This is a genomic window from Thermoanaerobacterium sp. CMT5567-10, from assembly GCF_030534315.2.
Lineage (GTDB): Bacteria > Bacillota > Thermoanaerobacteria > Thermoanaerobacterales > Thermoanaerobacteraceae > Thermoanaerobacterium.
In genome coordinates this window covers 1-115,343 of the sequence record NZ_CP130558.2, presented here as the reverse complement: position 1 = coordinate 115,343, position 115,343 = coordinate 1, and the positions used below count along the sequence as shown (strand labels likewise).

Sequence of the window (115,343 nt, the reverse complement as noted above, 5' to 3'; positions counted from 1 at the left end):
GAGTATTACCAATTAGTCATCAGCTCCAAATAATAATCTTTCAACATATATCTTAGAACTACCTACTTTGCCAATACCAATAAACAAATTATCTGGATTATACAGTTTAACAAAATTAGAATGCACGTCTAAATAATTGTTTTCTATCGGGTTTCCATGTATTATTTTTTTGTAGTCAAGATTATTAAGGTGAATATCTGGAAATGGCAAAATATTACTCATTTCAATCATTTTGTATTTATCAGTCTTAATATCTTCTAATGTATATGAATTTTCTAGAGAAAATGGCCCAACATTTATTCTAACCAGCATAGACATATATCCTGCGATATTAAGTTTATCACAAACATCTCTTACAAGAGCTCTTATATATGTGCCTTTTGAGCACTTTACATCAAACATTATTCTGTATGGTATATCATATGATACAAGCTTTATATCATATATGGTTATTGGCGAAGCTTTAATTTCAATATTTTTGCCTTCTCTCGCATATTCATAAAGTTTTTTTCCATTGATTTTTTTTGCAGAATAAATAGGTGGTACCTGTAAAATATCACCTTTAAATTTCGTTAGAACCTCTTGTATTCTATCAATGGTAAAAATTTTTACAGGTGTTACTTCTGTTATGTTTCCAAACTTGTCAATACTGTCTGTTGAAAATCCAAAAGTTATCTCTGCCCTGTAAGTCTTGCTTTGTGATACTACATACTGGGATAATTTAGTCGCTTTTCCAATACATATAGGCAAGACGCCAGCTGCTCCTGGGTCAAGTGTCCCAAGATGTCCTATCTTTTTTATATTAAATTTTTTCCTCAAAAAAGATACAACATCATGCGACGTCATACCAGGTGGTTTTAATACATTTAAAAATCCATCCATATAATATCACTCATTTAGCTCATTTTTTATTAATTCTAAGACTTTATTTTTTACTTCATTTATACTGCTATTTTTTAAAAATCCCGATGCTCTAACGTGTCCACCACCGTTAAATTCTTTAGCAACTTTATTTACATCTACATAACTTTTTGACCTTAAACTTCCCTTTACCAAACCATCTTTCTCTACTAACATAACCGCAACTTCTACACCATCTATATCTCTTCCGAAATTGATGATATTTTCAACATCTGAGATATTTGTTCCCGTTTCTATAAAATCTTCTTTTTTTAATTCCATATATGCGACTTTTTTGTTAAAATAAAGTTCCAATTTATCTATAGCTTTGCTTATTAATTTTAGTTTGCTGTATTTTATGTTGTGAAAAATTATATCAGAAATTTTGCTTACAGAAACCCCGTTATTTATTAAATCACCAGCAACTTCATGAGTAAATGATGTTGTTGAACTATACATAAAATTTCCTGTGTCTGTAACAACGCCTACATATAAACTTTCTGCTATTTCTTGATCTAAATCAATACCTAGTATTTTTATTAACTGATAAACAATCTCTGCTGATGAAGCTGCATTTGTATCGACATAATTCATATTAGCGTACAAAGTATTTGACACATGATGATCTATATTTATTGATTTAGGAACTACTTTTAATAATTCTCTTCCACTTCCCATTCTCTCAGCATCTGCACAATCTACTGCTATTAGTAAGTCTGCCTTTTTATTGATGGGTCTTGTGATTTTATCTGTATACGGTATGAACTTATAAATATCAGGTACAACATCATCGATGAATATAGATATATCCTTATTCAATTTCTTCATTGCTTTATATAAGGCAGTAATACATCCAATGCCATCGCCATCTGGTGATACATGTGTTACGGCAACTATTTCTTTCGCTTCATTTATGGAATCTAATATGTCATTTAAAATCATTTGTCTTCACTCTCTTGTTTATTTAAGTCTTTCAATATCTTTGAAATGTGTGCGCCATATTCTATCGAGTTATCTATTTCAAATATCAATTCAGGAATATATTTTAATTTAATTCTTTTGCCGAGTTCATGCCTTATAAAACCTGTTGCGTTCTTTAACCCTTCTAAAGTACTTTTTTTCTCATCATCATTGCCGTAAACGCTAATATAAACTTTTGCATATCTTAAATCTTTTGTAACTTCAATATCCGTTATACTTGTCATATTACTGATTCTAGGGTCTTTTATTTCTTCAAAGATCATTTTACTTACTTCTTTTTTTATTTCCTCCGATAATCGTCCACTTCTGTACTGCATTTTTATTCATCCTTTCAGCGGGGTATTTCTTCCATCTGATATGCTTCAAGCACATCACCTTCTTTAATATCATTAAATCTTTCTATGCCAATTCCACATTCAAATCCAGACTGTACTTCTTTTACATCGTCTTTAAACCTCTTCAGAGAAGATATCTTTCCTTCGAAAATCACTATGCCATCTCTTACAACTCTTATATTTGCATTTCGAATTATTTTTCCCTCTATAACGTAACATCCTGCCACATTTCCTACATTAGGAACTCTAAATACAGCTCTAACTTCAGCTTTGCCTAACTCTTTCTCCCTGAATTCTGGCTCTAGCATACCTTTCATTGCTGCTTTTAAATCATCTATAGCGTCATAAATTATTCTATAGAGCCTTATATCGACTTTTTCTTTTTCAGCCAGAGATTTAGCTTTACTGTCAGGTCTTACATTGAAACCTATTATTATAGCATTAGAAGCAGAAGCAAACATAACATCTGTTTCAGTAATAGCTCCTACTGCTCCATGAATAACTCTAAGTCTTACATCATCATTGCTTAATTGCTCAATAGAATTTTTTAAGGCCTCCACAGAACCCTGAACATCAGCTTTTAGAATAATATTAAGTTCTTTGACATTACCCTCTTTTATTTGATTAAACAATTCATCAAGTGATATTTTTTGCTTTTGCATTATTTCTTCTTCTCTGTACTTTTCTTTGCGTTTTTCTGCAATTGACCGAGCTTTTTTCTCATCATCCAATACTACTAGTATGTCACCTGCTTTTGGAACATCTGATAAACCCAAAACCTCAACAGGAATTGACGGTGTTGCTTTTTTTACTTTTCTCCCTTTATCATCAAACATGGCTCTTACTTTGCCATAAGCTGTTCCAGCGATTATTACATCTCCTGTCTTAAGGGTTCCTTTTTGGACTAAAACTGTAGCAATAGGACCTCTATTTTTATCAAGTTGTGCTTCTATTATAGTCCCTCTAGCTGGCCTATTTGGATTAGCTTTTAACTCTAACATTTCCGCTTCTAATAATATCATTTCCAATAAATCGTCAAGTCCTATATTTTTCTGTGCTGAAACATTGACACAGATTGTATTGCCACCCCAATCTTCAGGTACTAAGCCATGTTCAACTAATTCTTGTTTTACTCTGTCTGGATTTGCATTCGGTTTGTCTATTTTGTTTATTGCAACAATTATAGGAACATTAGCAGCTTTTGCATGATTGATTGCTTCTATCGTTTGAGGCATTACACCATCATCTGCAGCAACAACTAGCACTGCAATATCTGTAACACTAGCGCCTCTTGCTCTCATTGCTGTAAATGCTTCATGTCCAGGTGTATCTAAAAACACAACTTTTTTTCCATTTATTTCTACTACAGATGCACCAATATGCTGCGTTATTCCACCTGCCTCACGCTGAGTAACATTTGTTTTCCTGATCGCATCCAATAAAGAGGTTTTTCCATGATCTACATGTCCCATAACTGTTATAACAGGTGGTCTAGGAAGTAGATCTTTTTCATCGTCTTCTTTATCTATAATCTCAAGATTATCTTCGTTATCTTCTTTTTTTTCTAGTAAAAAGCCATATTCTTCAGCAATTTGTGATGCATTTTCGTAATCTATTTGTTGATTTATTGTCACCATTATTCCTCTTGATATTAATTTTTTAATGATGTCTGATGGGTTTATTTTCATTTTTTCAGATAGCTCTTTAACAGTAATAAAGGCAGGTATTGATATTATCTTAACCGTATCATTCTGCTGTACATTCATGTTACTTTCTTTAGCTTTTTTGCTATCAGATTTCTTCTGTTTCTTTGTAGATTTTTTTGAAGGTTTTTCATTGATTTCTTCATATTCATCTAATAAATCATCTGTTTCTGTTTCTTCCTTTTCGGTTAACAAATCTATTACTAAACTTACTTCATCGTCTTCTAAAGTACTCATATGGTTTTTTACATTAATGTCTAAGTCATTAAGCTTTGATATCAATTCTTTACTAGTTAATTTTAATTCTTTCGCTAATTCATAAACTCTAGTTTTTGACATTTTATTCACCTCCATTAGTTAGAACCTCCTCTGCTTCAATTATTAATTTGTTGGATAGATTAACATCTGTAATGCCAATTACTGCTGTATCACCTTTCCCTATACTTTTCCCTATATCTTCTTTATTTCCTACTATTAAATAGGGAATATTCTTGCTATTACATAAATTTATAAATTTTTTCTTTGTGTTATCGGAAGCATCTGCAGATATTACAACTAAACAAACCTTTAAATTGACAACACCTTTTTCAACTCCAAAACTTCCAGCTAATAACTTGCCAGCCTTTCTGCACAATCCCAACATTGAATAAAATTTATTCATTTGAAACCTCTTTTCTCATTTGCTCAATAATATCTTCAGTCAGCGAAGTTTCTAATGCTCTTTCTATTTTTTTTGACTTTAAAGCCTTTTCAAGACAATCAATGTTTTTACATATATAGCAACCTCTTCCTGACATCTTTCCTGTAAGATCAACTTGGATATCATTGCTATGAGCTTTTTTGACTATTCTCAATAGTTCTTTTTTTGGTTTCATCTCTTGACAACCAAGGCACATTCGCATAGGAATTTTTTTTGCCTTCATATTCACCACCCCGACATTAAGATTTGGACGCAGATTCACTTGTTATATCAATTTTCCATCCTGTTAATTTAGCAGCCAGTCTTACATTCTGTCCCTCTTTGCCAATCGCAAGAGAAAGCTGATAATCGGGAACAACAACTCTGGCTATTTTTTCTTTTTCATCAATATCTATACTTAAAACTTTTGCCGGACTCAAAGCATTAGTCACAAATTCTTGTGGTTTTGAGCTCCACTTTACAATATCTATTTTTTCACCTTTCAACTCATTTACAACCGCTTGTACCCTAGCACCTTTATATCCAACACAAGAACCCACTGGATCTACATTCTCATCTTTCGTGTATACAGCCATTTTGGTTCTTGAACCTGGTTCTCTTGATATACTGCGTATTTCCACAATTCCTTGCTGTAATTCTGGCACTTCCATTTCAAAAAGTCTTTTTACAAGGCCAGGATGTGAACGAGAAATCAGTATTTGTGGCCCTTTTGTTGTCTTTTTTACTTCGACTATATAAACTTTTATTCTGTCTCCATGATTATAAGTCTCATTTGGTATCTGTTCATTCGGTGTCAATGTCGCTTCGGCTTTCCCTAAATCCACCAGTACGTTTTTTCTTTCAATTCTTTCTACTATTCCAGTTACAATCTCTGATTCTTTACTCAAGAAATCTTCATATACTATGCCACGTTCTGCTTCTCTTATTCTCTGAACAACAACTTGTTTCGCATTTTGAGCTGCTATTCTGCCAAAAGATTTTGGTGTAACTTCGATATCAACGACATCACCAACTTGATATTTTTTACTTAACTTTTGAGCATCTTCTAAACTTATTTCGAGTAAATCATTATAAACATTCTCAACAACAGTTTTTTGTGCATAAACTTTAACATCGCCAGTTTCTCTGTCCATTTTTACTTTTACATTCTGAGCAGTTCCATAATTTTTTTTATATGCTGAAACTAAAGCAGCTTCGATTGCTTCAAACATCGTGTCTTTAGGGATACCTTTATCTTTACAAATTTGATCAAGTGCCTCAATAAATTCACTATTCATTAATCTCCCTCCTTCAATTCAAAATTTAATTACAGGCTTAACTAAACTTATATCTTTAATATCAAACTCTCTTCTTTCACCATTATCTGTTATTACTACTTTGTCATTAATTAATCCCACAAGCTCCCCTTCATACTTTTTCTTTTTATCTATTGGCTGATATAATGAAACTTCAACTAAACTGCCTTTAAATTTATCAAAATCTCTCTGGGTCTTTAATGGTCTATCTATACCAGGTGATGATACTTCAAGTATGTAGCTATTTTCTATTGGATCCACTTCATCAAGCTTTTCACTAAGATACTCACTAATTATTTGACAGTCGTCTAAACTAACTCCCCCATCCTTATCTATATAAACTCTTAAATACCAATTGTTACCTTCCTTTTTGTATTCAACATCAACCAATTCAAAATTGTTTTTCTCTATAGCAGGAGCAACAAGATTTCTTGTCAGCTCTTCAATTTTCGACAATCTAATTACCTCCTTATCTTATATCCTTAATTAATTTTGTGTAAAAAATACAATTATATAATACGAAAGAGTGGGAAATCCCACTCTTAAGTTTAATTTCTATTTTGCCATAACAATTATAACATACACAAATAACCAATGCAACATTAAAATAAACTTAATTGATTTGACTCAGGAATATCTTGCAAACATCCGTGCTGTTTTAAAATCTCTATTACCGTCTTGCTGATTCTGGTTCTGTTTCTTAAATCTTCTATAGACAGGAATTTACCATTTTTTCTTTCTTCTGCTATTATTTTTGCAGCCTGTTTCCCAATTCCCTCTAAAGAATTCAATGGAGGTAATATACCATCTTTAGTAATAAGAAATTTAATTGCATCAGATTTATACAAATCTACATCAGTAAATTTTAGACCTCTTAAATACATTTCTAATCCAACTTCTAGTATTGTCAATAGTCCTTTTTCTTTAGCTGTAGCATTATTACCTTTTGATTCAATCAATCTTATGTTCTCTTTTATCTTTTCTATAGAATTCATTATGTCTATGTTAAACTCATCCGCTCTGACAGTAAAATATGTTGCATAAAACGCCTCTGGATAATGTACTTTAAAATAAGCAATTCTAAACGCCATAATTACATATGCAACAGCATGTGCTTTAGGAAACATATATTTAATTTTTTTACAAGATTGAATAAACCAATCTGGAACATCATGTTTTTTCATCTCTTCAATTTCTTCATCTTTTATGCCTTTTCCTTTTCGAACGCTTTCCATTATTTTAAATGACAATTTTTTATCCATTCCTTTGCTGATAAGAAACAACATTATGTCATCTCTCGTAGAGATTACTTCTTTAAGGGTTGCCTTACCTTCTTTTATAATGTCCTGTGCATTATTTAGCCATACGTCAGTGCCATGTGAAAGACCACTAATTCTGACAAGCTCAGCAAATGTTGTAGGTTTAGTATCTACAAGCATTTGCCTTACAAATCTGGTACCAAATTCAGGCAGACCCAAAGTGCCAACTGTGCAATTTATATCTTCTGGCTTAATATTAAGCGCGTCAACACTTGTAAATAAACTCATCGTTTCTTTATCATCTAATGGTATTTCTCTTGCATTAACGCCTGTCAAGTCCTCCAACATTCTAATTACCGTCGGATCATCATGACCTAATATGTCGAGTTTTAACAATCTTCCGCTTATAGAATGATAATCAAAATGGGTTGTTATTATATCAGAATCTTGTGCATCCGCAGGATGCTGTATTGGTGTAAAATCATAAATATCCCTGTCTTTAGGTACTACCATGACACCTCCAGGATGTTGGCCGGTTGTTCTTTTTGCACCAGTGCAACCCATAACTAATCTTTTAATCTCTGCATTGTGAACTAATAAGTTTTTTTCTTCAAAATACTTTTTTACAAATCCGTAAGCAGTTTTATCGGCTAATGTACCAATAGTACCTGCTCTAAATACGTGTCCTGTGCCAAAGATTTCTTCGGTATATTTATGAGCTATTGGTTGATAATCACCAGAAAAATTGAGATCTATATCAGGTTCCTTATCACCTTCAAAACCGAGAAATACTTCAAATGGTATATCATGGCCATCCTTTTTCATCTTTGTACCACAATTTGGACAATTTTTATCAGGCATGTCCACACCGGAACCATAGCTTCCATCTAAAATGAATTCGGAATATTTACATTTAGGGCATATGTAATGCGGTGGCAATGGGTTAACTTCGGTTATTCCACTCATAGTTGCCACAAATGACGAACCAACAGAGCCCCTCGAACCAACTAAGTAACCATCATTTAAAGATTTTGTAACTAATTTTTGTGCAATAATATACATCACAGCATAGCCATTATTTATGATAGAGTTTAATTCCTTGTCTAACCTCTTTTCCACTATTTCTGGCAACTTTTCACCATATATTTCATGTGCTTTATTAAGTGTCAGCTTTCTTAATTCTTCTTCTGCACCTTCTATTGACGGAGGAAAAGTACCATCAGGAATTGGTTTAACATCTTCTATCAATTCTACTATTTTATTAGGATTGTCAATAACTATTTCTTTAGCAATTTTTTCATCAAAGTAGTTAAACTCGCTTAACATTTCTTCTGTTGTTCTAAAATACAATGGAGGTTGTCTATCAGCATCTTTAAACCCTTTTCCGTACATAAGTATTTTTCTATACACGTTATCCCATGGTTCTAAAAAATGGACATCACATGTTGCAACAACAGGCTTTTTAAAGCGCTTTCCAAGTTCATAAATGCGTTTATTTATTTTTATCAGTTCTTCTTTGTTTTTTACTTCACCTTTATCGATTAAAAATTCATTATTGCCTAGAGGTTGTATCTCAAGATAATCGTAATACCTAATTATTTCTTGCAATTTGTCGTCATCAAAATTTGATATCAATCCTCTAAAAACTTCCCCTTGTTCACAAGCAGAACCAATTAACAATCCTTCTCTCATTTGTGTCAACAGACTTTTGGGAATTCTTGGATTCCTGTGGAAATAGTCTAAATTAGATTTTGATACTAATTCATATAAATTTCTTAATCCTTTCTGATTTTTTACAAGTATTATTACGTGATATGTAGGCATTTTTTTAATGTCAACTTTATTCTTTAAATAACTATTTATTTCATTTACTTTATATACTCCATTTTCCTTTAGTTTAGCAATACTTTTAAGAAAAATTTCAGCAGTTGCTCTAGCATCATCTACAGCTCTATGATGATTTTCAAGTGAAACTCCAAGATACTGTGCTACTGTGTCAAGTTTGTAATTTTTTAAATTTTCATACATATGTCTGCTTAATTCTAAAGTATCTAAAACAGGATTGTCTACTTCAATTCCAATATTTTTAGCTTTTGTTTTTATAAACGTCACATCAAAATTTGCATTATGAGCAACGAGAGTGGAACCTTTTATAAATTCTAAAAATTTAGGTAAAACTTCTTTGATTGGTGGATATCCATCAACCATATCATCAGTTATTCCAGTTAATTTTGTTATAAATCTTGATATATGAATTTGAGGATTTACAAAAGTTTCAAAAGTATCTACTATTTGGCAATTCTTTATCTTAACAGCACCAATCTCGATAATATTATCATTGATACTTGATAAACCAGTTGTTTCAATATCAAATACAACAAAGCTGTCATCAATAGTTCCAGATACATTTCCACTGACGATTGGAACACCATCATTGACAAGATAGCCCTCTAAACCGTAGATGACTTTGACACCATATTTTTTGGCAGCACTCTGAGCTTCAGGATAAGCTTGTAATACTGCATGATCCGTTATCGCTATAGCCTTGTGCCCCCATTCAGATGCTCTTCTAATCAAAGACTCAGCAGAACTTACACCGTCCATACTGCTCATTTGCGTGTGTACATGCAATTCTACTCTTTTTTCTGGTGAGTTGTCCATTCTCATTATTTTTTCAGCAATTTCAATATCCTTTGCATTTATAATTAAATCTCTTTCGTATTTGTCGTATATGACAGTTCCACGTACCCTAACACAGCTTCCTACACTTAATCTGTCTTTAGTTGCATTATACTTTTCATCACTTAAAAATGCTTTAACTGAAAATGATGACGTGTTATCTGTTATATCAAATCTCATCAAATATTTAGACTTAATTTCGCGATATTCTAATGCAAATATTTCTCCTTGTATTGTTACATCTTCGCCTTCTTGAGATATTTCAGATATTTTTATTGCTTCTGAATTTATCTCTTTGCCAAGTAATACTTTTTTTTCATCATTATTGACATTGCTTGCATCCTCGTGCAAATCTTCAGTTGGAGATGTAATTATATTATTTACAATCATTTCTTCATCTTTTTGTATTTTTTTATTAACCTTACTATTTAATGACTCATCAAAATCCAAAATAAGTTCAACATTTAATCCATAATATTTTTTTATCATTTCACAAATATATATATTGACTTTATTTTTCTTTAAAAAATTATAAGCCACTTCATTTGATGCTTTTATTAAGATCTGTTGATTATTTTTTATACAGATATCGCAAGACTTCATAAAACTCAATGTTCCAGGGTATTTTTCACTTGCCTTTTTTACAATATCCTCCCAATGATCACTCATAATCGAAGAAATATTATTGACATCTGAACCTTTAAATTTAAATTCTATATTTTGTAACTGAGGAATTTTTGATTTAATAGTGGATTTTAAATTTTCTAATTTCGTTATTTCTTTTTCTAAATTAAAAGGTAAATATAATATAAGCTTTTTTTCTTTCAAGGAAAGGCTTATTTTACTTACTTCTATATCGTTTATACCGAGATCTTCTTTTAAAAAAGAAGGCAGCATTTAAATGCACTCCTTACATCCATACCTTTAAAATATCTTTGTACATCCTTAATCTAGCTTTAAAACCTTTAATGAAACCTAGTTTTTCTTCTTTCATAATATGTGTCATATTTTCTAGCTGTACATGCCTTACTCTTAAATGTTTTTCTTTTGCATATTTTGTCAATGCAACTTCTATTCCATACTTTAAAATATCTATATCTTTGTCATTTATAAACTCTATAAATAAATCCTTTTTTAAAGCTCTTTGTCCAGACAAAAAAGGCGCTATTTTTTGTGCTAAATCTGTTCTTTTTCTTCCAGATGAAAATATGCCAACCGTCATGTCACAATTGTTTTCTAAAACAGGTTCCACTAATTTATTAAAGTGCTCTGGAGTAAAACCTATAAGATCCGCATCAAGCAAAACCAAGAAATCCCCACTAGCAGCTTGGATCCCTCTTTTTATCGCAGCACCTTTGCCTAAATTTGTCCTTAAATTTATAAGTTTAACTTCGAAAAGAGAAACTACTTTTTCAGTGTCGTCTGTTGAACCATCATTTACCACAATTATTTCATCTATAATATTGATTTTTTTAAGTACGTTTAAGACATTTTTTATATTTTTCTCCTCATTATACGCAGGTATAATTACAGATATCATTATAATTTCTCCTTCAATATATCGTTAAGTTCCTTAATAAATTCATCAAAAAGCCTATCTTCTGGTACTTTTTTAAGCACTTTTCCGTGTTTAAAAATAAGACCTTCACCTGCCCCACCTGCTATTCCTATATCTGCTTCTTTCGCTTCTCCTGGACCATTAACTGCACACCCCATTACAGCAATTTTCATATCTTCTTTAATGCTGGCAGTCGCATTTTCAACCTTTTTTGCCAAATCAATTAAATTGATTTTTGTTCTTCCACAAGTTGGACACGATATGATTTCTACTCCGCCTTTTGATAATCCCAATGATTTTAATATTTGCTTACCTACTTTTACCTCTTCAAGCGGATTTCCAGTTAATGAAACTCTGATAGTATCTCCAATACCCATATACAACAATGTTCCTATGCCAATTGAAGATTTTATTGTTCCATAACAACCTGTTCCAGCTTCTGTAACACCTACATGAAGCGGATAATTTACTTTCTCTGAAATTAGTTTATACGATTCTATTGTAAGTGGGACATTTGAGGTTTTTAAAGATATCACTATATCATAAAAGCCACACTTTTCTAATAAAGAGACACTTTTAAGAGCACTTTCTACAATTCCTTCTGCTGTTACGCCACCATATTTATTTAAAATATCTTTTTCCAAGGAACCAGAATTTACTCCTACTCTTATAGGAATACCACTATCTTTGGCAGCATCAGCGACTAATTTTAACTTGTCTTCACCACCAATATTTCCTGGATTTATTCTAATTTTATCTGCTCCATTCTTTATTGCCTCAATTGCAAGCCTATAATCAAAGTGAATATCTGCCACAATAGGAATGCTAATTTCCCTTTTTATCCCCTTAATGGCGTTTGCAGCCTCAAAATCAAGCACTGCTACACGTACTATATCACAACCAGCATTTTGCAAATCTCTAATTTGATTGACAGTTTTCTCTATATCTTTTGTATCTGTATTTGTCATTGATTGTAATGCAATTGGATTGTTCCCCCCTATATATATGTTTCCGATCCTTACTTCTTTTGTTTTTTTTCTCATATAATCACCTATTATTTTAAAATATTTATTCTAACCAAATCTTTGTATGTAGCAAAAAGTATAAGCGCAATCAACAATATAAAGCCAATATAGTGGACGAAACCTTCCTTTTCCGGATCGATAGGTTTTCCTCTGATTTTTTCTATCAGCACAAATAAAATCCTACCACCATCTAGCGCGGGAAACGGCAGTAAATTTAATAGTCCCAGATTTACGCTTATAAGCGCAGTAAATGCCATTAAGTTCAGTATACCAGACTTTGCCTCTGTACCAATGGCTTGAACTATGCCAACTGGACCCATCAAATCATTTGTTGAAGCTTTACCCGTTATAAGCATGTACAAGGATAAAATTATCATTTTAGAAAAAAAGATTGCCTGCTTCGTGCCAGTACTAAAAGCTAAAACTAAAGATCTTTTATACTGAGGAACAATTCCTATCATTGGCTTTGAAGCATTTTTATCATAAGTAGGTACAATAGTCTTAGTTAAAATTACGTTATCTCTTTCTATCGTGAGTTTTAATTTGATTCCATTATTTGAATTAATTATATTCTGTAATGTATCCCAATCATTTATTTTTGTATTGTTTACCATTACTATTTTATCACCTGGCATGATTCCGGCTTTTTCTGCGGGATATCCGCTTATGGTAGAACTAACAATCGGCACTGGACTCCCAACTATGTAAAAAACCATAATCAGAATGATAAAAGTCAATAATATATTCATTAAAGGCCCAGCTGCAAAAATTCCTAGCCTTGTGTACCAAGGTTTATTAGTTACAGCTCTTTTATCATTAGATATTTCATCTTCACCTGCTAATGCACAAAAACCACCAAATAACATTATTCTAAATGAATATTCTGTTTCACCATATTTTTTCGAAAAGATCTTTGGTCCAAAGCCAACAGCAAATTCATTAACTTTTGTGCCAGACAATTTTGCGACTATAAAATGTCCAAACTCGTGGATCGTGACTAAAATACTCAATACAATTACACTTACAACAACGTAAAAAAATATCACTTATCTATCACCTCATATACTCACGCTTAATTTTTGCCCTTATTTCATTATCTACTTCTATTATATCATTTAATTCTGGATTAATGATGTTTTTATGATTATTCATATATTTTTCTATTATATAAGGAATATCATTAAAAGAAATTATTTTTTTTAAAAACAATTGAACTGCTACTTCATCTGCCGTATTTAATACAGTTGTCATCGTTCCACCTTCTTTTAATGCGTCATATGCCAGTCGAAGACATCTAAATGTATTAATATCTGGTTTTTCAAAGGACAAATTTCCAATCTTTGTTACATCAAGATAAGAAACACCGTCTATATATTTTCTGTTTGGAAAATTAAGTGCATATTGTATTGGTATTCTCATATCCGGTGTTGCCATTTCTGCAATAATACTACCATCTATAAATTCCACCATTGAATGAATTATACTTTCTTTGTGTACAACAACTTCTATTTTATTCATTGGTATATCAAAAAGCCATTTAGCTTCTATCACCTCAAAGCCTTTATTCATTAGTGTAGCAGAGTCAATGGTAATTTTTTTCCCCATTTTCCAATTAGGGTGCTTTAAAGCTTCCTCAACAGTAACGTATTTTAATTCATTCACCGTTTTACCTCTAAATGGTCCTCCAGATGCAGTGATAATCAATTTATTTACGAACTCTTTTTTACCAGATTGAATACATTGAAATATTGCATTATGCTCACTATCAACAGGGAGTATATTTATATTTTTCTCGCTTACCAGTCTTTTAATTATGTGTCCACCCGTAACTAAGCATTCTTTATTTGCAAGTGCGATGTCATGTCCCGCTTCAATTGCTTTTATAGCGGGCACAAGTGCCGCAATGCCTTCAATAGCTACTACAACAGTTTGAACATCTGGTATAGAAGCTATCTCATTTATTCCATCTTCACCAGAAAGTATCACTGTACTGTCATCAATCATATCCTTCAATTTTTTTGCATATGTCGTGTCTTTCACAGCTACAAATTTCGGTTTAAACTCATCAATTTGTTTCTTCATAAGTTCAATATTATTATAACACGTTAATCCAATAACTCGAAATTCGTTTGACTTTCTTACTACATCAAGAGTTTGCGTTCCAATAGAACCTGTAGAACCCAATATAACTATATTTTTCATGTTATGCTCCTTTCATCTGTAGACATACGTAAAAAAGATATAAATATATGGAGATACAAATAAAATGCTATCGAATCTATCTAAAACACCGCCATGACCAGGAATAATCTTGCTAAAATCTTTTGTATTGCAATTTCGCTTTATCAATGAGGCAAAAAGATCACCTATCTGAGCTACTAGGCTTCCGGTAATGCTTAAAGCAATTATGTAAAAAATATTTATCTGCAATTTTTCTTTAAATAAATATGTAAAAATAAGACAACCTATTAGGGAACCTATTATTCCTCCTATAGAACCTTCGAAAGTTTTATTTGGACTTATATTAGGACATAATTTATTTCTACCAACATGTTTTCCTACAAAATATGCAAAAGTATCTGTTAACCATGATATGATAAATATAAGCCATACCAACAAATACCCATTATTAATGTCTCTTATTTTTCCTATATAAGAAAAGAAAATTATATAGATAACACCTGCCATTGTGATTGAAGTATCCTCTAAATTATATTTTCTCTGCAATATTGGCACAGTAAAAATGATTATGGCTATTAATATAATAACATCCATGGTATTGTAAGAATATCCTAAAACATAAAAAAATAAAATTGCTATATACCCTATATAATTTATTGGTTTTATATTGATATTTTTGAAAACAGTATAAAATTCGTTTAATCCCATAAGGCTTACTGCTGCTAAAAATAGCCTTAGATACCATCCACCTGCTATTAATGCTATAAAAACCAAAGGAAGGCCAATTATTGCACTTGATATCCTTTTTTTTAACATAAATTCAACTCCTTAATTTATATACCGCCAAACCGTCTGTTTCGCTTTTGATAATCAACTATAGCTTCTATGAGGTGATTTTTATCAAAATCAGGCCATAATATATCAGAAAACCATAATTCTGAATATGCAGATTGCCATAACATAAAATTGCTGATTCTCAGTTCACCGCTAGGCCTTATGATTAAATCTGGATCAGGCTGTCCTGCTGTATACAGGTTATCAGCAATAATTTGTTCATCTATATCATTTAATTTTATTTTGCCATCTAGCAATGATTTGCCTATCTTTTTAACAGCGTTGACTATTTCATTTCTTCCACCATAGTTTAAAGCTATGTTTAAAACAAGTCCTTTATTATTTTTTGTTATTTCTTCTGATTCTTTAACCTTGATTTTACATTTCTCAGGTATTTTTGATAAATCGCCAATGAAATTTAATTTTACATCATTTTCATTTAACTCATCTATTTCACGTCCTAAATATTCAATCAACAGATTCATTAATCCATTTACTTCGTCTGCAGGTCTTTTCCAATTTTCTGTTGAAAATGCGTACAATGTTAAATACTTGATTCCAATTTCAGATGATGCCTTAACTACTCTTTTTACTGCTTCCATTCCAGCTCTATGTCCAAGTGTCCTTACAAATCCTCTTCTTTTCGCCCATCTGCCATTGCCATCCATTATTATTGCCACATGCTTTGGAATATTATTCATATCTAATTTCTTTTCCATTTCGTGAGCAGTATTTTTTCTTCGATTTATAATAAAGCTCATTAATTTTCCTCCTTATAATATGGGCAATACCCCCTCATACGAGGGGGTTAGAATTCAGCTACTATAACTGATAATATACCTTCTTCAAATTTAGTTTTTAAAACACGCTTTTGATATCCTTTATAGTGTTTTACAGGTTCAGTTATCACTATTTTATATTTAATATTGTTTTTATCTAAAATTTGTTTAACAGTTTCAATATCATAGCCAATGATATCTATCAAAATTCCATTATCTCCTTTTCTTTTTGCTCCAAAATTTTATCTATTTCTTTTATATATTTATCAGTAAGTTTTTGTACATTTTCTTCCTTTTTTATCTTTTCATCTTCAGATATTTCTCCATTTTTATCCATCTTCTTAATGACATCATTAGCATCTCGTCTAATCTGCCTTACTGCGACTCTCGCTTCTTCTCCTTTTTTATGAACCAGTTTAACAAGCTCTTTTCTTCTTTCCTCTGTTAAATCTGGGAAAACTAATCTGATTATTTTACCATCAGAAGTAGGATTTATATTCAAATCAGATTTTTGAATAGCTTTTTCAATGTCTGAAATTTTTGATGTATCCCATGGTTGTATTACAATGACCTTTGGCTCTGGTGCTGTAATTGTTGCCAACTTGTTTATTGGTGTCATAGTTCCATAGTAATCGATGGAAATCCTGTCTAAAAGCGAAGGATTTGCTCTACCGGCTCTGATTGATACTAACTCGCTTTTTAAAACTGCAATAGACTTTTTCATTTTCTCTTCGGTATTTTTTAGTAATTCATCCATTGTTATCCCTCCTTAACAATTGTTCCTATTTTTTGACCCATTATTACGTTCTTTATATTGCCTGGCACAGTTAAATTAAAAACAATAATTGGTATATTGTTGTCCATGCATAGAGAAGTTGCGGTTGAATCCATCACACCAAGTCCTTTATTCAATACATCAAGATACGACAATTTGTCAAATTTTACTGCATCTTTAAATTTCACAGGATCTTTATCATAAACGCCATCTACTTTTTTTGCAAGGAGAATTACTTCAGCATCTATTTCGGCAGCTCTTAAAGATGCTGTCGTATCTGTAGAGAAGAAAGGATTACCTGTACCTGCTGCAAAAATCACAACTCTTCCCTTTTCAAGATGCCTAATAGCTCTTCTCCTGATATAAGGTTCGGCAATCTGTCTCATTTCAATAGCAGTTTGCACTCTTGTTTCTACACCTCTTCGCTCCAAAGCATCTTGCAAAGCAAGAGAATTGATAACCGTAGCAAGCATACCCATATGATCAGCGGTAGTTCTATCCATACCTATACCTTCTCTACCTCTCCAAATATTACCACCTCCAATCACAATGCCAATTTGAATTCCCATTTCTTTGACTTCTTTTATCTGATCAGCAATTAAATTAACAGTTCCAAAATCGATTCCATAACCTGCACTGCCAGATAAAGCTTCTCCTGATATTTTTAATATTACCCGTTTGTATTTTACAGACATTAGAACACCTCATTTTATTATTCTATAAAAATATTAAAAATCCTTCATAGATCTATTAAAAATAGGACACAACCGTGTCCTATTTTGGTTGCCTATTTAATTTTATTCTTCTTCTTGAGGATTTTCAATACCTTCTCCTCTTTCAAATCTAACAAATCTTCTGATTATTATATTTTCACCAAGTTTAGCAATTAATTCGTTTAATAAATCTTTTACTGTTTTACTATCATCTCTTATATACAGTTGTTCTAATAGGCAATTTTCTTTATAGAATTTTTCCAAACGTCCTTCAATAATTTTGTCAATGACTTGTTGTGGTTTACCTTCATTTAATGACTGAGCTTTTAAAATTTCCCTTTCTTTTTCAATGACTTCTTGTGGTACATCTTCTCTCTTTATGTACTGCGGATTTGCTGCAGCGATTTGCATGCATATTTCTTTTACAAACGACTTGAAATCATCAGTATTTGCAACAAAATCCGTTTCACAATTAATTTCTACGAGAACACCAATTCTACCTCCACCATGAATATATGAGTCGACCAGTCCTTCATTAGCTGTTCTACCAGCCTTTTTTGCAGCTGCTGCTAATCCTCTTTCTCGCAATAAATCAATAGCTTTTTCAATATCTCCATTAGAATCGGTAAGCGCCCTTTTACAATCCATCATACCTGCTCCAGTACGCTCTCTAAGCTCTTTAACCTGTTGTGCAGAAACCATTTTTTTACCTCCATCCTTAATATAATTTATGGTAAGGACAAGAAAATTCCTTACCACAATTAAATTATTCTTCAACAGCAGTTAATTGTTCACCCTGTTTAGCTTCAATTACAGCATCGGCTATCTTTGAAGCTATCAGTTTTACAGCACGAATCGCATCATCATTTCCTGGTATTGGATAATCTACTTCTTCAGGATCACAATTTGTATCAACGATGGCTACTATAGGAATATCAAGATTTTTAGCTTCTGCAATAGCTATTGCTTCTTTTTTAGGATCCACAACAAATAATACTGATGGAATTCCGTTCATATCTTCTATTCCACCTAAATACTTTTGAAGTCTTTCCTTTTCTTTTCTAAGCTTGATAACTTCTTTTTTAGGCAAGACTTCAAAAGTTCCATCTTCTTCCATTTGTTTTAATTCTTTTAGTCTCTCGACTCTGCTTCTAATTGTCTTATAGTTTGTTAGCATACCACCTAGCCATCTTTGATTAACATAATACATTCCACATCTTTCTGCTTCTTCTTTAACTGAATCCTGTGCCTGCTTTTTGGTACCTACAAATAAAACTGTACCATTATTTGAGACAACTTCTTTAATAAAGTCATAAGCTTCCTCAATCTTTTTTACCGTTTTTTGAAGGTCTATTATATATATCCCATTTCTTTCGGTAAAGATATATGGAGCCATTTTAGGATTCCATCTTCTTGTTTGATGACCGAAATGTACGCCTGCTTCTAATAATTGCTTCATTGATATAACTGACATATTTTCACCTCCTGGTTATTCCTCCGTTCGAATCATCTCTTAAAACGACCATTTAGGCACCAGTTTTAAGATCCTTGAACGTGCGTTATCCACACATTAATATATTATATTATGATATAATTGTCAATATATATTTTATATTTTAATATCCATATGGCCTAACAAAAATTTTTTTCTATCTTTTGAGGAGTTTTTTCCATCCATTTTATTTTTATCTTTTTTTGTTGACAATTTATTTGATTCACTGATTTTATTTGTCCTGCTTTTTTTAATCTCATTTTCGTTATTTATCATTTCCATAAATTGTCCTACAAATACATCAGGCCTTTGTATTTCAACTTGTTTTATATTACTTATATCTACCATTTTAGGTATTGCAACCTGTAAATCTATTGGATTTACTGACATTTATCTTACCCCCTTTACCCTATAGGTAAAATATCTATATCTGCACCATTTCTGATAAATACAACATATTTGACAGTGTCCTTAATTTTTTTTGAAACATCATCGATCATTATTTTAGTTCCAGGATAAACCGTATCATGTACTTTAATTATACCATATGATTCTTTATTTTTTTCTGAATTTAATTCTTTATACTCATCATATAAAAGTTTATTTTCTTTTTCTAATTGTAGTAATGATTTTAATGTTTTCTCGTAAATAACTTTTTTATCTTCTGGTATACCTATTTTATTAAGATATAATATTATTTTATTTAATCCGTCAATAGATTTTTCATTTTCCGCAATTTTGCTAATTATTTCTTCTTTCCTTCTTCTTTTTTCAGGAGATTCACCAACTATCAACTCTGTTTGAACATACATCTTTGAACCTACGTTAATTGCTTCGATTTCATTTGCTGCAATTACGATACTGCCTACAATCAAACCTTTATTACCAATTAATTTAACGGAACTGTTGCTTTTGACATTACTATACATTATCGCTTCACTGATAACATCACCTTCAGCTGTTATATCACAGTTTTGCAAATATTTTGAAACAATTTTTCCACCAGAAATTATTTTTGCTTTTCCGCTTCCTTGTACACCTTTATGAATAATGATATTACCTTTTGCTATTATAGTGGAGCTTTCAACGACACCATATATTTCTATATCTCCATCACTTTCAATTTTATAGCCTGAACTTATATTATTATAAATTTTTATGCTTGCAAAAGTTCTAATGTTTCCAGTCGATGCATTAACCTCATTCAATTCAATTAAAGGATTTACATTTACTTTTTGATCTTTTTTAAAAATATGCCCATCAATAGAGGAAAAAAGACAATTATCTTTTATGTACGTGTTTTTTCCCAATGGTAATTTTGCTTCTTTTCCTTTATTTGCTTTAATCACTCTTCCAAATATATTCATTCCATCAATGCCATCTTCAGGTTCTATTTTTTTGGCTATGATCTCATCCTTTTTGATGCTTTTAAAAATCTGCAGCTCTTTGTAATCGACTCTTCCATCATCAAGCACTTTTGGCTCAAAGTTATTAGCAAAGTCAATTAAAAATTCTACATAGCCATCTTTACCACTTACAGGCTTTTTCCCCTGTGCTATTAAATATCGTTCATTTAGATTGGGGGATTTGCATATTTTTTTAATTGTACTGTCAATTATTCCAAAAGTGATATTGTGTGATTTTAATAATTCTAAAAGACTATTTTCATCTAAAGCAATCCCATCATCTGAAATATTTTCTACTAATAAATAAGCCGCCATATTATCAGATGTTATTTCTAGTTTATAAGAATATCTTAAATCACTCACTTAAATGCCCCCAATTTTTTAGAAGATTATATCAAATCATTTAATTTTTCTCTTAGTTTTTTTATAGCTTTAGAATGAATCTGTGATATTCGCGATTCTGTTAAACCCATTATTTTACTGATTTCTTTGTAGTTTAAATCTTCATAATAATATAATGAAATTATTAATCTTTCTTTTTCTTGCAGCATATCTATGGCTTTTGAAATGTTTTGTTTTAAGTCATACATCAAAACCTCATTTTCTGGATTTGTATTTTCACTTTCTGTGAGTGAAGAAACTTTTAAGTTATTTTCAATTACTTCATCCAAAGAACTTATATATCCAGCGTTCATATAGCTTAGCGTCTTTAAAACATCATTTTTTGATAACTTTGTTGCATCCATAATTTCTTCGATTGTTGGCTCTCTTTTGTATTCCTGTTCTAATTGCTCTATTGTTTTTTCAATGCTTTTATATCTCTTTTTTAGGCTTCTTGGGATCCAGTCTTTTTTCCTAAGATAGTCTATTATTTCTCCTTTTATTCTTATTGATGCATATGTTTCGAATTTTACTCCTTTTGATATGTCATATTTATTGACTGCATCAATTAAGCCAATCATACCTTGACTAATAAGATCATCTACATCTTCTTTGCTTATTTCTGACAAACAAATTCTTTTTACTATGTGTTTTACAAGCGGCATATATTTTATAATTATGTCTTCTTTAGAACTACCATCTTTTTCATACTTATCCCATAAATCTTGTTCGAGTAGTGACATCCTTATACATTCCTTTCCTACCCTAAATAAATTTTATTCCATGTCCAATCGTTTTAATTAACAATTTCCCATTTTCTGAATCGAATTCAATGGTTCTACCATAGTTTCCACCTGTGTCTTCGGATATTAATGGTATATTCAAAGAAGCTAAAACATCTTTAGTGGCAATTACGTTGCGGGTACCTATATTCATGATATCTAAATTTGCTTTAGTCGCAAACATTTGGGCACCACCTGCAATTTTGCTGATTATATATCTTTTATCAGCACCTGCTTCTATCATCATATCTATCAGTGCATTGATTCCTGTATCAGCGAATTTTAATTTATTTGAATTGTTTTTACTTTGGGTACTGTATGGCAGCATAATATGTACAAGTCCTGATATTTTAGTCATTTTATCATAGAGAACAATCCCCACGCATGATCCAAGACCCACAGTTATCAATTTGCCTGGGCATTTAGTGATTTTTGCGTCAGCCATGCCTACTCGAAAAGTAAAATTATCCATCTAATTCAACTCCAAGTGCATTAAGTATTTTATCGAAAGATTCTATATCTGGTATGAGAAAGAAGTCACCTTTGATTAGTTTGCTGCCTTCAAAAAACTCTGTTTCAATAAATAAAATTTTGTCTGATAATTCACTGAATTTTATTGCGGGCACACTCAATATGGCACCAGCCATATCAATGCTTATTGCTGGCGGTGATATCTTCATATCTAAGTTTGTTAATGTAGATAGTGATGAAACATAGCTTCCTGCCATTATATTCCCTATCTCTTGTAATGCAGATTTCTCAATATCACTAAATACTTCTCCTACGTTGACACCCATCAAATATTCTATCAAGTAAGAAGCACTTTCAATATCAAGGGAAAATAAAATATTTCCTTTCACACTACCTTCGAGATCAAAATATATACCAACAATGATTGCATCAGCCAATCCAAATATATTTTGAACTTCATTAAAATCCATTAATTTAACTGATGGTATTTTCATATCTATTTTTTTCCCTATAATTGAAGCTAAAGCAGTTATCGCGTTCCCTGAGCCTATATTACCAAGTTCTTTAAGAATGTCGATACACGTTTCATTAAGTTTATCTATATTCATAACTTCACTTCCTGCTGAGTAGTCAGTTTGTCTATATCAAATAGCATTAATATTCTATTGTCAATTTTGCCTATTTTACCGATAAAACTTTCTTTTTTGTACAAATTACTGTTTACATCTATTGAATCGATATTACTGTCGTTAATTTCTACAACTTCATTTGCATTATCTACGATGATTCCAATGATAATATCATTGTTTTTTATTATTACGATTCTTGTATCATCATCAAATTCAACTTCGCTTAATTTTAACAACATTCTAAGGGAAATTACTGGTATTATTTCACCTCTTAAGTTAATGACACCTTTTACGAAAGAAGGCGCCTTTGGAACCCTCGTTATTTTCGTAATTTTCTCAATAGATTGTACTTTGTCTATTTCTATCCCATATTCTTCACTTCCTAATCTTGTTACGACAAACATGCTCATGCTCAACGCCTCCTTTTAAAGTAAATTATTTGAATCTATGATAAGTGCAACTTGTCCATCGCCCAGTATCGTTGCACCGGCAATTATTTTTACATTGCTTAGATATTTCCCCAAAGGCTTTATTACTATTTCCTGCTGTCCGATAAGTTCATCAACACTACATGCTGCAAGATTATCACCTTTTTTTATTATTACACAGATAAAATTATCACTGTCTTCATTTGACTTCAGATCGAGAACATTATGTAATCTTATAAGAGGGATGACCTTACCTCTGTACATAACTACTTCTTTACCCTGCACTAAATGTATTTCATTTTTATTCTTGTTTACAATTTCTGATATTGAGTTTAATGGAAAAGCATATTTTTCATTACCTACCATGACTAACAAAGCTTGAATTATTGCTAAAGTTAATGGCAGTTTTATTATAAATTTTGTGCCTTTGTCTACTTCTGTTTTAACTTCAATAGATCCATTCAAAGATTCTATTTTATTTTTTACTACATCTAGTCCAACTCCTCTACCTGAAATGTCAGATATCGTATCAGATGTGCTAAATCCAGGTTCAAAAAGCAACTTTACCAATTTTTCATTTGATAGTTCTTCAACTTCATCAGCAGATAGCATTCCTTTTTCATAAGCTTTATTTTTTACTTTTTCAAAGTTAATTCCAGAACCATCATCACTCACTTCGATTATTACATTATTGCCTTCATGATATGCTTTTAGATTAATAACACCTGTTTCAGGTTTGCCTTTTTTTACACGGACTTCTGGTGTTTCTATTCCATGATCTATAGAATTCCTCATTAGATGTACAAGTGGATCACCTATTTCATCAATTACGGTACGATCAACTTCTGTATCCTGGCCATACATATTAAGCGTAATTTTTTTATTTAATTCCCTAGATAAATCTCTGACCATACGGGGAAAACGGTTAAACACTCTTTCAACTGGAACCATTCTGACTTTCATTACCGCATCATGAAGGTTTGTCGTTATTCTTTCTAAATATTCAATCGTTGAAATTGTTTCAGGATTTTTTTCATTCGATTCAAGACCTTCAAGGCGAGTTTTAATTATAATCAACTCGCTGACAAGGTTCATTAAATTATCTAACCTCTCAATATCAACTCTAACGCTTTTATTAGTTTTACTATGTTTTATTTGATCAGCTGAGCTTAGATTTGCTGGTTCAAGTTTCTTATTATCTTTGATTTCCTTTGAATACAACAATTCCTCGATATTTATAATTTTTATTTCTGATATTGAAATTAGCTTAGATTTTATATCATCTTTTTCATGTTTGCTGATTAAATGAACTGTAAATCTATCATCAAACTTTTCATCTTCTATATCTTCTACTGAAGGTGTAGAATCAACAATATCTCCTAGATTGTCTAAAGTATTAAATACAATAAAAGCTCTTGCAGACTTCATTACACAATTTTTGTCTATGACCACTTCTATGCTGTAAGTTTTATAGCCTTGAGATGCAGCCTTTTCTATTATGTCTTTTTCATATACATTTATATTGTTGCTGTCTAGAGATTTCGAATTTTCGATATTCGTCGCTGCTACTTCTTCTTCCGAATTATTTGTTTCTAATAATTCAATCAAATTTTCAATGTCATACGAATCGTTTCCACTTTCAGATATAATTCCTGTCATTGAACTTAATGCATCAATACATTTAAATAACCCATCCATGAGATTGCTGGTAACTTTTATGGAATTGCTTCTTATTTCTTGCAAAACATCTTCCATTTTGTGTGTCAATCTAGTCATGTTTTCAAAGCCCATTGTAGCAGCCATTCCTTTAAGTGTATGAGCAGATCTAAATATTTCATCAATAATATGTGAATCTTCTGGATTTTTTTCAAGTTGAAGAAGATTTTCATTTAAACTTTCAATATGTTCTTCAGATTCTTCCAAAAATATCTCTAAGTATTGATTTGTATCCATTTCTTTTCCTCCTTTTCGTTTTTATAAATTTATTTGTCGTCTTTTTAACTTTCTTTGTTCTTTAAAAATAAATGATATTATCTTTTCTCTTAATCTATCTTCTATATCGGCATATTTTACAGCTATTTCATACCCATCTTCAAAAAAAATACATCTAATAACTTTACATTTTTGCACGATTTCTTCAAACTCATCGTCTAAATTTAAGAAACAAATTATTTCAGTTCCAACTTCTATTTTTTTCTTGACTTTTGCCCGAAAGCCTCCTCCGCTAATATCTTTTATGACTCCCTTTTCCATTATTTCACTGTCTTCAGACACCATATATTTAAATTCCATTATCTTCTCTAATCTAAAGAATTGCCTTCTTTGCAACTTCTCAATATCAGTTATTCTTTTTAATTGTATAAACGAAATATTACCTAAAAATCTATTTATTACAATGCCATCAAATGTATATACACCGTTTTTATTAAAAAAAGTAATGCTCAATTTTGCGCCGATCCTTACTGGAACAAAGTGTCCATTGTGTATTGGAGCCTCAATCAATAGAGTACCATCAGCCGAGATATCATCAATTTTCGATGTATATTTGTTATTACTTTTGCCTATACTTATTTCAATCTTTTGCCCTGGTTTTATGTTCTCCATTGTAAATACCTCCGCTATTTAAAAGCATTTTTTTAAATATTCCGAGAAGACCTTCTTTCTTTTTAGTGCTTTTATGATTTGTGAGGCTTTCTGCAATTCTTGTGATATCTTTTGAAGGCTTGCTTGATTGGTACTTCAAAATTATAGGATTTTGCGCTTTTATGCACTCACTTATTCTCGCATCCTCATGAATGTAGCCTAAATCGTTAATTGTAGTACCTAAAAAGTTTATCAGTGCATTATTTAACCTTTCATAAACAGATACATATTCGCTTTGATTTGTAACTTTATTAACTATTAAATATAGATTTTTATCGCTTAATTCTTGTATTGATTTTATTAAAATATAAGCATCCATTATGGCAGTCGGTTCCGGCGTAGTAACAACAACTACATCGTCTGACATATCGATAAAACTTTTAACTGTTTTATTGATTCCCGCACCAGTATCGACAATTACATAATCAAAGTAATTATCAAGGATATTGATATTGTTGAAAAAAACATTCAAATCAATATCGCCATTTATAAGGTCAAAGTTTCCACCCGTTGATATAAATTTTACTCCAATTGGACCATCATTAATAACATCTATTATTTTTTTGTTACCATATAATACATCGTACAAAGTAAATTTAGATATAACGCCTAATTCTATCTCTGCATTTGAAAAACCTATGTCTGCATCAATAATTAACACATTATATCCAAGCTTTCTCAATGCTATAGACAAATTGACTGATATACAAGTTTTACCTGTTCCACCTTTGCCACCGGTTACAGTTATTACTCTACATCTTTTCATATTGTTTTGTTGGAATAAATATCTTAGCCTATCAGCTTGATCCATGTTAATTCCCCTTCAAAATATTTTGTGCTATCATTTTGCTATCAGCTAAGCAAATATCATCAGGAACTATCTGTCCTGTTGTTACATATGATATAGGCTTTTTCGAATAATATATAGAATTTAAAATGACACTGTAATTGTCTGTTTCATCTAATTTTGTAAAAAGCAAATTGTAGTCATTGATAAAATCGTACGACTTAATAATTTTTTTAGCATCACTGTTTTTCGTTGTTGCACTTAAGCACAAGTATATATCATCGTAAGAACCATACTGTAAAAAAGTCTTCAGTTCTTGCATTTTTCTAGAATCAGTATGACTTCTTCCTGCAGTATCAATCAACACTACATCATATTTGCTTATTTCACTTTCCAATCTATTTAAATCAAAAATGTTGTTAACTACCTTTACTGGCACCCCTAAAATTTCACCATATATCTTTAGCTGTTCTGCACCTGCGATTCTAAAAATGTCTGCAGTTATCAGCAATACATTTTTCTTTTCCCTTAATATTAATTGAGAAGCTATTTTTGCTATAGTCGTCGTTTTACCTACACCTGTAGGACCGATAAAAACAACACGTTTTTTCTCGTTTAAGCAGTTTATCTTTTTTGGTGGTCCAATAAAGTTAGCAATTCTTTTTTGCAATATTTTTATATTGTCGTCGGTTATTTCGCTTATTCCTTCGGTTAAGATTTTAGTTAAATCTTCATCAACTCCTATGTAAATTAACTTATCTCTTAAATCTTTTTTGTCAGTTTCGCTATTTTCACTTTTTTTAAATTCTCTTAAGAGCGATTTAATTTCATACAAATCTTTATAAAAGATATCTCTTTCATCAATTTTATTTTCTTCAACTGCTGCCAGTACTTCAACTTTCTTCTTTTTGAATAACCCTTTAAATCCCTTTTCTTTATAACTATTTTGTTGTAGAATAATAGCATCACTACCCATTTCTGTTTTTATCATTCTTAATGCATCCTGATAATTATCCGCTATATAGCGCTTAACTTTCACTTAATTTCACCGTCCCTACAGAAAATACCTCTATATTTGGTAAAAGCTCGTTATAGGATAAAACGACTATATCTTTCGATATCTGTTCAACCAACTTTCTTAAATAAAATCTAATAATTGGTGCAGTCAGTATAATAGGCTGTTCTCCTTTAATTGTCAGTTTTTTTATGATGTTGTGAATTGCTTTTAATATTTTTTGCATAGCGTCAGGTGAAAGAGCCAAATACGAACCATGGTCAGTCTGGTTAATTGCATTTTGAATAGATTTCTCAATTTCTGGATCTAGTGTTATGACTTGAAGCTTTCCATCCTTCGCATATTTGTTTGTAATAGCTCTTTTTAATGATTGCCTTACGTACTCTGTTAAAACGTCTGTATCTTTTGTACTTGGTGCATAATCAGCAAGTGTTTCCAGTATAGTAACCATATCACGTATTGAAATTTCTTCACGTAACAAATTACACAATACTTTTTCTATATCACCCAAACTTAACAATTTCGGCACAATCTCATCAACAAGTGCTGGATTTGTCAATTTTATGTTATCCAGCAATTCTTTAACTTCTTGTCTTCCTAAAAGCTCATCTGAATATTTTTTGATTACACTAGTCAAATGTGTTGATATTACAGATGGAACATCTACAACTGTACATCCCAGCATTTCAGCTTTTGATTTCTCACTGTCATCAATCCATAATGCCGGCAGTCCAAATGCAGGCTCTCTAGTGCTGATGCCTTTTATATCACTATTCATTTCACCGACTTGCATGCATAGGTATTTATTTACGTATACATTACCTCTTCCGACTTCATTACCTCTAATTTTTATTATGTATTCATTTGGCTTAAGTTGAATATTATCTCTTAATCTTACCATCGGCACAACCAAGCCTAAATCTAATGCTATTTGTCTTCTAATCATTACGATTCTGTCCAATAACTCGTTGCTTGCTATAGGAATCAATTCATATCCAAATTCCAATTCAATAGGATCAACTTGCAAAAGATCGTATGCCCGTTTTGGATCTCTAATTTCCTCCAATTCCTTTAAGTCTTCGTTTTTGGCTTGCTCGCTTTCTTTGTTTTTCTTTCTATTAGAAAATCCTAAATATGTAAATAACGAACCAATGATAAACAACGGAATAGCGGGAAGCATAGGTATAAATGCCATTAAAATAAGCAATACACCTGTAATTTGCAGCACTCTCGGCTCTCTCAAAAGCTGTTTTATCACATCGTTGCCCATATTTGTTTCCGATGCTGTTCTTGTTACTATAATGCCGGTGGCTGTTGATATAAGTAAAGCAGGTATTTGACTAACTAGTCCATCACCAACTGTTAAAATCGCATATGTATCTATTGCTTGATTTATGTCCATCCCCTTCATAGTCATTCCTATGATTAAACCAGCTATTATGTTTATAATCATTATTATGATTCCAACAATTGCATCGCCTTTTACAAATTTGCTTGCACCATCCATTGAGCCAAAAAATTTAGCTTCTTCTTGAATCTTTTTTCTTCTTTCTCTTGCTTCTTTATCATTTATAATTCCTGCATTTAAATCAGCATCAATCGACATTTGTTTGCCTGGCATTGCATCTAATGTAAACCTTGCTGAAACTTCAGATACTCTTTCAGCTCCTTTTGTAATTACAATAAATTGAACAATTGCTATAATTATAAATACTATAAAACCAACTATGGGATTATTACCAATAACGAAACTGCCAAAAGCATGTATCACATTTCCTGCAAATCCAGACGTTAAAATTAACCTTGTAGAGGAAATATTCAAGGCTAATCTCATTAAAGTCGTGATAAGCAATATAGAGGGAAATATAGAAAAATCCATTGCATCTTTAACATACATTGTCGTAAGCAATATAATTATTGATAGCGAAATATTTAAAATCAACAAAAAGTCTAATAAAATCGATGGAACTGGAATGATTATAATTAACACAATCCCTACGACAAACACTGCTGCAATTAAATCTGAAAACTTCAAAATATCCCTCCTACTCACCTCTTAAGCTGTAAACATATGCCAAAACCTCTGCTACTGCCTTATATAATTCAGGCGGTATGCTGTCCCCAATATCAGTCGTTTTGTACAATGATTGAGCAAGTGGCTTATTTTCCACAATAACAATCGAATATTTAATTGCTTCTTCTTTTATTCTCTGAGCGATATAGTCTTGACCTTTCGCAACAACTACAGGAGCATCATTAATTTCATTGTCATACATTAAAGCAACAGCTATATGAGTTGGATTTGTAATAACAACATCTGCTTTTTTAATGTTTTGCATCATTCTCCTCATAGAAATTTGTCTTTGTTTCTTTTTAATTTCTGATTTTATTTGCGGATTGCCTTCAGTTTCTTTAAATTCTTCTTTGATATCTTCCTTGCTCATTCTCAAATTTGATTCATAATCTCTCCACTGGAATATATAATCAACTATCCCAAGAACTATTAATACGATAGAAATTCTCAATAATATACCACCAAATATATTTAAACTGTACTTAATAAGATCTTGAACTGACATATCTAATAGCTGAGGTATACCTTTATACTGCCCTATTAAAAATGAGTACATAACATAGCCTAGTATTCCTATCTTTACAATTGCTTTCAAAAGTTCAAGTATGGTTCTTCTTGAAAACATTCGTTTAATGCCTTCTAATGGATTTAGTCTTTCTAACTTTATATTTAATGATTCCGAAGTAAATACAAATCCAACCTGTGCATAAGTCGATACTAGTGCAACTAAAAAGACAGTTGCAACTGTAGGTAGTATCAATTTCAGAAAAACAGTTAAAATAATCTCAAACAATTTATATATTCCATTAACTGTAAATGCATTATCGCTGGCGCCTCCATAATTTAGAAATAAGTATTTGATGAGATTCATGATCTCTTCAATGCTATTTTGCACAGTGAAATATATAACTAAAAATCCAGCTATTGTTATTATTGCTGACGTTACTTCCCTGCTCTGAAAGACTTGTCCTTTTTTTCTCGCATCTTGTCTTCTTTTAGGTGTTGCTGGTTCTGTCTTTTCACCGGCAAAAAGTTGTAACTTCAATCTGCGTCATCCTTTTACCATAGATTTTAAAAGCAAATATATATCAGAATACATCCCGTTGAATAAAACATCTATGATTGCTAAATACATTGGCAACATTATAAACAATGTGAATATGCCGATAAATATTTTAATAGGCATGCCAATCATAAATACATTTAGCTGTGGAATCGTTCTTGAAATTATGCTTAATGTTATATCAGTAAGCAATGTTGAAAGAACGATTGGTGCACTGATTCTGAAACCTAAAACAAACATATCTGATACAATCTTCGTAAAAATAACATTAATACTTTCTGAATGCAAAAATGCAGTACCAACAGGTATCATACTATAGCTTTGAAACAGCATTACAAACAATTTGTGATGTCCGTTTATCAGCAGGAATAATAGCAGCGTAAGTATGTATACAAAGTTTCCAATCAAAGGCACCTGTGTCTCTTCACCTGCAGCAAGAACATTGACAATGCTAAAACCTAATTGATAATCTATTATTTGTCCAGCCAAGTAAATAGCGCTAAATGAAACCATGGAAGCTAAGCCAATCAATAAGCCAACCAAAAACTCATTAAATACAATTACAACGTATTGATATAAATTACTTGCATCGATGTTTACCTTCACTAAATCAAATATAATTATCGATGTAAAAAAGGCAAGGCCAATTTTAAACATCGGAGGCAACGATCTTGTTCCAAATAGTGGTGTCAGTATAAAAATACCAAGCATTCGCACAAAGACTATCAAAAAGTATTGTACATTGTTTAAAATGTAATAACTCAGTTCCATTTTATCTATTTAATAAAATTATTAATGTTTAATATTAATTTTTGTGTGTAATTAATCAATGTTGTAAGCATCCATGGTCCAAATAACATTATAGAAGCAAAAATAGCTAAAATTTTAGGTACAAACGTCAAAGTCTGCTCCTGAATCTGTGTTGTTGCCTGAAATATACTTATAATGAGTCCTACCAATAGCGATACAATTAAAAGCGGTGCGGATACAATCATTGTCACCATTAATGCTTCCCTTCCAATATCAAGAACTACTCCAGGATCCATTATTATCCTCCTTATCTAAAACCTATTACCAATGATTTTGCTAATATATTCCATCCATCTACTAAAATAAACAGCAAAAGTTTAAATGGCAAAGAAATAAGTACAGGCGGTAACATAAACATTCCCATGGACATTAATACACTGGCAACAACCATGTCTATAATCAAAAATGGTATGTATATAATAAAACCAATCTCAAATGCCGTCTTAAGCTCACTAATAATAAACGAAGGAATAACAACTCTTAGTGGTATGTCATTCACACTCTTTACTTTAATTTTGGCAAGATTTATAAATAAATTCAAATCATTTTTTCTAGTCTGTTTTAGCATAAAATTTTTTAAAGGATCTCTTGCTTTGACATAGGCTACTTGTGGGGTTATTTTTCCCTGCATATATGGTTGTATTGAATCATTGTTTATTTGCACACCAACAGGTGCCATTATAAAAAACGTCAAAAATAAGGACAATCCAATTAAAACTTGATTAGGTGGCATTTGCTGTAAACCCAAAGCATTTCTCAAAAATGATAAGACAACAATAATTCTTGTAAAAGAAGTCATCATTATGAGTATTGAAGGTGCTAAAGTTAATACAGTTAAAAGAAGCACTATCTGAATACTCGATGCTATGTTATTCGGACCTGATGGTGCATTTATTGTAATCAGCGGCGAAGCAGAACTCGGTGCTGCATATGCAACTTTTGTCAATAAAGTTAGTAATAACACAGCCCCACTAATTTTTTTTATATGTATCATGTTCATTACCACCTAGATTTCTAATTGACAATTTCTTTAAATTGTTTAATGAAATATTTAAACTTTGTTTGAAACTGCTATTTTTATCTTTCATCTTAACATCATCAGCAGTTAAAGTCTTTATATATACAATAGAATTATTCGTGACACTAAATAGCAAGTATTCGTTGCAAACTTTGATTATATACAAATTTTTATCTTTGCCTAAATTTAAGTGATCTACAATGTCAAAATTATTTCCTTTATATATATTCAAAGCCTTTTTATTGATAAATACTGTTACATAATAGGCCAAAAAAACTACGAATACAAATATTAAAAGAAATGTAACAGCTTGAAAAAACACGCTATCGCTAGACATCAAAATTCCTCATTTCAACATTTTTTTGACAGCTTCAATTACTCTGTCAGGTTGAAATGGCTTTACTATAAAATCCTTAGCACCTGCCTGTATTGCTTCAATAACCATAGCCTGTTGTCCCATGGCCGAGCACATAACTATCTTAGCATTGGGATCTTTTTTTACTATTTGTCTTACTGCTTGGATGCCATCCATTTCTGGCATTGTAATGTCCATCAATACCAGATCCGGTTTTTCTTGATTGTACTTTTCTACGGCTACTGAACCATCTTCAGCTTCTATAACACTGCCGAGATTATTTTTTGTGATTATATCTTTTATCATCATTCTCATGAAAGCTGCGTCATCTACTATCATAATTTTGCTCATAATCAATTCCTCCTTAAATTATAATGAATTAATTCTTTTGCTTTGCTTTACAATATCTAATATTCTCACGCCAAAGTTTTCATCAATAACGACAACCTCTCCCTTGGCAATAAATTTCCCATTAACTAATATATCTACAGGCTCACCTGCCAATTTATCAAGCTCTATTATTGAACCTTCATTGAGTTCAAGTATATCTTTAATCAATTTTTTTGTCCTGCCCAATTCTACAGTCACATCTAAAGGGATATCCATAATTAAATTTATATTTTCTTTTTCTGCGGTTGTAGGTTCATCTTCATCATCGTCAAAGTCTCTAAAGATAACGGATTTTACATCAACTTTTTCACCTTTATGTTTAACTGTTGATTTAATTTCATCGCTAAATTCATTATTTATTCCTTTAGTACCAGTATTTATTATATCATCATTTTGTACACCTTGAAAAGATTCCTTAGGAGAATTTTCTACATTTTTAGACATAACTTGCTCAACAAGCCGTTTTGCAAATGCAATTGGAATCAACTGCATAATTTCGCTGTCTATTATTTCTCCAACCACCATTTTAAATGCAATCTTTACTACATAACCATCTGGAAAAGAAATATTTTCAGGTAAAACTTTATTAAAGTCTACAACAAAAGCCCTGGGAGGCGATATGTTGATGCTTTCACCAATTAAAGTTGATAACGAAGTAGATGCAGATCCTATCATTTGGTTCATAGCTTCACCGATTGCACTTAAATGCAATTCCGTTATTTCACCTTCAGTGACATTTCCATCGCCACCCATCATTAAATCAGTAATGCGAAGTACATCTTGTTCTTTTAATATTAAGAGATTATTACCTTTAATTCCCTCTGTATATTCTACTTCAACACCTACATATGGTATATTAAATTCCTTCTTTAGATTTTCCCAGTTAATTATGCTTACTTTAGGTGTCGTAATAGTCACTTTATTTCTCAAAAGTGTAAACAAAGTCGTTGCAGAAGTCCCAAAACTAATATTTCCTATCTCTCCTAAAACATCTTGTTCTTCCTCAGTTAGTGTCACATCATTGCTATTATTATCATTGTTAGTCATTCCGCTTAATAATGCATTGATTTCATCTTGTGATAGTATATCACTCATCAGCATCATCTCCTTCGCTGCAAATCTCAGTTATCTGAACGCAATATTTTTTATTTTTAATACCTGGAACACCAAAAAACTTTGTTTCATCATTTATTTTTATTTCAATTGGATCTTTGTATTTTTTATTTATTTCTAAAATATCACCTTTATTAAAATTCAATAAATCTCTTACTGTTATCTTTGACGTGCCAATAACTGCCCTTAATGGAATGTATGTATTACTTATTCTATCTTTTATAATTCCAATATCGCACGCCTGTTTTTCTGCATTTGAAAACCAAGTTTTAGTTGTAAGGAGCGGTAATATTGGAACAATCGTTATATGTGGCAGACAAAAATTTATCAGTCCCTCATTATCGTTTATTTTTAAAGACATTGTACATAATGCAATAGTTTCATTAGGAGAGATAATCTGCGTAAATTGTGAATTTGTCTCTATCCTTGTTATTTCAGGATTAAGTTCTATAACATTAATCCAAGCGTCTTTAATCAAGGGTAAAAGTTGTGTTGTAATTCGGCTTAAAAGTCCCATTTCAATTTCGGTGTAATCTCTCTCTACAGTATCAGCAGTTCCAATCCCACCTAATATTTTATCAATTATAGTAAAAGTAGTACTATTGTTAAATTCAAGTATAATTGGCCCATCTAAAGGTTTTGCATCAATTACTGCAATAAAAACAGGATTAGTCAACGAATTGCTAAACTCGTAATATGTTATTTGTTCAACTGATACTATTGAAACTTGAACAAGTGTTCTTAAATATCCTGATAAAAAAGTTGTAAAACTTCTTGACATGTTTTCAAAAATCATTTGGAGAGTTCTCAATTGTTCCTTTGAAAATTTGTTCGGCCTTCTGAAATCATATGGTTTAATTCTCGTCTCCTGCTGACTTTCCTTAATCTCCTTAATATCAAACTCACCAGAATTCATTGCTTTTAATAATTCATCAATCTCATTCTGCGATAATATGTCTGACATGAGAACTCTCCTTCCTATTGAACAATAAAATCATCAAAATAAACATTCGTTATTTTATCTGCACCTAAAATCTTGTTGATTTTATTTTTTATTTCGTTCTGAAGTTTAGCTTGTCCATCTGAACCTTCCAAGTCTTGAGCAGTTTTATTTCTTAGAATTTGAAGTATCGCATCTCTTATTTTTGGGTTTTGATCTTTTAATTCGTTTAATACATTTTTGTCATAAACCTCTAGTTCAACGCCTGCTTTGATAAATTTATCATCACCTTTTAAATTTGTAACAAATTCATCTCCCGGAGAATAATTATAATATACTATTTTAGCCGGTTTTGAATTATAATTGAAATAGAAAAATGCACCTCCAAATGCTATGATTATTACTAGCAAAATTATTATTATGATGTTATTTTTCATGACAACACCCCTACTATATTTAAGAAATTAATTCTTACTATTTTGGGCCTCTCCTTTTAAATGACTTAAATTATTTAATAAAAATTTTTCGTTTATAATCAATGACTTTTTCAATAATCTCATCTTTTCTTTCCTTTACAACTACCTTCTTGCCGCTAATCAAACTTATAACCGTATCAGGAGTTTCTTCTATAAATTCTATCATGTCAGCATTTACTGTAAATTCGTCACCATTTAACTTCGTTACATTAATCACTTAAAAGCCCCTCTTAATAAATCATGAAATTAATTTCATCACCTCTTTAGATTGACAAGGTCTTGCAAAATTTCATCTGATACTGTAATGACCTTTGCATTCGCTTCAAAGCCTCTTTGCGTTGTAATCATATTAGCAAATTCATTAGCAAGATCAACATTAGACATTTCAAGCGTTCCAGGGTTTATGGTGCCCCTAGTTCCTGTATTTGCAGCGCCAATCATGGAATCACCAGAATTAACTGTATTTATAAACATCGTATTGCCTACTTTTTCTAAACCTTGTGTATTCTGAAAATCCGCTAGTGCTATCTGTCCAATCACTTGTGTTCTGCCATTTGAGTAAATCCCGCTTACCACTCCATACTGGTCTATATTTATACTTTCTATTGAACCGGCTTCATTTCCATCTTTACTTAATTCTTGTATATTTGTTGAATCAGAATACATGGTAAGATTTGAAAGATCTATTGTTATATTCGTTCCATCTCCCAAAGTCGCATTTATATCACTAATCGGTAATGATGATACATTAACTGAGAAAACACTTGCTGCTGGATCTATTATCAATCCATTTGAATCAAATTGTATTGTACCTATAGCAACTGGAGATGTTGACAAATCATTGCCGTCAAAGTTTGTTATTTCAGCACTCCAATTCCCTGCATTATCTTGTTTAGTAAATTGAATCGTTGCTACATGGCTTCCGCCTTGTGAATCATATATAGTAACATTATAGCTGACTGAGCTTCCAATACTTGTACTTGCATCGAGATTTCCACCTAATTGGATTGATTTAGTAGACGCAGGTGATGTACTTGACCAATTTTTAATGCTTATTGGTGACAAATTGCCAGTGTCTGTATTTACCGTTTTTCCATCTTGAGAAATCCAACCCATTACCTTATATCCATCTGGTGTCACAAGATCACCATTTGAGTCAAAGAAAAAATTTCCTGCTCTTGTATATAAATTTGCACCGCCATTATTCACTATAAAAAATCCATTACCATCTATTGATAAATCTGTTGGATTGTCTGTTCTTTGTGCACCACCATTTGTAAACAAAGTATCTATCGATGCTATAGCAACACCAAGACCAACTTGCTGAGGATTTGTACCTCCACCGCTACCTTGTGGTGCTGATGCTCCTTTTATTGTTTGACTGAATATCTCTTTAAATGTCATTCTGCTTGCCTTATAACCAACAGTATTTACATTAGCAATATTGTTGCCTATAACATCCATTTCAGCTTGATGTGCTTTTAAACCAGATACTGCTGAATACATTGACCTCAACATGATTATTCCTCCTATCTCTATATTTCAATTTTATTGTTCTGACACGGAAGTGACTGAATCTAATGAGATATATGATCCCTGAACTTCTAAATAATAATTACTTCCATCAAATTTAACTGCATCAACTTTTCCACTAATAGTTGAACTATTTCCGTCTGTATCTATATTTGCAGAAATTATCTTGCCCAATAAACTATAGGCTTTAACCGCATTAAAGCTGCTGTTTAAGTTTAGCATTTGCTCTAAAGCTGAAAATTGTGCCATCTGCGCAATAAATTCTTTATCGTCCATAGGATTTAACGGATCTTGATTTTCCAGCTGAGTGACAAGAAGCTGCAAATACTCATCTTTACCTAATTCTGAATTTGGATTTGTAACTTTTGTTCCATCAGTATATGTATTTATGTAGCTATTATTGTAATTAGTATTTATTGCCACACTATCACCTCCTTTATACAACCACATCTACATGGCCGTTGGATACAGTATTAACTGTTAAAAACCTACGTGATTCCAGCTCTGCAGTTTCATAATCGTCATAATTAATCCTTATTCTATTGTTATTTTGATTTTTGTATTTTTCACCGCTATTTTCCTGTCCGCTGTATTGTGATGTAAATTGCATATTTCTATCGATAGATACATTAAAGCTGTCAATTTTTATACCTTTTGACTCCAACTGACTATTAAGTACGTTTAAATTTGCTTCAATTTGATGCTTAACTTTTTCGTTGTCAGTTAAAATATTTGCCGTTAAACTTCCATTCATAGATTTTATGTCGATCTCCATATTCCCTAAAAAATCAGGTTTAAGTTGAATTTTTATGTTTGACTCGGTATCTGATTTTGTTATGTTAATATTTTTTACAATTTGATCAATTATGTCCGTTGTCTGTATAGGGTTTTTAGCATCTAAAATTTTTTCAGTGTTTACAGTTAATTGCTTATTTTGATTATCATTTAAAACAACAATGTTGTCAGGTTTTAAGTCAATTATTTTATTATCTTTTGTTAGATCAATTTTGCTATCGAGTTTTTTAGATATATTTTGATTTTTGTCAGTTACAAGACTGTCAACATCTTCACCATTATTATAATCTTGATTTTTACTCTGATTTCCGTTTTGATTTAAATTTTCATCTTTTAAATTATTATCAGTTTTTGCAGTTAAGCTATTTATATTTGTATTTTTTTCATTATTGTTTGCCTCTGTATTTATATTTTTGCTATCACTGCCAGCTACCATTTGCTGTTTTAAATCATCACTATTCGTGCTTAATTTCAACTTGATATTATCATCTTTTATATCCGCATCATTAGAACCAACTGTAATTATCGTATTTTCCATATTGGTATTTTTTAATAAACTTAAAATATCTTTTGAATCAATATTTAAACCAAACTTTTCATTCAATATTTTAGTAATCGTATTTACCAAGTATTGCATATTTATTTCATCTTTGTTTTGACTGTTCTGTATTGCACTGCACAATTGGTTTATAATGCTTTCTTCTAATGGTTGCAAATTCGATTGACTTATAACTTTGTCGATAGTTAAATTATTGTTTATTAAATTCAAAATCATATTTATTATATCTGATAGCTGTTTGATGTTTATTGTTTCTTTTTTATTGCTATTAAAGCTTTTATTTTCATCTTTGCTTCCATTTTGAACAACTTTAATAAAGCTTTTAAAATCTGAGACTTTTTTGTTTGTAAATTTATCATCACTTTTTGATGGCATAATTCCATTTAAAATATTCATAACTTGTATCATTTGATCATCTCCTTTCTATGGCATAGTTGAGGCATTTGTATATAGTATTTTCGTTATATCTGCAGCTTTTTTGGAATCTAACTGTTCTAGTATTTTAGATGCATTGTCTTTATTCATATTACCTAAAATACCTATCAAAATATTGTTGTCCGTTATTTGATTCAAAATATTTGCTGCATTTTGCGGGTCCATATTTTCATAATAAGTAGCCAAAGTCTTTAAATCAGTCTTTTTTGCATTTGACTGCACTTTTAAACTATTTATCTCATCTTGCTGTTTTTGAAGCTGCGATTTCAATGCATCAATCTGTTTTTGTTTATCACTTAAACTTGCTTCCGCATTTTGTAATTCTTTTTGTTTTGTATTAAGTTCACTAGTCAACTTTTTCAGCTCATCAGCATAATTAGTTGTTGGTTTAACCTGTATTAAGCCTTTTAATATCGGTATATTGCTTAAATATTTTAAAGTATGACTGCTGATTCCACCAATATTAAAATAGAATAACAATCCAACAACTAGAATTATAAAAATTGCAATAAAAATAATTATACTTAATTTTAGCGGTCTTTTCTCATTTCCAGTTTCTTCTTTTTCCATCGATTAACCTCCTAAAGTAGACCTAGCAACTTTATATGATATTTGCTCATCGATAATTGAATTTTGCTCTAGCAATGACTGATATTTATACTCTTCATATTTTTTTTCTTTTAAATTTTCAAGTGCTTCTTTTTCCTTACTAACATCACTTAGCTTTCGTCTTTCTTTCTCGATTTCATCCTCTAAAGCTTTTAAAATTTCATTTTGCTCATTATATTTTTCGTACAATGTCTCCAAATATAAATTAAATTGTTTTAAATTCATTATAGATATGCCCATCACAGCATTCATTTCATTTTTCTCAAGTGTTTCATTTATCTTAATAAGAATTTCATTGAGTTTATTTTTTTGCAATTCATATTTTGAAATTAGCAGTGCCAATTTTTCTTTTTCCATCTTTTGCTTTTGCTCTTTGATATTAAGTACAGTTTCCAATGAATATCTAAATTTTTTCACATTATCACCTGTTTAAAATATTTTTCAGCATATTAAGTTCATCTTCAAAATTATAATTTTCATCTGTATTCTGTTTTATATAATTTATCATATCGTCGTGTAATGAAATCGCTTCATCTATTTTAGGATTACTTCCCCTTGCATAAGCACCTATATTAATTAAATCTTCTGATTCCTCATAAACTGATAATATACTTTTAAATTTCGAAGACAAATTTTTGTGTTCGTCTGATACAATATCATTCATGACTCTGCTAATACTTGCTAAAATATCAATTGCAGGATATTGCCCTTTATTTGCAAGTTTTCTTGACAAAACTACATGTCCATCTAATATGCCTCTGACAGCATCTGTTATCGGTTCATTTAAATCATCACCGTCTACCAAAACTGTATAGAGAGCTGTTATAGAGCCATTTTTTGCAGAGCCCGCTCTTTCTAATAACTTAGGAAGAACCGAAAAAACTGAAGGTGTATAACCTCTTGAAACAGGAGCTTCACCAATAGACAACCCTATTTCTCTTTGTGCCATAGCAAATCTTGTAACAGAATCCATCATAAATAAAACATCAAGCCCTTGGTCTCTGAAATATTCTGCAATAGATGTAGCAGTCATTGCACCTTTAACTCTCATCAATGCTGGTGTATCAGATGTTGATACTACTAAAATCGATCTTTTTAAACCATCCTTACCTAAGTCTTTCTCAATAAACTCATTTACTTCTCTTCCTCTTTCGCCAATTAAAGCAATTACATTAATATCAGATTTGGCATTCCTGGCTATCATTCCAAGTAGAGTACTTTTTCCTACGCCACTACCAGCAAAAATACCTATTCTCTGTCCTTTACCACATGTAAGCAAACCATCTATTGCTTTTATGCCAAGAGGCATCACTTCCCTTATTCTCTTTCTCTCAATGGGATTCGGTGGAACATTATTAGTGCTTACAAGTTTCTTAAATTTTATAGGCCCTTTCCCATCAATTGGATTGCCTAATGCATCTATAACTCTTCCCAATAACTCTTCTCCAACACCTATTTTTAATTTTTGTCCTGTAGATATAACGCTATTTCCAGGCCCTATGCCATCCATATCTCCTAAAGGCATCAAATAAACTTTATCATCTTTAAATCCCATCACTTCAGCATAAATTGTATTTCCGTTTATAGACTTTATTTCACAAACATCTCCAACATTAGATATTGGGCCAATGCTTTCTATCGTCAAACCAACAACTTGGCTTACTTTTCCATAATACTTTATAAAACTTTTGTCACGTAAAACCGTCTTATATCTTTCAAAAAAATTATTACTGATCATTTAGAACACCTTTTAGCGCATCTTTTAGACTTTCTAATTGTGTTTTTAAACCTGAGTCAATCATTCCTGACGGAGTCTGAACAATACAATCGTACTTATCTAATGATATATCTCTTACTATATTAATGTCATCAATGAATTTTAAATTTTTTAATACTTTGTCTTTATTTTTAACCAAGAATTCGTAATCTTCCTCACTTACTCTGACTGTCACTGTATTTGAAGCTTCGTAATTTTCCAATCCCTTTTTCACAAGATTAATGACTAAATCTCTGTTTTCTTCCATATTTATATCAATTATCTTTTTCACACAATAAATTACAGTTGAAACAATATCACTCTCGACTTCTTTTTGTAAATTTTTTTTCTCATCTAATATCATTTTTTTTATCTCTCGTGCTTCCTTAAGTATAGAAGAAGTTCTATCTTTGCCTTCATCTATTCCCTTATTTAGGCCTTCTTTATAGCCCCTATCAAACCCTTCTTTATAACCAACTTGCTTTGCATTTTCCTTTATTTCTTCTGCTATCTTTTTTGCATTATTTATAAGCTTTTCTGCCTCATCCTTAGCGGATTTAACAATGTCATCCTGAATAATGCTTATTTTCTCCAGTTTCTTCTTAAATTCTATATATTGTATAGAGTCATTATTATTATTAATCTTATCATTTGATAAATTATTCAACTTTTTAATATGAGGTTTTTCAATAACAACAGGTGATGAATTTATACAATCTTTATTTTTTAATATCCTATACAATTATTTCATCACCTCCACCCCTTGATATAACTATTTCTCCAGCATCTTCTAAACGCCTTATAATATTTACTATCTTTTGCTGTGCCTCTTCCACATCTTTTAATCTGACTGGACCCATGTATTGAATGTCTTCTTTAATCATGTCTGCCAATCTCTTTGACATATTGCTATAAATAACCCTTTGAACTTCTTCGTTAGATCCTTTAAGTGCCAGTGCAATATCGTGATTGTCCACTTCTCTCAAGACTCTCTGTATTGAACGATTATCTAACATTATAATATCTTCAAATACAAACATGCGCCTTTTAATTTCTTCTACAAGCTCAATGTCTTTAGTTTCAAGTGTATCAATAATATTTTTCTCTGTAGAGCGATCAACCGCATTTAAAATATCCACAATCGTCTGTATGCCACCTGTTGATGTGTAATCTTGTGTGACTAAAGATGACAATTTCTTTTCTAAAATTCGTTCAACTTCCTTTACAATTTCAGGCGATGTAGCTTCCATTTTTGCAATTCTCATAGCCACATCAGACTGAATACTTTCAGGAAGCGATGATAATATAACACCAGCCTGTTGAGGTTTTAGATATGATAGTATCATCGCTATTGTCTGCGGATGTTCGTTTTGTATAAAACTTAATATTTGAGATGGATCTGCACGTCTCACAAAATCAAAAGGTCTAACCTTCAATGTCGAAGTAAGCTTATTAATAATTTCTAAAGCCTGTTGAGATCCCAATGCTTTTTCTAAAATTTCTTTAGCATAGTCTATGCCACCTTCTATAATATACTCCTGTGCTATACACATATTATAAAAGTCATCCAAAATCTTATCTTTTTCTTCAGGAGATATGTTTCTGATATTAGCAATCTCCAAGGTTAGCTGCTCTATTTCCTCTTCTTTTAGATGTTTGTATATTTGTGCTGCTGTAGCTGGTCCTAAAGCAATTAAAAGCATAGCACATTTTTGTTTACCTGTAATAGAACTTCTTGCCAAAGTAGACACCACCATCCTATTCTTCGTTGAGCCAAGTTCTGATTAATTGTGCAACTATGTCTGGCTTTTGCTTTATAAATTTTTCTATCTGTTTCATCTTTTCATCTTTTTCACTAGTTACATCTAATTCTTCTATTTCTTTTCCAGGCTCCTCAGTCGACATAGCTTCTTCTAAATTAGTAGCAGGAATTAACTCTTTGTTTTTCTTTTTCATAGCATAGAAGGCACCTCCCGCTAAAAGCAACGCACCTAATATTATTAACCATACGTATGGGAATGATTGCTTTTGAGTATTTTTCATCTGATTCAATAAATCGTTATTAAATTTTATCCCCATGACGGAAACAGATACGTTCTTGCCTCCAGCAGCATTTGATACAAGATCTGTAAGCTGCTGTTTCATTGTCGGGCTTAAATTATTGTTGTTTACTACCACACTCAATGATATATTCTGTATTTTCCCTTGAGCTGACGTAAGAGTAGTTTTTATTTGATTAATCTCGTAATTTATTGTTGTATCTGTTTTGCTATAATTTGAATTACCATTGTTTTGAGTTGTGTATGTTGTACTACCAGGAGGATTATTAGTTGCCGTGCCAGCCGGTGCACCATTGCTGGAACCATTAGCTATCTCTTTTATAGTCTGTGTGCTTCTTATGATTCCATTGTTATCAATCACTGGCTGCCATTCTACTTTGTCTTGCACTTGTTTATCAAAATTCAAATTAACACTGGCTCTTACGATTACATTTCCAGGTCCAAAAACTTGTTCCAAAAGCGATTGAATATTATTCTGCAGATCATTTTGAACCTTTATCTGAAGAGCGTATTGAGAACTTGCACCATCAAGCGTATTATCATTTTGAGCCACCAAAACTTTTCCGTTCCCATCAATAATAGTTACTTTGTCTGGATTTAGTCCTTCAACGCTTTTTGATACAAAGTTCGTTATTCCAGTGATTTGCTGATTTGTTAATGTAACACCCGGTTTTAACTGTAACATTACAGCCGCTGTTGATGAATTGTCATTATTCGACAATACAAAATTGTTTTCATCTGGAACTACTATATTTACTTTCGCATCTTGGACACCATCAATTGTCTTTAATGTATTCTGTATTTCATTTTGTACAAAATAAATGTATTTTTCTTTTCTCTCCTGATCTGTCGTAGCCAACGAATTATTCATTGCATCGCTAAAACTAAAGCCATCTTGTGGAATTCCTTCTGTTGCAAGCTGCATTCGTGCTTCGTCTTTATATTGAGCAGGAACTAATATTGTACTTCCGTTTCCTTCGATTTTGTATGGGATTTTTAATTCATTTTTTAACTTATCAACTACTGCGCCGGCATCTTTAACACTTAAATCAGAGTATAAAACTTCATAGTTAGGTCTATTAATAATGTATACTAATAATGCTATACTACTAATTAATAATAATGATATTATTCCAATCTGTATTTTTTGTTTTTTATCAAATTTATTCCAAAAATTATTGATTTGGCTTCTTATATTGTTTATAAAAGCAGGCATCAATTCACCTCATCTCAAAAGGTATTAAACCGGCATCCTCATTATCTCCTGATATGCATCAAGTACTTTATTTTTTATTTGAATTGTAAGCTCCAACGCAATGTCTGCTTTTGTCGCATCAATCATTACATTATGTATATCGTTGATATCGCCAGTAACTAACATCTGATCATCTTGCTGTGATTTGAGTTGTAAATTATTTACATCAGTAATTGCAGTTTTAAGAATATCTCCAAAAGAAGTAGAATTGTTTGTTGTGCTAGAAGCGCTAACGCCTCCTACTGAGTTTATTTGTGAAATAGGATTTATCATTGTTTCTCACCTATGCCTTTCCAATTTCTAATGCTTTTTCTATCATTGACTTTGCAGAATTAACGGCTGTAACATTGGCCTCATATGCTCTTGTTGCTGATATCATATCAACCATTTCAGAAACAATATTGACATTAGGGTAATTTACATAACCAGTACTATCTGCATCAGGATTTCCAGGATCATACACACGATTTAGTGGAGTATTATTGTCATCCACAATAGATACAACTTCAACACCATTTCCAGTTGCTTGTATTCCCTTTGCTTTATTAAGCATATCGCTAAATCTGTTTTGATTATTAATCTCTTTCAATACAACAAGTTTTCTCCTGTACGGTCCACCACTAGATGTCCTTGTTGTATCAACATTTGCAATATTTTGAGAAATGACATCCATCCTCAATCTTTCGGCTGTAAGACCTGTAGCACTTATATCAATAGAATTTAGAAAGCCCATTATTAATTACCTCCATCTTTTATTGCTGTAAGTATAGAATTTAATTCACCACTAACTCTTTGCGCTAATGCGCTATAATAAAGCTGATTTTTTGCCAAATTTGACATTTCTACATCAATATCAACATTATTACCATCTAATCTCATAGAAGTACTATTATCCTGCACAATCTGTGGCTCAATATTATCAATTGACGTTGAGTTAATAGGTATATGATTTTTATCTGTTACAAAACCTGTTAATTTATTGGAATTTACTGTATCGTTTAAAATACTTTCAAAATTGATGTCTGATCTTTTGAAACCTGGTGAATCGACATTTGCTATATTATTAGAAATGACTTCATTTCTCAATTCTGATGCATCTAATGCTTTACTCATAAGATCTACTGTATTAAAATTTATCCCTAGCATTTACACTCCTCCAATCAATAATACTAATATTCGACACAAAATTACATTTTCCTTCAAAAATTATTCATATATGTAGAATATTTTAGTATTAATGACGTATTACATATATGTAAAGAAATATATGTCAGTATTTATCAAATTTTGTCAAAATATATTATATCACTCAACAAATCTAAAGACCATAAGAAAAAAGTCCTAAATTTCTTTAGGACTTTTTAATCTTACCGTTTTAATTTTTTAAGCTCTTCAATTAATTTATCATTTAGAATCTTAATATGTGTCCCCTTCATTCCAAGAGACCTTGATTCTATAACACCCGCGCTTTCAAATTTTCTTAAAGCATTTACTATAACTGATCTTGTTATTCCAACTTTATCAGCTATCTTGCTGGCTACAAGAAGCCCTTCATTTCCTCCTAATTCTTCAAAAATATGCATAACAGTCTCTAACTCTGAATAAGAAAGAGTTGCTAAAGCCATCTGCACAACTGTACGTTTTCTTTCATCTTCTTCTATTTCATCATTTTTAGATCTAAGTATTTCTAAACCTATAACTGTTGCACCGTATTCAGCCAATATAATATCATCATCAGTAAACTTATCTCCATATCTTAAAAGCATTAATGTTCCAAGCCTATTTCCCCCTCCAAATACGGGAACAATTGTCTCAAATAAATTATCATTTTTTATAAGCATCGCTTTACTTTCTTTAGTAAGATTTACAGATGTCTCTGATACTTTTAAAAGCTCATCATTGTAATCTTCAGGAAGTTGCATACTTTTTATAATTGACTCATCTAACTCTCCACTATATTTATCTAAGTTGCGCCCCAAAAGCTTCCCTCTTCTGCTTACAATAAAAACATCGCAATTTATAACATCTTTTAGTATCTCAGACAATTCATTAAAATCAACTGGTTGAACACCGGTTTTCTGAAGTACCTTATTTACCTTCCTGATCTTTTCCAGAAGTAATCCCATTATTATCCTCCTCATTAAAGTATATACTTATTAACATCAAATTTACTTAAATTATCTTTTAATTGCTCATCTATATAGCTTCTGTCAATGATTACTTTTTTACCCGTTATCTCAGGAGCTTCAAATGATAACTTTTCAAACAATTTTTCCATCACTGTATGTAGCCGTCTTGCCCCTATATCTTCTGATTGTTGATTAATAAGATAAGCAATTTCTGCTATTCTATCTATAGCATCATCAGAATATTCTACATCTACACCTTCAGTTTTTAAAAGCGCTGCATATTGTTTTGTCAATGCATTTTTGGGTTCTTTTAAAATTCTTATAAAATCTTCTTTTGTCAATGGCTTAAGCTCGACTCTAACTGGAAATCTTCCTTGCAGTTCGGGTATTAAATCACTTACTTTTGCAATATTAAAAGCACCAGCTGCTATAAAAAGTATATAATCAGTTTTTACAGGGCCATACTTTGTCATAACAGTACTGCCTTCTACTATTGGCAATATGTCTCTTTGAACTCCTTCTCTTGATACATCAGGTCCATTAGTATATCCACTTCCCGCAATCTTATCAATTTCATCAATGAAAATTATACCATCTTGTTCTGTCCTTTTTATAGCTTCGTCGATCACTTCATCCATATCGATTAAATTTTGTGCTTCTTCAGACTCTAATATCTTTTTAGCCTCCCCTATTGAAACTTTTTTATACTTTTTCTTTTTGGGTAAAATATCAGAAAACATATCTTGCAAATTGATATTCATTTCTTCAGAGCCTATGTTTGAATACATTTCAAGTATTGGTGCAGCAGAATCTGTTATCTCAATTTCGATGATTGTATCATTTAATTCTCCACTTCTTATCTTTTCTTTTAATTGCTCTCTTTTTAGCTTGACTTCTTGTTGCTCATAATCATGAACTTCATTATTATCATTTGGATTATTAAACAAAATTTCAAAAGGATTTTTTTGGCGTCTGCTCTTTCTACCATTTAGCAAATAATCTACTATCCTTTCTTCTGCCAATTCTTTTGCCCGCATCATAACATTCTGCATTTTTTCTTGTTTAACCATGCGAATAGCTGATTCAAGCAAATCTCTAATCATTGACTCAACATCTCGCCCTACGTATCCCACTTCAGTAAATTTAGTAGCCTCTACTTTTACAAACGGCGCTTCAACAAGTTTTGCTATCCTTCTCGCAATTTCTGTTTTACCCACACCTGTAGGACCTATCATCAAAATGTTTTTTGGAGTAACTTCGTCTTTAATTTCATCTGACAACAAATTTCTGCGAAATCTATTTCTAAGTGCAACAGCTACAGAACGTTTAGCTAAATCTTGACCTACTATATATTTATCAAGCGCATCTACAATTTCTTTTGGAGTATAATTCTTCACACCAAGTCCCTCCTTATAAACTTTCTACTGTTATATGATCGTTTGTATACACACAGATTTGCGATGCTATCTCAAGGGACTTTCTAGCAATCTCTTCCACGGATAAATCAGTATTATACCTTAAAGCGAGTGCTGCAGACATTGCGAAATTGCCACCTGAACCTATTGCTATCACATCGTTATCTGGCTCAATCACTTCTCCATTGCCTGATATAACTAATGTTACATTTTTATCCGCAGCAATTAAAAGTGCTTCTAGTTTTTTTAAAACCTTATCTTTTCTCCATTCCTGTGCAAGTTCCACAGCAGCTCTTTTTAAATTACCACCATACTGCTCCAATTTTTCTTCAAACATTTCAGACAACGTAAATGCATCAGCAACAGAACCTGCAAAACCTATTAAAACTTCATCATTGTACAATCTTCTTATCTTTTTTGCTCCATGTTTTAAAATTGTATTCTCACCAAATGTAACCTGTCCATCACCAGCTATAGAAACTTTATTATCTCTTCTAACAGCTACAATTGTAGTACCTTTAAACAAATTTTCACCCCCCAAAAACAATATAATATTAACACAAAATTTATAATGTTTCAATAATATTTCAAAATTTTTTATATATTTAAATTACTTCACGTAATCGCAATTGCTGCATTTAATTGTCTTGATTCCTTTTATATATTTCTCTACAAGCAAGCTTCCACACTTAGGGCATATTTCATTTATTGGCTTATCCCAAAACATAGTACCGCACTGAGACGAATTTTCACAAGCATAGTATGTCTTTCCTCTTTTACTTTTCTTAACAACTATTTTCCCTCCGCATTTGGGACATATTATTCCTGTTTCTTCATATAGTGGCTTAGTGTTTTTGCATTCAGGAAATCCTGGGCAAGCCAAAAATTTACCATATCGCCCATATTTTATAACCATATTTCTACCACAAAATTCACATTTTATATCTGTAACTTCATCTTTTATTTCAATATCTTTCATCTGTTCTTCTGCAACCTTTAAGGAATCATTAAAATTATTATAAAATCCATCAATTACATCACACCATTTTTCTATGCCTTCTTCTATCTTATCAAGTTGTTCTTCCATTTCAGCAGTAAATTTCACATCCACAACATCTGGAAAAAATTCTTTCATCACATCTGTTACGATAAAACCCAATTCAGTTGGCTTTAAATTTTTCTTTTCTTTTATTACATATCCTCTTTCAAGCAGTGTAGATATTATAGGAGCATACGTGCTGGGCCTTCCTATTCCTTTCTCTTCTAGTTCTTTTATCAAAGTAGCTTCAGTATATCTAGCAGGAGGTTGTGTAAAATGCTGTTCAGGCTTTAACTCCTTTAATTTTAAATGATCTCCTTTTTCAAGTAATGGCAATGTCTTTTCTTCAACATTTTCAGTATCCACTTCCTCCGTATATACCGTCATAAATCCCGAAAATTTAAGTTTAGAGCCGCTTGCTTTAAAGATATAATTTTTATTAATAATATCCATAGCTATCGTATCATATAGAGCTTGTGACATCTGGCTTGCTAAAAACCGGCTCCATATTAATTTGTAGAGCTTATACTGATCTGGTTTTAATGAATCCTTAATCTGTTCCGGATCTAAGTTTATGTATGTAGGCCGTATAGCTTCATGTGCATCCTGAATATTTCCTCCTTTCTTTGTATATGTTGCATTAGGATTTGCATATTCTTTCCCATATTTTTGCAGTATATATTCATATGCAGCTTTTTTAGCCTCTTCAGATATTCTTGTAGAATCTGTTCTCATATAAGTTATTAAGCCTAGACTTCCTTCCCCTTTTATTTCCACTCCTTCATATAATTGTTGCGCAATCATCATTGTCTTTTTTGCAGTAAATCCAAGCTTTTTAGAAGCTTCTTGTTGCATCGTACTTGTTATAAATGGAGGAGAAGGATTTCTCTTTTTAGTGCCTGTTTTGACATTATCTACGATGTAATCATCTGCCAAATCTTTTATAATGTTGTTTACATCATTTTCATTTTTTAAATCTATTTTTCCATCTTTTGTTCCATAAAACTTTGCTTCAAAATACTGCGTTTTCTTTTCCTTATACAAAAAAGCAGATAAGCTCCAATACTCTTCAGGCTTAAATTCTTCTATTTCTTTTTCCCTATCACAAATTAATCTTGTGGCAACTGATTGAACTCTTCCAGCGCTTAGACCTCTTTTTATTTTTTTCCACAGCAATGGGCTAATATTGTAGCCTACAAGCCTGTCAAGTATTCTTCTGGCTTGCTGTGCATCAACTAAATTCATGTTTATCTTTCGAGGATTTTTAATAGCATTTTGTATCGCATTTTTTGTTATTTCATGAAACTCTATTCTGCATTTATCATTGACATCTATATTTAAAAGATTAGCAAGATGCCATGATATAGCTTCTCCTTCCCTATCAGGGTCTGTAGCAAGATAAACTTTTGAAACATTTTTTGCTTCTTTCTTCAATTTTTCTATTATTGGCCCTTTTCCGCGAATTGTTATATATTTTGGCTCGAAATTTTTCTCAATATCTATGCCAAGCTGACTTTTCGGCAAGTCCCTTATATGTCCCATAGAGGCTTCAACTTTATAATTTTTCCCTAAATATTTATGTATTGTTTTAGCTTTTGAGGGTGATTCAACTATTACTAATGATTTTTCCATTTCGATACCTCCAAAACATTAATTTATTATATCAAACTTGAAAGATTAATCAAAACTTTTTTCATATTTGTTGCCAGGTAATCTAACTATAAGCCCTTTAAACAGCAATGATGATAAAAGATAATTTACTTTAGATACAGGAAATTTCATTATTTCAACTAATTCTTCTATATCCCTTGGGCAATCTACTATCGCCATGTATAATTTTTTCTCTTCACTGCTTAGTGTATTAATCAATTGATCATTTATTCTCACTTTTATATCTTCTCTAAAATTATATTCCTCAAGTATGTCACTGCTACTCGTCACCAATTTTGCACCCTGTTTGATTAATTCATTTGTTCCTTTGCTATAAGCACTGGTAATAAAACCGGGTACCGCAAATACGTCTCTTCCTTGTTCTAAAGCAAACTTTGCAGTAATCAGCGATCCGCTTTTGACCCCTGCTTCAACTACTACAACTCCTAAAGACAATCCGCTTATTATCCTGTTTCTCGCAGGAAAATTCCCGGCAATAGGAAGATAATCGAGTGGATATTCCGACACAACTGCTCCATTTGAAATTATATATTCCATCAATCTCTTATTTTCTTCTGGATATACTATATTTACTCCACATCCTAGTACAGCTATAGTTCTACCACCTGCTTTGATTGCTCCTTTATGCGCTAGACTGTCAATTCCTCTAGCCATTCCACTTACTATTGTAAATCCATGTTTCGATAATTCATAAGAAAGTTTTTCTGATACTGATCTTCCATATGATGTGGCATTTCTAGAGCCAACTATTGCCATTGATATATCATCAGATTCTCTAATATCACCTTTTACATATAAAACTTGCGGAGCATCATATATCTCTCTTAATAATTTAGGATATTCATTGTCATCTATCAATAAAGCTTTTACTTTTTCTTTATTTAATCTTTCAGCGTATGCATAAGGGTTTATTTTCTTTGCATCTAATATGTTTTTATACACCCTGATATTATTAACGACATTTTTCAGCTCTTCATTATCAGATTTATAGACATTTTCTGCGCTTTCAAAGTAATCTATCAGCTTCTTATAAGTCTTTGTACCTACACTGTTGACTGAACTAAGCCATATAGAGTAGATTTTGTTTTTATCCATTATTACACCCCAAATTAAATATTTAAACATTATCATTATAATAATAAAAAGCAAAAAATAAAAGAAGGTATTTTATATATTTTTGTCGAATAAGAATAAGTTGGGTGATAAAATGTCTCAACAGTCATTAAACATAAAAGATTTAAAAGAACATATATACAATCACGGTTTGAACATTGATGGTTTAAAATTAAATGATAATGCTTTAAAATGGTTTAATAAAGAAATGTTAAGAATAGAGAATTTGACACAATATGAAAGAGAACTTTACAAATCAAGTTATAAAGTAATAGGTGGTGTAGACGAGGTCGGCAGAGGACCATTAGCTGGACCTGTCGTTGCTGGATGTGTTGTACTTCCTAAAGACGTATTTATACCGGATATTAATGATTCAAAAAAATTGAGAGAAGAAAAAAGAGAATTATTGTCAGAAGTTATTAAAAGAAATGCCATCGCTTATGGAATAGGAATAATCAATAATGAATACATAGACAGCGTCAATATATTGAATTCGACTTATGAAGCCATGAGAATCGCTATCTCAAAAATTGATGTAGAAATTGACTGTTTATTAATTGATGCTGTAAAAATACCAAATATAGAAATAATGCAAAAGCCTATTATAAAAGGTGATATGAAAAGTATTTCTATCGCTGCAGCTTCTATTATAGCAAAAGTAGAAAGAGACAACTTGATGAAAAAATATGATGAATTATATCCACAATATGGTTTTGGAAAAAATAAAGGATATGGAACAAAGGAACATATTGAAGCGATAAAAAAATACGGCCCGTGCCCAATACATAGAAAAACATTTTTAAAAAAGATAATAGGAGAATCGAATATATGAATAACAAAATATTAGGTAATCTAGGAGAGAGCATTGCAGAAAAATATCTGTTGAAATCTGGATATGCCGTTGTTAGTAAAAATTTTAGATGTCCTATTGGAGAGATTGATATAATAGCTCTTAATAAAAATAGCCTAATCTTTGTAGAAGTTAAGACTAGAACTTCTACAAAATTTGGCTATCCGAAAGAAGCAGTAAATTACTACAAAAAAAATAAAATAATAAAAGTAGCAGAAACTTTTTTATCGTATAATAAAAAATACTCAAATTATTTATCTAGATTTGATGTCATTGAAATATTAATCGATCCAAAAACATTCAAACTAAATAATTTAAATCATATCAAGAATGCTTTTACTTTATAGGCAATAGTCCCATTTTATCCTTGACTTTTTCTATAGTAACCTTTGCTATACCGCTGGCCTTTTCAGCTCCTTCTTTTAAAACTTCGTTAATATAATTTAAATCTAAATTCTTGTAATTATTCTGAATTTTAGAAAGCCTCTCTACTATTACGTCTGCCAGTTCTTTTTTTAATGTGCCGTATCCTTGTCCTTTAAATCTCGCTTCCGCATCTTCAACGCTTATATCTGTAAATGAGCTGTACAACGTTAATAAGTTGCTTAAGCCAGGCTTATTTTCCGGGTCATATCTTATTACATTTTCTGAATCAGTTACTGCCCTCATGATCTTTTTCTTGATTTGAGAAGGTTCATCTAATAGGTTTATTTTGCTGTATTGATTTTCACTGCTTTTGCTCATCTTCTTATCAGGTTCAGTCAAGCTCATTATTCTCGAACCTGTCTTCAAAATCATCGGCTCTGGCACCACAAAAGTTTCACCAAATCTGTTATTAAACCTTATAGCTATATCTCTAGTTAGCTCCAAATGCTGTTTTTGGTCATTGCCGACAGGCACAAAATTTGTATCATATAACAATATATCAGCAGCCATCAAATCTGGATATGTGAATAAGCCAACTGAGACGGCTTCTTTTCCTTTACTTTTATCTTTAAATTGCGTCATTCTGCCTAATTCGCCGAAATACGTCATGCATTGAAGCAGCCATGCAAGCTCTGGATGTTCTGGAACATGTGATTGTACAAATATGATTACTTTTTTAGGATCAAGACCTATAGCAAGATAAAGACCCGCCAATTCTATAGATTTTTTTCTTAAAGTTTCTGGATCCTGCGGAACGGTTAATGCATGTAGATCAACAATGCAAAATAAACAGCTATAATCATTTTGAAGCCTTACAAATTGCCTCATTGCACCGAGGTAATTGCCTATATGGATATCACCTGTTGGTTGTACACCTGAAAAAACTCTCTTCATATATCACACCTCTTCGTTTTAATTGCTTATATATTTATTGCTTAAATTCCTGTATTGAAATGCTTCTGCCACATGTTCATATTTAACATCAGTACTTCCATCCAGATCCGCAATTGTTCTGGCAACTTTTATTATTTTATTATATGCTCTGGCACTTAGACCGAGCTTGTCAAAGTAATCTTTAATCATTTCCGTCGTTTTTTCATCAAGTTTTATATACTTTTTTATCATATTATTCTTTAACTGAGAATTGAAAAATATACCACTTCCACGATATCTTTGCAATTGTATCTCCCTTGCTTTTTTTACTCTATCTCTTATTACTTCTGATGTTTCAATGCTTTTATCATCTTCAAAATACTTCTGTTTGTCGACGCGGTTCACTTCCACATGCAAATCAATCCTATCAAGAAGTGGACCTGAAATCTTATTTTGATAGCGCCTTATTTCATTTGGCGTGCACCTACACTCGTGCGTTGAATCACCTAGATAGCCACAGGGACATGGATTTAATGCGATAATTAGAATTACCTTAGCAGGGTATGTAAAAGTTGCATTTACTCTTGATATTGTTACAAACTCATCTTCTAGCGGCTGTCTAAGTGCTTCTATAGCATCCCTTCTAAACTCAGGAAATTCATCAAGAAATAAAACGCCATAATGTGCCAATGAAACTTCACCAGGTTTTGGAATCCTACCACCACCAATTAACGAAACAGTTGAAATCGTATGGTGAGGTGCACGAAAAACCCTATTTGTTATTAATGATGCATTTTCAGGCAGTGTCCCTGCTATACTATGTATCTTTGTCACCTCTAAAGCCTCTTCTAAAGTCATTTCAGGTAGTATTGTTGGAAATCTTCTTGCCAGCATAGTCTTTCCTGAGCCTGGAGGTCCTACCAACATAATATTATGCCCACCAGCAGCAGCTATTTCGAAAGCTCTTTTTACATTTTCCTGCCCCTTTACGTCAGAAAAATCTATATCATACTTTTCTCTTTTAAAGTATTCTTCAACATCTATTCTAACTTGATCAATTGATTTTGTACCATTAATGTATTCAACTACATCATTTAATGATTTTACGGGTATCACCTGAATTTCTTTTGTTACAGCAGCTTCTTTTGCATTGTTACAAGGTAAGATTATCCTTTTTACTCCATATAACCTTGCATCCATTGCCATAGGTAAAGCACCTTTTATAGGTCTTAAAGAGCCATCAAGTGATAGCTCTCCCAGCAAAACCGTATCACTACCAACAGGTTTCACTTGCCCTGTACAGATAAGTATACCTATAGCAATGGGCAAATCAAATGATGTACCTTCTTTTTTTGTGTTTGCAGGCGCTAAATTAACAGTGATTTTTTCTACTGGAAATTCATAACCGCTATTTTTTATGGCAGCTCTTACCCTATCTCTTGACTCTTTTATTTCTGTATCTCCCAGTCCAACAATATCAAATGACGGAAGTCCATTGGATATATCAACTTCCACATCTACTATATATCCATCGATGCCCATGATTGCCATGCTTTTTGTTATAGATAGCATCAAAATCCCCCTAATCAGGCCTTTCCAGAGATATCTTACCAAGTTTGCCTGTGCGAAAATCTTCTACAATAATTTTTGATGTACGCTCGGTATCAATATGCCCACCAGATGACAAACAGCCTCTCATTTTGCCTATTTCTCTTAATAAGTCATACAAATCAATGTCAATATTTTGAATCTTATATCTTTGCATCAAGAGCTCTGGATACTCTTGTTTTAAAATTTTTAGTAAACTAAATGCCAATTCTTCATGGTTCAACAGTTCATCTTTAATTGCAGCTGTCAATGCCAGCATGATTCCAACATGCTCATCTTCAAATTTTGGCCACAGTATTCCAGGCGTGTCCAACAAATCAAAATAAGGAGTCCGTATCCACTGTTTTGTTTTTGTTACTCCTGGTTTATTTCCTGTCTTTGCACTTTTTGTTTTTGATAGTGAATTTATAAGTGTTGATTTGCCCACATTAGGTATACCCACTATCATTGCCCTTAATTTGGCCTTTATCCCTTTTTGTCTTTTTCTATCTATTATATTGCTACATTCTTTTAAAGTCAATTCATATATTTCTTTAATACTGCTGCTATTCAATGAATTTATATTAAGGCTTGCAATACCTAGCTTTTTAAAATATTCATTCCACATTTTATTAACAGCAGAATCAGATAAGTCGGATTTATTAAGCAGAATAATTCGTTTTTTATTTTTAACCAATTCATCTATAAGTGGGTTTCTGCTACTTTTAGGAATTCTTGCATCAACTAATTCATACACAATATCAGCAATTTTTAAATTTTCTTCAATTAAACGCTTCGTTTTTGCCATATGGCCTGGATACCATTGATACATAAGTTCCTCCATATATTGAAAAAGGGACTAATCAAGTCCCCTCTACTTTTTCTCTTTAATTTTAGCAGCCTTACCAACTCTGTCTCTTACATAATAAAGTTTAGCTCTTCTTACTTTACCTTTTCTTACTACTTCTATCTTTTCAATTCTAGGTGAGTGAAGTGGAAATGTTCTTTCTACACCAACACCATAAGAAATACGTCTTACAGTAAAATTCTCTCTCAGTGAGCCACCGCTTCTTTTAATCACAACTCCTTCAAAGACCTGTATCCTTTCCTTGTCACCTTCAATAACTTTATAATGTACTCTTACAGTATCTCCTACATTAAACTGAGGTACTTCTCTCAATTGTTCTTTTTCAACAATATCAATCAAATTCATTTTTTCCCCTCCTTTCAAATATCTGAATACCCTATTTGCATAAGATAATCTATATCTTGTTTGGTTAAATATTTCTTATCCAAGAGATCAGGGCGTAAATTTAACGTAAGTTCTAAAGACTTCTGTCTTCTCCATTTAGCTATCTCCGCATGATTACCAGACAGTAACACTTTAGGCACTTCCATACCGTTAAAATTTTCTGGTCGCGTATATTGAGGATATTCTAGTAAACCGTTATAGAAAGACTCATCCATAAAACTTTCATCTTGTGGCAAAACACCGTGTATCAACCTTGATACAGAATCAATAACTGCCATTGCAGCTATTTCGCCACCAGTCATGATGAAATCTCCCATTGATATCTCTTCATCAATCACTGAGTACGCCCTCTCGTCAATTCCTTCGTAATGTCCACACAATAGTATTATTTCATCATATCTTGAAATTTCTACAGCTTTTTTCTGATCAAATTTTTTCCCCTTAGGTCCCATATAATAAACCGGTATATTTTTTGATGATTTGACAGCATTAATTGCATCGTATATTGGTTGAACCATCATAACCATGCCATACCCGCCACCATATGGATAATCATCCGTTTTTTTATGTCTATCTTTTGAATAGTCCCTGATATTAACCAAATTTACTTTAATCAAATCTCTTTCAATAGCCCTTTTTAAAATGCTATTCCTAAGTATTCCTTCAAACATATCAGGGAAAATCGTCAAAACATTGAATATCATTATAGTCCCTCCAAAAGGTGGACTGTCATTTTACGTTCTTTAATATCAACCTTTTTTATTACACCTTTTATGGCAGGTATCAAAATATCTCTATCATCTGTTTTCACAACATATACATCATTTGCACCGGTTTTTAATACATCCTTTAATATGCCTAGCTCTTTTTGATCGTCTGTATATACTTTCATGTTTAGCAAGTCTTTGATAAAATATTCATCATCATCCAGCTTTACAGCATTGTCTCTTGTTATCTTTATCAACTTGCCTCTTAATTTTTCTGCTTCATTTCTATCATTTATTTCTTTAAATTTCACAATCACAAGATTTTTTATAAACCTGACTGATTCGATGTTTAAAGAAGCTTTACCTGTTTCCTCAAATATATATACATAGTCCAAATCATAAAATCTATCTAAATGATCTGTAAGAGGAAAAACTTTTACTTCTCCATTTACACCGTATGCAGATGTTATCTTACCTACGGATAAATAATCATCCATGAAAATCACCTAAATTATTTCTACAACAACCCGCTTCTTTTCCTTTGTCGCAGCCGCTTTAACAACTGTTCTAATGGCTTTTGCAATTCTCCCTTGTTTTCCAATAACTTTTCCCATGTCTTCTGGTGCAACTTTTAGCTCTATGATAATCGACTGCTCTCCTTCGATTTCATTAATCTGCACTGCATCAGGATTGTCAACAAGAGATTTTGCAATGAACTTTACCAATTCGCCCATAGATTATCCCTTCCTAAACAGAGATTTTAATTATTATTGATTTTATCAAATATACCTTCTTTTTTGAATAGAGCCCTAACCGTGTCAGATGGCTGTGCTCCAACTTTTAACCATTTTATAGCTTTTTCCGAATCAATTTTTATTTCTTTTGGATTTGATACTGGATTATAATAGCCAATTTCCTCTATAAATCTACCATCACGTGGAGACCTTGAATCAGCCACAACAAACCTATAAAATGGAGATTTTTTAGCTCCCATTCTTTTTAACCTAATCCTAACTGCCACTTTATCACCTCCTTCTTATGTGAATAATATTTATCTAAAAAATGGCATTCTTCTTTTGCCAATTTTCGTGCTTTTACCTAAGTCAGTAAACTGCTTCATCATTTTTTTAGTCTGTTCAAACTGCTTTATCAGACTATTTACTTGTTGAATTGATGTGCCACTACCAGCAGCTATTCTTTTTTTTCTGCTGCCATTGATGATAGAAGGATTTTGCCTTTCTTCCTTAGTCATTGATTGAATTATTGCTTCAATTCTTTTTATATCTTTATCACTTACATTTACACCCTTTAATTTTGACATATTTACACCAGGTATCATAGAAAACAGTTGATCTATCGGGCCCATATTTTTCAGCCCTTGTAACTGCTCAAGGAAATCATCGAAAGAAAACTGCTGATCTAAAATCTTTTTTTGAAGCTCTAATGCTTTTTTTTCATCTATTTGGGACTGAGCTTTTTCAATTAAACTTAGGACATCGCCCATGCCCAAAATCCTTGATGCCATTCTGTCGGGATGAAATACTTCTATATCAGTTAACTTCTCTCCTGATGCTATAAATTTAATAGGCTTATGTGTAACAGCCTTTACTGATAATGCTGCACCACCTCTCGTATCGCCGTCCAGTTTTGTCAATATAACGCCATCTATATCAAGCTTTTCGTTGAATGACTCTGCCACATTGACGACATCTTGGCCAGTCATCGCATCCACAACCAGAAGTATCTCATTTGGATTTACAGCATCTTTTATATTTTTAAGCTCATCCATAAGCTCTTCATCGATATGAAGCCTTCCAGCCGTATCAATTATTACAACATTATAATTGTTGTTTTTAGCAAAATCAACAGCACCTTTTGCAATATCAACAGGTGTCGTTTTGTCACCCATAGAAAACACCGGTACATTGATAGATGATCCGACAACTTGAAGCTGTTTAATGGCTGCCGGTCTATATACATCACATGCAACAAGAATGGGATTTTTACCTTTCGATTTTAAATAATTAGCAAGTTTGCCACTTGTCGTCGTCTTACCGGAACCTTGCAACCCAACCATCATAATAATTGTCGGAGGCTTATCGCTGAAATTAATCTTGCTTTCTTTAGAGCCCATCAAAGCTGTCAATTCATCATTGACAATCTTTATGACATGCTGCGCAGGTGTAAGGCTTTCCATTACCTCTTGTCCTAAAGACTTTTCAGTAACAGTATTTATAAATTCTTTAACAACTTTAAAATTGACATCAGCTTCTAGAAGTGCTATTTTGACTTCTTTCATCGCTTCTTTTACATCTTTTTCACTTAACTTCCCCTTACCTCTAAGCTTTTTAAATATATCCTGAAGCTTTCCAGTAAGACTCTCAAAAGCCATTAAAAAACCTCCTAAAATATCTTATATTTATAATTCAATCTCATCAAGTTCTTTTTGTATCTCATCCAGAACCCTTAGAGCATTCTTATCAGAAATATTTATTTTTGCATCATCTATAATGCGTTTTATATTATTAATTTTCGCAATACTGGAATTATATTTCTTGACAAGACCCAGCTTTTCTTCGTAGTATTTTAATACACTTTCAGCCCTTTTGAGAGAATCGTAAACACCTTGCCTTGAAATATTAAGCTCCTGCGATATCTCCCCTAATGAATAGTCATCCATATAATACATTTTAAATATATCCATCTGTTTACCTGTAAGTAGCGAACCGTAAAAGTCAAACAAAACATTCATTTCAACAAAATCCGTATTCATAAATACCACCTGTTAAGGTACTAGCCTTTACAGATAAATTTTATACAAGAAAAATGAATTTGTCAAGTTTTTTATTCTACATTGTGGTTAACCTGATACAAAAAATAATATACTCAAAATTGGAGTATATTATTTTTGTCCTTATTAATTTCCAAATATTTTTCATAAAAAAAGATTTAAAAATATCTTTCTTGATTTTTTTAATCAGATATATAAGCCATCACTGGGCGGTGATCTGAAATATCCACTTGCAATACTTTGCTTTTTGTTGCATCAATCGAAGTTCCACAGTTAAATAAAAAATCAATCTTTGGATTATTAGAATTATTATAGCATTCCAGTGTGCATATACCTGCAGGTCCGCTATCAACCATAGAAAAAACATTATTGAGCATTATATTATAGGTATCTGAGTTTTCTCCATCGTTCAAATCACAACCAATAATCAATCTTTCATTTGAAAATCCATTATTATTTAATTCATCTTTAATCTTTTGTGCTTGAATCACTTGATCACCGTTTAAGCCTAGATGGGCAGTTCCTACATAAAAGTAAGAACTGCCAAAATCAACACGTACAAGAAGAAAGCTGCGATTTTCTGAACTATTTACCTTAGACAAGTAAACTCTTAAAGCCGTTGTCAAAGAGCAACTACTTATAATTGCATTACCATAATAACCTGGATTCATATTAATAGATGTAATATATTTATAATTCCAAGTCGTCCCAGTAATCGCGGTAAGTTTATTAGAAATATACTCTGCCTGATGAATATTTGTACCAGATCGTATAGTATATGCATCAACTTCTTGAAGACAGACAATTGAAGCTCCCGAAGTTTTAATTTCATCCGCGATTTTATCCAGATTTTCCGTTTTCGGATCTGGATAACCGCCATCCTTGTTTTGTCCAGCTTTAATATTCCACGTAAGAATATTTATTGTCATAATTATTCCCCCTATACTTTTTTAATTTTATGCAATAGAATCGATATCTGCTTCCATATTCTGCTCTTTTATAAAGCTGTAAAAATACCCTCCTTTTTCCACCAGTTCTTCGAAGTTTCCCTCTTCTACAACTTTCCCCTTATCAATTACATATATTGTGTCTGCATCTTTTATTGTCGATAACCTATGAGCTATTTTAACAACAGTTTTATCTTTCAAATATTTGTCTATATTTTCCGATATATGCTTTTGCGATAAACTATCCAAAGCAGATGTTGCTTCATCGAAAATAATGATTTTTGAATCACTTAAGATTGCTCTGGCGATGGCTATCCTTTGTTTTTGTCCGCCTGATAATTTTGGTATATGCTTCAATAATTTTATTTTCAAATTAATCGAAACTCTCTTTTTCATTTTAGAATACATATATTATAAATGTCATCATTTAGCTTAGAATCTTGCCATCTTGTATTGTTATGCATACATCTGCTGATGCTGCTATATCTTTATTATGAGTTACCATAATCAAAGTCTGTCCAAATTTTTCTACACAGAGTTTAAAGAATTTCATCACTTCCTCCGCTGTTTTACTGTCTAAATTACCTGTTGGTTCATCTGCAAATATTATATCTGGTTTGTTTGATAGTGCCCTTGCTATTGCTACTCTTTGCTGCTGTCCTCCTGAGAGTTCATTTGGAAAGCTTTTTATCTTGCTCTCTAGTCCTAAAATTTCTATTATTTCCGATATGTAGTCCTTATCTATTTTTTTATTATCTAATGATACTGGCAATGTTATATTTTCATACACGTCTATAACTGGTATAAGGTTAAAGCTTTGAAATACAAATCCGAAGTTTCGCCTTCTCAGTATCGAAAGTTTTTCTTCCGATAGATTAAATATATTCTCACCATTTAATAATACTTCACCTGATGTAGGCACATCTAGTCCTGCCATGCAGTGAAGCAACGTACTCTTACCTGAACCGCTATGGCCTACTATAGTAGTGAATTTTCCATTTTCTATAGAAACTGATACTTCCTTTAAAGCCTCTACTTTATTGTCACCTTTGCCGTATGTCTTAGTCAATTTTACTGTCTCTAATATGCTCATAATCTCCACCTCATCTTTTATTCGATTATATTTAGACCTTCTACTATATTAAGCTTTTCTACTTTCTTTGCAGATACATAAGATGACAATATGCATATAACTATAACTATAGCACTGTACAATAGTATTGGTATAACTGGAAATTTAAATTGCAGCCTTTCGCTTATGTTAAATCCAGCCTTGTACTGCCTGTTTACCAAACTGTAAAATGAATAAACGTTGTAACTGCCTATTACAGCCGCTATTATGCTGCTCAATACACCATAAATAATCGATTCTTTTATTATCATGCTTTTAAGCTGCTTGACTGTCATGCCTATTGCTCTAAGTGTGGCAAACTCATTTGTACGTATCAATAAGTTAGTTTTTAGCGTATTATATACATTCATGCCTGCTATTAGTAATATCAATGCTACGATCACCATGTCTGATTTCAATACTCCCGTAAATCCTTTTTGGCTCTTTTCTATATAACTTAGCTTGCTTTCCACATCTGTAAAAGGCTTGTCCTTTAGAATCTTGTTTATACTATCATACACATAAGTGTCCTTTCCCGCCTCAGACTGCACACTGATCTGGTCATATGTACTTTTCCCTGAAATGGTCATTAAGTACTTTTGAGGAAGGATTATCTCCATCCTGGCTCCCCGTGTACTGTCACCTTTAGCTGTCCATTCCTGCTTTAATAGTGCACCTACTCTGATATTTTCCTCTTCATATGCTATTTTGCCATTTCTGATAACAGGAATCCTTATTGTCATGGTATCACCAACTTTTAAATCTTTTCTAATTCCCTCGAGCTTATGTTTAAAAATATCATAATAGTAATTAAATACTATTGCATTTGGATATTTATCTGATGAATTATTCAGCGATGACATGTCACCTTTATCTATATACTTCTTAAATCCCTGCAACTGATCATCATCATAGCCTTTTACTTCTATCATTGTTTCCACATTTTTATTTGTATCTGAAATTCCATTGTACTTTTTAAAGTCATTTTCTAAATCATTTACATCAGATTCCAAAAAACCTTCCATAGATACTTTTGTACCTACTTTTTTCACTCCTTCTATCTGAGATATGGCTTTTACATCATCATTTGTATAACCTGTAAAATATAGATCTATATTTGGACCAAACAACAATTTAAAATCATAGTCCTGCATGTTTAAAACATACGGTGTTGTATTATACACCGCATCTCGGTTGTTAAGAAATGCAATATCATCTATAAATAAATATCCTGCCATTGCTACTGATACAACTATTATTATAGTCCTCCACTTATTTCTCCACACATTTTTATATGCCATCTCACCTGTTATCCCAGATATCTTTTTTATAAACTTATGGTATCCTCTATTTCTTTGTTTTCCACCTGATCTATCGCTCTTTCTCATAGCTTCTATTGGTGATATCATTCCTGACATCCATATGGGTATTATACTTGATAATATGACTGTTGCTGTACCGACTATTAATGCATTCCATATGTTTTTCGCACTTATGTACACTGTTGATTGTGATACATCTAAAAATGCAAAGTTAAACAACTTCATCCCAATATATGAAAATGCAATTCCCATCAATAGACCAAGAGATAATCCAATGATGAGAATAAATAAGCTTTGAAATCCTATTATCAGTCTCACTTGTTTCTTTGACGACCCTATAGCCCTCATCATGCCTATTTGCTTTATCATGTCTATTAAAGATATGTTAAACATGTTATATATAAGAAGAATCGCTGTAATTATTATCAAAATATTAAAATGACGTACAGAATCATTCGTATTTTGAGAACTGTAATCATCAAGTGCTGTTACCAGTTGTATATTTAGATCATAATCCCATCTTCCTATATTATACCTCTCTCTTATCTGATTCAACTGACCCGATAGATTAGCCTTTGATTTCAATTTGACAATTTCCTCATATGTTATAAGATTGTCAGGCAGTACATTATTTTCACCTTCTTTAAAGTATGTAAATCCTCTCAGTGAATAGTACCCCTCATAATATTGTTTGGGCTTATCTAATATCCCCACCAATGTGAACGACTTGTTTTCTATGTATATTTGGTTCAGGCCGTTTTCATCTTTATATTCCTTTTTGATTTTAAAATTTATTGTCACACCCAGCTTTTCTTTAAGTCCCATCTTTTTTAAAGCCTGTGATTCTAATACTATTTCTCCTTGCTTATTTGGCAAATGACCTTTTGTAAGAGTGTATCCATTCATTTCTATATAGTCTTTGTCTGTTGAATTTAATATCATTGAAATTCCATTATCAGTAACGAGATTTCCTAGATTAGCTGCTACTGCAGATTTACTTACGTCTTTATCATTTTTTATTTTCTCAGTCAAGTCTTTATTTAGATTAGTAAATATGCCCTGATATGTTCCATACATTTTGTAAATATTAGCAAGCTGATTTCTGCTCTGGCTTTCAAATATAACGTTAGTACCAAATACAAGCATTACTGCCAAGGCGACACCTAATACTAAAGCAATCGTCCTTCCTCTTTGTTTTTTCAGATATGCTAATGCTAAATGTATATATACATTCATTTCTATCCTCCAATTAAAATTTGAATAATATTATCTCTATTGTATTTCTCCATCAACAATAGATAATATTCTGTCTGCACTTTGTGCTATATTTTCATTATGTGTTATCAATACAAGTGTCTGATTATATTTTTTAATAGAACTTTTTATCAGGTTCATTACTTCACCTGTCGTTTTTGTGTCTAAATTCCCCGTGGGTTCATCTGCTAATATTATACTGGGCTTTGCTGCCAATGCTCTGCCTATTGCCACTCTCTGCTGCTGCCCTCCTGAAAGCTGATTTGGTAAATGTCTTTGTCTTTCTGTTAACCCTAAAAATTCTATCAAATCATCTATATATTCTTTATCTGGTATTTTTTTATCTAGTCTTACTGGCATTTCTATATTTTCTCTTACATTTAATACTGGTATCAAATTGTACTGCTGAAATACGAATCCTATATTTCTCCTCCTGTATATAGCTAATTTGTCCTCAGATAGCTTATATATATCCACACCATCTATCTCAACTGTTCCTTCTGTTGGTTTATCAAGTCCTCCTAATAAGTGGAGCAATGTTGATTTTCCACTTCCGCTTGGTCCTACGATTGCCAAAAATTCACCTTTTTCTACATTTATGTTTATATCCTTTAGTGCGTGTACTTTATTTTCACCCTTTCCGTAAACTTTGTTTAAATTTATCGTTTTTAATATAACCATATATAAAGTGCTCCTCTCCTAATTTATTATGCTGATAGATTCTACTATACTCATACGCTTAACTTGGAGTCATTGATCATTTTTGATCATATCAACTACTGCTGTTTTTCTTATATTCATAGATGATAGGTATGTTGTTGCAATTGTTACTATAAAATTTATAATGATAACAATCAAATATTCTCTGTATTGTATCTTAAAGATGGGATTTATATATATAGCTAAATATTTATTATATAAAATATATTGAACCAACACTCCAAAGATAATTACTACTACACTTGATATAGCTCCATATAAGAACCCTTCAGCTAAAAACATCTCTTTCAGGCTTTTGTTTGTAGTGCCGACAGCTCTTAACATGCCAAACTCTCTCATTCGCGATGCAATATTATATTTAATATTGTTTGCTATATTAAATACTCCCATAATGAACAGTATCATTACAATTGCATTTATAAATCTGTGCTTATTTTCATTCAGTATATTAAAATTTTCTATTTCTTTATCTAAATCTCTTAAAATTACTCCAGGTTTCTTATCAATTATTGATTTAATCTTTTTATATAAGACATTATGATTTACTCCTCTTTCTTTGTTGATGCTTATAATCTTATACTGAGTTATCCCCGTATCCTTTTTAAATATATCCGAGGATAGGACAACATCAACGCTGTTATTTACAGTATAATAATTATCGTAATCCAACAGATTGTTTACTATTGCCGTCACAGTATATTCTTTATATTCATAGCTATCGTCATTATAATTAATTTTCCAGCTTTCCTCAGAATTTGTTCCCTTGTTTGAAAAAGCAACTCTTATTTTATCTCCCACTTTGAAATTTGCAACGTAAGGCCTTTTATTTTCTGTATTTATGGGATTGGGTATCCTCACAATGGCAAGATTTTCTTTTTTCATCCTGTCAATATCAATTTTACCTTTTACCAAATATTTTCTTAACTTGGCAAGAGATTTATCATCATAACCGTACATATTATCTTTTAAAATATATTCTTCCAATTTATCCGTCGCCTTTAAATTTTTGACTAACATTCCATTCATCAAATCTTTTATATATGGAGTGCTGTTTAAATTTTCAAAGTACATAGGTTCTGATATATGTTCACTGCTTAGCATAAGTCTTGAATATATTACCTGTATAGCTGATAAATCCCTTACTCCGTTTAATGACCTTATTCTCTCTAGTTCTTTGCTGCTTAGCCCGTCGGTTTTTTTCGCACCGGGTACAAGATTTATTTTATAGTCGGAATTATACCCTATGCTATCTGCTATATTGTCTACTTGCCTTTCTTCTAAAAAACTTAAGTAGCTTGCATTTATAAAAAGTATGCCTGCAATACTTATTGATAGTATAATCATTATAAAGCTTCTGCTGTTAGAAAGAATATTCCTTATAGTTACAATTGAATATATGGACAGGTTTTTCCCTGAGGCTACTTTCTTATATATTTTTTTATTGCATTTTTCTCTTAGTCCTAAATTTTTTCTTATAGCTTCTATAGATGATATCTTTGATATGGTTATATAGACTGCAATAACAATCAAAAGTATGACGGCTGCTGTAACAATTACAGGTATAATAAAGGCTTCCTTAGTTATAACAAGCCGGCTTATGTTGACAGCTCCTTCAGTAAATACATTTCCAACTAAACCGCTTAACAGCTTTGAAACGATCAGACCTAATATAATACCTATAGGGACACCCATTGCACTCAATATAAGCAATTCATATAATGTTATTTCCATCAATTGCTTTCTACTGCTACCTATAGCTAATAAAATTCCGTATTCTGATATTCTTTGAAGAATTGATATGCTGTATATTCCATATATAACTATAAAAGAAGCTACCAATATTACAAGTAATGAAAAAATATTGTTTTTATATATATTATTTAATTTCCCATATGCCTCTATTAGCGTCGTGTTTTTAACTATGTCATCGCTCTTCACATTCAATTTCTTTGCCAGTAAAGACGTCAATTTATTTATATTGTTTTCATCTTTAAATGTCACCATAGAAATATTTCTGTTTCCTTTAAAATCATCACTAATAGGCAAAAATGCCTGTAAGGTCATACTTCTTTTAAATTCTGGTCTGTCTTTCAATATTCCCACCAATTTATACGTTTTTGTTTCCCTTCTGTCTTCCAGCTTAAGTTGCAAGTCACTGCCAACTTTAGGTTCTTTCCCAAGAACATTTAAGACCCACTCTTCAACAGCAATTTCATTATCTTTCTCTGGATATCTTCCTTCTTTGATAAATGAATTACCACTGAAAGAGCTTCCTAATTTTATGTATTCTTTATCTGCCCTTAGAATATTCAAATAAAAATCATCAGTTAAGGCAACCGAATCATAATACTCTGCAAATCCTCTGTCTTTTATTGATTTATCCTTTTTTATTTTCTCTATCTGATCATTGTCTAATTTTGTAAAAACCGCATGGTAACTTCCTTCGTCATATTTTATACTATCAATATTTGCCTGGTTGGCACTTTGGCCCAATATTATTATACTTGCAATAACAGCAACACTTAGGATTATAGCCACCAACACAGAAAAAGTCCTTTTTTTGTAATGTTTGATATATTGTAATGATAATTTAAACATGTATTATATGCCTCCTAACTAAATGCACCCTTAAATATTTGTCTATTTGTTCTTGCATCTTGCCTAATACTTTTACCACAAATATTTCAACATCATTAAATTCTCTCTTTATAGTTGATGCGCAAGAAGTTCCATGTCCATTCTCGCCATTATTATCTTTATCGTATTTCTCCGTCAACGATAGATAATATTCTGTCTGCACTTTGTGCTATATTTTCATTATGTGTTATCAATACAAGTGTCTGATTATATTTTTTAATAGAATTTTTTATCAGGTTCATTACTTCACCTGTCGTTTTTGTGTCTAAATTCCCCGTGGGTTTATCTGCTAAATACTTTATGTTTATATCTTTTAGCGCATGTACTTTATTTTCACCCCTTCCGTAAACTTTGTTTAAATTTATCGTTTTTAATATAACCATATATAAATGCTCCTCTCCTAATTTATTGTGCTGATAGATTCTACTATACTCATACGCTTAACCCTTCTTGATACAATAAATGTAGCTGAAAATCCTAAAAGGATATTTACTATTATGATGAAAAGATATATTTTCCAATCAATTGTAAATTTTGGAGTGATTAAATTTGGACCTAAGTATTTAAATAATATTACCTGTCCAGTCAGTCCAAATATCACAGACAAAATACTTGAAAATATTCCATATGTCATACCTTCAAATGTTATCATCTTTCTGAATTCTTTGTTTGTAATGCCAACGGCTCTTATCATGCCAAACTCATTTACTCTCGATATTAAACTGTAACTTACATTATTGATTATATTTAAGAAGCTTATGGCAAATAGTACTATTACTATGGTATTGATAAATATAAGCTGATTTGTCGCAAATGCCTTTATCTTCTGCTTTTCATTGCTTAGATTTAAAACTGTCGCTCCTTGTGTTCTTTTAGCAATTTTTAAAATCTGATTGTACAATTTTTCACTGTTATAACCTGGTTTTACATTTATATCAATGAGTCTGTAATTTTTAAATCCGCTTATTTTCTGTAAAATATCGTTAGATATGACAACTTGAACACTATTATTGCCTGCATAATAATCGGAAGAATCTATTAATTTTTCTACTATTGCTCCTACAGTAAATTCTTCCTCTTTAAATTGTGCATTTGCATCTTCCATTCTAAAAAATTCTTCTCCTGTATCCCCATCTTTTCTAAAACTTTCCGTTATCTTGTCTCCAACTTTTAAATTCACCACATTAGGACTTAAATGTTTAGTGTTCATTGGATGAGGTATAGCAATGATAGCAATTTTTTCCTTTTTCATTTTTTCTATGTCTATCTGTCCTTCTTTTACATATTTTTTCATCTCTTTAAGAAGCTTATCATCATATCCATAAATATCATTTTTCAATATGTACTCGTCACTATTTGGTTCTTTAACAAGCAGGCCATTAAGTACTTCTTTAAAATAAGGAGAGTCATTTATCTGTTCAAAATATAAAGGCTCAGCTATATTTTCTTTTTTCAGTTTCATTCTCCCGTATATCGGCTGTATTGTTTTAACTTCTTCTACACCTTCTAAGTTTTTTATTTCTTGGATGTCTTCAAGGGGAATACCCACTGATAAATTTGTACCGGGTATTATTTCTATTTTATAATCGGTATTTATCTTTGATGTTTCGGCCTCTTTATTTATTTGAGCTGCTGTAAGCTCTGCATAAAAATTTGATACTATGAATATAGTGCTCCCCAAGCACATAGATAGAATTATCATATAGAAACTTTTTTTATTTCTAAAGATGTTTCTAAATGAAATATATTTTGAAAATGGTAGAATTCTATATAAGAAATCTGTCTTAATTAATACTTTTTTGTATTTTATATCCGTGTTTAAATTTTTTCTTATTGAGTCAATAAGCGTTAGCCTTTTTACGCTTCTATATGTAACCAAAGTAACTATAATTATAGAAATAAGGTTAATTATTATGGACATCAAGAAAACTCTCGGAGATAGAACTATATTTTTTATGTCGACTTTTCCTTCTGTGAATAGATTTCCTGCTATTGAACTTAAAAGTTTCGCTCCCGCAAGACCACCCACAATTCCGATTGGTGTGCTAATAAATAGTAAGGTTAATAATTCATAAAAAAGCAGCATCAAAATTTGTAAGGAACCTGCTCCAACTGCCCTCATTATTCCATATTCAGATAGCCTTTGTAATATGGCTATATTGAAAATGCCTAAAATTACTATTAATGATACTACCCCTGCAACAAGTGATATCAATAAAAAAGTAGGATCTATTTTTTTGCTGCTTCCTAATGATTCCAAAAGCATATTGTTTTTTCTAACATATTTATTATCTATTTTCAAGTGCTCGGTTATGTTTTGTATATCTTTATTTATGCCAGTATTTTCATCAAACTTTACATAAACTTGTGCATCTTTATAAGAATCATTTTCATTTAGATTAAGGATGGCTTCCATCTGCCCTGATGATTTTAACCGTGGCCTGTCTTGTAAAATCCCGGTTAAAATGTATGTTTCGTTAGTCTTTTTTCCATATAAATTGAAATTAATCTTAGTACCTGGCTCCGGATTTACCCCCATGTTTTTTAAAACCCATTCTTCTATAGCTATTTCATCATCTTTTACCGGAAACCTTCCTTTTATTACCTTAGAATTAGTTAACTGTACATAATCTTTATTTGCCTTTATTATATTTAGAATTATTCGCCCATCAGGTACAGTAGAATCGTAATATGAAGAGATGCCAACTTTTTCAACATTCGGTTCATTTTTTATCATTTTGAGTTTTGATTCATCTATATCGATATTATACCTAACATGGTAGATTCCGCTTTCATATTTTGTTTTAGTTACATTAGCATGCTTGGCACTATCAGCTAGAGTTCCAACTCCTACTATTAATGCTGTACATAAGATAATGCCAAGACAAATAGCTAATGATCTTGATCTATACTTTTTTATATATGCTGAAATTACTTTAAAAAGATATTTATTCATTTTTGCCCCCTCATTTTATTAATTTCTTATTATGTTAGGGATAAACGTTCATAACCGGTATAAAAGATTAACTCTTTGAATCGCATATCTTTTTTATTCAATTACATTAAGACCTTCTACTATATTAAGCTTTTCTACTTTCTTTGCAGATACATAAGATGACAATATACATATAACTATAACTATAGCACTGTACAATAGTATTGGTATAACTGGAAATTTAAATTGAGGCAAATGAGTAGCACCAAATCCATGGCTATAGTCTTCATTTAGCATTTCATAAAATCTATAAACTCTATATCCACCTATTAAAGCCGCTATTATGCTGCTTAAAAGGCCATAAATAATCGATTCTTTTATTATCATGCTTTTAAGCTGTTTGGCTGTCATGCCTATTGCTCTAAGTGTGGCAAACTCATTTGTACGTATCAATAAGTTGGTTTTTAGCGTATTATATACATTCATGCCTGCTATTAGCAGTATTAGTGATACAATCAAAAAATCGGATTTTAATTTTCGAGTACCAAAGTTTTTATATGTCTCAATATAGCTTAGCTTACTTTCCATTTCTGCAAATGGCTTATTCTCTAAAATCTTGTTTATTCTATTATACACATAAGTATCCTTTCCCGGTTTAGACTGCACACTGATCTGTTCATATGTACTTTTCCCTGAAATGGTCATTAAGTATTTCTGAGGAAGTATTACCTCCATATACCTTCCTCGCGTACTATCCCCTCTAAATATCCATTCCTGTTTTAGTAGTGCACCTACTCTGACATTTTGCTCTTCATATGTTATCTTATCACCTTTGGCAACAGGAATCCTTATGGTTATGATATCACCTACATTTAAATCTTTTCTAATTCCTTCGAGCTTATGATTATTTAAAATATCATAATAATAGTTATACACAACTGCATTTGGATATTTATCTGATGAATTATTCAGTGATGACATGTACCCTTTATCTATATACTTCTTAAATCCCTGCAACTGATCATCATCATAGCCTTTTACTTCTATCGTTGTTTCCACATTTTTATTTGTATTTGAAATTCCATTGTACTTTTTAAAGTCATTATCTAAATCATTTACCTCAGATTCTAAAAACCCTATCATAGATACCTTTGTCCCTACTTTTTTTACTCCATCTATCTGAGATATGGCTTTTAAATCATCATTTGTATAACCTGTAAAATAAGGGTCTGTATTTGCACCAAATGATAGTTTAAAATCATTATCCTGCATGTTGGTAATTGTAATAGACATTGCACTAATTAAACTTTCCTTATTAACAACTGCGATATCATTTATAAATAAATATCCTGCCATTGCTGCTGATACAACTATTATTATAGTCCTCCACTTATTTCTCCACACATTTTTATATGCCATCTCACCTGTTATACCAGATATCTTTTTTATAAACTTATGGTATCCTCTATTTCTTTGCTTTCCACCTGATCTATCGCTCTTTCTCATAGCTTCTATTGGTGATATCATGCCTGATATCCATATCGGTATTATGCTTGAAACTATGACAGTTAAGGCTCCAACTTTTACAGCATTCCATACGTTTTTCATGCTTATGTATACTGATGATTCTGATACATCTATATTGGTAGATACAAAGCTATACAGTTTAATTCCAAAGTAGGAAAATGCAATTCCCATCAGAAGACCAAGAACTAATCCAATGATTAGAATAAATAAACTTTGAAATCCTATTATCAGTCTCACTTGTTTCTTTGACGACCCTATAGCCCTCATCATGCCTATTTGTTTTATCATGTCTATTAAAGATATGTTAAACATGTTATATATAAGAAGAATCGCTGTAATTACTATCAATATATTAAACTGATATGTGAAAGCATTTGTGTTTTGAGCACTAAAATCATTAAGGGCTGCTATTAGCTGGCTATTTACTTCATAGTTCTGTCTCCCTATATTGTACCTTTCTCTTATCTGATTTAATTTTCCCGACAGATTTGCATTTGATTTTAGCTTGACAATTTCCTCATATGTTATAAGATTGTCAGGCAGTACATTATTTTCACCTTCTTTAAAGTATGTAAATCCTCTCAGTGAATAGTACCCCTCATAATATTGTTTGGGCTTATCTAATATCCCCACCAATGTGAACGACTTGTTTTCCATGTATATTTGGTTCAGGCCGTTTTCATCTTTATTTCCTTTTTGATTTTAAAATTTATTGTCTCACCCAGCTTTTCTTTAAGTCCCATCTTTTTTAAAGCCTGTGATTCTAATACTATTTCTCCTTGCTTATTAGGCAAATGTCCTTTTATAAGAGTGTATCCATTCATTTCTATGTAGTCTTTGTCTGTTGAATTTAATATCATTGAAATTCCATTATCAGTAACGAGATTTCCTAAATTAGCTGCTACTGCAGATTTACTTACGTCTTTATCATTTTTTATTTTCTCAGTCAAGTCTTTATTTAGATTAGTAAATATGCCCTGATATGTTCCATACATTTTGTAAATATTAGCAAGCTGGTTTCTGCTCTGGCTTTCAGATATGACGTTAGTCCCAAATACAAGCATTACTGCCAAAGCGACACCTAATACTAAGGCAATAGTCCTTCCTCTTTGTTTTTTCAGATATGCTAATGCTAAATGTATATATACGTTCATTTCTATCAACCCCTGTTTTTATATAGTTCCTGCATAACCTCCTGTATATAAAGACGTTTAAGTCATAAGAATGACTCACACATATACCATATTGATTCGCCACAAAATCCCGTGCTGCAAAATATAGAATTGCACTAATTTTTATAAAAAATCCTTTCAGTATTAATCAATAAACACTCGACTCTGACAGAGTAATATCAATATTTCTGTACTTTGATTTTAAGTCATCTATTGTAGGTTTTAGTTCACCATGTACGAAATTTGTAGAAATCTTTACAAGTATTTCATCACCTTTTTTAAACTCTTCTATATATACTACTTTAGTGTAATCTTCATTGTAATAGCACAATTGAATAGAGTGATTATAAGGATTAGATGGATTAGGATCTTTTTTGTATTTCCATGCATTGAAGAATTTTAAGCCCGTGGGAAGTTTATCAGGTATAATTAAATCATTATCTGATGCCTTTTTAGCAGCTTCTATTGAGTTAAATATATACATGTTGTCAAAAGTATTATATACATATACATCTTCCGGCAAATTTGGCTTCAAATCATCCTTATTTACTAGTGTATTGAAATCTATATTATATGTTACTATTCTTTTGACATCTCCGTTTAGTTCTTCATGTTTAACTATAAAATTTGTCTTTTTGTCAATCCAGTATGTGTCTGTTTTTATTCTAACTTTCGCTTTACTTTTTTTTATTTCTGTCTCAACTTTAATTACATTAGTATCGATACCGTCTAAATTTTCACTACCAACCAGCTTATAATTACCATATTTATATATATCATCCACTTGCGATTTTAGTTCCAACACAGGTGATGCCAATGGATTAGTCCATTTCAAAACACCTTTTTTCGCTTTTTTATCATAGTTCAGTGTTTTAGTGCCATCAGCAATCAATATTTGATCACACCCCTCCATTCGATAGCTTAATGGCCCTGCATATATTTCTTTCCAGAACTCCTTTTTTATCACTTTGTTATTTTTTATATTTATCTCTACCATGTTTGTATCAAGTACTATGGTTTTCACACTATCATAAGTCTTCTGCATTGCATAAACGACATTATAAGATGGTGATAAGGTACCATCTCCGATTTTTGTACCTATTAAAGGTAAATTAAATAATTGTATTGATGTGAAAAATATCAAGGTGGCAGCTATAAGCGATGACTTCCTTCTTCTTTTAGCTTTGATGCTTTCAATCACATCTTTGTCTTTATAGTACGTGTCTTTTAAATCTTTTAAATTTTTTAGCAGGGATATCGTTTCTTCATCATCAAAAGCCGATTTACTGTTAATATTTAATTTATCAATAAGCCTATTAAGGTCATCACTATTCATTTCGCAATGCCTCCTTTTTCATCAATTCACGCAATTTAATTATTGCTCTATACTGAATATTTTTTATGCTTGATGTACTCTTGCCCAATATCTTTGCGCAGTCTTTTAAGCTGAGACCTTCTATAATGCGAAGTTCTATAACTATCCTGTATTTTTCAGGCAAAGACAATAGGCAAGAATAAAGGCGATCTTTCTCTTCAAGATTTACAACATATTCTTCTAACATTATGTCATCAGAAAGCATCTCTACATTCATTTCATTAAAATGTATATCACTTATTTTCTTTCCCCTGTATTTATCTATCATAATATTCCTAGCAATGCTCTTTAAATAAGGCAAAAAGGATTTTTTATCCCGCACGTTTCCAAAGTTTTTAATTGCTCTTAAATACGTTTCTTGAACAATATCATTTGTATCGTCCATATCATTTACTCTATAATAGACATATTTAAATAATAACGGCCATGTTCTATCGCATAAATATTCAAGATCTGGATAATCCATTTTAACCATTTTAACCTCCCACATAAACTGCATCTATAATAAAAGACGTAAAAATTATAAAAAGGTCTCACATAAATATTTATGTAATACAAAATGTCAACTTAAAAAAAGAGATACTGTCGAAAATTTTATTTAACTTTTAAGGAACTTAATTAGATGTTTTAAATAATACAGTATTTTCATTATTCATGATACTTTCTATCTTTTTTAAATAATGGCCGCAATTCGCTATATCATTATATTCAAGGTATAATATAGATAATTTTGCGTAAACTTTTATAAGTTCCTTTCTATTATCAATATTTTCAAGAACATTTATTATTTCCTTATATAATAAGCATTCTAATAATACTAACTAAGCCAGGTTTTCACCCGGCTTATAATCCTTCATTTGATAAGATCATTCAAACAATGCTCTGACAAATTTTTCTGAATCAAATTCTTGAAGGTCGTCAATTCCCTCTCCTACGCCAATAAACCTTACTGGTATATCAAGTTCGGATTTTATCGATATTACAATGCCGCCTTTTGCTGTACCATCAAGCTTCGTCAAAATAATTCCTGTTACATTTACTGCTTCTTTAAAGATTTTTGCTTGCTGTACCGCATTTTGACCCGTTGTAGCATCTAAAACTAATAAAGTTTCAATATTTGCATTATCAAATTCTCTTTGAGCTACTCTATATATTTTTTTTAGTTCCTCCATGAGATTTTTTTTGTTGTGGAGCCTTCCTGCTGTATCGCACAAAATTATGTCAGCACCTCTCGCCTTTGCCGCTTTTATGCCATCAAATACTACTGATGCTGGATCAGAGCCTTCTTCATGTCTTATTATTTCGCAATTATTTCTGCTTGCCCAAACTTCTAATTGATCTATTGCTGCAGCTCTAAATGTATCTGCAGCTACAAGCAAGACCTTTTTACCTTCATTTTTATATTTATTGGCAAGTTTACCTATTGTGGTTGTTTTACCTACACCATTAACTCCGACAATTAAAATCAGAGCAGGAGATGTTATATTGAATGGTCTTTCATTAGCTTCCATGATGTTGTATATTTCTTCTGCAAGTAGATCCTTTATCTTATCGGCTTCTTTTATTTTTTGTTCCTTTGCTTTAATCTTAATATTATCTATAATTTTTTCAGTCGTGATTACACCAACATCAGATAAAATTAAAATTTCTTCTAGTTCTTCAAATAATTCGTCGTCTATTTTCCTTCCTAAAGACAAAATGCCATCAATTTTTGCCGTAAAATTACTTCTTGTCCTAGTTAACCCATCTTTTAATTTTTGATATAGTCCTTTTTTGTCTTTTTCTAAATTAGCATCTTCTTTTTTATTTTTCTTAAAGAAATTTAACATACTTTGCATTCCTTTCTAAGCAGTTTCTAATTTCAATGATAATAATTTTGAAACACCTTTTTCCTGCATAGTAACTCCATATAAAGTATCAGCTACAGACATCGTACCTTTTCTATGTGTGACAACAATAAACTGTGAATTTTTAGATAGTTCCTTCAAGTAAGATGCAAACCTGTCCACATTTGCATCGTCAAGTGCTGCATCAATCTCATCAAGTATACAAAACGGAGTAGGTCTTATTAATATCATAGCAAATAATAACGATATTGCAACTAATGCTTTCTCACCACCAGATAAAAGAGAAATATTTTGCAATTTTTTGCCAGGTGGCTGAACATTGATTTCTATTCCGGTATTCAACAGATCATCTGGATTTGTTAAAATCAATTCTGCACGTCCGCCACCAAATAATTTTTTAAATGTCTCTTTAAATTGGGCTTCAATTAATTCAAAATTATCTTTAAATTTTATTTTTATAATTTTATTTGTCTCGTCAATAATAGAGTTAAGAGAATTTCTTGCATCTACTAAATCATCATATTGTCTTTTTAAAAAATCAAATCTTTCCTTCACATTTCTATATTCTTCTATAGAATTTAAATTAACTACGCCCAAATCTCTTATCATTGCAGCAAGTTTTAATGAACGCTGCCTCAACGTTGAAATGCTTTCATCGATTAAGTAGGATTTAGCATTTCCAATTGTTATTTCATAATCTTCCCAAAGGCGATTTTTAATATTCTCTATTTCCATCTCAATCTTTTGAATATTTAAATCCAACCTTCGTTCTTTTTCTAATCTCTTTGAGTGTTCCTTCTCCAAAATAATTAACTCATTTTTAGCATCATTGTTTTTATCTACTTTCTGATTCAACATATCTTCAAGTTTTTGTATCTTGTTACTGGTCAATTTTAACTTATCATTTAAAGCGACATTTTCCTCTATAGATTTTTGTTTAGCTTCCTCATACGTTATTTTAGAACTTTCGTACTTATTAAGGCTGCTTTCAATTTCACTGATGTATTTTATCGTATTTTCATATTCTAATTGTTTTTCATTTAACTTAGAAATATCATTTTGTAAATTTTGCTCATATCTTGCCAATTCTATCTTTAAATTTGTAATTTCTGCCTCCAACTTATTCAGCAAGCCATTATTATTATCACGGTTGTCCTTGTAGTCTTTAATTATTTTGTCTAGCGATGATTTTTTTTCACTGAGGATAGAAATTTTATCTTTATAACTTTCAATTTCTTTGTTATAGTTTTCTATAGCTTCTTCTATTTGACTTTTTTCTATTTCGTTATCTTTTATAATGGCAGATAATTTTTCTATTTCGCTCTCTAAAGTCGCTTTGTTCTTTGTATATTCAGCAAAAATAATTTCTCTATTGTTAATATCCTTTGATAAATTATCCAGCTTTTCCTTGATTAACTCTGTCTTTCTCATTAAGCCTTCTTTTGACTTTTCCAATTCTTTCAAATCTTTTTCTAGTTTATCACATCTCTTACTTGCATATTTAATGTCTTCCTTGCGTTTTAATATGTTTTGAGATTTGTGATTGATGCTTCCGCCAGTTATTGAGCCTCCAGGATTTATAACTTCGCCTTTTAACGTGACTATTTTATATTGGTTTTTAAATTTTCTTGTCAGTAAAAGTGCCGTATCAATATCCCTTGTTATTATTACCCTTCCTAGAATAAATTTTATAGCTTTCTCAATTCTTTTGTCGTACTCTATTATATCAGAAGCCAATCCTACAACACCATCGACATTATCTAGTGATTGATCAAATGATTTATAGCTTATATTATCAAGCGGTAAAAATGTCGCTCTTCCAAAATTGTTTTTCTTTAAGATCGATATTAAATCTTTTGCATCATCTGTAGTTTTTGTGATGACATCTTGAATAGCTGAGCCTAAAGCTATTTCAATAGCCAATGAATGTTCACTTTTTACTTTAATAAGTTCACCGACAACACCTAATACATTTTGCTTAACTTTGTTATCAGTTTCAACGTATTTCATTAAGTTCTTTATGCTGTAGCTATAGCCTTCATAATCTCTGTCCATTTCTCTTAAGACTTTCAGTCTTGATAAATTACTATTATATTCATTTAGCATTCTTCCATATTCTTCATTTCTGATTTTGATTTCATTTTCTAAAGCATCTAAATCAGTTTCAACAGAATTCTTTTCACTATACAATTTTTTTATTTCTTCTTTAAGCGATTGTATATTACTACTTATTTTAATTATTTCTTCTTTTTTATTGTTTATATTGCCAAACAACTTCTCCTGTGTTTTGTTTAATTCATTTAATTTTTCCAATAAGTTATCTCTCATTATCTCAGTAGTTGAAAGATTATTCTTATTTTCCGCAACCTCATTTAAAATGTCTACAATATCTTCCTTTGCTGTCTCTACTTCCATTTGCTTAATATTAGATTCTTCTTTTATCGTATCATATTTCGAAGTCAGATCAATTAGATTAGCCTCCAATTCCATCTTTCTTGATTCTATTCTCTTTATATCATTTTTAATATTCTCTATGTCTTTCAATATTGTGGTAGATTTAGTTTTTCCTTCATCTAATGATTTTTTTAACCTATCTATATTTTCTTGACTATTTTTAATTTTTTCATTTAAAAGGTCTATTTTCCCATTTATAGTTTCTATATCATTTAGAGAATTAAAATAATCTTCTTTGTTTATATCTAATTCTTTCTTCAAATTGTTGATTTCTGATTCTTCATTATCAAGAGTTTTCTTTCGATTTTCAATTTCTGATTGAAATTTTAATATCTCTTTTTCAATAATATCTTGTTCTTCTTTAAGATTATTTAGCTTTTTAAACAATTCCTCTACTTCAAAATAATGTATTGTTATATCTACTCGTTTTTTCTCTTCTTGCAACTTTGTATACATTTCAGCTTTTTCTTTTTGCTCATATAGCGGTTCTAATTGATTTTGAAGCTCACATAATATATCATTTATTCTATTTATGTTTTCGTTAGTAGCAATCAACTTCTTTAAAGCTTCTTCTTTCTTGTATTTGTACTTTGATATTCCAGATGCTTCTTCAAAAATTTGTCTTCTATCTTCTGGTCGTGATACCAATATCTCGTCTATTTTACCTTGACCAATGATAGAATATCCATCTCTTCCAATTCCCGTATCCATAAACAATTCAAACACGTCTTTCAATCTGCACTGAGTTTTATTAATATAAAATTCACTTTCACCAGATCTGAATATTTTTCTGGTAATGACGACTTCCGTAAAATCCAGTGGCAGCGTGTGATCGCTATTATCAAGTGTCAAATTTACTTCAGCAAAACTTAAAGGCTTTCTCTTCTCTGTACCGACAAATATAACATCTTCTAATTTATTACCTCTCAAGCTTTTAATGCTCTGTTCCCCTAAAACAAGCCTTACAGCATCTGATATGTTGCTTTTGCCACTTCCATTTGGACCAACTATTGCCGTTATTCCCTTCTCAAAATTTAATATGACTTTATCAGCAAAAGATTTAAATCCTATTATTTCTAATCTTTTTAAAAACATAAGACCCTCCAAGTTTTTAATGTTGTCAAAAGAAAGCAACTTTTCATACAAGATAATTAAAACCTGCCAATGCAGGTTTTAATTATCTTGGCTCAACTATGAACTTTATAGCTGTCCGGGTCTCCCCTTCTATTTCTATCTCTGAAAAAGCAGGTATAGTAATTAAATCTATACCATTAGGTGCCACAAATCCTCTTGCGATTGCTATCGCTTTAACAGCTTGATTTACGGCTCCAGCTCCAACAGCCTGTATTTCAGCCACAGACTTGTCTCTTAAAACTGCTGCCAACGCTCCTGCTACAGATTTAGGTTGAGATTTAGCTGATACTTTTAGAACCTCCACTATAATAACCTCCTTAGTAGAATTGAAAATGAATACAAAATATATATTCTATATATATTTGTTAAATCCTTCTTTTTATAAAAAAATTTTTAAAGATTATATAGTGGCTTTATTTATGTAGTTTTCTATCGAATCTTTATATAATTGGCCATTAAACCCTATATATACATTATCTTTTGGAATATCAGCCATTTGAATTAATTTTATTTCTATATCATATTTTTTCTCTAGATAAATCTTATTTTTCCTCTTTTGTCCAATTATAATCGACGCTGATCTTGGATTAGTATAAATATCTACTAATCCATTTTTTATATTGTTATTATGAAATATACTATCTAAAATATCTTTTACAATTGATGATTTAACCAATTGCCCAAATGCCGGGTGAAAGGGCCCTGCCACGACGTCTCCATTAACATTAATATCGTCTGTCGCTTGTAACCCGATTCTAATCACATCTATATCATTTTTTTTAAATTTTATATACAGTATTTTTGATAATTCTACAGCAGCTTCCAGATCAATCGGATTGTACATACCAACTCTGTACATCTTTTCAAGATAAGTACCTTTTACAACAAGAGTCGGGTAAATCCTTACAAATTCCGGCTGCAGAGAAATTATTTCATCAGCCGTTTTTAACGATTTCTGCCTGTTATCTCCAGGCAAGCCTATCATCATTTGTAGCCCTAATGTAAAACCATATTGCTTTATTAATCTTGAAGCTTTCCTAACATCTTCATCCGTATGACCTCTTAGGCTTTTCAGCAATACCTCTTTGTCCATGCTTTGTACGCCAAGTTCTATAATCGAAACACCGTATTTTTTTAAATTTTCAAGAATAGTTTCATCTATATAGTCAGGTCTTGTTGAAAGGCGTATCGCATCAATTTCGCCTGAATTAATGTACTTTTCAGCTATTCTTAAAAATTTTTTTTGTTTCTCTAAAGGTATTCCTGTAAAACTTCCGCCATAAAAAGAGACTTCAATATGCGATTCTCTTGGTATAGTTTTTAGATATTCTTTTATAGTATTATCTACAAATTCTTCATCAACAGTAGACTTTAAACCAGTAATTTCATCTTGATTGCAAAATATGCATTTGTGTGGACATCCTAAATGCGGTATAAAAATTGGTATAATATAAATATCTTTCATTTTGTCAATCCCATCTTATTTAAAGCTTCCATGGCAGCATATTGTTCAGCTTCCTTTTTACTTCTTCCCATACCTCTGCCAAGCATATTTTCACCAACATAAACTTCTATGACAAACATTTTATTGTGATCAGGGCCGAATTCATCTGTAAGTTTATAGTTTATCTTGCCAGATCCCATTTTCTGCGTAACTTCTTGCAGCTTTGTTTTATAATCACGATATATAAGTCCACTTAACACTTCTTTTATTATTTCACTAAAAAGCCTCAAAACTATATTACTTATGGTTTCAAGATTTGAATCTAAGTAAATGGCTGCTATCAATGCCTCCATAGCATCAGCAAGAATCGACTCTCTGTTACGACCACCAGTCACTTCTTCACCTTTTCCCATTAGTAGGTATTTACCAAGCTCTATTTCTCTGGCACATCTGGCAAGAGAAGGTTCACAAACTATTTCTGCTCTGTATTTAGATAAATATCCCTCTTCTAAGTCGCTTCTGTTTTTGTACAGATACTCACTAATTATTATGCTTAAAACAGAATCGCCTAAAAATTCTAATCTTTCATTGCTTATACCTGTATTTTTGCTTTCATTGGCCCACGAACTATGTGTCAACGCATTTTTAAGCAATTTTTTGTTGTTAAAAACATAACCTATGTTTTTCTCTAGATTATTATATTTATTACTGATTTCCATGATTGTTCCTCTTTCAATATTTTTTGAATACTAATGTAGCATTATGTCCTCCAAAACCAAATGAATTTGATAAAGCATAATTTATTTCCATTTCTAATGCCTTGTTTGGAACATAATCTAAATCACACTCAGGATCTGGCGTCTCATAATTAATCGTAGGTGGAACAATTCCATTCTTAATCGCAAGTACTGTTGCTACTGCTTCGACAGCCCCCGATGCTCCAAGCATATGACCAGTCATAGATTTTGTTGAACTAACTTTTAGCTTGTACGCATGTTGTCCAAATACATTTTTAATTGCCATAGTTTCATATTTGTCATTGTATTCTGTAGAAGTTCCATGTGCATTAATATAATCTATATCTTCAGGAATAATGTCAGCATCCTTTAAAGCTAGTTTCATCGCCCTCGATGCACCCGCACCTTCAGGCGCTGGAGCCGTAATATGATATGCATCAGCAGTAGCTCCATATCCTACAATTTCACAGTAAATTTTTGCACCTCTTTTTATAGCATGCTCTAACGATTCAAGTATAAGCGTCGCAGAGCCTTCCCCCATTATAAAACCATCTCTATTGGCGTCGAAAGGTCTACATGCTGTTTTAGGATCATCATTTGTAGACATTGCTTTCATCGAACAAAATCCTGCAATTGCTAGAGGTGTTATAGCAGCTTCGCTTCCGCCTGTTACAATTACATCAGCATCGCCTCTTTCAATAACCTTGAAGGCATCACCTATGGCGTTTGTACTGGAAGCACAAGCGTTAACTATTGTCTCATTATGTCCTTTAAGACCAAAAGTAATAGATATTAGTCCTGCAGCCATATCTGCTATCATCATTGGAACAAAAAACGGACTTACTCTACCAGGACCTTTCTCTTTTAGTATATTTTGCTGATTTTCTAATGTCTCTATACCGCCTATTCCAGATCCATATATAACTCCTATTCTATCTAGATCCTCTTTCTCTAAGTCAAGTCCAGAATCAATCAAAGCCATTTTTGCAGATGCCAACGCAAATTGTGTAAATCTGTCCATTCTTTTTGCTTCTTTTTTATCTATATATTCAGTTGGTTCAAAATCTTTTACTTCGGCTGCTAATTTCGTAGGATATAAGGAAACATCAAATCTCGTGATTTTATCAATTCCAGACCTGCCATTAATAAGTGAATCCCACAGCTCATCTATACTATTTCCAATTGGAGTTATAGCTCCTATACCAGTTATTACAACCCTGTTCATAGATAATCCTCCGTTAAATAAATTATCGAATTAAGTCCCGCAAAAGCGGGACTTAACATTATTTTTCAAGATTTTTCAAATACTCCACTACATCACCAACAGTTTTAATTTTTTCCGCATCTTCATCAGGAATTTCAACATCAAATTCTTCCTCAAGTGCCATAATTAATTCAACAATATCTAATGAATCTGCTCCAAGGTCATCTATAAAAGATGATTCCATAGTAACTTCTTCTGGATCTACGCCTAATTGCTCTACAATAATATCTCTAATTTTTTCAAATTCCATAAAGTTCACCTCCTCTCAAAACATTCATATTAGAATAATATTACATTACCATTCCTCCGTCAACATTAATTACTTGTCCTGTAATATAATCTGAAGCATTGCTAGCAAGAAAAGACACAACATTTGCTATATCCTGTGGTTTTCCTGCTCTTTTTAATGGAATTGAATTTATCATTGCAGATTTTACAGAATCACTTAATATTTTTGTCATATCTGTTTCAATAAAACCTGGCGCAACTGCATTGACTGTAATGCCGCGCGATGCTAATTCTTTAGCCAAAGATTTTGTCAATCCAATAATTCCCGCCTTTGATGATGCATAATTCGCCTGTCCAGCATTTCCAACAATACCTACTACTGAGGATATATTTATAATTTTGCCTTTTCTTCTTTTTATCATATACTTAGAAACAAATTTTATTACATTAAAAGTCCCTTTTAAATTTATATCTATCACATTATCCCAATCTTCTTCTGACATTCGAAGAATCAAATTGTCTTTTGTAATTCCGGCATTGTTAACTACAACATCTATATTGCCATATCTTTTTATGATATCATCCACCATTTTTTCAACTTCTCTAAAATCAGAAATATCACATTTAATTGCATATGCGTCTACACCGAATTTCTTGGCTTCTAAAACTGTATCATCAGCATCTTTTGAACTTTTTGAATAATTAATGACGACATTGTAACCATCTTCTGCTAGTTTTAAGGCGATAGCCTTGCCTATCCCTCTTCCGCCTCCTGTCACTAATGCTGTTTTTATTTCCCTTTCCATTAATTTACCTCCAAACTCGATAGAAGTTTAACAAGCGTACCCATATCTTCAAAATTTAACGCTTTTTTGGTCTTATCTATCCTTTTCATGAATCCTGTCAGAGTTTTACCTGGACCTATCTCAACAAATGTATCTACCTCATCTTCAATCATTTTTCGTATAGATTGTTCCCACAAAACAGGACTGCTTACCTGTTTTACCAACATCTTCTTCACTTCATCCATCTTCAGGTAGTCTGCAGTAACATTAGTTATGACAGGAACAGACATATCATATGTATAGATTTGTTTCAAATCTCCTTCTAACTTAATGCCAGCTTCTTTAAGCATGCTGCAGTGGAATGGAGCACTTACTGGAAGCATAACAGCTTTTTTCGCACCTTTTGCCTTAGCTAGTTCAACAGCCTTTTCTAATGCTTTAATTTCACCTGCTATTGATAACTGACCTGGACAATTATAATTTGCCGGCTCCACAATTCCAACATCTTTTACATCACAGCATATGTTTTCTACAGTTTCATTATCAAGTCCTATAATTGCTGCCATTCCTCCGATTCCTATAGGAACAGCATTTTGCATATATTCGCCTCTCTTTTTTACAAGCTTCACTGCATCCTTAAACGATAGTACACCTGAATATACAAGTGCACTGTATTCTCCTAAACTTAAACCAGCAGTCACATCTGCCTTTATACCTTTATTTGACAAAACTTTTGTCAACGCAATGCTTACCGTCAAAATAGCTGGTTGAGTGTTTTCCGTCTTCATAAGTTCTTCATCGGGGCCTTCAAAGCAAAGTCTTGCAATATTATATCCTAATGAATCATTAGCTTCTTCAAAAACTTCTCTTGCTTCACTAAAGTTATCATAGATTTCTTTTCCCATTCCAGCATATTGCGCACCTTGACCTGGATAAATAAATGCAATTTTCATTATTCCAAGCCTCCATATAGATTTTTAATAATCTTTTGAGCATCATCAAATAATTCTTCTATTATCTCTTTTGCAGGCTTTATATCATTTATAAGGCCTGATATTTGACCAGCCATAACAGAACCATTTAAAACGTCACCATATACTACAGCATCCCTCAATTTGCCTTCTCCTAATTTCTCCAGTTCCTCTTTAGACGCTCCATTTTGCTCAGCTTTTTCAAATTCCCTTGTAAGGTGGTTCTTTAAAGACCTGACTGGATGTCCAGTCGCCCTTCCAGTTACAACTGCATCTCTGTCCCTTGCATTTACAATGTACTGCTTGTATTTTTCATTTGCTGTGCATTCTGTCGAACATACAAATCGTGTACCCAGTTGTACACCAGATGCTCCAAGGCAAAAAGCAGCTGCAACACCTCTACCGTCACCAATACCACCTGCTGCTATTACAGGAATACTAACAGCATCAACAACTTGCGGCACAAGAGCCATAGTTGTAAGCTCACCTATATGCCCTCCCGACTCGGTTCCCTCTGCTATTACTGCGTCTGCACCAATAGATTCCATTCTTTTAGCCAATGCAACAGATGGTACAACTGGCACAACTTTTATATTTCTTTCTTTTAATCTGCTTATATATTTCCCTGGATTGCCAGCACCTGTCGTTATCATACTTACTCTTTCTTCTAAAACTATTTCCATTACCTCATCCACAAATGGTGACATCAACATTACATTAACACCAAAAGGTTTATCAGTCAATGTTCTGGCTTTCTGTATTTGCTCTCTTACAAAGCTTGCAGGTGCATTCCCTGCACCAATAATACCAAGACCGCCGGCATTTGAAACTGCAGCAGCTAACTCAGCCGTTGCAACCCATGCCATTCCACCTTGAAATATAGGATATTTCAAACCAAATAAATCCGTAATTTTTGTATTTAACATATTTTCACCCCTATTTAAACCACTTTATTACAGTTGAACCCCATGTCAAGCCAGCTCCAAATGCTACCATCAGTATAATATCACCATTTTTTATTTTACCAGCTTTCAAAGCTTCATCCAATGCAACAGCAACAGACGCTGCGGACATATTGCCATACCTATCGAGATTTATAAAAACTTTTTCTTTAGACAATTTTAATTTTTTCATTGCTGCATCTATTATTCTGATATTAGCCTGATGCGGTATAAAAATATCTACATCTTCGGGTTTTAATCCGCATCTATTTAAAACTTCTATAGTAGCAGTATTCATAACATTTACGGCAAATTTAAAAACTTCCTGTCCATTCATGTGAATTGTATGCAGTTTATTCTTAACAGATTCCTCACAAGCAGGCATTCGTGAGCCACCAGCAGGCATATAAAGATGCATGCCATCTTTTCCATCAGCACCAATAAAATTATCTAAAATTCCATATCCATCTTTTACTTGTCCTACTATTGCAGCTCCGGCACCATCCCCAAATAAAACACAAGTATTTCTATCTTCCCAGTTTGTTATCTTAGAAAGCACATCAGCAGCTATTACAAGTACATTCTTATATGTACCATTTTCAATAAACTGTTTCGCAATAGAAAGTCCATATATAAATCCGGAACAGCCAACCTCTATGTCAAATGCTGCTGCTTTTATAGCACCAATATTCGCTTGCACAAGACATGCTGTAGATGGGAAGTTCATATCTGGAACTACAGTCGCAACTATTATTAAATCTATATCTTCAGCAGTTATTTTAGCATCTTCAATAGCCTTTTTTGCAGCTTCTGTTGCCATATACGATGTTGTCATAGATGGCGGAGCTATACGCCTTTCTTTTATGCCTGTCCTAGATACAATCCACTCATCAGATGTATCAACCATCTTTTCCAAATCTTTATTTGTCAACCTATTTTCTGGAAGAAAACTCCCTGTCCCAAGAATACCAGCCTTAAAAGTATTATTTTGCGACACTTATATCATCTCCAATCAATTCTATTTCCCTTTGTATGTGAGATATGACATCCATTTCAACGATCGTCTTTGCCTGTCTTATGGCATTAAAAATTGCCTTTGATTTTGAACTCCCATGTGCTTTAATAACTGGTTTTTTTATACCAAGAAGTGGAGCCCCGCCATATTCCGTATAATCCATCTTCTTAACAATATTTTTCAAACCATTATAAATTAAAATTGCACCTAGTTTTGTCAATAAATTTCTTTGAAGCTCCTGTTTTAACAATGAAGAGATTACAGATGCAGTTCCTTCCATTGACTTCAATATTGCATTACCAACAAATCCATCACAAGTAACAACATCAGCAATTCCATACGCTATATCTCTGCCTTCAACATTACCAATAAAGTTTAACTGGGAATTTTTGATTAAATCGTATACCTGTTTTGTCAGTTCATTTCCTTTTTCTTCTTCTGCTCCTATATTAAATAAGCCTATTTTAGGATTATCTATATTTAACATCTTTTGTGCATATACATTTCCCATTACAGCAAATTGAAACAGATTTATTGGTTTGCAATCAGTATTAGATCCTGCATCAAGCAAAATTGTAGCACCATTTAATGTTGGTAAAATCGGAGCCAAGGCGGGTCTGTCTATTCCTTTAATTCTACCGATTTTTAAAAGCGAACCAGCCATCAATGCACCCGTATTTCCTGCTGATAAAAAAGCATCTACTTCTCCTTTCTTTAGCATATCAATACCAACCGCCATAGAAGAATCTTTCTTTTTCCTGATTGCCGCCACGGGTGGTTCATTGTTTGTGATCATTTCTGTCGTATGTACTACAGTCAAACCTTTTTGTTCTTTAACATATTTATCTAAATGGTCTTTATTCCCTATAAGGACAATTTCTATGTTAAAATTCTCTAAAGCCTTATAAGCCCCTTTTATTATTTCAAGTGGTGCATAATCGCCACCCATAGCATCAACTGCTATTCTCAAGATTGTTGCATCTCCTTTTCAGTATTATCACTTTCTAATGATACTAAAATAAACTTACCTCTAAAAACTTCCTTATTTTTTACTTTTATCATAACCCATACGAAATATTTATTCCCTCTTCTTCTGATAACCTCTGCCTTTGCAACAAGACGATCACCTATCCTTACTGGATATTTATATTTTATATTTGCTACGCCTATCAACGCAACATCAGCATCAATTACAGAAATCGCCAAAGACTCTGCCTGTGAATATATATAATGTCCCCTAATAATTTTTGTCTTTAGAAAAGCCATATCAGGTGTCGGCTCAAAAACAGATATGCCACTTTTGCCCAGTTCTAAATCGATAAGCTCACCAACTATCTCACTTCCAACTATCGCTTTTACTTTACGATAGTTCTCTTCTGCAACATTTTTAATTCTCTCCCTAAGCTCTGGGATTCCAAGTTCCATCCTGTCAAGTCTTATTGTCTGTACGCTTACTGAAAACAGCTCAGCAAGCTCATCATCAGTGTAAAATGGATTTTTATCTATCTCAATCTTTAATTGTCTTAATCTCTCTTTTTTATTTAGCTTGGTGGCCACATTATCAGCTCCAAATATAAGTTGTTTTTATGACTTACTCATAATTATAAATTACAGAATATATAAAAGTCAAGAAATAAAAAGAAAAGTAATAGAGTTAACTCCATTACTTTTCTTCTACTTTCAATACCTCTTTGCCATCATAATAACCACAGCTTAAACAAACTCTGTGAGGTAACTTTGGCTCATGGCACTGTGGACATAATACATAAGCAGGTATTGCCAAACTATGACTATGTCTTCTTTTGTCCCTTCTTGCTTTCGATGTTCTACGCTTTGGAACTGGCATAAAATACACCTCCTACATTTTCTGCAGTAATTTATTCAAAACTGAAAGGCGTGGATCAACTTCTTTTATTTGGCAATCGCATTTTTCATGATTAAGATTTTTACCACAAATAGGACATAGACCCTTACAACCAGGTAAGCAAACAAACTTCATAGGAAGAGAAAGTTCTACATTTTCAATGACAATCTTAGTTAAATCTAATTTGTCATCTTCTACTTCATATGAATAGTCTTCATCAGCTTCATTTAAGATTTCATCTATTGAAATTATAAATTCGTGCTCAAATTCCTCAAGGCATCTATCACATGTAACTTTAATAGCGCCACGGACTAAGAGCTTTAAAATTATACCTTCACTATCATGCGTTATGTTTCCTGTAACACTGATTGGTTTACTGACTACGTAGCTGTTGTTATTTACCTCCAGAACACTTAAATTTTCAACGTAATTAACTTCAATGCTACGTCCCCTATGTCCCTTAATCTTTGATAAATCTATTTTCATTTTCTCACCCCAATATAATTGCCAAAATTAATTATACTAATGGGGTAAACATTTGTCAAGAATACTATTTTATACTCTCTACAATCTTTTCAGTATCCTTTGCAATCATATACTCCTCATTAGTCGGCACAACCATAACATATACCTTTGAATCTGCGGTCGATATTATAGCTTCTTTACCTCTTACATTATTTTTATCTTTGTCTAGTTTGAAACCTAAAAATTCCAATCCATCAAGTATAAACTCTCTTACTTCAGGACCATTTTCACCAATACCTGCCGTGAACACAATGACATCAGCACCACCCATTGCTGCTGCGTAAGAGCCTATTGTCTTTTTTACACGATATGCAAATACATTTAATGCAAGTTGTGCTCTCTTGTTACCATTTTTAAAAGCAGCATCCTCCAAATCTCTAAAATCACTACTTATTCCTGAAATACCATATACGCCTGACTTTTTATTCAATATGTTGACTACTTCTTCTGCAGTAATATTTTCTTTCTCCATTAGATATGAAATTATAGATGGATCAATGCTTCCTGAACGTGTTCCCATAGCCAAACCTTCTAACGGTGTAAATCCCATGCTTGTATCTATTGATTTTCCATTTTTAACTGCAGCTATGCTTGAACCATTTCCAAGATGGCATGTTATAATTTTCAAACTTTCAATAGGTTTATTAAGTATTTCTGCCGCCCTCTGTGAAACATATTTATGGGATGTACCATGAAATCCATATTTTCTAATTTTATACTTTGTATAGTACTCATATGGAATCGGATAAAGATAAGCATAATCAGGCATTGTCTGATGAAAGGCTGTATCAAAAACAGCAACCATTGGAACGTCTGGCATAATTTGCTTACAGGCTTTAATTCCTTCTATGTTTGCGGGGTTATGCAGAGGAGCTAATTCTATGCAATCTGTTATCGCCTTTAAAACATCATCATTTATAAGAACAGATGAAGTAAAATATTCTCCTCCATGTACAACTCTATGTCCAACTGCATCAATTTCTGACATATCCTTTATAACACCGTAATCACTATTTACCAATGCATCCAAAACTAATTTAATTGCATCCTTGTGGTCTTTCATATCTTTTTTTATTTTTATTTTTTCGCCGTTTGCATTGTGTGTTAAAAGCGAATCGTTTATCCCTATTCTTTCAGCAAGGCCTTTAGCTAAAACATTTCCATCCTTTGATTCGATTAATTGATACTTTAATGATGAACTTCCACAATTTATAACAAGTATTTTCATAATTTTCATCCTCCATACCATAGCTTTTTTATTGAGCTTGTACAGCCGTTGTAGCAATTACATCAATAATGTCTTTATAGCTGCATCCTCTAGATAAGTCATTTACAGGTGCTCCCATTCCTTGCGTTATCGGACCTATAGCATTTGCTTTTGCCAATCTTTGTACGAGCTTATAACCAATATTACCTGCTTGTAAATCAGGGAATATAAGCACATTAGCACGTCCTGCAACAGGACTTCCAGGTGCTTTTAACTCGGCTACTTCTTTAACAAGTGCAGCATCTAATTGCAATTCACCATCTATTGCTACATCTGGCATCAAATTTTTAGCAATTTCAGTAGCTGTTCTCACTTTATCGACTAATTCATGTGATGCGCTGCCTTTCGTTGAAAATGAAAGCATAGCAACCCTTGGTTCCATCCCCAATAAAGTTTTTGCAGTATTTGCAGATTGTACTGCTATAGATGCAAGTTCTTCTGCATTTGGTGACGGATTAACAGCACAATCAGCAAACAAAAATACTCCATTTTCACCAAATTCACAATTAGGAACTTCCATTATAAAAAAGCTTGATACAATCTTTGCATTTGGCGCTGTTTTTATAATTTGAAATGCTGGCCTTAGTAAATCAGCAGTCGCATGAATAGCTCCAGATACCAATCCGTCTGCATAACCTTCTTTTACCATCATACAGCCAAAATAAATATTATCTTTAATAGTCTCTTTAGCTTTTTCCAGCGTAATCCCCTTACTTTTTCTGAGTTCATAGAAGTCACTTGCATATTTATCAAATTTTTCTGACTTTAGAGGATCGATAATCTCGGCTTTTGAGATATCTAATCCTCCAGCAGCGTTTCTTATCTCATCTGCGTTTCCTAAAAGGATTAAATCTGCAATCCCTTCCTTCAGCACTATATCGGCCGCTTTCAGCGTTCTTGGCTCTGCACCTTCTGGCAAAACTATTTTCTTTTTATTGCTTTTTGCTTTTTCAATAATGTTTTGAATAATACTCATAAAATCTTCCCTTCCTTTTAATTATTTATGTTAATATTTTCTCCAAAATTAAAAATGGAGAAATATATTGTATACACATTTTACATTTTAACATATTTTTTATAAAATAATAAGTAAAAAACAAACATTTTTTAGAAAGGTTTTTAATAATGAGTATTTTGGGAGTAATTGTAGAATATAATCCTCTCCACAATGGGCACATATACCATATAAAAAAATCAATTGAAACAACAGGTGCAGATTTTGTCATTGCAATTATGAGTGGTAACTTTGTTCAACGAGGAATACCATCTATTATTGACAAGTGGTCAAGAGCAGAAACCGCATTATTATCAGGCATTGACTTAGTAATAGAATTGCCAACAATATATGCAGTCTCTACAGCAGAAAATTTCGCATATGGAGCAGTAAAGCTGTTAGATTCACTAAATGTCATTGACTATATTTCATTTGGGAGTGAATTGGGTTCAATTGATAAATTATATAAAATATCAAAATTCCTTTTAAACGAACCAGAAGATTATAAAGTGATTTTAAAAAGTTATTTAAAAAGAGGAATAACTTATGCAAAAGCACGTGAAATAGCTCTGTCAGAGTATTTTGGAGCAAATATTAATGATATAGTTGGAAATCCTAATAACATACTTGGCATTGAATACATAAAAAGCTTGATAAAGATAAATAGCAATATCAAGCCTGTAACCATAAAAAGACTCGGCCCTGGATATAATTCTATGAAAGCGGAGGATTCTTTTGCTAGTGCTACATATTTAAGAGAAGTTATAATAAATAAAGATTACTCTGTATTGAGCAAGTATATGCCAGAATATTCTATTGAAATTTTAAAAAGTTGTATTGATAAAGGTCATGGACCAGTCACTCTAGAGAATTTTAGCAATATAATAACATATCTGCTAAGAAACAATTATAGTATCGAAAATGTTTTTGATGTTACAGAAGGATTGCAAAATCGCATTAAAAGGGCTTCATCCCTTTTCAATAATGTAGATGAAATCATAGGCTATATAAAAACTAAAAGGTACACAGAAAGCAGAATAAGAAGAATATTACTGCATGTTTTATTAGGCATAGAATCCAATATATATTCAAGGTACGATGGCCCAAACTACATAAGAATATTAGGGGCGAATAAAAAGGGCCTTGAACTTTTAAAGATGATTAAAAATAAGACTGAAATACCAATTATAACAAAGGTTTCAAACTATAAAAAAATATTGTCTGATACATATATGTTCGAAAAGGATATTAAAGCAACTGACATATATACTCTAGCATATGAGAATGACTCAGTGTCAGGACTAGATTTTACCAAAAAGTTTATTGTAATAAAATAGTCATTTTATCATCCCCTTTTAAATAAAAATATAATGTGGAAACATAAAAGGGGGAAATATTTTGAAAGAAAATAAATCAAGAAATCTTCTAGTTATATCAGTACTGTTTATTGTTGTTTCAATTATTGTATTCCCAAAAAATTCTCTCTCAGCAGCAAAAGCAGGAATTAATTTATGGCTGTTTACAGTATTTCCTGCTTTGCTTCCATTTTTTATTGGCTCTGAATTATTGTTACAGCTAGGATTCGTAAAAAACATTGGAAAATTTTTAGAACCTATAATGCGGCCTTTGTTTAATGTCTCTGGAAATGGAGCTTTTGCTATGGCAGTCGGCTATACGTCTGGTTATCCTGTCGGAGCTCAAGTAATAAAAAGATTATGGGAAGAAAAACTTTTAAACACATCGGAAGCAGAAAGATTGATGACATTTTGCAACAACTCAGGCCCGCTATTCATGCTAGGTGTTGTTGCTATGGGCATGTTTAACAACCCAAAAATTGGATATATTGTAATGTTATCAAATTACCTGGGCTCATTTGCAACAGGTATCATATTTAGAAAACATAAGTTTAAGGAAGAAAATAGAAAGAATTTTAATTTAAGTAAAGGCGCTAAAAACAAATCTAATTATATTAATACTAATTTTGGTGAAATTTTAGGTACTGCTGTTACAACATCCATGAACACAATGATCGTCATTGGTGGATATATAATTGCTTTTTCTGTTTTAATAGAATTCTTAAAAGTTTACGGATTAATTAATATTATAGGAAAAATACTAGCACCTGTTTTTGAAATAATAGGATTTAATAAGAGCTTAATACCGGGATATATTAGTGGACTAATGGAAATAACAATAGGTTCCAGCTTGATTAGCCAAGCAACAGCGCCATTATTTCAAAAAGTCATCTTAGTAAGCTCAATATTAGCATGGGGTGGTTTTTCAACTCATGGTCAGGTAATAGGCGTTATAAACAGTACAAAGATAAATTACTTCCCGTATTTCATTGCAAAAATAATACATAGCATTATGGCTGCATTATTTTCTTATATATTTCTGAAATTTATGAACATTGGTGAGACCTCGGTATCAGAAGTTTTCTTTCAAGGAAATGTAAAAACTATGTTAAACATGTTTGAAACCTCATCATACATATTTATTGCACTGTTGTTGACGATAATTTTTCTGATAATCATCTTATCGTTGACAAAAAAAGAGGCATGATTATTTTATGCCTCTTAGCTCATCTCTATTGTTTTTTATTGTATTTAAAAGTTCTGTAACATTTTTTTCAAGTTTAGCTAATAACTCATCAGCGTAATCTTTGCTTCCAAGTCTAATTTCCTTAGCATTTGTCTGAGCTTGAGCTATAATTTCTGACGCTTTTTTCTCAGCTTTTTTAACTATTTCACTTTCGTTTACCATTTGATTTATTCTTTGTTCAGCCTCTTTTAAAATTGTTTCTGCATCTTGCTGTGCTTCAATCAATATTTTTTGTCTTTCCTGCTTGATCCATTCAGCCCTTTTTAATTCATCAGGAATTTTAATTCTTATCTGCTTTATAATTTCAAGAATTTCCTCTTTGTTTACTAATGTTTTTTGTGATAATGGTATCGTAGAACTATTCTCTATGTAGTCTTCTAATGTATCTAATAATTCTAAAACCTCAAGGTTATCAGTCGCTTCCAATAAAATGCCCCCTTATTTTTTTAGTTTTTTAAATATGTGCTTTATAACTGAATCTGGAACGAGATCCGATAAACACCCCCCAAAACTTGCGACTTCCTTTACTATGCTAGAGCTTAAATAGCCATATTTATTGCTGGTCATAAAAAATATTGTTTCGACTTCGGGATTAAGCTTTTTATTTATCAATGCCATCTGAAATTCATATTCAAAGTCTGAAACCATTCGTAAGCCTTTAACAATTATTTTTGAATTAACTTTTTCTAGGTATTCAATAAGCAAACCAGAAAAACAATCGATTTCCACATTTTCAATATCAGATGTTACTTCTTTTAACATTTCAACTCTCTCTTCTACTGAAAACATAGGAGTTTTTGATGGATTAATTAACACTGCTACAATTAATTTATCGAAAACTTTTGCCCCTCTTTTAATTATATCTAAATGTCCATTTGTTACTGGATCAAAGCTCCCTGGATACACTGCTATATTCATTTGCTGCCTCCTTATAAAAAGTTAATACAGTTTCGCCGTATTTCTTAACTCTAACTTTTTGCAAGTTTCCATATTTATCATTTAAAATATCATTTTTGTGATGTTCAACAATTATGTAACCACATGAATCCAATAGTTTATATTCGCTGATTTTATTTAATGGTTCCACATATAAATTTTTGTAGTATGGTGGATCTATGTATATAATATCAAATTTAATGTTATTTTTGCTGAAATAATATAAAGCATCAAGGACATCCATATGCAAAACTTTTGCATTGTCAGTTGAATCAAGTAACTTTATATTATCGTTTATATATTTAATATTATTATATACTTTTTCTACAAAGTAGCAAATATTAGCACCTCTGCTTAATGCTTCGATACCGATACTTCCAGTTCCAGAAAATAAATCTAAAAATCTTGAATTATATATATCAGCACCAATAATATTAAATAATGACTCTTTAACCATGTCAGATGTAGGTCTTATTGCTTTTCCTGGTGGGCATTTTAATTTTCTACCTTTGGCTTTTCCAGATATAACCCTCAAAATTACACCTCCAATACTAAAATATTTTAGCATATTTTACGATAAGATACAAAATAATGTATAAAAAATTTGAAATATGGAAAATAATATAATTGGGAAACCAATTTCCCCAAAATTCTTCCTTCAATTTCTCCTCTCCCAATCCAGGTAGTCAACTACCTGGATTATTTTAATTAAAAAGGGTAACCATACAGGCTACCCTTTTATTTAACTATTTCAATGTTCCATTATTAGCGATTTGGCTTTCAGCCATTTGGATCATTTTTCTTACCATATGACCACCTACAGCGCCGCAATCACGGGATGTAAGTGTACCCCAATAACCATCGGCTGGAGGATTTATTCCAAGTTCGCTTGCTATTTCATATTTCCATTTGCTCATAGCTTGCTTTGCTTCTCTTACTACAAGCGGATTCTTTGTCTCTGAACCTGCTGCCATTTTTATCACCTCCATTTAATGATTTCAATATTAATTTATCCATATACAATTTATATATACATGTTAATATTTTCATATATATAAAACGATATTTAATTTTTAATTTTACATAATTTATTTTTCGTAAATAAGTTTATTTAAAAAAGATACCCCGAAGGGTATCTTTTTATTATCTAAGTGTACCTTTATTAGCGATTTGGCTTTCAGCCATTTGGATCATTTTTCTTACCATATGGCCACCTACAGCACCGCAATCACGGGATGTAAGTGTACCCCAATAACCATCGGCTGGAGGATTTATTCCAAGTTCGCTTGCTATTTCATATTTCCATTTGCTCATAGCTTGCTTTGCTTCTCTTACTACAAGCGGATTCTTTGTCTCTGAACCTGCTGCCATTTTTATCACCTCCATTTAATGATTTCAATATTAATTTATCCATATACAATTTATATATACATGTTAATATTTTCATATATATAAAACGATATTTAATTTTTAATTTTACATAATTTATTTTTCGTAAATAAGTTTATTTAAAAAAGATACCCCGAAGGGTATCTTTTTATTATCTAAGTGTACCTTTATTAGCGATTTGGCTTTCAGCCATTTGGATCATTTTTCTTACCATATGGCCACCTACAGCACCGCAATCACGGGATGTAAGTGTACCCCAATAACCATCGGCTGGAGGATTTATTCCAAGTTCGCTTGCTATTTCATATTTCCATTTGCTCATAGCTTGCTTTGCTTCTCTTACTACAAGCGGATTCTTTGTCTCTGAACCTGCTGCCATTTTTATCACCTCCATTTAATGATTTCAATATTAATTTACCCAAAAAGAATTTCTATAAACTATAATTTCATTAGCAAAATTGTATAAAGGTGATAAAAATGGTTTATTATTTAATCTAATTCAAAAAATATACCAACTGCATATGGACCTGCATGAACGCCAGCTGAGCAACCAGCTCTATTCTTAATAAAATTCGCAACTCCAAACTCGTTTCTAATGGCATTTTCAATTTCAAGCATAAACTCTTCTCTATCAGTGTGCAGCAATCCTATCTCCTTTCTTTTGAAATTAACATTTGTTTCTTTCATATAGTTTATTATCCACTTTATTGCATTTTTTCTTCCTCGTACCTTATCTTTTATTTCTAACTCTCCATCATTATTGACTAAAATAGGCTTTATATTTAAAATACTACCTAGTATAGCCTGTGATTTTTTTAATCTTCCACCTCTATAAAGATATTCTAAAGAATCAAAAATCATTATATAACTTATTTTTGGTATCATGTCATTGATTTTGCCAACTATCTCATCTCTTGTACTACCGTTTCGAGCCATTTTAGCAGCTTCTATAACTAAAAGTCCAGAACCTAACGAAAAGTTTTTCGAATCGAGCACTGTTATTTTTGAATTTTTTAAGTTTTCTTTAGCCAATAATGCTGATTGGTATGTACCACTCAATTTAGATGACAATAGAATGCAGATAATTTCATCATAGCTTTTTAATAAATCGCTAAAAACTTCCATAAATTCAATTGGAGATATTTGAGATGTTGTCGGCGTTTTCCCTGAATTTAACAGATCGTAGAAATAATCTTTTTTTATATCTATCCCATCTTTGTAAGATACACCATCAATGTCAATAGTCAAGGGAACAACATAAATATCGTACAATTTTACTATGTCATCAGGTATATCTGATACACTGTCTGTAACTATAGCAATCTTGCTCATTTTGATTTCCTCCCTCATGTTAATTTAATACAATCCCTTCCAATTTATCTTTAAATCGCTCAATTAGTTCGGCTTTCATCTTATCATGCCTTTTGAATGTAATATCGTTGTTTAAAAATTTTTCAACAGCTTTTTGAGCCAATTTCAATATTTCAATATCTTCAAAAATATTTGCTAATTTCAATTCTGGCAATCCATGCTGCTTTACACCAAAAAATTCACCTGGTCCTCTTATTTCCAAATCTTTTTCAGCAATTTTAAAACCATCATTAGTTTCAGTCATCACTTTCAATCTTTTTTTAACAACATCTGAATATGAATATGCTATAAGGATACAATAAGATTGATGCGATGATCTTCCTACACGTCCTCTTAATTGATGAAGTTGTGCCAACCCAAATCTTTCAGCATTTTCAATAACAATAACTGAAGCATTTGGCACATTCACGCCAACTTCTATAACCGTTGTAGACACTAATATATCTATTTTCCCATTAACAAATTCATTCATAACTTTATTCTTATCATTTGAGTTCATTCCACCATGTACTAAACCAACTCTAAATTCTTTAAAAACCCCTTTGTAAATCTCTTCATATACAACTTCTGCCGATTTTGCATTAATCAGGTTTGAATCTTCTATTAATGGACAAACAATATACGCTTGACGTCCTTTTTTTACTTCATTTATGACAAATTTATATGCTCTATCTCTTAAAGTAGCACTTATTGCATATGTCTCTATTTTCTTTCGTCCCGGTGGCAATTCATCTATCACAGATATATCTAAATCACCATATAACATAAGTGCCAATGTTCTTGGTATAGGCGTTGCCGTCATCACTAAGACATCCGTTTGTTCACCTTTTTCTTTAAATACGGCTCTTTGTCGAACGCCAAACCTGTGTTGCTCATCAGTTATTGCTAAACCTAAATTTTTGAATTGTACATTTTCCTCAATTAAAGAATGAGTACCAACTAATATATCAATTTCGCCATTTCTAATTCCCTCAATAATATTGTTTTTCTTTCTAGTACCAATACTTCCAGTAAGCAATTCAATTTTTATATTTAATTCGTCATATAGTTCTTTTAAAGTATAATAATGCTGTTTTGCAAGTATTTCTGTCGGAGCCATTATAGAAGCCTGATATCCGTTTTTCACAGCGACATACATGGCTGCTGCTGCTATAATCGTCTTTCCTGAGCCAACATCGCCTTGCAAAAGCCTATTCATTACTTTCCCTGAACACATATCATCAAGTATTTCATTTAAAACTCTCTCCTGCGCTTGTGTAAGGCGAAATTTTAACTTGCTAAAAAAATCTTTTAAATCGACACGTTTAAACTTTATACCTGTTTTTCCTTCATTGTATTTATTTTTTATCAAAGCTAACCCTAATTGCAAAATAAAAAATTCTTGAAAAACAAGTCTATATTTGGATTTTTCAAGCATTTTTGAAGACTCAGGAAAATGTATATTTTTTATTGCACTTTTAATATCTAGCAAATTATATTCTTCTAAAAAATTTTCATCAAATATTTCTTCTATGTCATTTAAATATTCTTTCAAAAGATTGAAAATTATATTCCTTATAACTTTTTGGCTCAGTCCTTCAGTTAATTTATATATTGGCACAATCCTTCCAGCATTGATATTTAGACTATCGCTTCTATCCATAATCGGATTCTCTACATATATCTGTCCATATTTATAAGAAACTTTGCCATTTATAATATATTCTTCACCTAATTTAAAATTGCTCTTTATGTACGGCTGATTATACCAAACAAGTTCAACCGCACCACTTCCATCTTTAACAGGTATCTTTGTAATAGTTAATCTTTTTACTTTATATTCCCTTGCTTTACCCGCTATATAAGCCTTAAAAGTCTGCTTTTCACCGATCTTAAGCATATCTATTGGTATTATTTTATCTCTATTTTCATATTCTTTTGGATAATATTCCAGCGCATCCTTTACTGTTTCTATGCCAATTTTTTTTAATAATATAGCTCTTTTAGGACCTACTCCCTTTACATATTGTATAGATTTTGAAAGATCCATATAATCACCTATTCAATGGAAATTACATAATAATACAAGGGCTGTCCACCATATTGAATGTCTATATCTCCGTCAAATGAAATAAAATCTTGTAAGTCCTTTGCTTTATCTTTCGAAACATCTTTACCATAATAAATAGTTATTATAGAAGCATCATCAGATATATTATCGCTTATAATTTTTAAAGCGACTTCGTTATAATCAGTACCAATTGCAGTAAATTTACCATCTACAAATCCTAATATGTCACCACTTTTAATATTTATTCCATCAATAACTGAGTCCCTTATAGAATATGTTATTTCTATTGTTGTAATTTTCTCAATTGTATCATTTATGCTTCTTATTACATCATCTATACTCATATTTGCATCGACATTTATTATTGCACTGACTGCCTGATTGAAACTTTCAGTAGCGATCACATATATGTTTTTATCAGACATCGACATGGCTTGTTCACAAGTCATGATTATGTTCTTATTATTTGGAAAGACAATTATATTTTCAGTATTTATTTTTTCTAACCCCTTTAAAATATCCAAAGCACTAGGATTCATAGTTTGTCCCCCATCAATTACAACGTCACATCCTAATTCTTTGAATATTTTACTTATTCCATCTCCAGGAGATACAGCCAAAAATCCATATTTTTTAGCAGGAAGACTATTATCTTGTTTTAAATTATTTTTTGTTTCCAATATGATATTTTCATGTTGAATTTTCATATTGTCAATTTTGACCTTTAATAAATCACCATACTTTAAGCCCTCTTGCAGTACTAAACCAGGATTATTTGTATGAATATGCACTTTTATAAGATCGTCATCACCAACAACAATTAAACTGTCACCAAAAGATTCTATTTCACTTTTCAACTTATAAGACATTTGTGAATTGGCATTTATAAGCATTTCCGTACAATATTTGAAATTTATATTTGTCAGGTCAGCTTCATTTGTAGAAACATCGTTTGTTGTATATTCTTGAACAACTTCATGTCCTTTTATTGTTTCCAGCATTCCTAACAATATAAACAAAAACCCTTTACCACCAGAATCGACTACACCAGCCTGTTTCAATACAGGTAGCAAATCAGGAGTCCTTTCAACTGATTCTGCAGCAGCTTTTACAATCCCATCAATAAATACTTCAAAGTCCTTTATTTTGCTTAATTTTAAAGCTTTATTGGCACAGTCTTTAACAACAGTCAGAATAGTCCCTTCAGTAGGTTTCATCACTGCTTTATAAGCAACAGAAGAACCCATATTTAGCGCTTCTGCAAAATCTTTTGTAGTGATTATATCGTGATTTAAAAGGCTTTTAGCAAATCCTCTAATAATTTGTGACAAAATCACACCCGAATTTCCCTTGGCTCCCAGCAAAGCACCCCTTGAAAGACTATTTAATATATCGTTTATATTATCGGATGCTTTTTCCATTTCTTTAACAGCATAATTTAAAGTGTATGCCATATTAGAACCAGTATCACCATCTGGAACCGGAAAGACATTTAATTTATTCACTTCATCAGATTTATTTGATAAATATTGAGCCCCACCTTTAAATAAAAGTTTTAAAGTTTTACCATCTATATGATCCAACAGTATTTCCTCCTCAGATATCAACTTTTATGCTCTGCACATTTACGACTACATTTTTAACTTTGATTCCAGTAAATGTCTCTATAGTATACTTAACTTTTTCAATTATATTTGCTGCAACAGTTTTTATATTTACACCGTACTCAACTATAATGTACAAATCTATAACCATTCCGTCTTCGTCTGATGTAATCTTAATTCCCTTACCTGATTGTTCATTTTTAAAAAGCTCTATGAGTCCATCAGGTCCACGCTTTCCTAAGCCAACAATACCATAACATTCAGAAGTCGCATAACTCGCTATAGATGCAATAACATCTGTAGAAATATCTATTTTACCTAAGTTATTTTTGGTTTGATCCATTTATATAACCTCCTATCATAATTATATTTTACCTTATCCTGTTTAAATCATCAACAAAGGAAAAATAATTACTATATTATGGAACTATTTATTAAATTTTAATTCAAAAAGTATTTACATATATGAAATATAATGTTAAAATATCATTGTTGTGTAAATGCATAAATTAAGTTCATTAATTATTAACCTTGAAGAAAATTTATTTTTTTGTTAAAATGGTATTGTTGACAAAAAGGAGGTGCACATGATGAGAAAATGCGACGTTTGTGGAAAAACACCAATGGCAGGGTATCAATATAGTCATTCCCACAGAAAATCAATAAAGAAATGGCAGCCAAATTTAAAACGTGTTAGAGCTATTGTTGATGGAACACCTGTAAGATTAAATGTTTGTACGAAATGTTTAAAATCAGGGAAGGTTAAGAGGGCCATATAAAGAAAGACGTGCATAAATGCACGCTTTTTATTTTTTACCTTTGATTATAGAACTTAAAAATTTTTTAATAAAACCGGGAATTTTAAAATAAAAGACTTTCGGTTCTTTTTTCTTGCTCATATTTATCCCCCTTTATCATTTCTATTCTAAACTATTTATTTACTATTTGAAATATGCATTAATATAATATCCGATCATTATAACAGATAGACCTAGTAGTACCATCCATAGCCAGCTAGGTATGTATATTACAAGAATAAAAATTCCTAAAGCCATAATTATATATCCTATTGAGTAATTCATTTTTTTATTTAAGTTTCTTATTTTTCTATATATTTTGTTCCACATAAAACCCCCTCCTTACACAATAATATTTTATTCGAAAGGAAAGGGTAATGTGCTAATCTTTAGATTTTATTACTAATAATAATCCACTGTCAATTTTAATCTTAATCTTATTATTTATAAAAACATTGCTTATACCATAAGGCATATCCAATGACATATCCTGCCCTGATAAAGAATAATATAATCCATCAGTGTATATTCCCTTTACATCTGTACTATATGGAATTAATGAAACAATGTCACCTATCTTGCCTTCTAATTCTAAAGACCTATCTACAAGATGAATTTCATTTTTTTCGCTTGCTATTATTCCCTTTATATTTCTTTTTAGTAGGTACAATAGAAGTGACAGATTTGCTATAGAATGATCAAATCTGCTTCCTGTTGATGCTATATATATGATTTCATCAGTTCCAAGTTCTATAGCTTTAAGCGTCGCTAACTGAGTATCTGTTTCATCTTTCTCTGTTGGATATTTATCTACTTGAACGCCATCTTTTTTATAATAGTCAATAATTTGTTTATCTGCCGAATCAAGATCTCCTATAATGAGATTGGGAACTATTCCTAATTTATATGCAATATTTGCACCACCATCAGCACAAATTACATAATCGCAATTATTAATTAATTCCCTTATATAATCAGAGTCGTTAAACTCCCCATTTGAAATAATGCATGTTTTCATCTTTTTACTGCACCTCTAAGTTTTTTTATATTTTCTCCAGGGTCGCCACTACCAAATATTGAGGATCCTGCCACTATCACATCAGCTCCAGCAAAAACTACATCATTGATGTTGTCTACATTAATCCCACCGTCAACCTCTATCTTGAAATTCAATCCTCTACTTTTTCTAATATATGCTAGTTCACGTATTTTTTCATACATTTCATCTATAAATACCTGTCCCCCAAACCCAGGATTTACAGTCATTATCAGAACCATATCAACCGATGGCAGTACATATTTCAATGTTTCTAACGGTGTTGCTGGATTTAATGCAACACTAGCCATAATACCAATAGATTTAATAAACTGCAACGTTCTATCTAAATGTAAACATGCTTCCTGATGAACCGTGATATTTTTTGCCCCTGCTTCGGCAAATTCTTTTATGTATTTATCAGGATCTTCTATCATTAAATGTACATCAAAGGGAATATCAGTCTTACCTTTCAAAGCCTTTAATACCAACGGGCCAATTGTAATATTTGGAACAAAATGTCCATCCATTACATCTATATGTAAAAATTCAGGTTTTTCTTTTTCAGCTTTTTTTATATCAGATAGTAAATTCCCAAAGTCTGCAGATAATATAGATGGAGAAATTTCCATTCTCAATATCTCCTCCTTTTATTAGACTTTAACTCATTATATAAATTTAGATAATTAGAATATCGTATTTTATCTATTAACCCATTACTTACGGCAATTTTTACGCCACAATCAGGTTCATTTATGTGCAAACACGATTTAAATCTGCAATTTGTTTCATATTCTTTAAAATCTCTAAAATAATATTTAAGTTCAGCTTCATCTAAATCTAAATTTAATGAAGTAAAACCAGGCGTATCTAATACATAGCCGTTTTCAAAAGGAATAAGCTCTACACTTCTTGTAGTATGTTTTCCTCTTAGCAGCTTTTCGCTTAAATCTCCAATTTCCTGCTTATTAGTTCCATGTATACAATTTATTAACGATGATTTTCCTACGCCTGACGGCCCTGTAAAAAACGAAGTTTTTCCAATCAACATTGCCTTTAACTTATCAATACCACTATTATCAAACTTTGAAGTAGCAATAACGTCATAGCCTAAATTTTTATATAAATTATACAATGGTAGAAAAACATCTTCAGTCACTAAATCAATCTTATTTATACATATTACAGGGTGTATTTCATTTAATTCAGTTAATATAATCATTTTATCAAGCTGTAGTCTATTTAAAACAGGATTTACAATAGAAAAAGTTATTATTGCTTGATCAACATTAGATACTGGCGGTCTTACTAATTCATTTTTTCTGTTATGTATATTTATTATGAAACCATCTTTTAAATTTTCTGTTTCAATATCAACATTATCCCCTACTATTGGTACGATGTTTGATATTCTGAATTTACCACGAGCACGGCATTCTATAATGCCATGCTCGGTATATACATAATAAAACCCTCCAATGCCTCTTATAATTCTGCCAGTTAACCTCACTAAAATTTCGCCCCCATTGTCTTATATATACTGCCATTTATATCAACTTCTATAATAACATTTCCTTTGCCACTAACAGGAACTGTTATTGGACTATCAGCAGAAGTAAAAGTATTAGAATATTGTAATGTTTTATTGCCATCTTGTATCACATAAACATCAACTTTCATAGTCCCTTCTTGATTTGGTAAATCTATTGTAATATTTTTTGTTTTGTAATCAGATGGTAATTGTGATTGCTGCTGTTGCTGCTGAACTGCTTTACTGACAATTAAATCTACAGATTTACCTTTTTGTATACTGGTGCCTTGGGGAATACTCTGGTCTATTACAAAGTTGTCAGGCACACTATCGCTAGACTGGGTTGTTATATTACCAACTTTAAGACCGACATTTTCCAATGCTTTTGTTGCATCGTCAAGTGACATATTTACAACATTAGGTACTGTTACCATTTCTGGACCTTTGCTTACGTAAAGATCAACAACAGTATTGCTTTCAACTTGAACACCTTGCCTTGGATTTTGGTCATACACATAACCATTAGGATAGCTGTCATTATAATCCCAAATCAAGTTAGCATTTAAACCGCTATTTTTAATTTTTAATTGTGCATCCCTATATTCACTGCCTATAACATTTGGCACGACTGATGTCTGTTTGCCTTTACTAACCACTACATTTACTGTACTTCCTTTCTTTACCCTTTCCCCAGCTGGCGGATTCTGTGATAAAATTGTATTAGTTGGTGCATCGCTGTACTGGCTATCTGTTATGTTCAATTTTAAATTATTGCTTTCTAAAATGCTTGTTGCCTTATCAAGAGTTTGCCCTTTTATATTAGGAACAGTTACTTCATCTGCTATTGCCATGTTATTCAAAAAATACATGGTTCCATACGATAGCGATGCCATTAATGCCAGAATTAGCAATGCAATTCCTATATTTCTAAAAATTTTGCCACTCTTTTTCTTCTTTTTAAGAGTCTTCGTTCCTGATAGCTTCTCATTTATTTCTTCAGATTTCATGACCCGCGTTACATTATTATCATTTTCATCTGCTATAATCAATTTATCTGGATTATTTATATATGTCTCAATATCATTTAATAGTTCGCTTGCACTTTTATATCTAAAATTTATATCTTTTTCTGTTGCCTTTAATACTATTTTATCCAGTTTGTACGGTACTTTTGGATTTATTTTAGATGGCGGCACAATATTTTCTTGTATATGCTTTAATGCAACTGAAATTGGGCTTTCACCTTCGAAAGGAACTTTACCTGTAAGCATCTCATACATAACAATTCCTAGAGAATATATATCAGTCTTTTCATCTATCATAGCACCTTTCGCTTGTTCAGGCGAGAAATAATAAGCAGTACCAAGCACATCTCCGCCACCATATGTTATTGTTGAACCATTTGCAGCCCTAGCTATCCCAAAATCGGTAACCTTCACAATATTATCATCTGTTACTAGTATATTCTGTGGCTTTATATCCCTGTGGACAATATGATTTTTATGAGCATGTTCCAATGCACTGCAAACCTGCCTTGTTATGTCGAGAGCTTTTGGTAAAGGCAAAGGCCCATTAGCGTCTCTTATCAATTGTTTTAATGTTTTACCATTTACATACTCCATTACAATATAATAAATATCTCCCTCTTGACCTACATCATATATACTTACTATATTAGGATGAGAAAGGCTAGCTGCTGCTTGTGATTCTCTTTTAAATCTTCTCACAAATTCTTCATCTGCTACAAATTCAGAGCGCAATATTTTTATGGCAACTATTCTATTTAAAAGATGGCATTTAGCTTTATAAACCTTTGCCATACCACCTTCACCAATTTTTTCCAATATCTCGTATCGGTTGCCAAGCATTCTCCCTATCATATTGTCACGCCTCCTTTACCGCCACAATTGTAATGTTATCATATCCACCATTTTGTTTGGCAAGTTTTATTAAATTATCACATACTTCGTTTATATTTTCAGAATTTTTAAACTCTTCAAGAATCAAATCATCTGTAAGCATGTTGGTCAATCCATCTGTGCACAACAAATAAACATCATTTTTTAAAACCTTACCAGTAAATATATCAACTTCTATATCCTCATCAATGCCCAATGCCCTAGTTATTATATTTTTTTGCGGATGAATTCTTGCTTCTTCCTGCGTTATCCTACCTAATTTTACTAGTTCTTCCACATATGAGTGATCTTCTGTAATTTGAATAAGACTACCATCTCTAATGAGGTATGCTCTGCTATCTCCAATATGACCGACAAAATAGTTATCATTTTCTATTAAAAGTAAAGTTAATGTTGTACCCATTCCAGTTAAATCTATATCAGAAAACGACTTGTTAAAAACAAAAGAATTTGCTGTTGTTATTGCATCTTTTATAAATTTTTTTATTGATTCGTCATCTTTGTTACAATTATCATAATTGTCAAAAAAATACTTAGTTACTGTCTCTACCGCATATTTGCTTGCAACCTCTCCACCGTTGCATCCACCCATGCCGTCAGCAACTATAAAAAGATTTAGATTCTTATTATCAGAAATATAATACGAATCTTCATTATTTTCTCTAACATTGCCTGTATCTGTCAAAGCATATACTAACATTTGTTTTATTTCACCCTTCCAGCTAAATATTTCCTTCTCAATTGCCCACAAGCAGCGTCAATATCACTACCAAGCTCACGCCTAACTGTACACGTAATGCCATTTTCTTCAAGAGTATTTTTGAAAGCCATTATTTTCCTATTGTCAGCTTTCTTATATCCAATTTCACCTACATAATTAATTGGTATCAAATTAACATGGCACAGAAGACCCTTTAAGAGCTTTGATAATTTTACGCTTATCTCATGGCTATCATTTACATCTTTTATTAGCGAATATTCAAAAGTCACTCTTCTATGAGTCTTATCAATATAATACTTACATGCTTTTATCAAATCTTTTATGGGATATACCTTATTTATTGGCATCAACTGTGTTCTTAAATCATCCGTAGGTGCATGTAATGATATAGACAAATTAACACCTAAACCTTCATTTGCAAAATCATAAATTTTCGGAACAATCCCACATGTAGAAATAGTAATATGCCTTATGCCTATGCTCATACCAAAGGGATTATTGACAATTTTTATGAATTTCATAACCTCATCATAATTGTCAAATGGCTCTCCACTGCCCATCAATACTATATTTGATATTTTACCATAATCATTATTCATTATAAGAACTTCATCTACCATTTCAGATGCTTTTAAATTTCTAACTTTTCCTTCAATTCCTGATGCGCAAAATGAGCATTTCATATTGCATCCTACCTGAGTAGATATACAGGAAGTATTGCCAAAACTATACTTTATAGCCACACCTTCAACTATATTTTCATCCTCAAGTAAAAAAAGATACTTTGCTGTCTCGTCTACATCTGAAACCAATTTCCGAACAATTTTTAAGCTAGATATATATGCTATATTTTTTAATTTTTGTCTCAACTCTTTTTTTAAATCTGTCATATCATCGAAATTTGTTACTCCTCTATAGATCCATTGAAAAACTTGCTTTGCTCTGTACTTTGTTTCTCCAATATCGATAAAAAATTTTTCTAGTTCATCAATAGTCATATTTTTTAAATCGACCAATTAAAACGCCTCCAAATTTTCTTACAGATATTATATCATAAAAAATTAGTTATTTCTCTGCATTTTGCATATAAAAAAACCATCTGTATTGTTTATATTTGGTAGCAGTTGTATACATCCTCTATCATCTACATAAGATATTAATTTCTCTGGCAAAAAAGGCCTTATATCAGAAATCTTAAACTCTTTATTTTCATTTAAAAACTTATCAACTACATTCATATTTTCTTCTCTGCCTATTGTGCAAGTGCTGTATAAAATATACCCACCCCTTTTTACATATTTAGAGCTGGAAGAAAGTATGCGATACTGTATGTTATTTAGTTCTTCAAAATCTTTCTCTGTATAATTTTTCAATTTTATATCCGGTTTTTTTCTTATGATCCCTATTCCACTGCATGGAACATCAACAAGAACTTTATCAGCTTTATCAATATATTCACTATTTACATTAGTTGAATCAAATACAAGTGCATCTATATTATCTATGCCTAATCTCCTGCAATTTCTTTTTATTAAGTCTATTTTATGTTCATATATGTCAAACGCTACTATTTTACCTTTGTTATTCATTAATTGAGACAGATGAGTAGTTTTTCCTCCAGGCGCACTGCAAACATCCATCACCATGTCGTCAGGCTCCGGAGATAAAACCTTTGAAATAATCATGGCTCCTTCATCTTGAACCTGTATTAATCCATCATTATACATTTCATCATTGGTAATATTTTTTAAGCCTATATAGTAAGCCTCATCATTGTACAATCCTTTTTTATAGTTAAGTCCCCTATACTTTAATTTTTTTTCAAAACTTTTTCCATCAATCTTTAAAGTATTAATCCTGATTGATATTTCAGGTCTGCCATTAAGCGATTCTAATATACTCTCTGTAGCATCTCTATCGTAATTATTTAACAGTCTTTTAACAATCCATTCAGGAAATGAATATTTAAAAGATAAATATTCGGTTAAGTTTTCATCAGGTTGTAAAAACTTAATCTGCTTAGTATTGCGTAAATAACTTCGCAATACTGCATTGACAAACTTAGAAGCATACTTTCCTACATACTTTTTTGCAAGATTAACTGATTCATTTATAGCTGCATAATCGGGAACCTTGTCCATATACATTAGCTGAAACAAACCCATTTCAAGTATTATAAGAACCTTATCGTCAATTTTTTTAATACCTCTCGTTGAGTAATGATCGATAATATGATCTAGCGTATACTTTCTTTCTATCGGCCCAAAAACTATCTCTTTAATAAAACTTTTATCTACGTCTTCTATTTCATCATTATTTAAATATTTATTAAGCACAATATTTAAATAACCTTTTTTTGCAAATACGTCGTATAAAATTTTAAAAGCAATATCTCGCTGATTCATAATACACCTCTGTATTTATTTAAAATACTCAAATAACTTTTATCAATAAAAAATAAAATGTCTAAAAAAGAAGGGATAGAAAATTAGTCTCTCCTATCCCTTAGTATTAATAATCTGACAAGATTCATAATAGAGGCAAATGCCGCAGCAACATAAGTTAATGCTGCTGCATTAAGCACTTGCCTTGCTGGATAAAGTTCATCCCTCATAAAGAGTCCACCTGACTCAAGAAGCTTTATAGCTCTATTGCTTGCATTCAGCTCCACAGGCAGTGTTATTATCTGAAATAAAACTACTGCTGAAAATAATATAATGCCTATATCGATTAGCTGTGTAGAACCAAATATAAATCCCACTATCAAAAGCGGCCAAGAAACACTGGTGCCAATATTAGCGACTGGAACAATGGCGTTTCTTAATTTGAGTGGAATATATCCACTAGCATGCTGTATTGCATGTCCTGTTTCATGTGCTGCAACACCTATAGCTGCTATAGAATCACTTCCATATACTGTCTGAGACAACCTCAATACCCTGCTTCTTGGATCATAATGATCAGTTAAACTTCCTGGTATCATTTCAATACTTACATCATAAAGCCCTGCTTCATTAAGCAATCTTCTAGCAACTTCATATGCTCTATAGCCATATCTATTTCTGACATTTGAGTATTTACTAAACGTACTTTGAACTTTAAATTGTGCATACATCGCAAGCAAAATTGCAGGTATAAGCAAAATATATGTGGGATCATAATACCAAAACATAATACTATCCTCCATTCGTGAAATTTATGATCGCTTTTTCAATCTCATTTATATTTACCTTTGTATTAAAACATGGACCATTAGGTCTTGTATTTATTATACCATAAACGGGTATTTTTTTTACATCCAATATTCCACTTGTCAAATCTCTTTCACAAGCAATGGCAATAATAGCTTTGGGCTTTATATCTTTCACGACTTTTCTTGCCAATGTACCTCCTGTTGCGACTGCAACTTTAACGCCATACTTATCTTTTAATTTTATTAGATCACTGACTTGGCATTTTCCACACCTTCGGCAATTATCAATATCGTTTGTCACTTTAAATTTACATTCATTAAATTGTAAACAATGTGGCGTCAATATTAAAAGTTCCTCAGGCAAATATTTCTCATGTCTAGAATTAACCAAAAAATTATTTATATTTGTAAAAGACTGCTGAAATTTTTCTCTATCAATGCCTAAAAATCCACCTAATATCTGTAATACTGGATACGAAGCATCTATTAAAGTTAACAATATCTTATTTAATGTACGGTTATTACTTTTGCTATAAACTAAATATATAAAACCAATAATACAAAAAATCAAAAAAATAGTCACTATTGAAAAAAACAAAATTAAAGAGCCCATTAATAAATTGTACATTACAGAGCTTTTACTTTTTAATATGAACAATAGAAATAAAATTCCGGCAATCAATAAAATTATTAATACACTTAAAAGACCTAAAAATATACGTTTTTTACCTGTCAAAATTATATCCCCTCTAATTGTTCACCTTTTTCAATTGTATGGCCCCTCAAAAATTCTTCCACAGTCATTCTTCTTTTACCTTCTGATTGAATTTCTAATATTTTTAATGCATCTTTGCCACATTTAACTATTAAAGCACTGCCTGTAGTAATTATAGTGCCCGGCTTTTCTTTACCTTCATATGAATATACTTCTGCTGCCCATATTTTTAACATATTGCCTTTATAATACGTATATGCTACAGGCCAGGGTCTCAGTCCTCTTACAAGATTTTTTATCTCAACTGCGCTCTTTTGCCAATCAATAAGTCCTATAGATTTTTCCAATATTGGAGCATATGTTGCCTTGCTATCATCTTGCTTTACAGGCTTTAATGCACCATCTACCATTTTATTAATCGCTTCAATCAAAGCATTTCCACCAAGAACAGCTAATTTGTCATGAACAGTTTCAGAATTATCTTCTTCCAATATAGGGATAGACTTTTGCAATAAAATATCGCCGGTATCCAATCCTTTTTCCATATACATGATTGTTATTCCTGTTTCCTTTTCGCCATTTATAACCGCCCAATTTATTGGTGCTGCACCTCTATACTTTGGGAGCAAAGATGCATGTACATTAATACAACCATACCTTGGTATTTGCAATATCTCTTCAGGCAGAATTTTACCATACGCAGCCACAACAATCAAATCCGGATTCAGCTTCCTTAACTTATCAAATACTTCTTTATTATTTTTAAGTTTTGGCGGCTGGAATACGTCTATATTGTTTTTTATAGCACACTCTTTTACAGGAGAATAAGATATTTTTTTGCCTCTACCTCTTGGCTTGTCAGGTTGAGTTATAACCAGCATTACATTATGGCCGAACTCAATCAGCTTTTCAAGAGATGGAACAGCAAATTCAGGTGTTCCCATAAACACAATGTTCAAATCACTCAGCCTCCAGTTTTTCTTCTTCATCTTCATTTATAATCCTTATCGCTTTGTCAATAAATAATACTCCGTTCAGATGATCTATTTCATGTGATAATGCTCTAGCTAAAAAGTCTTCTCCTTCTATTTCCTTTATATCTCCATTTCTGTCTTGATACTTAACCTTGATTTTCTTAGGTCTTTTAACTTCCGCAGTTACATTTGGTACACTTAAGCAACCTTCTTGTCCTATCTGCTCCCCTTCTTCTAGAATTATTTCTGGATTTATCAATTCAATGAGGCCATCGCCTATATCTATGACAACCAGCTTTCTTAAAATTCCGATTTGGTTCGCAGCAAGTCCAACACCATCTGCACTATACATAGTTTCTGCCATATCATCTAAAATCATTAATATATGATCATCAATCTTTTCAACATATTTTGCCTTCTTATATAATACAGGATCTCCTATTTTTCTAATATACCTCAATGCCATAAAAATCCTCCTTAAATTAAATTTAGCGGGTCCAAATCAAACGATATTTTAATGCCTCTATGCAACTTAAGAGTATTTAAAACATCGCAAACATTCTGCAAAATACCTCTATCGCTGGATTTTATAATAATCTGCCACCTATAGTTATTCTTTATTCTTTCTATAGGAGCAGACGACGGACCTAACACTTTATTATAGCTCTTTTTTTCACTTTTGTTAATAGTTTTATAAACTAAATTATACACTGACGCTGCACAATTTACCACATCATTTTTTATAGGACCTGAAATTACAATATTTAGCAAATGTGTAAAAGGTGGATACATGTAAATTTCTCTATACCGAATTTCCTCGTTATAAAATGATTCATAATCTTGATTTTTTGCTGATACAATACTGTAATTATCTTCTTCATATGTTTGAATAATTACTCTTCCAGGTTTACTTCCTCGCCCAGCTCTTCCTGCTACCTGAGTTAAAAGCTGAAAAGTTTTTTCACCCGATCTAAAATCTGTTATATTTAGCGTTACATCAGCTAAGACTACTCCAACCAATGTTACATTAGGAATATCAAAGCCTTTCGATATCATTTGAGTACCTATTAAAATATCTGCATGTCCATTTTTGAACTCATTGAAAATTTTTTCATGGGCTCCTTTTGTTTTCGTAGTATCTACATCCATTCTTAAAACTCTGCTTCTAGGAAATAATTTTTTTATTTCTTT

At 31.7% G+C, this 115,343-nt stretch carries 126 protein-coding genes and 1 pseudogene (1 of these 127 running past the window's edge); 5 read left to right on the top strand and 122 right to left on the bottom strand.

Features of this window, described 5'->3' with window-relative positions; genetic code table 11:
- From Q2T46_RS00635 to dprA, 59 genes are all read right to left on the bottom strand, one after another.
- A protein-coding gene (locus tag Q2T46_RS00635) for a bifunctional riboflavin kinase/FAD synthetase (RefSeq protein ID WP_303264698.1) crosses the window boundary here: on the bottom strand, positions 1–12 show its 5' end (the start). The gene continues 921 nt to the left of window position 1, outside the view; 12 of the gene's 933 nt are visible here — the first part of the coding sequence; its start codon is at positions 10–12; the stop codon falls past the left edge of the window.
- On the bottom strand, positions 13–882 hold the full coding sequence (truB, locus tag Q2T46_RS00630; protein WP_303264699.1) for a tRNA pseudouridine(55) synthase TruB: 870 nt from the start codon (positions 880–882) through the stop codon (positions 13–15).
- A 6-nt stretch (positions 883–888) separates the two neighbouring features.
- A complete protein-coding gene (locus tag Q2T46_RS00625; RefSeq protein WP_303264700.1) occupies positions 889–1,842 on the bottom strand; it encodes a bifunctional oligoribonuclease/PAP phosphatase NrnA in 954 nt (317 codons plus the stop codon).
- Positions 1,839–2,198: a 30S ribosome-binding factor RbfA gene (rbfA, locus tag Q2T46_RS00620; protein ID WP_303264701.1), complete on the bottom strand. Its 360-nt coding sequence runs from the start codon at positions 2,196–2,198 to the stop codon at positions 1,839–1,841. Before rbfA ends, Q2T46_RS00625 begins: the two co-directional genes overlap by 4 nt.
- A gap of 14 nt (positions 2,199–2,212) precedes the next feature.
- Positions 2,213–4,273: a translation initiation factor IF-2 gene (gene infB / locus Q2T46_RS00615; protein ID WP_303264702.1), complete on the bottom strand. Its 2,061-nt coding sequence runs from the start codon at positions 4,271–4,273 to the stop codon at positions 2,213–2,215.
- On the bottom strand, positions 4,260–4,580 hold the full coding sequence (locus tag Q2T46_RS00610) for a ribosomal L7Ae/L30e/S12e/Gadd45 family protein (RefSeq protein ID WP_303264703.1): 321 nt from the start codon (positions 4,578–4,580) through the stop codon (positions 4,260–4,262). The genes infB and Q2T46_RS00610 overlap by 14 nt, the downstream gene beginning before the upstream one ends.
- Complete coding sequence (gene rnpM, locus Q2T46_RS00605; protein WP_013297892.1) at positions 4,573–4,842, bottom strand: RNase P modulator RnpM; 270 nt, start codon at positions 4,840–4,842, stop codon at positions 4,573–4,575. The genes Q2T46_RS00610 and rnpM overlap by 8 nt, the downstream gene beginning before the upstream one ends.
- A 16-nt stretch (positions 4,843–4,858) precedes the next feature.
- Complete coding sequence (nusA, locus tag Q2T46_RS00600; protein WP_303264704.1) at positions 4,859–5,896, bottom strand: transcription termination factor NusA; 1,038 nt, start codon at positions 5,894–5,896, stop codon at positions 4,859–4,861.
- A gap of 18 nt (positions 5,897–5,914) precedes the next feature.
- Positions 5,915–6,370: a ribosome maturation factor RimP gene (rimP, locus tag Q2T46_RS00595; RefSeq protein ID WP_303264705.1), complete on the bottom strand. Its 456-nt coding sequence runs from the start codon at positions 6,368–6,370 to the stop codon at positions 5,915–5,917.
- Positions 6,371–6,516: 146 nt separating this feature from the next.
- On the bottom strand, positions 6,517–10,749 hold the full coding sequence (locus tag Q2T46_RS00590) for a PolC-type DNA polymerase III (protein ID WP_303264706.1): 4,233 nt from the start codon (positions 10,747–10,749) through the stop codon (positions 6,517–6,519).
- Between the two features lie 13 nt (positions 10,750–10,762).
- Positions 10,763–11,392 (bottom strand): glycosyltransferase family 2 protein, encoded by a 630-nt coding sequence (locus Q2T46_RS00585; protein WP_303264707.1) that lies wholly within the window; start codon positions 11,390–11,392, stop codon positions 10,763–10,765.
- Entirely contained in the window at positions 11,392–12,453 is a 1,062-nt protein-coding gene (ispG, locus tag Q2T46_RS00580) for a flavodoxin-dependent (E)-4-hydroxy-3-methylbut-2-enyl-diphosphate synthase (RefSeq protein ID WP_303264708.1), read from the bottom strand. The genes Q2T46_RS00585 and ispG overlap by 1 nt, the downstream gene beginning before the upstream one ends.
- Before the next feature lie 11 nt (positions 12,454–12,464).
- Positions 12,465–13,481 (bottom strand): RIP metalloprotease RseP, encoded by a 1,017-nt coding sequence (gene rseP, locus Q2T46_RS00575; RefSeq protein WP_303264709.1) that lies wholly within the window; start codon positions 13,479–13,481, stop codon positions 12,465–12,467.
- Positions 13,482–13,488: 7 nt separating this feature from the next.
- Positions 13,489–14,637 (bottom strand): 1-deoxy-D-xylulose-5-phosphate reductoisomerase, encoded by a 1,149-nt coding sequence (dxr, locus tag Q2T46_RS00570; protein ID WP_303264710.1) that lies wholly within the window; start codon positions 14,635–14,637, stop codon positions 13,489–13,491.
- 12 nt (positions 14,638–14,649) lie between these two features.
- Positions 14,650–15,432: a phosphatidate cytidylyltransferase gene (locus Q2T46_RS00565; protein WP_303264711.1), complete on the bottom strand. Its 783-nt coding sequence runs from the start codon at positions 15,430–15,432 to the stop codon at positions 14,650–14,652.
- 17 nt (positions 15,433–15,449) lie between these two features.
- Positions 15,450–16,211, bottom strand: coding sequence for an isoprenyl transferase (locus Q2T46_RS00560; protein WP_303264712.1), 762 nt, complete (start codon positions 16,209–16,211; stop codon positions 15,450–15,452).
- Between the two features lie 47 nt (positions 16,212–16,258).
- The gene (locus Q2T46_RS00555) at positions 16,259–16,435 is read right to left on the bottom strand and encodes a hypothetical protein (protein WP_303264713.1); all 177 of its coding nucleotides are present in this window, start codon (positions 16,433–16,435) and stop codon (positions 16,259–16,261) included.
- Positions 16,432–16,986 carry a ribosome recycling factor gene (gene frr / locus Q2T46_RS00550; RefSeq protein WP_303264714.1) on the bottom strand — a complete coding sequence of 185 codons (555 nt, stop codon included), beginning with the start codon at positions 16,984–16,986 and terminating at the stop codon, positions 16,432–16,434. The genes Q2T46_RS00555 and frr overlap by 4 nt, the downstream gene beginning before the upstream one ends.
- A 2-nt stretch (positions 16,987–16,988) precedes the next feature.
- Complete coding sequence (gene pyrH / locus Q2T46_RS00545; protein ID WP_303264715.1) at positions 16,989–17,699, bottom strand: UMP kinase; 711 nt, start codon at positions 17,697–17,699, stop codon at positions 16,989–16,991.
- A 102-nt stretch (positions 17,700–17,801) separates the two neighbouring features.
- Complete coding sequence (gene tsf, locus Q2T46_RS00540; protein ID WP_303264716.1) at positions 17,802–18,419, bottom strand: translation elongation factor Ts; 618 nt, start codon at positions 18,417–18,419, stop codon at positions 17,802–17,804.
- Between the two features lie 64 nt (positions 18,420–18,483).
- Entirely contained in the window at positions 18,484–19,191 is a 708-nt protein-coding gene (gene rpsB, locus Q2T46_RS00535) for a 30S ribosomal protein S2 (RefSeq protein WP_209454828.1), read from the bottom strand.
- A 135-nt stretch (positions 19,192–19,326) separates the two neighbouring features.
- The gene (locus tag Q2T46_RS00530) at positions 19,327–19,599 is read right to left on the bottom strand and encodes a hypothetical protein (protein WP_303264717.1); all 273 of its coding nucleotides are present in this window, start codon (positions 19,597–19,599) and stop codon (positions 19,327–19,329) included.
- A gap of 14 nt (positions 19,600–19,613) precedes the next feature.
- The gene (locus Q2T46_RS00525) at positions 19,614–20,978 is read right to left on the bottom strand and encodes a DUF342 domain-containing protein (RefSeq protein WP_303264718.1); all 1,365 of its coding nucleotides are present in this window, start codon (positions 20,976–20,978) and stop codon (positions 19,614–19,616) included.
- Between the two features lie 26 nt (positions 20,979–21,004).
- Positions 21,005–21,739: a sigma-70 family RNA polymerase sigma factor gene (locus Q2T46_RS00520; protein ID WP_303264719.1), complete on the bottom strand. Its 735-nt coding sequence runs from the start codon at positions 21,737–21,739 to the stop codon at positions 21,005–21,007.
- 22 nt (positions 21,740–21,761) lie between these two features.
- Positions 21,762–22,250: a chemotaxis protein CheD gene (locus Q2T46_RS00515; RefSeq protein WP_303264720.1), complete on the bottom strand. Its 489-nt coding sequence runs from the start codon at positions 22,248–22,250 to the stop codon at positions 21,762–21,764.
- Positions 22,243–22,857 (bottom strand): chemotaxis protein CheC, encoded by a 615-nt coding sequence (locus Q2T46_RS00510; RefSeq protein WP_303264721.1) that lies wholly within the window; start codon positions 22,855–22,857, stop codon positions 22,243–22,245. Before Q2T46_RS00510 ends, Q2T46_RS00515 begins: the two co-directional genes overlap by 8 nt.
- Positions 22,854–23,288: a chemotaxis protein CheW gene (locus tag Q2T46_RS00505; protein ID WP_303264722.1), complete on the bottom strand. Its 435-nt coding sequence runs from the start codon at positions 23,286–23,288 to the stop codon at positions 22,854–22,856. Before Q2T46_RS00505 ends, Q2T46_RS00510 begins: the two co-directional genes overlap by 4 nt.
- 15 nt (positions 23,289–23,303) lie before the next feature.
- A complete protein-coding gene (locus Q2T46_RS00500) occupies positions 23,304–25,259 on the bottom strand; it encodes a chemotaxis protein CheA (protein ID WP_303264723.1) in 1,956 nt (651 codons plus the stop codon).
- A gap of 21 nt (positions 25,260–25,280) precedes the next feature.
- Entirely contained in the window at positions 25,281–25,910 is a 630-nt protein-coding gene (locus Q2T46_RS00495) for a flagellar brake protein (RefSeq protein WP_303264724.1), read from the bottom strand.
- Positions 25,879–26,760: an AAA family ATPase gene (locus tag Q2T46_RS00490; protein ID WP_303264725.1), complete on the bottom strand. Its 882-nt coding sequence runs from the start codon at positions 26,758–26,760 to the stop codon at positions 25,879–25,881. The genes Q2T46_RS00495 and Q2T46_RS00490 overlap by 32 nt, the downstream gene beginning before the upstream one ends.
- A 1-nt stretch (position 26,761) precedes the next feature.
- Positions 26,762–27,775: a DEAD/DEAH box helicase family protein gene (locus Q2T46_RS00485; protein WP_311062286.1), complete on the bottom strand. Its 1,014-nt coding sequence runs from the start codon at positions 27,773–27,775 to the stop codon at positions 26,762–26,764.
- A complete protein-coding gene (flhA, locus tag Q2T46_RS00480; protein ID WP_303264727.1) occupies positions 27,765–29,786 on the bottom strand; it encodes a flagellar biosynthesis protein FlhA in 2,022 nt (673 codons plus the stop codon). The genes Q2T46_RS00485 and flhA overlap by 11 nt, the downstream gene beginning before the upstream one ends.
- 10 nt (positions 29,787–29,796) lie before the next feature.
- Positions 29,797–30,870 carry a flagellar biosynthesis protein FlhB gene (gene flhB, locus Q2T46_RS00475; RefSeq protein WP_303264728.1) on the bottom strand — a complete coding sequence of 358 codons (1,074 nt, stop codon included), beginning with the start codon at positions 30,868–30,870 and terminating at the stop codon, positions 29,797–29,799.
- 6 nt (positions 30,871–30,876) lie between these two features.
- On the bottom strand, positions 30,877–31,659 hold the full coding sequence (gene fliR, locus Q2T46_RS00470) for a flagellar biosynthetic protein FliR (RefSeq protein WP_303264729.1): 783 nt from the start codon (positions 31,657–31,659) through the stop codon (positions 30,877–30,879).
- A 5-nt stretch (positions 31,660–31,664) separates the two neighbouring features.
- Complete coding sequence (fliQ, locus tag Q2T46_RS00465; protein WP_209454589.1) at positions 31,665–31,934, bottom strand: flagellar biosynthesis protein FliQ; 270 nt, start codon at positions 31,932–31,934, stop codon at positions 31,665–31,667.
- Between the two features lie 11 nt (positions 31,935–31,945).
- Positions 31,946–32,692 (bottom strand): flagellar type III secretion system pore protein FliP, encoded by a 747-nt coding sequence (fliP, locus tag Q2T46_RS00460; protein WP_303264730.1) that lies wholly within the window; start codon positions 32,690–32,692, stop codon positions 31,946–31,948.
- Positions 32,670–33,053, bottom strand: a complete 384-nt coding sequence (locus Q2T46_RS00455) for a flagellar biosynthetic protein FliO (RefSeq protein WP_303264731.1) — start codon at positions 33,051–33,053, stop codon at positions 32,670–32,672. The genes fliP and Q2T46_RS00455 overlap by 23 nt, the downstream gene beginning before the upstream one ends.
- A gap of 9 nt (positions 33,054–33,062) precedes the next feature.
- Complete coding sequence (locus Q2T46_RS00450; RefSeq protein ID WP_013297923.1) at positions 33,063–33,422, bottom strand: response regulator; 360 nt, start codon at positions 33,420–33,422, stop codon at positions 33,063–33,065.
- 18 nt (positions 33,423–33,440) lie between these two features.
- Positions 33,441–34,556 carry a flagellar motor switch phosphatase FliY gene (gene fliY / locus Q2T46_RS00445; RefSeq protein WP_303264732.1) on the bottom strand — a complete coding sequence of 372 codons (1,116 nt, stop codon included), beginning with the start codon at positions 34,554–34,556 and terminating at the stop codon, positions 33,441–33,443.
- On the bottom strand, positions 34,549–35,538 hold the full coding sequence (gene fliM / locus Q2T46_RS00440) for a flagellar motor switch protein FliM (protein WP_303264733.1): 990 nt from the start codon (positions 35,536–35,538) through the stop codon (positions 34,549–34,551). The genes fliY and fliM overlap by 8 nt, the downstream gene beginning before the upstream one ends.
- A 14-nt stretch (positions 35,539–35,552) precedes the next feature.
- Positions 35,553–35,951 (bottom strand): flagellar basal body-associated protein FliL, encoded by a 399-nt coding sequence (fliL, locus tag Q2T46_RS00435; protein ID WP_132775121.1) that lies wholly within the window; start codon positions 35,949–35,951, stop codon positions 35,553–35,555.
- A 70-nt stretch (positions 35,952–36,021) separates the two neighbouring features.
- On the bottom strand, positions 36,022–36,207 hold the full coding sequence (locus tag Q2T46_RS00430; protein WP_132775122.1) for a flagellar FlbD family protein: 186 nt from the start codon (positions 36,205–36,207) through the stop codon (positions 36,022–36,024).
- Positions 36,208–36,245: 38 nt separating this feature from the next.
- Positions 36,246–37,508: a flagellar basal-body rod protein FlgF gene (gene flgF, locus Q2T46_RS00425; protein WP_303264734.1), complete on the bottom strand. Its 1,263-nt coding sequence runs from the start codon at positions 37,506–37,508 to the stop codon at positions 36,246–36,248.
- Positions 37,509–37,538: 30 nt separating this feature from the next.
- A complete protein-coding gene (locus tag Q2T46_RS00420; RefSeq protein ID WP_303264735.1) occupies positions 37,539–37,946 on the bottom strand; it encodes a flagellar hook capping FlgD N-terminal domain-containing protein in 408 nt (135 codons plus the stop codon).
- A 13-nt stretch (positions 37,947–37,959) separates the two neighbouring features.
- A complete protein-coding gene (locus Q2T46_RS00415) occupies positions 37,960–39,285 on the bottom strand; it encodes a flagellar hook-length control protein FliK (RefSeq protein ID WP_303264736.1) in 1,326 nt (441 codons plus the stop codon).
- 15 nt (positions 39,286–39,300) lie between these two features.
- On the bottom strand, positions 39,301–39,882 hold the full coding sequence (locus Q2T46_RS00410; RefSeq protein ID WP_303264737.1) for a MotE family protein: 582 nt from the start codon (positions 39,880–39,882) through the stop codon (positions 39,301–39,303).
- Positions 39,883–39,885: 3 nt separating this feature from the next.
- Positions 39,886–40,338 (bottom strand): flagellar export protein FliJ, encoded by a 453-nt coding sequence (locus tag Q2T46_RS00405; RefSeq protein WP_303264738.1) that lies wholly within the window; start codon positions 40,336–40,338, stop codon positions 39,886–39,888.
- Positions 40,339–40,342: 4 nt separating this feature from the next.
- Positions 40,343–41,659: a flagellar protein export ATPase FliI gene (fliI, locus tag Q2T46_RS00400; RefSeq protein WP_303264739.1), complete on the bottom strand. Its 1,317-nt coding sequence runs from the start codon at positions 41,657–41,659 to the stop codon at positions 40,343–40,345.
- The gene (locus tag Q2T46_RS00395; protein WP_303264740.1) at positions 41,649–42,419 is read right to left on the bottom strand and encodes a FliH/SctL family protein; all 771 of its coding nucleotides are present in this window, start codon (positions 42,417–42,419) and stop codon (positions 41,649–41,651) included. The genes fliI and Q2T46_RS00395 overlap by 11 nt, the downstream gene beginning before the upstream one ends.
- Positions 42,412–43,419, bottom strand: coding sequence for a flagellar motor switch protein FliG (gene fliG / locus Q2T46_RS00390; protein WP_303264741.1), 1,008 nt, complete (start codon positions 43,417–43,419; stop codon positions 42,412–42,414). The genes Q2T46_RS00395 and fliG overlap by 8 nt, the downstream gene beginning before the upstream one ends.
- 16 nt (positions 43,420–43,435) lie before the next feature.
- A complete protein-coding gene (fliF, locus tag Q2T46_RS00385; protein WP_303264742.1) occupies positions 43,436–44,953 on the bottom strand; it encodes a flagellar basal-body MS-ring/collar protein FliF in 1,518 nt (505 codons plus the stop codon).
- Positions 44,954–44,977: 24 nt separating this feature from the next.
- Complete coding sequence (gene fliE, locus Q2T46_RS00380; protein ID WP_192402001.1) at positions 44,978–45,265, bottom strand: flagellar hook-basal body complex protein FliE; 288 nt, start codon at positions 45,263–45,265, stop codon at positions 44,978–44,980.
- 10 nt (positions 45,266–45,275) lie between these two features.
- On the bottom strand, positions 45,276–45,725 hold the full coding sequence (flgC, locus tag Q2T46_RS00375; RefSeq protein WP_303264743.1) for a flagellar basal body rod protein FlgC: 450 nt from the start codon (positions 45,723–45,725) through the stop codon (positions 45,276–45,278).
- Positions 45,726–45,727: 2 nt separating this feature from the next.
- Positions 45,728–46,138, bottom strand: a complete 411-nt coding sequence (gene flgB / locus Q2T46_RS00370) for a flagellar basal body rod protein FlgB (protein ID WP_303264744.1) — start codon at positions 46,136–46,138, stop codon at positions 45,728–45,730.
- 221 nt (positions 46,139–46,359) lie between these two features.
- Positions 46,360–47,118 carry a GTP-sensing pleiotropic transcriptional regulator CodY gene (codY, locus tag Q2T46_RS00365; protein ID WP_303264745.1) on the bottom strand — a complete coding sequence of 253 codons (759 nt, stop codon included), beginning with the start codon at positions 47,116–47,118 and terminating at the stop codon, positions 46,360–46,362.
- Positions 47,119–47,132: 14 nt separating this feature from the next.
- On the bottom strand, positions 47,133–48,518 hold the full coding sequence (gene hslU, locus Q2T46_RS00360) for an ATP-dependent protease ATPase subunit HslU (protein ID WP_303264746.1): 1,386 nt from the start codon (positions 48,516–48,518) through the stop codon (positions 47,133–47,135).
- Positions 48,519–48,531: 13 nt separating this feature from the next.
- Entirely contained in the window at positions 48,532–49,062 is a 531-nt protein-coding gene (gene hslV, locus Q2T46_RS00355) for an ATP-dependent protease subunit HslV (protein WP_015311653.1), read from the bottom strand.
- An 84-nt stretch (positions 49,063–49,146) separates the two neighbouring features.
- Entirely contained in the window at positions 49,147–51,207 is a 2,061-nt protein-coding gene (gene topA, locus Q2T46_RS00350) for a type I DNA topoisomerase (protein ID WP_303264747.1), read from the bottom strand.
- Between the two features lie 45 nt (positions 51,208–51,252).
- Positions 51,253–52,341: a DNA-processing protein DprA gene (gene dprA, locus Q2T46_RS00345; protein ID WP_303264748.1), complete on the bottom strand. Its 1,089-nt coding sequence runs from the start codon at positions 52,339–52,341 to the stop codon at positions 51,253–51,255.
- Positions 52,342–52,453: 112 nt separating this feature from the next.
- On the opposite strand from dprA, the gene Q2T46_RS00340 reads away from it, so the two are divergent.
- Together Q2T46_RS00340 and Q2T46_RS00335 are read left to right on the top strand one after the other, a co-directional pair.
- Positions 52,454–53,191, top strand: a complete 738-nt coding sequence (locus Q2T46_RS00340; RefSeq protein WP_303265732.1) for a ribonuclease HII — start codon at positions 52,454–52,456, stop codon at positions 53,189–53,191.
- On the top strand, positions 53,188–53,556 hold the full coding sequence (locus Q2T46_RS00335) for a YraN family protein (RefSeq protein WP_303264749.1): 369 nt from the start codon (positions 53,188–53,190) through the stop codon (positions 53,554–53,556). Before Q2T46_RS00340 ends, Q2T46_RS00335 begins: the two co-directional genes overlap by 4 nt.
- Here Q2T46_RS00335 and trpS read toward each other — a convergent pair.
- From trpS to pta, 40 genes and pseudogenes are all read right to left on the bottom strand, one after another.
- On the bottom strand, positions 53,546–54,529 hold the full coding sequence (gene trpS, locus Q2T46_RS00330; protein WP_303264750.1) for a tryptophan--tRNA ligase: 984 nt from the start codon (positions 54,527–54,529) through the stop codon (positions 53,546–53,548). The two genes, Q2T46_RS00335 and trpS, sit on opposite strands and share 11 nt — an antisense overlap.
- An 18-nt stretch (positions 54,530–54,547) precedes the next feature.
- Positions 54,548–56,080, bottom strand: a complete 1,533-nt coding sequence (locus tag Q2T46_RS00325) for a YifB family Mg chelatase-like AAA ATPase (RefSeq protein ID WP_303264751.1) — start codon at positions 56,078–56,080, stop codon at positions 54,548–54,550.
- A 10-nt stretch (positions 56,081–56,090) separates the two neighbouring features.
- Positions 56,091–56,927: a ribosome biogenesis GTPase YlqF gene (gene ylqF / locus Q2T46_RS00320; RefSeq protein WP_303264752.1), complete on the bottom strand. Its 837-nt coding sequence runs from the start codon at positions 56,925–56,927 to the stop codon at positions 56,091–56,093.
- Between the two features lie 42 nt (positions 56,928–56,969).
- Positions 56,970–57,308, bottom strand: coding sequence for a 50S ribosomal protein L19 (gene rplS, locus Q2T46_RS00315; protein ID WP_209454613.1), 339 nt, complete (start codon positions 57,306–57,308; stop codon positions 56,970–56,972).
- A 14-nt stretch (positions 57,309–57,322) separates the two neighbouring features.
- On the bottom strand, positions 57,323–58,051 hold the full coding sequence (gene trmD / locus Q2T46_RS00310) for a tRNA (guanosine(37)-N1)-methyltransferase TrmD (protein ID WP_303264753.1): 729 nt from the start codon (positions 58,049–58,051) through the stop codon (positions 57,323–57,325).
- Positions 58,051–58,551 carry a ribosome maturation factor RimM gene (gene rimM / locus Q2T46_RS00305; protein WP_303264754.1) on the bottom strand — a complete coding sequence of 167 codons (501 nt, stop codon included), beginning with the start codon at positions 58,549–58,551 and terminating at the stop codon, positions 58,051–58,053. Before rimM ends, trmD begins: the two co-directional genes overlap by 1 nt.
- A gap of 9 nt (positions 58,552–58,560) precedes the next feature.
- Entirely contained in the window at positions 58,561–58,788 is a 228-nt protein-coding gene (locus tag Q2T46_RS00300; RefSeq protein WP_013297952.1) for a KH domain-containing protein, read from the bottom strand.
- A gap of 26 nt (positions 58,789–58,814) precedes the next feature.
- On the bottom strand, positions 58,815–59,075 hold the full coding sequence (gene rpsP / locus Q2T46_RS00295; RefSeq protein WP_303264755.1) for a 30S ribosomal protein S16: 261 nt from the start codon (positions 59,073–59,075) through the stop codon (positions 58,815–58,817).
- A 30-nt stretch (positions 59,076–59,105) separates the two neighbouring features.
- Positions 59,106–60,446: a signal recognition particle protein gene (gene ffh / locus Q2T46_RS00290; RefSeq protein WP_209454617.1), complete on the bottom strand. Its 1,341-nt coding sequence runs from the start codon at positions 60,444–60,446 to the stop codon at positions 59,106–59,108.
- Positions 60,447–60,473: 27 nt separating this feature from the next.
- Entirely contained in the window at positions 60,474–60,827 is a 354-nt protein-coding gene (ylxM, locus tag Q2T46_RS00285; protein WP_303264756.1) for a YlxM family DNA-binding protein, read from the bottom strand.
- Between the two features lie 200 nt (positions 60,828–61,027).
- Positions 61,028–61,774: an endonuclease/exonuclease/phosphatase family protein gene (locus Q2T46_RS00280; protein WP_303264757.1), complete on the bottom strand. Its 747-nt coding sequence runs from the start codon at positions 61,772–61,774 to the stop codon at positions 61,028–61,030.
- A gap of 27 nt (positions 61,775–61,801) precedes the next feature.
- The gene (locus Q2T46_RS00275; RefSeq protein ID WP_311062285.1) at positions 61,802–62,188 is read right to left on the bottom strand and encodes an ATP-binding cassette domain-containing protein; all 387 of its coding nucleotides are present in this window, start codon (positions 62,186–62,188) and stop codon (positions 61,802–61,804) included.
- A gap of 31 nt (positions 62,189–62,219) precedes the next feature.
- On the bottom strand, positions 62,220–62,885 hold the full coding sequence (locus tag Q2T46_RS00270; protein ID WP_303264759.1) for an ABC transporter ATP-binding protein: 666 nt from the start codon (positions 62,883–62,885) through the stop codon (positions 62,220–62,222).
- A 17-nt stretch (positions 62,886–62,902) separates the two neighbouring features.
- The gene (locus tag Q2T46_RS00265) at positions 62,903–65,461 is read right to left on the bottom strand and encodes an ABC transporter permease (RefSeq protein ID WP_303264760.1); all 2,559 of its coding nucleotides are present in this window, start codon (positions 65,459–65,461) and stop codon (positions 62,903–62,905) included.
- Positions 65,462–65,497: 36 nt separating this feature from the next.
- Complete coding sequence (locus tag Q2T46_RS00260; protein ID WP_303264761.1) at positions 65,498–66,160, bottom strand: ABC transporter ATP-binding protein; 663 nt, start codon at positions 66,158–66,160, stop codon at positions 65,498–65,500.
- 69 nt (positions 66,161–66,229) lie between these two features.
- Positions 66,230–68,797: an ABC transporter permease gene (locus tag Q2T46_RS00255; RefSeq protein ID WP_303264762.1), complete on the bottom strand. Its 2,568-nt coding sequence runs from the start codon at positions 68,795–68,797 to the stop codon at positions 66,230–66,232.
- Positions 68,790–68,975: a hypothetical protein gene (locus Q2T46_RS00250; RefSeq protein ID WP_303264763.1), complete on the bottom strand. Its 186-nt coding sequence runs from the start codon at positions 68,973–68,975 to the stop codon at positions 68,790–68,792. Before Q2T46_RS00250 ends, Q2T46_RS00255 begins: the two co-directional genes overlap by 8 nt.
- A pseudogene (locus Q2T46_RS00245) lies at positions 68,956–69,129 on the bottom strand (ABC transporter ATP-binding protein); the annotation flags it as partial. The pseudogene Q2T46_RS00245 and the gene Q2T46_RS00250, both read right to left, overlap by 20 nt.
- A gap of 107 nt (positions 69,130–69,236) precedes the next feature.
- Positions 69,237–71,792, bottom strand: a complete 2,556-nt coding sequence (locus Q2T46_RS00240; protein WP_303264765.1) for an ABC transporter permease — start codon at positions 71,790–71,792, stop codon at positions 69,237–69,239.
- Between the two features lie 93 nt (positions 71,793–71,885).
- Positions 71,886–73,955, bottom strand: coding sequence for an ABC transporter permease (locus Q2T46_RS00235; RefSeq protein ID WP_311062284.1), 2,070 nt, complete (start codon positions 73,953–73,955; stop codon positions 71,886–71,888).
- 11 nt (positions 73,956–73,966) lie between these two features.
- Positions 73,967–74,452 (bottom strand): ABC transporter permease, encoded by a 486-nt coding sequence (locus Q2T46_RS00230; protein WP_303264766.1) that lies wholly within the window; start codon positions 74,450–74,452, stop codon positions 73,967–73,969.
- A 166-nt stretch (positions 74,453–74,618) separates the two neighbouring features.
- Positions 74,619–75,806, bottom strand: a complete 1,188-nt coding sequence (locus Q2T46_RS00225) for a hypothetical protein (protein WP_303264767.1) — start codon at positions 75,804–75,806, stop codon at positions 74,619–74,621.
- Entirely contained in the window at positions 75,799–76,320 is a 522-nt protein-coding gene (locus Q2T46_RS00220; protein ID WP_303264768.1) for an RNA polymerase sigma factor, read from the bottom strand. The genes Q2T46_RS00225 and Q2T46_RS00220 overlap by 8 nt, the downstream gene beginning before the upstream one ends.
- A 391-nt stretch (positions 76,321–76,711) precedes the next feature.
- On the bottom strand, positions 76,712–77,674 hold the full coding sequence (gene ftsY, locus Q2T46_RS00215) for a signal recognition particle-docking protein FtsY (RefSeq protein WP_303264769.1): 963 nt from the start codon (positions 77,672–77,674) through the stop codon (positions 76,712–76,714).
- 15 nt (positions 77,675–77,689) lie between these two features.
- Positions 77,690–81,241 (bottom strand): chromosome segregation protein SMC, encoded by a 3,552-nt coding sequence (gene smc, locus Q2T46_RS00210; protein ID WP_303264770.1) that lies wholly within the window; start codon positions 81,239–81,241, stop codon positions 77,690–77,692.
- 82 nt (positions 81,242–81,323) lie between these two features.
- Positions 81,324–81,584 carry a stage V sporulation protein S gene (locus Q2T46_RS00205; RefSeq protein WP_013297966.1) on the bottom strand — a complete coding sequence of 87 codons (261 nt, stop codon included), beginning with the start codon at positions 81,582–81,584 and terminating at the stop codon, positions 81,324–81,326.
- A 96-nt stretch (positions 81,585–81,680) separates the two neighbouring features.
- Positions 81,681–82,745: an elongator complex protein 3 gene (locus tag Q2T46_RS00200; RefSeq protein WP_303264771.1), complete on the bottom strand. Its 1,065-nt coding sequence runs from the start codon at positions 82,743–82,745 to the stop codon at positions 81,681–81,683.
- Complete coding sequence (gene rnc / locus Q2T46_RS00195; RefSeq protein ID WP_303264772.1) at positions 82,742–83,443, bottom strand: ribonuclease III; 702 nt, start codon at positions 83,441–83,443, stop codon at positions 82,742–82,744. Before rnc ends, Q2T46_RS00200 begins: the two co-directional genes overlap by 4 nt.
- Positions 83,444–83,456: 13 nt before the next feature.
- Entirely contained in the window at positions 83,457–84,686 is a 1,230-nt protein-coding gene (gene fabF, locus Q2T46_RS00190) for a beta-ketoacyl-ACP synthase II (protein ID WP_303264773.1), read from the bottom strand.
- Positions 84,687–84,744: 58 nt separating this feature from the next.
- Positions 84,745–84,975: an acyl carrier protein gene (acpP, locus tag Q2T46_RS00185; protein WP_013297969.1), complete on the bottom strand. Its 231-nt coding sequence runs from the start codon at positions 84,973–84,975 to the stop codon at positions 84,745–84,747.
- A gap of 40 nt (positions 84,976–85,015) precedes the next feature.
- Complete coding sequence (fabG, locus tag Q2T46_RS00180; RefSeq protein WP_303264774.1) at positions 85,016–85,759, bottom strand: 3-oxoacyl-[acyl-carrier-protein] reductase; 744 nt, start codon at positions 85,757–85,759, stop codon at positions 85,016–85,018.
- Entirely contained in the window at positions 85,759–86,691 is a 933-nt protein-coding gene (gene fabD, locus Q2T46_RS00175) for an ACP S-malonyltransferase (protein ID WP_303264775.1), read from the bottom strand. The genes fabG and fabD overlap by 1 nt, the downstream gene beginning before the upstream one ends.
- Positions 86,691–87,635, bottom strand: a complete 945-nt coding sequence (gene fabK / locus Q2T46_RS00170; protein WP_303264776.1) for an enoyl-[acyl-carrier-protein] reductase FabK — start codon at positions 87,633–87,635, stop codon at positions 86,691–86,693. Before fabK ends, fabD begins: the two co-directional genes overlap by 1 nt.
- Before the next feature lie 10 nt (positions 87,636–87,645).
- Positions 87,646–88,647 (bottom strand): beta-ketoacyl-ACP synthase III, encoded by a 1,002-nt coding sequence (locus tag Q2T46_RS00165; protein ID WP_303264777.1) that lies wholly within the window; start codon positions 88,645–88,647, stop codon positions 87,646–87,648.
- Positions 88,634–89,635 carry a phosphate acyltransferase PlsX gene (gene plsX / locus Q2T46_RS00160; protein WP_303264778.1) on the bottom strand — a complete coding sequence of 334 codons (1,002 nt, stop codon included), beginning with the start codon at positions 89,633–89,635 and terminating at the stop codon, positions 88,634–88,636. Before plsX ends, Q2T46_RS00165 begins: the two co-directional genes overlap by 14 nt.
- On the bottom strand, positions 89,632–90,222 hold the full coding sequence (fapR, locus tag Q2T46_RS00155) for a transcription factor FapR (protein ID WP_303264779.1): 591 nt from the start codon (positions 90,220–90,222) through the stop codon (positions 89,632–89,634). Before fapR ends, plsX begins: the two co-directional genes overlap by 4 nt.
- Before the next feature lie 106 nt (positions 90,223–90,328).
- Positions 90,329–90,511 (bottom strand): 50S ribosomal protein L32, encoded by a 183-nt coding sequence (gene rpmF / locus Q2T46_RS00150; protein ID WP_013297976.1) that lies wholly within the window; start codon positions 90,509–90,511, stop codon positions 90,329–90,331.
- A gap of 12 nt (positions 90,512–90,523) precedes the next feature.
- The gene (locus tag Q2T46_RS00145; protein ID WP_303264780.1) at positions 90,524–91,015 is read right to left on the bottom strand and encodes a DUF177 domain-containing protein; all 492 of its coding nucleotides are present in this window, start codon (positions 91,013–91,015) and stop codon (positions 90,524–90,526) included.
- Positions 91,016–91,079: 64 nt separating this feature from the next.
- Positions 91,080–92,282 (bottom strand): acetate kinase, encoded by a 1,203-nt coding sequence (locus Q2T46_RS00140; RefSeq protein ID WP_303264781.1) that lies wholly within the window; start codon positions 92,280–92,282, stop codon positions 91,080–91,082.
- A gap of 28 nt (positions 92,283–92,310) precedes the next feature.
- Complete coding sequence (gene pta, locus Q2T46_RS00135) at positions 92,311–93,297, bottom strand: phosphate acetyltransferase (protein WP_303264782.1); 987 nt, start codon at positions 93,295–93,297, stop codon at positions 92,311–92,313.
- Between the two features lie 149 nt (positions 93,298–93,446).
- Between pta and Q2T46_RS00130 the strand changes: the two genes are divergently transcribed.
- Both Q2T46_RS00130 and ylbJ read left to right on the top strand, forming a co-directional pair.
- Entirely contained in the window at positions 93,447–94,652 is a 1,206-nt protein-coding gene (locus Q2T46_RS00130) for a nucleotidyltransferase (RefSeq protein WP_303264783.1), read from the top strand.
- 61 nt (positions 94,653–94,713) lie between these two features.
- Positions 94,714–95,877: a sporulation integral membrane protein YlbJ gene (gene ylbJ, locus Q2T46_RS00125; RefSeq protein ID WP_303264784.1), complete on the top strand. Its 1,164-nt coding sequence runs from the start codon at positions 94,714–94,716 to the stop codon at positions 95,875–95,877.
- On the opposite strand, the gene Q2T46_RS00120 is transcribed toward ylbJ, so the two are convergent.
- The 10 genes from Q2T46_RS00120 to Q2T46_RS00075 form a co-directional block, all read right to left on the bottom strand.
- Positions 95,878–96,342 (bottom strand): ATPase, encoded by a 465-nt coding sequence (locus tag Q2T46_RS00120; RefSeq protein WP_303264785.1) that lies wholly within the window; start codon positions 96,340–96,342, stop codon positions 95,878–95,880.
- A gap of 12 nt (positions 96,343–96,354) precedes the next feature.
- The gene (gene coaD / locus Q2T46_RS00115) at positions 96,355–96,834 is read right to left on the bottom strand and encodes a pantetheine-phosphate adenylyltransferase (protein ID WP_303264786.1); all 480 of its coding nucleotides are present in this window, start codon (positions 96,832–96,834) and stop codon (positions 96,355–96,357) included.
- Positions 96,803–97,387, bottom strand: a complete 585-nt coding sequence (gene rsmD / locus Q2T46_RS00110; protein WP_303264787.1) for a 16S rRNA (guanine(966)-N(2))-methyltransferase RsmD — start codon at positions 97,385–97,387, stop codon at positions 96,803–96,805. Before rsmD ends, coaD begins: the two co-directional genes overlap by 32 nt.
- 211 nt (positions 97,388–97,598) lie before the next feature.
- On the bottom strand, positions 97,599–97,826 hold the full coding sequence (locus tag Q2T46_RS00105; protein ID WP_013297985.1) for an alpha/beta-type small acid-soluble spore protein: 228 nt from the start codon (positions 97,824–97,826) through the stop codon (positions 97,599–97,601).
- A 169-nt stretch (positions 97,827–97,995) separates the two neighbouring features.
- Positions 97,996–98,223, bottom strand: coding sequence for an alpha/beta-type small acid-soluble spore protein (locus tag Q2T46_RS00100; RefSeq protein WP_013297986.1), 228 nt, complete (start codon positions 98,221–98,223; stop codon positions 97,996–97,998).
- A 169-nt stretch (positions 98,224–98,392) separates the two neighbouring features.
- Entirely contained in the window at positions 98,393–98,620 is a 228-nt protein-coding gene (locus tag Q2T46_RS00095) for an alpha/beta-type small acid-soluble spore protein (protein WP_013297986.1), read from the bottom strand.
- 110 nt (positions 98,621–98,730) lie between these two features.
- Positions 98,731–99,573, bottom strand: a complete 843-nt coding sequence (locus Q2T46_RS00090) for a DegV family protein (protein WP_303264788.1) — start codon at positions 99,571–99,573, stop codon at positions 98,731–98,733.
- A gap of 19 nt (positions 99,574–99,592) precedes the next feature.
- Entirely contained in the window at positions 99,593–101,641 is a 2,049-nt protein-coding gene (gene recG, locus Q2T46_RS00085) for an ATP-dependent DNA helicase RecG (protein WP_303264789.1), read from the bottom strand.
- Between the two features lie 8 nt (positions 101,642–101,649).
- Positions 101,650–103,248 (bottom strand): DAK2 domain-containing protein, encoded by a 1,599-nt coding sequence (locus tag Q2T46_RS00080; RefSeq protein ID WP_303265734.1) that lies wholly within the window; start codon positions 103,246–103,248, stop codon positions 101,650–101,652.
- Between the two features lie 10 nt (positions 103,249–103,258).
- Positions 103,259–103,609, bottom strand: a complete 351-nt coding sequence (locus Q2T46_RS00075; protein WP_013297990.1) for an Asp23/Gls24 family envelope stress response protein — start codon at positions 103,607–103,609, stop codon at positions 103,259–103,261.
- Between the two features lie 244 nt (positions 103,610–103,853).
- Here Q2T46_RS00075 and rpmB point away from each other — a divergent pair, with 244 nt between their 5' ends.
- On the top strand, positions 103,854–104,045 hold the full coding sequence (gene rpmB, locus Q2T46_RS00070; RefSeq protein WP_399387663.1) for a 50S ribosomal protein L28: 192 nt from the start codon (positions 103,854–103,856) through the stop codon (positions 104,043–104,045).
- A gap of 162 nt (positions 104,046–104,207) precedes the next feature.
- On the opposite strand, the gene Q2T46_RS00065 is transcribed toward rpmB, so the two are convergent.
- The 13 genes from Q2T46_RS00065 to priA all read right to left on the bottom strand — a co-directional run.
- Positions 104,208–104,393, bottom strand: coding sequence for a hypothetical protein (locus Q2T46_RS00065; RefSeq protein ID WP_303264790.1), 186 nt, complete (start codon positions 104,391–104,393; stop codon positions 104,208–104,210).
- A gap of 52 nt (positions 104,394–104,445) precedes the next feature.
- On the bottom strand, positions 104,446–105,081 hold the full coding sequence (locus Q2T46_RS00060) for a thiamine diphosphokinase (RefSeq protein ID WP_303264791.1): 636 nt from the start codon (positions 105,079–105,081) through the stop codon (positions 104,446–104,448).
- A complete protein-coding gene (rpe, locus tag Q2T46_RS00055) occupies positions 105,078–105,731 on the bottom strand; it encodes a ribulose-phosphate 3-epimerase (protein WP_303265736.1) in 654 nt (217 codons plus the stop codon). The genes Q2T46_RS00060 and rpe overlap by 4 nt, the downstream gene beginning before the upstream one ends.
- 2 nt (positions 105,732–105,733) lie before the next feature.
- Positions 105,734–106,609, bottom strand: a complete 876-nt coding sequence (gene rsgA / locus Q2T46_RS00050; RefSeq protein WP_303264792.1) for a ribosome small subunit-dependent GTPase A — start codon at positions 106,607–106,609, stop codon at positions 105,734–105,736.
- A complete protein-coding gene (gene pknB / locus Q2T46_RS00045; protein ID WP_303264793.1) occupies positions 106,609–108,510 on the bottom strand; it encodes a Stk1 family PASTA domain-containing Ser/Thr kinase in 1,902 nt (633 codons plus the stop codon). Before pknB ends, rsgA begins: the two co-directional genes overlap by 1 nt.
- Before the next feature lie 4 nt (positions 108,511–108,514).
- Positions 108,515–109,249 (bottom strand): Stp1/IreP family PP2C-type Ser/Thr phosphatase, encoded by a 735-nt coding sequence (locus Q2T46_RS00040; protein ID WP_303264794.1) that lies wholly within the window; start codon positions 109,247–109,249, stop codon positions 108,515–108,517.
- A 5-nt stretch (positions 109,250–109,254) separates the two neighbouring features.
- Positions 109,255–110,286, bottom strand: coding sequence for a 23S rRNA (adenine(2503)-C(2))-methyltransferase RlmN (gene rlmN / locus Q2T46_RS00035; RefSeq protein ID WP_303264795.1), 1,032 nt, complete (start codon positions 110,284–110,286; stop codon positions 109,255–109,257).
- A 45-nt stretch (positions 110,287–110,331) separates the two neighbouring features.
- Complete coding sequence (gene rsmB, locus Q2T46_RS00030) at positions 110,332–111,675, bottom strand: 16S rRNA (cytosine(967)-C(5))-methyltransferase RsmB (RefSeq protein ID WP_303264796.1); 1,344 nt, start codon at positions 111,673–111,675, stop codon at positions 110,332–110,334.
- A gap of 83 nt (positions 111,676–111,758) precedes the next feature.
- Positions 111,759–112,442 (bottom strand): zinc metallopeptidase, encoded by a 684-nt coding sequence (locus Q2T46_RS00025; RefSeq protein WP_303264797.1) that lies wholly within the window; start codon positions 112,440–112,442, stop codon positions 111,759–111,761.
- 4 nt (positions 112,443–112,446) lie between these two features.
- Complete coding sequence (locus Q2T46_RS00020) at positions 112,447–113,199, bottom strand: DUF116 domain-containing protein (RefSeq protein ID WP_303264798.1); 753 nt, start codon at positions 113,197–113,199, stop codon at positions 112,447–112,449.
- Positions 113,200–113,201: 2 nt separating this feature from the next.
- Positions 113,202–114,137, bottom strand: coding sequence for a methionyl-tRNA formyltransferase (fmt, locus tag Q2T46_RS00015; protein WP_303264799.1), 936 nt, complete (start codon positions 114,135–114,137; stop codon positions 113,202–113,204).
- 1 nt (position 114,138) lies between these two features.
- Complete coding sequence (def, locus tag Q2T46_RS00010) at positions 114,139–114,618, bottom strand: peptide deformylase (RefSeq protein WP_303264800.1); 480 nt, start codon at positions 114,616–114,618, stop codon at positions 114,139–114,141.
- Positions 114,619–114,629: 11 nt separating this feature from the next.
- The coding region (priA, locus tag Q2T46_RS00005) for a primosomal protein N' (RefSeq protein WP_311062441.1) at positions 114,630–115,343 on the bottom strand (714 nt) is incomplete at its 5' end.

Coding starts and splice junctions, on each gene's coding strand:
- ftsY (WP_303264769.1), bottom strand. CDS start 77,674: ATGTTAAATTTCTTTAAGAAAAATAAAAAAGAAGATGCTAATTTAGAA.
- truB (WP_303264699.1), bottom strand. CDS start 882: ATGGATGGATTTTTAAATGTATTAAAACCACCTGGTATGACGTCGCAT.
- rplS (WP_209454613.1), bottom strand. CDS start 57,308: ATGAATTTGATTGATATTGTTGAAAAAGAACAATTGAGAGAAGTACCT.
- Q2T46_RS00240 (WP_303264765.1), bottom strand. CDS start 71,792: ATGAATAAATATCTTTTTAAAGTAATTTCAGCATATATAAAAAAGTAT.
- flgC (WP_303264743.1), bottom strand. CDS start 45,725: ATGGGCTTTCTAAATTCTATTGATATAAGTGCTACAGGTCTTACAGCC.
- fliQ (WP_209454589.1), bottom strand. CDS start 31,934: ATGGATCCTGGAGTAGTTCTTGATATTGGAAGGGAAGCATTAATGGTG.
- Q2T46_RS00340 (WP_303265732.1), top strand. CDS start 52,454: ATGTCTCAACAGTCATTAAACATAAAAGATTTAAAAGAACATATATAC.
- def (WP_303264800.1), bottom strand. CDS start 114,618: ATGGCATTGAGGTATATTAGAAAAATAGGAGATCCTGTATTATATAAG.
- fliE (WP_192402001.1), bottom strand. CDS start 45,265: ATGATAAATCCTATTTCACAAATAAACTCAGTAGGAGGCGTTAGCGCT.
- Q2T46_RS00140 (WP_303264781.1), bottom strand. CDS start 92,282: ATGAAAATACTTGTTATAAATTGTGGAAGTTCATCATTAAAGTATCAA.
- Q2T46_RS00040 (WP_303264794.1), bottom strand. CDS start 109,249: ATGTTAGTATATGCTTTGACAGATACAGGCAATGTTAGAGAAAATAAT.
- rpsB (WP_209454828.1), bottom strand. CDS start 19,191: ATGTCAGTTATATCAATGAAGCAATTATTAGAAGCAGGCGTACATTTC.
- recG (WP_303264789.1), bottom strand. CDS start 101,641: ATGGATCTTTCAAAATCTATACAATATGTAAAGGGAGTAGGTCCTAAA.
- trmD (WP_303264753.1), bottom strand. CDS start 58,051: ATGATATTCAATGTTTTGACGATTTTCCCTGATATGTTTGAAGGAATA.
- Q2T46_RS00585 (WP_303264707.1), bottom strand. CDS start 11,392: ATGATATCTGTAATTATACCTGCGTATAATGAGGAGAAAAATATAAAA.
- Q2T46_RS00590 (WP_303264706.1), bottom strand. CDS start 10,749: ATGCTGCCTTCTTTTTTAAAAGAAGATCTCGGTATAAACGATATAGAA.
- flgF (WP_303264734.1), bottom strand. CDS start 37,508: ATGTTGAGGTCAATGTATTCAGCAGTATCTGGTTTAAAAGCACATCAA.
- Q2T46_RS00325 (WP_303264751.1), bottom strand. CDS start 56,080: ATGCTATCTATAACAAAAAGCATGGCAATCATGGGCATCGATGGATAT.
- rbfA (WP_303264701.1), bottom strand. CDS start 2,198: ATGCAGTACAGAAGTGGACGATTATCGGAGGAAATAAAAAAAGAAGTA.
- Q2T46_RS00220 (WP_303264768.1), bottom strand. CDS start 76,320: ATGGTTAAAATGGATTATCCAGATCTTGAATATTTATGCGATAGAACA.
- Q2T46_RS00145 (WP_303264780.1), bottom strand. CDS start 91,015: ATGAAAATAGATTTATCAAAGATTAAGGGACATAGGGGACGTAGCATT.
- Q2T46_RS00065 (WP_303264790.1), bottom strand. CDS start 104,393: ATGTGGAACAAAATATATAGAAAAATAAGAAACTTAAATAAAAAAATG.
- rpmB (WP_399387663.1), top strand. CDS start 103,854: ATGATGAGAAAATGCGACGTTTGTGGAAAAACACCAATGGCAGGGTAT.
- rnpM (WP_013297892.1), bottom strand. CDS start 4,842: ATGAAGGCAAAAAAAATTCCTATGCGAATGTGCCTTGGTTGTCAAGAG.
- Q2T46_RS00490 (WP_303264725.1), bottom strand. CDS start 26,760: ATGGATCAAGCTGATAGGCTAAGATATTTATTCCAACAAAACAATATG.
- Q2T46_RS00200 (WP_303264771.1), bottom strand. CDS start 82,745: ATGAAAGATATTTATATTATACCAATTTTTATACCGCATTTAGGATGT.
- Q2T46_RS00230 (WP_303264766.1), bottom strand. CDS start 74,452: ATGAACGTATATATACATTTAGCATTAGCATATCTGAAAAAACAAAGA.
- Q2T46_RS00025 (WP_303264797.1), bottom strand. CDS start 112,442: ATGTTTTGGTATTATGATCCCACATATATTTTGCTTATACCTGCAATT.
- fabK (WP_303264776.1), bottom strand. CDS start 87,635: ATGTTAAATACAAAAATTACGGATTTATTTGGTTTGAAATATCCTATA.
- Q2T46_RS00095 (WP_013297986.1), bottom strand. CDS start 98,620: ATGGCAGCAGGTTCAGAGACAAAGAATCCGCTTGTAGTAAGAGAAGCA.
- Q2T46_RS00520 (WP_303264719.1), bottom strand. CDS start 21,739: ATGTCACTACTCGAACAAGATTTATGGGATAAGTATGAAAAAGATGGT.
- rimM (WP_303264754.1), bottom strand. CDS start 58,551: ATGGATGATTATTTATCCGTAGGTAAGATAACATCTGCATACGGTGTA.
- coaD (WP_303264786.1), bottom strand. CDS start 96,834: ATGAATATAGCAGTGTATCCAGGGAGCTTTGATCCAGTAACAAATGGA.
- Q2T46_RS00410 (WP_303264737.1), bottom strand. CDS start 39,882: ATGGAAAAAGAAGAAACTGGAAATGAGAAAAGACCGCTAAAATTAAGT.
- Q2T46_RS00530 (WP_303264717.1), bottom strand. CDS start 19,599: ATGTCAGTAAATCCAATAGATTTACAGGTTGCAATACCTAAAATGGTA.
- fliY (WP_303264732.1), bottom strand. CDS start 34,556: ATGAGTGATATACTATCACAAGATGAAATCAATGCATTATTAAGCGGA.
- rnc (WP_303264772.1), bottom strand. CDS start 83,443: ATGGAAATCAGTAATAAATATAATAATCTAGAGAAAAACATAGGTTAT.
- dprA (WP_303264748.1), bottom strand. CDS start 52,341: ATGGATAAAAACAAAATCTACTCTATATGGCTTAGTTCAGTCAACAGT.
- trpS (WP_303264750.1), bottom strand. CDS start 54,529: ATGAAGAGAGTTTTTTCAGGTGTACAACCAACAGGTGATATCCATATA.
- Q2T46_RS00510 (WP_303264721.1), bottom strand. CDS start 22,857: ATGAATATAGATAAACTTAATGAAACGTGTATCGACATTCTTAAAGAA.
- fliF (WP_303264742.1), bottom strand. CDS start 44,953: ATGCCTGCTTTTATAAACAATATAAGAAGCCAAATCAATAATTTTTGG.
- Q2T46_RS00100 (WP_013297986.1), bottom strand. CDS start 98,223: ATGGCAGCAGGTTCAGAGACAAAGAATCCGCTTGTAGTAAGAGAAGCA.
- fliI (WP_303264739.1), bottom strand. CDS start 41,659: ATGATCAGTAATAATTTTTTTGAAAGATATAAGACGGTTTTACGTGAC.
- Q2T46_RS00090 (WP_303264788.1), bottom strand. CDS start 99,573: ATGAGCAAGATTGCTATAGTTACAGACAGTGTATCAGATATACCTGAT.
- fliP (WP_303264730.1), bottom strand. CDS start 32,692: ATGATACATATAAAAAAAATTAGTGGGGCTGTGTTATTACTAACTTTA.
- Q2T46_RS00565 (WP_303264711.1), bottom strand. CDS start 15,432: ATGTTAAAAAAAAGGATATCAAGTGCAATAATTGGCCTTCCTTTGGTT.
- Q2T46_RS00495 (WP_303264724.1), bottom strand. CDS start 25,910: ATGGAGAACATAAAACCAGGGCAAAAGATTGAAATAAGTATAGGCAAA.
- Q2T46_RS00455 (WP_303264731.1), bottom strand. CDS start 33,053: ATGTCTAGCGATAGCGTGTTTTTTCAAGCTGTTACATTTCTTTTAATA.
- Q2T46_RS00560 (WP_303264712.1), bottom strand. CDS start 16,211: ATGAGCTTTATTATAAATCGAAGAAAAAATACTGCTCACGAAATGGAA.
- pyrH (WP_303264715.1), bottom strand. CDS start 17,699: ATGTCTGTAAAATACAAACGGGTAATATTAAAAATATCAGGAGAAGCT.
- Q2T46_RS00270 (WP_303264759.1), bottom strand. CDS start 62,885: ATGAGCATATTAGAGACAGTAAAATTGACTAAGACATACGGCAAAGGT.
- Q2T46_RS00280 (WP_303264757.1), bottom strand. CDS start 61,774: ATGACAATAAATATTCTTACGTGGAATATTAAAGCTGGACAAAACAAG.
- Q2T46_RS00105 (WP_013297985.1), bottom strand. CDS start 97,826: ATGGCAGCAGGTTCAGAGACAAAGAATCCGCTTGTAGTAAGAGAAGCA.
- fabG (WP_303264774.1), bottom strand. CDS start 85,759: ATGGAAAGGGAAATAAAAACAGCATTAGTGACAGGAGGCGGAAGAGGG.
- Q2T46_RS00225 (WP_303264767.1), bottom strand. CDS start 75,806: ATGAATAGTGATGACCTTAATAGGCTTATTGATAAATTAAATATTAAC.
- frr (WP_303264714.1), bottom strand. CDS start 16,986: ATGGATGAATTACTAAAAAATACCGAAGAGAAAATGAAAAAGTCTATT.
- Q2T46_RS00255 (WP_303264762.1), bottom strand. CDS start 68,797: ATGTTTAAATTATCATTACAATATATCAAACATTACAAAAAAAGGACT.
- Q2T46_RS00415 (WP_303264736.1), bottom strand. CDS start 39,285: ATGATACAAGTTATGAATATTTTAAATGGAATTATGCCATCAAAAAGT.
- Q2T46_RS00060 (WP_303264791.1), bottom strand. CDS start 105,081: ATGAAAACATGCATTATTTCAAATGGGGAGTTTAACGACTCTGATTAT.
- rpe (WP_303265736.1), bottom strand. CDS start 105,731: ATGGAAATTTCTCCATCTATATTATCTGCAGACTTTGGGAATTTACTA.
- rsmB (WP_303264796.1), bottom strand. CDS start 111,675: ATGAATCAGCGAGATATTGCTTTTAAAATTTTATACGACGTATTTGCA.
- Q2T46_RS00610 (WP_303264703.1), bottom strand. CDS start 4,580: ATGAATAAATTTTATTCAATGTTGGGATTGTGCAGAAAGGCTGGCAAG.
- infB (WP_303264702.1), bottom strand. CDS start 4,273: ATGGAGGTGAATAAAATGTCAAAAACTAGAGTTTATGAATTAGCGAAA.
- pknB (WP_303264793.1), bottom strand. CDS start 108,510: ATGATAGGGAGAATGCTTGGCAACCGATACGAGATATTGGAAAAAATT.
- rpmF (WP_013297976.1), bottom strand. CDS start 90,511: ATGCCAGTTCCAAAGCGTAGAACATCGAAAGCAAGAAGGGACAAAAGA.
- Q2T46_RS00515 (WP_303264720.1), bottom strand. CDS start 22,250: ATGGATAATTTTACTTTTCGAGTAGGCATGGCTGACGCAAAAATCACT.
- Q2T46_RS00075 (WP_013297990.1), bottom strand. CDS start 103,609: ATGGATCAAACCAAAAATAACTTAGGTAAAATAGATATTTCTACAGAT.
- fliM (WP_303264733.1), bottom strand. CDS start 35,538: ATGTCAGACATATTATCGCAGAATGAGATTGATGAATTATTAAAAGCA.
- topA (WP_303264747.1), bottom strand. CDS start 51,207: ATGGAAAAATCATTAGTAATAGTTGAATCACCCTCAAAAGCTAAAACA.
- ylxM (WP_303264756.1), bottom strand. CDS start 60,827: ATGAATACGGATTTTGTTGAAATGAATGTTTTGTTTGACTTTTACGGT.
- acpP (WP_013297969.1), bottom strand. CDS start 84,975: ATGGAATTTGAAAAAATTAGAGATATTATTGTAGAGCAATTAGGCGTA.
- codY (WP_303264745.1), bottom strand. CDS start 47,118: ATGGGATTACTTCTGGAAAAGATCAGGAAGGTAAATAAGGTACTTCAG.
- fabD (WP_303264775.1), bottom strand. CDS start 86,691: ATGAAAATTGCATTTATTTATCCAGGTCAAGGTGCGCAATATGCTGGA.
- Q2T46_RS00505 (WP_303264722.1), bottom strand. CDS start 23,288: ATGAGCATGTTTGTCGTAACAAGATTAGGAAGTGAAGAATATGGGATA.
- ispG (WP_303264708.1), bottom strand. CDS start 12,453: ATGAGAAAAAAAACAAAAGAAGTAAGGATCGGAAACATATATATAGGG.
- dxr (WP_303264710.1), bottom strand. CDS start 14,637: ATGAAAAATATAGTTATATTGGGTTCTACAGGTTCTATTGGAACGCAA.
- Q2T46_RS00300 (WP_013297952.1), bottom strand. CDS start 58,788: ATGGGCGAATTGGTAAAGTTCATTGCAAAATCTCTTGTTGACAATCCT.
- flgB (WP_303264744.1), bottom strand. CDS start 46,138: ATGCTAGGGATAAATTTTAATACAGTAGATCTTATGAGTAAAGCATTA.
- tsf (WP_303264716.1), bottom strand. CDS start 18,419: ATGGTTTCTGCACAACAGGTTAAAGAGCTTAGAGAGCGTACTGGAGCA.
- fliR (WP_303264729.1), bottom strand. CDS start 31,659: ATGGAACTGAGTTATTACATTTTAAACAATGTACAATACTTTTTGATA.
- Q2T46_RS00450 (WP_013297923.1), bottom strand. CDS start 33,422: ATGAGCAAAATTATGATAGTAGATGACGCAGCTTTCATGAGAATGATG.
- Q2T46_RS00130 (WP_303264783.1), top strand. CDS start 93,447: ATGAGTATTTTGGGAGTAATTGTAGAATATAATCCTCTCCACAATGGG.
- fabF (WP_303264773.1), bottom strand. CDS start 84,686: ATGAACAGGGTTGTAATAACTGGTATAGGAGCTATAACTCCAATTGGA.
- Q2T46_RS00260 (WP_303264761.1), bottom strand. CDS start 66,160: ATGGTTATATTAAAAACGATAAATTTAAACAAAGTTTACGGAAAGGGT.
- Q2T46_RS00625 (WP_303264700.1), bottom strand. CDS start 1,842: ATGATTTTAAATGACATATTAGATTCCATAAATGAAGCGAAAGAAATA.
- Q2T46_RS00275 (WP_311062285.1), bottom strand. CDS start 62,188: ATGAAAAAGAGAGTTTCGATTAATTTGAAAATAAAATTATTGAAGCAT.
- Q2T46_RS00235 (WP_311062284.1), bottom strand. CDS start 73,955: ATGGAAAACAAGTCGTTCACATTGGTGGGGATATTAGATAAGCCCAAA.
- Q2T46_RS00265 (WP_303264760.1), bottom strand. CDS start 65,461: ATGAATGTATATATACATTTAGCATTAGCATATCTGAAAAAACAAAGA.
- nusA (WP_303264704.1), bottom strand. CDS start 5,896: ATGAATAGTGAATTTATTGAGGCACTTGATCAAATTTGTAAAGATAAA.
- Q2T46_RS00335 (WP_303264749.1), top strand. CDS start 53,188: ATGAATAACAAAATATTAGGTAATCTAGGAGAGAGCATTGCAGAAAAA.
- ylqF (WP_303264752.1), bottom strand. CDS start 56,927: ATGTATCAATGGTATCCAGGCCATATGGCAAAAACGAAGCGTTTAATT.
- pta (WP_303264782.1), bottom strand. CDS start 93,297: ATGAGTATTATTCAAAACATTATTGAAAAAGCAAAAAGCAATAAAAAG.
- ffh (WP_209454617.1), bottom strand. CDS start 60,446: ATGGCTTTTGAGAGTCTTACTGGAAAGCTTCAGGATATATTTAAAAAG.
- fliL (WP_132775121.1), bottom strand. CDS start 35,951: ATGAAAAATAACATCATAATAATAATTTTGCTAGTAATAATCATAGCA.
- Q2T46_RS00500 (WP_303264723.1), bottom strand. CDS start 25,259: ATGGATACAAATCAATACTTAGAGATATTTTTGGAAGAATCTGAAGAA.
- smc (WP_303264770.1), bottom strand. CDS start 81,241: ATGTTTTTAAAAAGATTAGAAATAATAGGATTTAAATCTTTTGCTGAT.